The sequence below is a fragment of the Cellulophaga sp. L1A9 genome (genome assembly GCF_009797025.1).
GTDB lineage: Bacteria > Bacteroidota > Bacteroidia > Flavobacteriales > Flavobacteriaceae > Cellulophaga.
Genome location: NZ_CP047027.1, coordinates 3,575,630 through 3,690,972, shown reverse-complemented (window position 1 = coordinate 3,690,972; position 115,343 = coordinate 3,575,630). Strand labels below are relative to the sequence as shown.

The window sequence follows — 115,343 nt, the reverse complement described above, 5'->3', positions numbered from 1 at the left end:
CAAAATCGGCTTTAGGAGTAATGCTATACACTTCATTCCCGTCTAGATAAAATACAATTTCTGTTTTACTTTTCCACCAGGCTGCGTAAACATGATAAGACTCATACACTTTATTATATAATCCTGTATTTCCTCCTACAGAACCTGTTGGTGTTGTTGCACAGGTTGTATTTCTACTATGCGTATTAGAATGTATGGTTCTATTGAAGTTTTGTGCAAAATTTGCGGTACCAACAATTTGACCGACACATTCCTGAATGTCTAATTCTATGGTTCTTTTATCACAGCCATTAGTATCGTTTGCATTGTTAATTAACCAAAATGTAGAAGACATAAACGTCTTATTTGCTTTCATTCTTGCTTCAAAATAATAGCCTACCTGCCCTGCTGTATTAGACGTTATGTTAGAACCTTCATGTGTAAACGTTTTTCCATTGACTACTCTAGGACTAGGCAACTTCTTGCAGGTTAATCTAAGGTTGCCATTTTTTTCAGATACCGTGCTTTCTGTAAAAAGTCCTGGAGGTCTACCTATCCATCGGTTAGGATCGGTATTTTTCCATTTGTTGGCATTAAAAGAACTATCATTGAATTCATCAGACATGGCCTCTACTTTTACCCATTTCTTACCATTCGGTAATGGGTTTTGATTTGCGTTGAAAAACGGACCACCTTTCCGTACATCTCCTTGAGTTTCTTCGGATTGCTGTTCTTCGGTAACAACAGCTTCAATCGCATCTTCTTTTTCTACATTTACATCGCTATCATTAGTGCTACAACTTGCCAGCGCTAATAGGATTGCAAAAAAAGGATTTGGGGACTCATTTTTTTCATGATATTGTAATTTTAAGTTATTTTCTCAAAAATAGCGACAAGTGTTTCAAATGGCAACCATAAATAACCTTTTGACTGCAACATATGAGTAATTAATCATATGTTGCAGTCATATTCCCCTATGGTAAATGTTTGTCTAGTTATTAGCTTCTGGTAGTAGATTACCAAATACTATTTTATATTTTTGCATTATGATACAACAGGATACTATAGTAGCACTTGCCACACCTTCTGGTGCGGGTGCCATTGCCATCATTCGTCTTTCTGGTATAGATGCTATTACCATTGCCTCTAACCATTTTGTATCTAGAAAAGGTAAGAAATTAGTACACCAGAAAACGCATACCATCCTTTTGGGACATATCGTAGATGGAGATCGTGTTTTAGATGAAGTATTGGTTTCTATTTTTAAAGGACCTAATTCATATACGGGAGAAAACATTGTAGAAATATCTTGTCATGGCTCTACTTATATACAGCAGGAAATCATCCAGTTATTTCTTAGAAATGGATGTAGAACTGCAGATGCAGGTGAATTTACCTTACGCGCCTTTTTAAATGGGAAGATAGATTTGAGCCAGGCTGAAGCCGTAGCCGATGTCATTGCTTCAGACAATGCTGCTAGTCACCAAATTGCGATTCAGCAAATGCGTGGTGGCTTTAGTAATGAAATAAAGGAATTGCGAGCAGAATTAATGAATTTTGCTTCTTTAATAGAATTAGAATTAGATTTTTCGGAAGAGGATGTAGAATTTGCCAATAGAGATCAATTTCAAGATCTTATCAATAGAATTACCTTAGTCTTAAAAAGGTTGATTGATTCTTTTGCCGTAGGAAATGTGATTAAAAACGGAATTCCGGTAGCTATTGTTGGAGAACCTAATGTTGGAAAATCGACCTTATTAAACTCCTTATTAAATGAAGATCGCGCTATCGTATCTGATATTGCCGGAACAACTAGAGATACCATTGAAGATGAAATTTCTATTGAAGGTATCGGATTTCGATTTATTGATACAGCCGGAATTCGTGAAACCCAAGATGTCGTTGAAGGTATCGGGATAAAAAAGACATTCGAGAAAATAAAGCAAGCACAAGTAGTTTTATATTTGGTTGATGGATCTCTGATGACGGGAACCAAGGAAATAGACGCTTTAAAAATCGAAATTGAAAAAATTAAGAATCAGTTTCCTCAGAAATCTATTCTTTTGTTGGTCAATAAAGCGGATAAAATAGCCCCTGACACCACCACGCTTATTTCTTCTGAAATGGAGTCATTATCTGCACAGCTTAAAACTATTTTTATCGCTGCGAAAACGGGTGAAGGCGTAGAAGATTTAAAAGGAGAATTATTAGGATTGATAAACACAGGCGCTCTTAGAAACAACGAAACTATTGTAACCAATTCTAGACACTACAACTCGTTGTTAAAAGCCTTAGAAGAGATTCAAAAGGTGCAATATGGAATGGATGCTGGTTTTTCTGGAGATTTATTGGCTATAGATATTCGTCAAGCCTTATTTCATTTCGGAGAAATCACAGGTGAGATATCAAGCGATGATCTTTTAGGTAATATTTTCGCGAACTTCTGTATCGGGAAATAAATAAGTATTTCATTTGGTCTCATATGGTTCTAAATGGTTTCATTTAGCTGTATATCAATAAGTTGTTGAAAAGTATTTTTATTTTCTCTTTCTCTTAATCTCCTATTTTCATACATTTATTACACCTTTTTTACACCTCGTAAATAATTTTTATTAATAAGGTGTAAAAATTACACCTCAAAGCTCGTTGTTATGAAAATCAATCTAAAGAAGAAAAAATTAAAAAACGGAAAGTCTAGTTTATTTCTTGAATTCTATAATGGGTATCGCATTGATAAAAACGGGGTCAAAAAGCACCTTAGAAAATTTGAATACCTAAAACAGTATGTTTTTGATAATCCCGCAAATGCAGAGGAAAAAAGAAAGAATAAAGAAACACTTCAATTGGCCGAAAACATACTAGCGATAAGAAAGGCTGAATATATTCAAGGGAAATACAAAATCAAGAACAATAAAAAAGGAGAAGTAACCTTTTTAGAGTACTATGAGCAGCTTAAAGAAGACCGCTTTGAAACCAAAGCGAATTATGGTAATTGGGATGCAGCACTAAAACATATCGAAAAATATTGTCCCGCCCATAAACAGCTAAAGGATATTGATACTGATTTTGTCAAAGGGTTTAAACGATATCTGAACACTAAAGCCAAAACCAAGAGTGGCACACCCCTATCTCAAAATTCCAAGTACACTTATTTCAATAAGTTTAAAGCAGCCTTACGGGAAGCCTATACCGAAAACTATTTGGAAGAAAATGTATTGCGCTCAGTTAAAGGTTTTGAGCAGGGCGAATCTACCAGAGAATATTTAACCTATTCCGAATTACAGGCAATGACACAAGCCGAGTGTAAGTACCCCGTACTAAAGAATGCTTTTATTTTTAGCTGTCTTACAGGTTTACGATGGAGCGATATTGACAAATTAAAATGGTCGGAGGTTCGAGACGAAGATACAGGCTCTAGAATTATATTTAGACAGAAGAAAACGGACGGACTCGAATATCTTTACGTTTCAGAGCAATCCAGAGAACTGCTAGGAAAGCGAGTCAACGAAAGTGATAGGGTATTTAAAGGCCTAAAATACGGTGCTGTTTACAATACCGAGATTTTAAGGTGGTGCATGAAAGCCGGAATTACAAAGCACATTACTTTTCATAGCGCAAGACATACCAATGCGGTACTACTGTTAGAGAACGGTGCAGATATTTATACAGTATCGAAACGTTTAGGACATAAAGAAATCCGTACAACAGAAATCTACACTAAGATTATTGATGAAAAAATGAAGGAGGCCGCTAATCTGATTCCTGAACTAGATTTAGAAATTTAATTGATAGCTTTAATTTTGATTCTATAAAAAAGCCCGTTCATCACACGGGCTTTTCATCAACCAACAAACAAAAATCTAATTTTTTAAAACCAGACTTTCCAATTGTTCTTTTTTCAAAACCAAAGTCCGGTGTGGGAAGGGAATCTCGATACCCTCTTTATCAAAGCGTTTCTTAATACTTTCAAGCACATCACATTTCAAAACAAAAGCATCTGTAAAACTGGCTGACCAAGCCCATGCACGAAGCGTAACTGCAGAATCTTCCAAGCGTATAACCCTTACAATTACTTTCTTTTTGTTATTGTATTTATCCAATTCGCTTCTGTGGTCCATTAGATTTGGATGGTCCTCGCACTCTTCACGCATAATGTGCTTTGCGAGGTCAATATCGCTGCCGTAGGAAATACCTATTTCTATCCACTCGCAGCACATACGTTCTCCCAAATCATAATTGATTAGCTTTTCTTTATTGATGACGGAATTAGGAATTACAATCATTTTATTCTCATAATTCCGAATGACCGTATGTCTTAGGGTAATGTCGGTTACCGTGCCAACCATTGTTGAATCAACTTTAATGATATCACCTATCTTAAATGGTTTGAACGAGATTATAAAAATTCCACCAACAAGGTTTGCCAATGCTTCTTGAGAGGCAACACCTGCAACTACAGCCAATACTCCGGCACCACCGAGGGCAGTCTGAGCGATTCCGCGTAGTGATGGAAAAGCTAGGATGGCAAGTATGGCTCCAATAAAATAGACAGAAAAAATAGCTAAATACCGAAGAAACTTATAACTGGTAGGGTCTTGTTCATCCTTTATTTTTTCTTTTATCGAACGTTTGAACCAAGTTTGCACCAATGAAGCAACTACCAATGTGATAACTGCAACTATACCTAAGTACAGCACTAGGTAGAAGTTTTGTGTGGCAACCTCATATTGTTCTTTGGCAATAAATATGAAAGCCAATGCCATAAAACCAAGAACAATCCAAAGAGCATTCAAAATCTTTTGAGTTAAATTTATAGTTGAAGGTTCCTCGCCAATATGTTTTTGACGCCACCTTCTCTCTAACCAGTCATGAAATTTCTTGGTTAGAAATCGTAGAACTAGAACAACTGCAACTACAATGATTGCATATATGATGATTTGTTTATTGGTATTCCAAAAATCTGTCATTGATACTTTTTAAATGATGATAAAATTGAATTTTAGGGCTTTTGCCATTCCAAGACTGGATACTTCAAATCAATTCGGAATTGAAAAGGTAGGCCTTGACTAAAATTCCCCAGTAGTTGCATTTCCTCTTTTGGTAAATCGGTTTCCACTTGAAAAACTATCTCCTTATCTGAACTGGTATCATAAGAAGCCTCTAGTAGGAAGGCTATTCTTTCAGTATCTTGATGACTAAAATCATCGACAACACGGATAGTTATTTGATTTTTAGATGTGTGGTTGAAATGTATCATTATGCTAAATTTAGATGGGTTGATTCCGCTTTATTTTCTCCAATTTGCTGCGCTCTCAGTTTTGCATCCGACCTTTTAATATCGCCTTTCCATATGTCTATAACAACATACATTACAGGAACAATCACTACCGTAAAAATTAAGGAACTCAATAATCCACCCATAAGCACAAGCGCAAGTCCATTTTTCCATTCAGCACCTGCGCCACTTGCAAATGCAATTGGAATCATGGCTATTACCATGGCAAGAGTTGTCATTAAAATAGGACGTAATCGAGTCAAGCCAGCTTTTTCAATAGCGACCAAAGTATTATCACCTTCTTTTTTGAATTGATTGGCCGCATCCACGATAAGTATGGCATTCTTAATGACCAAACCAACTAGCATAATTAAACCTAAAAATGTAAATACTCCAAGGCTCTCTTTGAACAAAGCAAGTATGAGAAATGCTCCGATAAGTGCGGTCGGGACAGAAAACATTACTACAAGTGGATACGCATAAGATTCGTATAGGGCCACCATTATTAAATACACTAAGATGATGGACATTAAAAGTGCCAAACCTAAACTCGCAAAAGCTTCCATTTGACTTTCCAGATCACCGCCCATTTCAAAGCTTACTCCATCAGGAAGCTCTATTTCTGAAATCATGGATTGCACGTTCGCAGAGACATCTCCAACGGGTAGACCAGCTACTTGTGCACCAATACTTAATGATGCGCGTTTGTTGTCTCGCTGTAATCTTGACGGACCTGTAGATTCGGTTACGGCAGCGAACTGTTGAAGTTCGATAAGTTCTCCTTTGGTATTCAGGAATGAGATTTTTTTAATGTCATTCACATTTCTACGGTTGAACTGGTCAAGCTTTACGTTGATATCATATTCATTTTCACCATCTCGGAATTTATACTGAGTATTTCCCGCGAATGCATTTTGCATGGTATTACCGACATCGCTCATTGTTAAGCTCAAAGCTGCCATTTTATCACGGTCAACAGTAATAGCTACTTCTGGATTCCCACCGCTTACAGAAAGCTCAACATCACGGGTACCGTTTACGGATTCTATTTTTGATTTTACTTCGTCTGCAGTTTGCATCAATTGGTCCATATTATCACCAACAAGCATTACCTGTATTGGACCTGCAGTACTTCCCCCCATCATTCCCGATGCGGCAGTTTTAAACTTTACCCCAGGAACACGTTTCATTAAAATAGTCTTAATATCACGAGCATAGGTTTCCGATGAAATCGTGCGCTCATCGGGGCTAATCATTTTCGCGCTAATCTGTGATTTGTTTGATGAGTTGCCACTTCCGCCTGTGCCAGTTCCAACTGTTGAAAATACCGAGGCTACGATATTATCTTGCATTAGAATATCCTCGACGGCTAGTGTGGCTAAGTTGGTTTCCTCTATAGTAGATTCTTTTGGTAATTCTAATTCAACAATGAATTCCCCGTTGTCACCGTTCTTTACGAACTCGCTTCCAATAAAGCCGAATACCATTAAAGATAATGCACCTACTACCATAGCTATTAAAGCAAAGGCTGTAATTCGTTTTCTAGAAAGCGTCCATTGTAGCGCATCCCTATAGAAATCATTGACACCATCGAGAAAACGCTCAAAGGCAATCATAGGCCGATGCCATATCGTTTTACTATCCAATTCGATAACCTTACTGAAGCGTGAAGCCAGTAATGGCGTTAAGGTAAAAGATACAATTAGTGAGATTGCAGTTGCAAAGGCAACAACAATGGCGAACTGCGTAAGCAAATCAGCAATTACCCCCGTAACAAAAGTTATGGGTAAGAAAACAGCAATCAAAACCAATGTAATGGACATTACCGAAAGACCGATTTTTTTCCAACTTTCCATCGCAGCTTCCATTCGGCTTTTGCCTTTTTCCATCTCGGCATGAATGCTTTCCAAAACCACAATACTATCATCGACAAGAATACCTACAACAAGTGATAACCCAAGAAGTGTCATCAGGTTTAGGGTGTACCCTAATTGATTCATTGCTATAAATGTTGCAACAATAGACACGGGAATCGAAACCATTACAATGATAGAGTCCCTCCAACTTTTTAAGAAAAACAACATAATGATAGCAACCAAACCAACCGCCAAAAGTAAATCAAAGATTACGGCATCGGCAGCCTCCAATGTAAAAACGGAACTATCTTGGGCTATTGCTATTTTCAATTCTTCATCGGCGTACTCAGCTTCTATTTTTTTAAGTTCCTTTCGAACGTCCTCCGCAACCTGAACCGTATTACCGTCGGACTGTTTAGAAATTGTAAGACCTATGGAGCTAATTCCATCGATTCTAGAAATAGTAGTCACATCTTTTGTAGTATCATATACTTCGGCAATATCTTCGATACGAACGCTTGTTCCCTCTTGACCAGTTTTGACCGTTAACCCTTTTATATCATCAATACTTTGAAACTTCCCCGATAGACGTACCGTTACCTGCTGGTCTTCATCTTTAATATTCCCTGTAGGGAAATCCAGATTCGCGGCTGCAATTGCCTGAGTTACCTGTAGAATGCTAAGTCCGTAAGTACTCAGTTTATCACGGTCAACATTGATTCGTATTTCACGCTCATTTCCACCTATTACCTGTACTTGGGCAACACCTTCAATTCTAGAAATGGTCTCCTTAATATCATTCTCGACAAGATTGTTAAACGCGTTCGCATCCATTTTCGAAGAAGCGCCCAATCTCATAATCGGCATATCATCCATTGAAAATTTATTGACGCTAGGCTGTTGTACCTGTTCCGGTAAACTACCCAAGATGTTGATTACTTTCCGCTGTGCATCCTGCAGCGCCTTGTCAACGTCAGCGTTATAAGTCAATTCAACACTTACTATCGAAATACCCTCCTGTGATGTAGAAGTAATACTTTTCACTCCTTCAAGTGCACTAACGGCATCCTCTATATTCGTAGTTACCGAGTTTTCAACTTCCGAAGGAGAAGCTCCGGGATAAACCGTGCTTATTGAAAGCATTGGTGAGCTCATTTTTGGTAGTAATTCATAGCCTAAACTTGAATAACTAATAATGCCTAAAAGAGCGATTATGGTAAAGACAACAACGGCCAGCGTAGGTCTTTTTACGGAAAGTTCTGTTATGGTCATGGTCTTAGTTATTTGTTACGGTTACTAAAGTGTTATTCGTCAAATTGATGATACCCTTGGTTACTACTTTCTCCCCATCATCCAATCCTGAAAGCACTACTACATTACCATCGATTACTGCGCCCACTTCTATTTTTTTAAGTTGCGCCTTGTCGTTTTCGATAACGTATACTGATGGACTCTGTAGCGACCCGACAATTGCTTGACGTGGAATCATTCTAGCTTCTGCCTCATTTGTTTTGAGCGCATCAAAATTGATTTCAGCGAAAAGTCCGGCTCTTAAATCATCAGATGTATTCGCTACTTCGATAGTTACCTTGAACTTTCGGGAAGCATCAGCTTTCACGCTAATCGTACTCACCTTACCTTCAAAGGTTTTTAAAGGGAATACATCTGTTTTAATGGAGACAACTTGACCCTTTTTGATTTTTGATAGGTTATCCTCGGCAATATTTACTTCGATTTTCAGTCGGTCAATCTGTACGATTTCAGCAATTTCGTTGCCCGGCATTACAAAACTGGTTTCTTCTACCATTAGTGAGTTGACAACTCCATCTATCGGGGATTTTACCACTGTAAAACCTAACTGCTGTTGTATCTGTGCAATGTTTGCCTTAGCGTTTTCCAGTTGTATACGTGAATCTTCCAAGGCACTTTGGCTTACTGCTCCTACCTTTTCCAGTCGCTCGTATCTCGCTACATCTTTTTCTGCTTTCGCGTAGGCTGAACGAGAACTACTTAGTTGAGAGTTCAGGGAAACCGCATCTACTTTTGCGATTATTTGCCCTTTTCGGATTTGTTGTCCTTCCTCTACACGCAAATATTGAATGCTTCCCTGTGATTCGGCCACCAATGTTACCTCTTCCCATCCTTTAAATTCACCAGTTGCAATAAGGCCTTGTGATATGGTTTTAGAACTTACAGTAGCTGTTTGAACAGGAATTGCAAAAACTTCCTCGACCATTTGCGCTTTCGCGGTCATTTCAGTTTTATTGCTGTAAAGTGTGTAGGCGATTGCCGCGATAATTACGACTGCTACGATCAAAATAATATTTTTTGTTTTCATCTGTATTAAAGGTTTGTTGTTATTAGTTGCTTGCGATTAGTTGTGATAATTGCCCACTTGTTCTAAGTATTCTGAGTTCCGATACTTTGGATTGTAATAGGGCGTTCAAGTAATTCGATTGCGCTTGTCTTAATGCAAATTCAGAGTCAAGTAGTTCGGTCAAATCAGCCACGCCTTCATTGTAGGAGGTCTGAATACCGTCGTAATTTTCCTGAGCGAGTTCCATGTTTTCTTTTTGACTGGCAATTTGACTTTGACTTAAAAGCATTTGCTGAACGGCATCTTCATAGTCTTTCTCTATGTTTATTTTGAGTAGTTTTTGGTCTTCTTCCAGTTTCTTGGTTTCCAATTGTTTTTGTACCACACGTTTCCTTCTTGAAAATCCATCGAAAATGTTCATCGATGCGGAAAGGCCCCATGTACCGTTCCATTGGTCTACGTAAGAAGGTTGTTCAAAAGTGAACTCATTTGTATTTCCTAGATAATTGTAGTTAAAGAAGGCGCTCAACTTGGGTAAGTAATTGGCACGTTCCACCTTTTGGTCGATAACCGAAAGTGCGACCTGCTTATTCAATTGTTGATATTGAATATTGGATGTTATCGTCAAGCTGTCTTGTAAAGGAAAAGCCTCATTATCCTCTAACCTCTCCGTTAGATTGATAACATCATCCATGGGAATGTATAGATAGAGTTTTAATAATCTTTTCTGTTCGCCTAATTGATATCCAGCATCTTCAATCTGAGTGCGAAGGTTACTTCGATTTACTTTCAGTTGATTGACATCCAATTTTTTGATGATACCTTCCTTGTACTTGGCATCCGACAGTTCTATTAGATTGTTGGTACGCTCAAAGTTCTCTTCCAAAAGTTCAACTTGTTTAGTCGTCACTTGAATTTGGATATATACTTGAATGACATTGATAATCAAATCTTGGGTAGATTGTAAAACAGTAAGGTTCTGAATTTCTTCTAAAGCTTTGGCCGCACGAATTGAACTGAACAACTGAAAATTCAATAGTTGTTGCTCCACACGGGCACCACCTGAAAAGCTATAGCGATTACCAAAAGCAACACCGATGGTAGTGCCTGGCTCTCCGCCAAATACTTCAGCGGGTAGTTGTTGTTCCGCCAAAGAAAAGTTGTCTGAAAATCCCCCAGTAGCGGATATTTGCGGTAAGGCTCTACCTTTTACTTCTGCAATTTGTGCGGCAATGATGTCTTGGTCAATTTTGGTTTTCGATAATGTTATATTATGCTCAACAGCATAGGCTATGGCCTGTTGTACCGTAAAGTCGAATTGTGTCTGCGCACTTGAGATGTAAGTGGCAAGAAACAGTATGATGGTTATTTTTAGTTTCATTAGTTTTGTTATTTATACTTAGTTCTGAATTAAAAGAACTAATTTTAATAAAAAAATAGTTTTTTAATTTTTCCAGTTCTTGATTAATTTGATACTCTCCTTTTGATAGTACTCGATGAACTCTGTAAAGTCTTTAAGTTGATTATTAAATTCTTCCGTGCTATCAGTTCTGTTCTCTAAAATTTCTTTGATTACTTGATTGTAACCACTTAACCCTTCCATACTATCGATGAACGAATTTTGCCATTGACCCAACTTTGAATGGAAATAGCGCTTTCTGTCTCCTGGTTTAGTCTTGTAGCCGATACGTTTTGATAATAATAAATTGTTGATAGCGTTACTAGTTGCACTTTTGCTTAATGATACGCCTTCCTTTATCTGGTCGAAAGTAAGTTCTACTTCATCAGCAACGGTGAGAAGGGCATTTACCCTAGCAGCAGCAGGTGAAAGACCCATTGCTTCTTGAACAACACCGAAACTTTCAATGAGTTCTTTTTGTTTTGATGTTAGCTTGTTTTCCATGATATTTAAATCTGATACAAACATAACGGTTTCTTTAGTTCTTTTATTAGAGAACTAAAAGAATTGTTATATAATTAACATATGTAATTAATTGTGAAATCCCAATTCTAAAACCAAGCCCTTGCGGAAGTCAGGCAAACCTTCCTCTCCAACCCTCCCCTAGCGCACACGCTACGCCAGTACGCTAGTGAAGTCTTTCCGCTCCAGTTTTCCCCGACATCCTCTGAGCCGCGCGAAATCACAAACGGCTAAAAGGCCGCTTGACCTTTCCTCCCCCTCCCCACAAAAATTTTCTCAAATGATGTCGAATTTTCAATGTGTTTTAAAGTAGTCTTCAATACCTCACTTTTAAATATCTCGGTAATAAATACTCATCTATCGTCTCTTCTATCCCTAAAACCTGTCAGTATATCCACGATTCACCTCATTACACACAGAAAATAGTAACTTAGAAGTATGCCTGATTTAATTAAATATCTGTTATTGGCATCTTTCGCATATGTTTATGTGCGATTGTTAATTCCGTATGTAGGGTTCTTTGCTCGTTTTATGTTCAATGAATCTTCACAATATGATAAATACATTGAAAAACCAAGATTGGTTTTTTATGGTATTGGACTCCTTTTAATGCATTCAAGTTATTCGTCTATACTAGAATATTTGGAACCGTTGCGAGGGTTTTTCTTTTATGCCAATTGCCTAATGTTTATGGGTGGTATTGCAATGAGCCAGATAACTTGGTCTAAAAGGTTTAAAAATGTGTTTATCCCAAAAATTCAAGAAAAACTTAAGAAGAAAAATAATTTTAGCCTCCTAGCCACAAATGACCAACTGAAAGAACTTTATCGTGGATTGGTTAACTATGATATGATACTCATAGAGCGAACGGATAAAGATGATTTTATCACGGTTTTTAAGGAGGATTGGTATACCCATAAATCTAAAATACATTTCAAGCTAGATGCTCCAAGCTGTCGTGAGTTCTACGAATTGTTTAAAGTTGGCTTCCCGAAAAATACAATGAGCGTAATCGACTTTTTCAAAAGATCAGACACTATCCGCAGGGAAGATGGCAAACCATACAAATACGCTACGGTAAAAGATGCCAAATCGAGAACTCCGATTTCTAAGAAAAGTGAAGAACTCAAAACCATCTTTTCTCGCCTTTAGCTTCGTTTGCTTGCATTTTTCCTGATTCCGTGTGCATTGCATGAATTGCACACGTTTCCCTTTACTTCCTATAGTAGTTTAGCACCAGAATTCAATTAATAAGAACAAAAGCTTTTGTCCATTGTTTAATCCAAAATTAGAAAGAAATGGACTATCTGGAATTAGAAGAACGGCTCGACCGTATCGAACGTTTATTGGTGGCAAATAAAGAAGTGCTCACTTTTGAGGAAGCTTGCGAATACACAGGAATATCAAGGAGTTACTTATATAAGTTAACCGCAGCAAAGGAAATCCCGCACTCTAAACCAAACGGCAAAATGTTGTTTTTTGAGAAGGCCAAGCTTAATATTTGGTTGCTGCAAAACCGTAGAAAATCAAAAGCTGAAATTGAGAATGAAGCGTTGGAATACACCTTTAAAAATAGACAGGTTTAGATTAGTAAATAATTTTTTAAATCATCATTAAATACTCTTTCTCTCTTAAATATTTTGATGATAATACATGATTAAATTTTTATGGCTAGGGAGAAGGAAGAAAAATAAAAACAGTACTAATAATTACATCTGAGTGAGAATTCAAGATGTGTCATTGTCATGACAAATCTTGCTTTTGCTCCCGAAGGTCGCAAAAGGATAGGAACTAGTAATTGAGTTTCGGATATGTGATTTAGTAAAAGGTAACATAAGGAATATAGATACGAAAAATCTAAAATGAAAAAGGAGTTTGTACAATTTCGGTGTTCTATTTATGAAAAGAAGCTCTTAAAAATAAAGGCGAAAAAGAGTGGACTTTCCATAAGTGAGTACTGTCGTCGTGCCGCTTTTGACCTTAGGATTGTTGAACGGTTTTCTGATGAACAAATCAATGTATACAAATTATTGGTTCAGTATCAGGTCAATTTTAAACGCATCGGAAATATGTATAAAAAACGGAATCCAAAATTATCAGAAGAAGTGGTACAGTTGGCTAATGAAATACGGAAACATCTTTACAATTTTAAGAAATGATAGGAATGGGAAAATCTATATCGCACACAGGTGCTTCCATGAGTTATGGTTGGGATGAGGAAAAAGAAGCCAAAGTTGTCTATCGAGAACATTTGGCGGGCGACAACCCTAAAGAGATTACTCAAGAGTTTAAAATTATACAATCGCAAAACCAGCGATGCAAAAAGAACACCATGAGTTTTGTGCTGAGTCCCACCATAAAAGACGGACAAGAATTGAAGGACAAACAACTTAAAGAAATCACACAACGATTTGTACAAGAAATGAAATTACAAGAACGACAAGCGATTGCATTTGTACATCGGGATAAAAATCATTTGCACATTCATTTATATGTGAATCGTATTGGTTTTGATGGCAAGGCGTACAAAGACAACTTTATTGGTAAAAGAAGTCAACAGGCAGCGGAAAAAGTGGCACAGCAAATGGGATTGACCACAGTTCGAGAGGTACAGCAAGAAAGGTTGAATGAAATTCAAGGTGTACGACAAGAAATAAAACAAGTTCACGAAAAGGTTCTAACCGAAATGAAACCCAAAGATTTTGACCAGTATATCAAATACATGAAACAAAGAAATGTGGAAGTTATTCCAAGCATCAACAAATCAAATCGGTTGCAGGGCTTTCGCTTTGCATACAAAGGTCAAAATCTAAAGGGAAGTGAAGTACACCGCTCCATGTCAATGTCAAGAATCGCAGAGCGAATTGGTTTTGATAAAACTGCTTCTCAAAAAATAGTGAAGGACAATACGTTAGAATTAATGGGCAAGACTGTTGGTATATCGCCCAATATCGCAGCCACAATTTCTAAAAGGTTTATCAAAATAGCAATTAAGAAGACAATTGGTTTAGCAATGGAAATATAAGATTATGGCAAAATTGGATGAAATAGCAGAGTTGTTGACGGAAGAAATCAAAGGCTTCGAAAACTCGGTTAACCGAATGGAAGAATTAAAAAAATTTTTAATGACCTTTAAAGTACAAGCCGATATTTCAGATATCGATTTTATCTTAAAGCGATACAACGACCATCAAAAGAAAGCGGTTGAAGACCAACATAAGCTGATGGCCAATGTGGTCTACTACATTAAAAAATCCATCACGTTTCCAAAGTGGGCGATAAAATTATTCTGGGGGCTGTTGGTTTGCATTGTTTTGGTATTGGGGTTTTCAGTTTATAAAGTATCTCAAATTTCTGAATTAAAGCAGGAAGCCTTCGAGCAAGGCGAAGAAAAAGCAGTTGCGCATTTTAGGATTTTCTTCGAGGACAGCCCAGCGGCAAGTGAACTCTATCAAGAATGGCGCGAACCCAAAAGCAAAAAGTAAGATGCGCCCTATTCGGTTTTTGCTTAACGTTTATCTGCCGGAACACTACAAAAACCGGACAGGATCCACGCGCAAAGTATTTGGGTAAGATTTGGGGAGTTTCTTCCTTCATTTGTTAGAAGAAATTTTAACTTTGCGAGGCCGCATTCTTCCACAACCATTTTTTCCCAATTTATTAGTAATACCCCTCAATTTTCATAAAAGAGAAATGAAATGTTAGATAATATTAACTTAATAAGAAACATTGGCAAATTCAGTTCAGTAGATTCTGGTTCTCAACTTAATCTTCAAGAGCTTGCTTTGATCTATGCGGAGAATGGTAGAGGTAAAACAACTTTAGCTTCTATACTTCGTTCCTTGGGTAGCCAAGATTCATTGCCAATTATACAGCGTAAAAGATTAGGCGGGCAAGGTGAACCCCACGTTGTTATCACAGATAGTAACTCAAGTCGTGCTGTTTTCCAAGATGGTTCTTGGAACGAAACTTTATTCAATATATTGGTTTTCGACGACCATTTTGTCACGGATAATATCTATGCGGGGACAAATGTTGAAACCGGTCACAGACAAAATTTACACGAACTTATTATTGGGGCGGAGGGAGTTGCTTTAAATGCCCGTCTGCAAAGTATAGTAAGCCGAATTGAACGGCACAATCAAGTTTTGCGAGAAAGAGGTGCTCAGATTACTTCCCAAATGCGTTATGGTCTTTCAGTAGATCAATTTTGTGCGTTGCAAAATTCTGATTCTATTGACAGCGATATAGAAGAAACTGAGAGAGCACTATCTGCCGGTAGAAAGGCTGCAGCAATCGCTCAAAGAAATGAATTTGTTCCTTTAGCCATACCTAATTTCGAGATGGAGACGCTAGGCATATTGCTCTCAAGGGTCTTGCCAGATATTGAAGCAACTGCATTGGAACAAGTTCAAAATCATATTGATGCACTAGGCGAAGGAAGTGAAAGTTGGGTTGGAGATGGAGTGAATATGGTGAATGATGGAGAGTTGGAAGATTGCCCTTTTTGCCAGCAAGATTTGAACAATTCCCAAATAATAAGCCTTTACCAATCATTTTTTAATCAAGAATATCTTGCCTTGAAGGAGGAAGTTGCGAGTGCGCTGGCCAATTTAAGAACAAACCATCGAACTGAAGTTTTGACCGCCTTTGAAAGAAATGTAAGGAGGCTTTCTGATGATAGACAATTTTGGGCAGAATTTATTCAAGTTCCAGAACTAAATATTGATACGGCGGCTATTACGCAATCATGGCGTTCCTCTTTCGAGGCGTTTCAGTCATTGCTAAATTCCAAAATGGAATCTCCCTTAGAAATTATACGGATTGACACGGAAACTGAAGAAATTATCAGCCAATATAATTTGAGGAGAAATGCCTTATCCGCACTAAACACAATTTTTCAAGAAGCAAACCAAGAGGTACAGCGCATTAAAGAAAGTTCAGCTGCTTCGAACATTTCAACTTTGGAAGCTGATTTAAATCGTTTAAGAGCTATCAAATCAAGATATACCGAGGACATAATATTACTTTGTGACAATTATACTTCGGAAATCACACTTAAAAACGCCACGGAAATTGAGCGTACAGAAGCACGGGCAGCCTTGGATGATTATAGAAATAGGGTATTTCCACAATATCAGGAGGCAATCAACAGGTACTTAGGTAGATTTAACGCAGGTTATCGGCTTGATAATGTAAGTTCCGTAAACAACCGTGGTGGTTCTAGCTGTAATTACAATGTGCTCATTGAGAATATTGCTGTTCCTATTTCGACCTCAAATGATAGTGAACCATCTTTTAAGACAACTCTTAGTTCAGGTGATCGAAATGCACTAGCCTTAGCATTCTTTTTTGCATCAATTGAAATGAATCCTTCAAGGGAAAGTCTGATAGTGATTATTGATGATCCAATGACAAGTCTTGATGACCATAGAACTTTGACCACAATCCAACAAATTAGAGAACTTGTACCTATCGTAGAACAAGTGATTGTATTATCACACTCAAAACCTTTTCTATGTAATTTATGGACCGCAGCGCAAAACATGCCGCCATCCTCGATGAAAATTACTCGTTCGGGATCCTCTTCAACCCTTTCAAATTGGGATGTACGAGCCGATAGCATTACAGAACACGATCGAAACTACGCTCTTGTTACTGATTTTATCGAGAATGGCAATGATGAGAATGAACGTCAAATTGCATTTGCTTTAAGACCGATGCTGGAGGCATTTGTTCGGGTAACCTGTCCAAACATATTTCCCCCTGGTTCACTTCTTGGTCCTTTTATTGGCAGGTGTCAACAAAGAGAAAACACGCCGAATCAGGTATTTCCAGAGCAAAAACGTGTAGAGCTTCGCTCTTTACTGGATTACGCAAATCAATTTCATCACGATACAAACCCCGCATGGCAGACCCAAATTATAAATGACCAAGAACTCTTAGGTTATTCCAGAAGAACTATTTCCTTTATAAATCTTTAAATAACAAAATATGTAAATATATTACCAAATATGTAATTTATTTTATATATTTACGTTCTAATAAACACCATTTGTTCAGTGCACGTCATATCATTTAAAAAGCTAAGGGAGTATTTTTCGAAAGAAACCAATGCTAAAGTGGCCTTACAAGATTGGTATAAAAAAGCAAATAAAGCCGAATGGGATAGTTTTGCCGATTTAAAGAACACTTTCAATTCAGCTGACAGCGTTGGAAATGGAAGGTTCGTTTTTAACGTCAAAGGAAATAATTACCGAGTTGTTGCCATAGTACGATTTAAGTTTAAGAAAGTATTGATACGATGGGTGGGCAATCACCGGGATTACGACAAAATAAAGAATATAGATACCTTATAAGATTATGGGAAAATTAATAACACACGCAGCATATGTAAAAGCGAATCTTCGCTTAGAAGAGTTGATAGATGTCGTGGATGATAATACCCCAACGGATGACCCTTTAGCAAAAGAGTTTCTAGAGATTACAGATATTATTGAACAGTACGAAGAAATACATTTCCCTATCGGTTTACCAACCTTACACGAAATGATTGAGCTACGTATGTTTGAAATGGGGCTAAAGCGAAAAGATTTAGCCGCGCTATTGGATACAAGTGCATCAAGAATAAGCGATTATCTGAACGGAAAAAGGGAAATCACCTTGAACGTTGCTAAAGCCTTGCATCAAAAATTGAATATTGATAGCGATATTATTCTACAATAAAGATAGCATGGAAAGCATCAACCTAACAAAAGAAAGCAAAAGTGTTCACCTATTTTCCACCTTGAACGCCCCTACCCTAGTGTTTATGGGCAAAAGAAGATACTGTATTGTAATCATTTATTGACACTCTATTGGCAAAAGAAAATACTGAATAATAGATAAATAAATGGATTACCCAAATTAGTATAAACAGATTTGATTTATTTGGCTTCATACTTTTTAATTATTTATTTAAATTCATCTAATAAATACCCATTTTTATCTACCTTATCTTTAAAGTTTTCTCCTGTAGGTTTATGTCTATCTAACCAAAGCATTAGCATAGGCAAATCAATTCTAAATTGAGCATCAGTAACTTTTACCATCCCAAGGTTCATCAAATTTAGGGATAACCTTTCTTCTTAAAACTTTATCTATTCCCCAACCACCTAAACCGTGCGCTCCTTCAGCATCTTGGTCTGCCATATCTTGATATTTTTCAATGGTTTTTTTATTGGTTTTAGAATAAATAGGAACAGCTACTACACCTTGTTCGTGTTGTACAAAAGCTAAATCCCATTCGTAAGCATCTTGTCGTTTTTCGAGCGGGTTGTCTTTATATTTACCATAAAAGAGTTCGTAAAACTGTGTAATGGCATAATCGCAAATACCAATATTTAATTCGTTTAATATTGTTTCTACATCGTTAGCTACAAATGTAAAACCTCCATCCATTATTTTTAGAGAATTAACCAATTTTTTAGCACCTTTTAACCAGCGTGTTTTATGTTTAGTGTCGTTTGTTATTTTATCATCGAGTAGAGTATAAAAATCTGCCATTTGTGAAAAAGGTGCTAATACGCCTTGTAATTTATGTTCTAAAATATATATACAAGCATTTTTCCAAATATCATCGTTAGCTTCACGGTTTTTTGAAACCTCTATATGTGACCCCATATTCCTATATTATTTGACTTATTGGTTTTGCCATGCTAATTCAAATAATTCCTGTCTGCTTAATGTTATTTTTTCCATCTTGAATCGTATATTTTCATTATATTTGACTGTTCATGTAACATGAACATGTAAAATAGTTGAACAAATGCTAAGTACAATTTACTTAAATGATTTTTTTGAAGCCCTTGGTTTTAATACCGAAGTGCTCTACCACGAAAATCGTAAAGAAACCTCTGAAAAAATTTATTCTATAGATGGAGAGCGCGTATTTGTAGAGTTTAAAAACGAAGTAAGACCACAAAATATTTCCCATTTTGAAAAAACTAGAAGTCAAGAACTTCCTGTTTTAGTAGCATCAAAATACATAACTCCTAAAGCAAAAGAGACATTAAAAGCTAAAAAAATAAATTATATAGATAGTTTTGGCAATGCCTTTTTAAATCTTGACAACCTTAAACTATACGTTGAAAAAAACAACGCCAAACCAGTATACAATGAATATTCAGAAGTTTTTACTCCATCAGGAGGACAAATACTATTTCATTTACTTCAAAATCCTGAACTAATAAATGCTACTTATCGACATTTAGCTGAAATAAGCAAAGTATCATTAGGCAGTGTGAGTAAAACAATAAACGGTCTTTTGAATGAAGATTTTGCAGTTAAACAGAATACTGAAAAAAAATATCAATTGGTAAGACGAGAGGAATTACTAGAGAAGTGGGTTACTTTAGTTAATGAAAAAATCTTACCTGCTCACAAAATAGGTAGCTATATATTTATAAATTCCGAGCAATTTAAAATAAATGAAATCGATCCTGGTATAGAAAGCTGTTGGGGAGGGGAGTATGGCGCAAAACTTATTACAAATTATTTATACTCTTCACAATACTCTCTATTTACAACAGAGAAAGAAAATCTAATGAGAGATTTTAAAATGGTCCCAGATAAAGACGGCAATATTAGTGTTTACGAACCTTTTTGGAAACCAAAAAGTATTGAATTTCAGACAACTAAAGGTAAAATCGCTGTAAATACATTATTAGTCTACGCCGAACTAGTATACAGCGGTAATGACAGAAACATAGAAACCGCTAAAATAATCTTTGATGAGTATATCAAACCTAACTTATAAAGATTATTCTTTTGCTAATCACGGAGAAGTGTATCAAATTTTAGAGGAGGTCTTCGCAGCAAATAATATTACCTATTATCTAATAGGCGCAAATGCGAGAGATGTTCAACTTTATCGTATAGGTATTAAACCTACAAGAAATACTGCTAATATAGATTTTGCCGTAATGGTACCGGACATTGATAAATATAATATGTTGTTCGAGGAATTGTGTAGTAAAGGGTTCAAAAAAACTAGTGAAGTATATCGGTTATTGTATGATAAAACCAATACTATATTAGACCTGTTGCCTTATGGTGAAATAGAACAAAATCACACAATAAATTTTGACCAAAGAGATATGGAACTATCTGTTTTAGGTTTCAAAGAGGTTGGTGAACAAGTTGAAGAAGTCCTAATTAAGGAAGCGGGTTTTTCATTACCAACAACTCCTGTGGTTGGGCTTATCATTCTTAAATTAGTTTCTTGGAGTGATAAAAAAGATAGGACTAAAGATTTAGAAGACATTTCATTGCTATTGAATCATGGCTGGCATTTCTATGAAAGTGAAGCTTATGAGAACCATTTAGACCTTTTTGATGATAATTTTGAAATGACCAAAGCCGCAGCTAGAATTGTAGGAAGAAAAATGAAACCAATTTTAGCCTCGAATAAAAAATTACACCAAACCATTATGAACATTTTAGAAGATGCTATACTCGAAAAACCAAAAGCAAACACCACCGAAATTAATCTTGCTTTGAATATGAAGAAATCTCTTCAGGAAGTTCAAGGTATTTTAAGTGAAATTAAAAAAGGTATTAAAGAATAAAATAACAATTAATAAATGAAAATAATTCTAACTTTATTATTTCCGACTAATGTTTTGCCATGTAGTGCAATTCAAAATTCTAGTGGTTTTGAACGAGAGCTTTCATAAATTACAGGAGATTTCAAAGAAGCTATTATGGATGAAGATAAGTGTGAAGACCTCAAAAATGAAGCTGAAGATATTACTGAACAAATCAAAGAACTTTTAAAAAAGACGGAAGATCTTTCTGTTGTAGAAATCTCCAAACTTAAACAACTAAAAACAGAGACCGAAGAGTTTGACACCTTATTGCTGTAAAATTGTATTGAGGTGTACTTTAGATGTAATAAAAGTACAAATAACATCAATACAAGGGTAATGAAAAGAGAAATAATTAATTGTAAATTGCTGATTGTCAAATAAAAGAAAGCAAAACATAACTATAGGAAAACATATTTATTTTCCAATACACTATATACTATTTTTATGGGGTTTGCTTTAGGATTTATGGGATGGATAGAACAAATACCTTTGTTTTTTATGATACCTTTATTACTGATGCTAGTTTTAATAAAAACTAAGCTAAAGCAAAAATGGTTTATCGCTTATGTTTTTTCAATATCTTCTAGTTATTTATTAAATTATTTATGGATGTTCTCAAACAATACACACGATAAAATATTATTCTCGCCTGATGAAATTAATTTAATATATTTTATTATTCCTAGTCTGATAGTTTCTATTTTATGTAATTGGTTCATTTTTAGAAAAGCATATATAAAATTAGGTATATAAATTCCATAAATCAAAATGCTTTGTGAGTATTTACAAAATCTAAATAACAAAGAACTGAGGTGAAAAACGAACAAATTATCCTTTAATCTGAGACACTATTATTCTAGGCTCGATAGATTCTAAAATTAGGTTCTAAGAGCCTTTTTTATTCGATTTATCTTCTATTTATTTAGGCAATATACAAATGTAAGTTTCATCATAAGGTCTGCCAGATTTTGCAATAGCAAAGGACTGTTAAAGTAATTTGTTGGCAACGGCTATCAATGCCAGTTTCTTACGCTAGACCTTGTTCATGATGTACCCATATACCTCTCTACATGCTTTTCGAGTGTTTACAGGCATTGAAAGAACATAGAAAAATAGATTATTAAGCATAAACTAAAAATTATTACACTCAACATACTGATAATCCTTGACTAATAAAATTCAATAAATTATTGATTCGTACGATTCACTTCATAAACGTAGGACAAATTGTCGGTAGAAATTAAGCTTGCAATTTATAGTTAGTGAATTCGAATTATAAACTGTCCTATTTTTAGGGAAGCCTACACTAAAAACTTTTTTGGTTTAATATAGATGTAGCGCACCAAAAGATAATAAGTATCTAGGACTATGTATTTCCGATAAGGATTGAAGGCTAAAAGAAGCTAAAAAAACAACTTTGCTTTTTTACTTCGCTAAGTAGTGTTTAATTAGAATTAGCAGAAAAGTAATTTAAATAGAATTCCTAATTACTGAAGTTTTTTATTAAATCAATTCCTGATCAGCTGCAACTAAAAAATTACTACTGTTTAATTTTAGGGAATAAAAAAACTGTTTTACAAAATACATTAGGTACATACCCCCTATTATATTTTGCAAAACAGTTTCTATTTTAAGTTTAGAAATAGTTGTTATGCCTCACAGCTCGCACAATCTTTTTTCTGCTTAAATTTTTGTGCTGCATTCATACTATGCTGATAGTAAAGAGATTTTAAACCAAGTTTCCAAGCGGTTACATGGATTTTATTGATCTCTTTTACAGGCATATCAGGATGAACAATAATATTAACAGATTGTCCCTGATCAATATGATTTTGTCTATTTGCAGCTTGATAAATTATATCTAACTGATCTATTTCAGAATAGGTTTTGAACACCTCTTTTTCTAAATCAGATAAAAAATCTAAATGCTGCACAGAACCGTCGCGTTCACGAATGCTATGCCATACTTCCGTTACATTCTGTCCTTTCTCTTCTAACAAATCAACTAAAAACGGATTTTTAATTGTTGTTTTTATTTTTGCGATATCTTTCACATAAATATTAGACCAGATAGGTTCTATACCTTGCGAAACTTGTCCTAGTATAAAGGCTGATGATGTGGTAGGCGCTACTGCGTTCAATGTAGCATTACGTCTTCCATATCCTTTAAGAACAGCTGGCTCACCAAATATACTTGCCAATTCTTCAGATGCCTTGTATGATTTTGATTTTATAGTTCTAAAAATCTCGTTATTTAAATCGTATGCTTTTTGACTATTAAAAGGAAGCATTTCTGACTGTAATAAAGAATGCCATCCTAATACGCCAAGACCTAATGCTCTGTTATCTTTTGCGAAATTGTAAGCACGCTCCATAAACATAAATGTTTGTCTGTCTTCTCGTCTTTCTGAATCGCGATACGCTTCTAACTTCTCAAGAAATTCTGTAATAACAGCATCTAAAAAATACACCATAGTTTCTACAGCATCTGTATCTTTCCATTTGTCATAATGCATAACATTAATTGATGATAGCACACAAACAAAAGACCAATTATCATTAGACGGTAACATTATTTCTGTACAAAGATTACTGGCATAGATTGTATGGTTATTATCTTTATAAACATCTGCAGCTCCATTGTTTGCATTGTCTTTAAAGAAAATATAAGGATACCCCATTTCTCCTCTACGTTGTAATACTTTTGCCCAGATAGCACGTTTATCTGTATCACCATCTATCATTGCCTGCATCCATTCATTGGTTACAGTTACTCCATGAGTTAATTCTTGGATAGGATTTCCTTCTGTACCAATTTCTAAAAATTCAGAAATATCTGGATGCTCTACAGGCAAGTATGGTGAAAATCTTCCGCGACGAACAGAACCTTGACTTACTACATCAACCATAGATTCAAAAAGCTGCATGATATGTACTGCCCCGGAAGCCTGACCGTTATTTTTAACTTCGGCCCCACGATGTCTAATTTTTCCAAAATAGCCAGAAGTACCTCCACCCATTTTAGACATCATACCAACTTCAGATTGGGTATATAAAATATTCCCCATATCATCATCAATATGCGACCCAAAACAGCTAATTGGCAAACCTCTTTCTTTTCCAAAATTAGACCAAACAGGTGATGCTAATGAATAGTACCCATCAGACATATAGCCATAAAATTTATCTGAAAAACCAGGCATATCTAATAACTGCTCTGCTCTATCTGCAATTTCACGAATACGTTGCTCTGCGGTTTCGCCACCTGTTAAATAACCAGAATTTAAAAAATTACGGCTATGTTCTGTTAACCATTCAAATCCTGGAGCTGAATTTTCTTTATGATTTTTTAAAGCTTCTTTTCTTGCTTTTAAAAGTTGTTCGGTTTCTGTAGTCGTAGACGTTTTATTGTCTTTAGTCGTGTTTATTTCGTTCATCTAAAAAAGGTCGTCACTGGTTATACTTTGTGTTCTTTTGCTATAGTTTATAGAGCGTTTTACGAAGAAATCGCCGTGTTTGGTACCAATAATTTCGTCATCAAACCACTCCGTCTGCGCTATTAATTCTTCGTTTACTTCAAATATTTTTTCGATACCGATACTTTCTAACGAATTGTTAAATCGGTTTTTTATAAATTCATTTACCACATCCTTAGGTAAGAAATCAAGCTCACCCTTTTCAAAAATCCAATCCACAACACTACTTTCTGCTGTAAAAGCATCTTTACACATTTGTTGTATCGTATTATGATAATCTGCATCAAACCAATCTGGGTTTTCTTTCTTGATAATTTTAATAATATCAATTCCAAAATCACCATGAATTTGCTCTTCTTTTGAAGTTGCTTCTACAACATTTGAAACCCCTTTCAACATATTCTTATGCTTATTGAAAGCCATAATAATCAAGAACTGAGAAAATAATGAAACGTGTTCTATAAAGAGAGAAAATAGCAGAATAGACTCCGCATAATCTTTATTATCCTCACTTTTAGCGTTTTTTAAGGCAGTTTCTAAATACTGCACTCTTTTCATGATCGCTGGTTTTTTCTTTAAATTCTTGAATTCATTATTCAAGCCTAGAATTTCAAGAAGGTGAGAATACGCATCTGCATGACGTACTTCACTTTCTGCAAATGTAGCCCCAACAGATCCTATTTCAGGTTTTGGCATTTTGTGATAAATATCACCCCAAAAACCCTTAACAGCTACTTCAATTTGAGAAATAGCTAACATAGTATTTTTAATAGCGCTTTGTTCGGTATCGGTAAGGCGTGTTTTAAAATCTTGAATATCACTTGTAAAATTAAATTCAGAATGAATCCAATAAGAATGACGAATCGCGGGAACATACTCATAAAGTTCCGGATATTCGTAAGGCTTTAAATTTATACGCTTCTCAAAAATATTTGATTTTCTCTTTTGCGACTGCTCATTACGGTATAGAATGTAGGCTTTAGCAACATCGAAAAAACCAGCCTCCATCAACTTGGTTTCTACAAAATCTTGCACTTCTTCTACTGTTGGCGTGTAGTTAACAACCGTTTCTTCACGTTCTAAAAGTGCCTCGTAAACATTTTTTGAAATCAAATCTGCATCAACCTTAACACCATGATTCACAGTCGTCATTGCTTTTAATATGGCATTTGAAATCTTATTTAACTGAAAGGGTTTTGTAGTAAAATCCCTCTTGATGAGATGCGTTATTTTCATTTGATATCTACGGATTAAAATTGTTGCTCTAAGAGAATACAAAGGTCTATAAGATATTGTGGTTTTTCACTATACCTTCATTTTGTTTTTCCACATTTTATAAACAATTCCTTAATAAGATTTTAAACAGACTTATAATCAACGCGTTGAAGCCCCTATTTAAAGGCGTAAATGAAGTGCTGTTTTTTTTATAATTTTTATACATAAAAACCATAATCCATATTATTTAATGGCAACATCCTGAACAAGAGCACTAAAGTAGTATCGTCTTAAATTACAGAAGCAATATGCTTTCACCCCGTAATTAAATAAAATTATTAGTTTAAATGATATTCATCAGCATTGCATAAATTCATTCTAATTACCTTCGTACACGTCTAAATCTAAATAGTCCTAGAACAGTAGTCAAGAGTTTAAATTAGTAAGCTATTATGTTCTAAGACGAAATACTATTTAAATACAAAACTATGCTTTGGTACCTGATACTATTCAATTTCTTTACGGTTCAAGGAAATCTAGAATCCCCTCCAAACAAAACCTTATGGTTTGATATCATCTATAAAGAGAAAACTATTGGAAGTTTAAAAGCGACGAAAACCAGCAAGAATGCTAAAATAACCTACCATACATCAAGTACTATTAATTTTAGACTTATTAAAGAATTTGCTGTAAACTATAAATATGATGTGAGTTTTGATGCAGAACTCTTAAAAAAAGCAGTGGTAAACATTAGTATAAATGATAAGTCGCATGCAAAAACACTCACCCAATGGCATGAGAACGAGTATCACATTGAAAAAAACGGAAAGACGGAAGCTCCTCTAGAAAGTACCATTAATTACGCTACCATCTTATTGTACTTTGTAGAACCTTTAAACGTTACAGATTGTTATTCTGAGCAAGACGGTAGTTTTAATACCATAATTCCTTTAGGCAATCATGGCTACAAGAAAATAAATGCCAACGGCAAAGAAAATGAGTATTATTATAAGCATGGTGTCTTAGAAAAAGCGGTGATAGATGGCGGACTCATATCCTTTGAAATGCAACTGCGCGAATAGTTTTTAGATAAAAGCGGATAAGCCTACCCTCCTACTTGTTGATGGTAATTTCAAAAATTGGACCTTAGAAATAAGCACCAATTCCAAGAAAATTATCAGTTCAAGTGATGTTTGTATAGCCTAGTCAAACGACAATAGTATCGAACCACCTCATTGACAAGAATGCTTCTCGATACTAATTTAAAGCAAGAAAAAGCTTCAAATTCACTCGAAGTGACAACAGCATTCAAAAAAACGCAATGTCAGTTCGAGTGGTTTTTGTGCAGGGCAACGAAACAAAAATTGTAGCGAACCACCTCAGTGACAAGAATGCTTCTCGATACTAATTTAAAGCAAGGAAAAGCTTGAAATTCACTCGAAGTGACAACAGTATTCAAAAAAACGCATTGTCAGTTCGAGTGATTTTTGTGTAGCCTAGCCAAACAAAAATAGTAGTGAATCACCTCAGTGACAAGAATACTTCTCGATACTAATTTAAAGCAAGAAAAAGCTTCAAATTCACTCGAAGTGACAACAGCATTCAAATTAAAAACGCATTGTCAGTTCAAGATCCAAAATAAAATTTAAAATAAAATGTATCTTTTTTAAGGTATATCGGTCTACTTACTGAACCTTAAAAATTAGAATACTATGAATACTTGTAAATGCACCAATTGTGACTGTGCCAAATGTAATTGTAAAAATTGCATGGAAAGTAATTGCTCTTGTTCTACATGTGAATGTACTAAATGCACTTGTTGCTAATATCATGAAAAGCTAGTTTTTTAACTAGCTTTTATTTATTTTACAGTTATGAAAACTCAAAACATATGGAACAAATTCAGTGATGAACTTTATTTCTTCATTTTAAAAAAAACAAAAAGTAAAGAGGCCACAAATGACATTTTCCAAAACACTTTTCTGAAAATTCATGAAAATATATCTAAACTAAAAAAAGATGAAAAAGCTAGGGCTTGGATTTTTCAAATAGCTAGAAACGAAATAGCCAATTACTATACGAAGGAAGCTATTTATGTGGAGAAAAACAGCGTGAATATAAGTGAGCCGTTACAAGAATATCAATCGGTCTGTTGCTTTGATAAATTCATAGATGATTTACCGGAGATTTACAAACAAGTGATTGAATTGATCTATATCAAAGGGCTAAAGCAAAAAGATATTGCCACACAATTAGATATTAGTCTTGAAAATGTAAAAGTAAGAATTAAAAGGGGCAAGGATATTTTAAAGAACAAATTCAACACATGTTGTAAATATGAGTTTGATAAAAATGGAAAGTTAATTGGGGAGTCTAATTGTGCTGCTTGTAAAGCGAGCTAGAAAAAGCCTCTAAACGAGCTACTGAAGCAGAAAACAACTAATTTCTTCTTTAGGCTATAAACTTTGAGTCGTCTAAAAGCTTAGCTGTTGCTTACGATCTTAGTCATATCTTAGCAACACAATGTAACTCAGATTGTAAAAAAAAATTAAAAACGTCTTACAACAAAACCTATAATTAATGCGACGGTTTGGTGTTTAATTAAAAGGTTTGTCTATTTTTATAAGGTCGTCAAATCTGTTTGATTTGACATTTTAAAAACAAAAAAATAAACGCAAACAAAAAGTTTTGTCTTAGCGCGAAGACGGAAACTTTACAGTTACCTTGGTTCCGCACTAATCTTAGCTTTGGTGTTGGCAATAATTATGAAAAAAATTATCTCATTTACTATTATATTATTTTTTATGACTAAAACATATAGTCAAGAAATATATAGAGTAACTGCTGAAAGCGGTTTAAACATCAGAAAAGAATCAAGTATAAAATCTGAAATTATTGGAAAAATTTTATTCGGCACAAAATTAGAAACTATAAAATCTAACAAAAAAAAGGATACAATTTTTGACAATAAAACTTCTATTTCAGGTGAATGGATTAAAGTGGATTTATCTCAATTTGAAGGGATTAAAACAAACAATAACTACGGTTATCTTTTTAATGGTTTTTTAAAATTAGAAAAACCTTATATTTCAATTGGTCATATTGACAAATATAATAATCTTCCAAAATTAGAGTTTGAAGAAATAACTGAAGATGAATTTAATAAGACTTTTTCCATTAAACCTGTAGAAATAAAAAAAATAGAAAAAAACGATTCACATTTTACCATTAAAACTAAAAATCAGAGTTTTACGTTTAAAATCTATAAAGATTATAAAGAAAATGGTGGTTGGAGTGGAAGTGAGTATAAAGGTTATTATCCTGAATTTGGTTTTTATGCAGTACAAAATAATTTTACGTCTGATTACTTAGGTTTTGGACAACTTATTTTAATTGACAGTATAACTGACAATATTTATGATATAATTTCAATTGGAGATGGAGCAGTAGAAAAACCTATTTCTTCACCTAAAAATGATTATTTAATATATTACTACAATTTCATATATGGAGGTGATGAATCTTGTTTTATTGGTCTTATTAAGATAAATGAACAAAAAAGAGAAATACCTAAGATGTACTTAACAGAATATAAAAGCTTTAATTCAAAAAAATGGAAAATTGAGGAAATAAAATGGAGTGACAACTATACTTGTATTATAAAAGGATATACAAAAACTTATGAAAATGAAAAATGGGTTAAACATTTCAAGTATTATGAAACAAAAATTAATTAACTATTGCTAATCGAGTAGACGGCTCCGCCCCTAATTAGGAACGGAGTGCGCCTCTCACACCACCGTACATACGGGTCTCGTATACGGCGGTTAGTAACCCATCTTTCCAATTGCTCTTTACACCAATCAAAACTATTTCTTACTTTATCAAATGGCTACAAATTTTCTAGGGAATCGGTCACCCAATAACGAAAATTAATGCTCCATCTGGCATTTCAGAAAGGATTACTTTCAGTCCTTCCTCACTTGTGAGACCTATGCAGATATGCTGCAACTCGTTTCTCGTGAGTACTATGACCTCTGCTGACTTCTCTACTATACCAACTCGTGGTTATAGAGATCTCCCCAGGTAAGAACATCTTCTTTCTCTCAATAACTGCCGTATCTACATAATTATCTTTTTGGTATTCTTTAGGGCGTTACAATGATGTGGTTGCTTACCCAGATAATTATGCCTCCTATCTCCCAGCCACATCACCGCTTTATTTGTTCAAATGTCTACCAGACATTTGGTTTTACTACGTAAAACAGCACAAAAAAGTGTTCGTCAGTACCGAGTTTTGTAGTCCTGCTTCCTTCAGTCCTAGTCTCACAACTAGCAACCTTGCAGCTTACTAATGGTTCAGGGCGTTACACCTGCCCATAAGGGACTTGCACCCTCTAGATTAATTATTTACCTTTCAGTAAATCAAAAGATGCCCATGCTGGGCACACACAGTGCATAAAAAACATAGGGCGGTTTAGGCTTTCCGAAAGGTTTGTGTTTATTTATAAAGTCGCCAAATATAAAATTTTGGCATTTTCAAGAAAAAAGATAAAAGCAAAATATTATATTTGGCTTAGTACCAATCCGAAACGTATCGTTTATCACCTGCCCTACGTTTCTTACACGAGACGTTATCCATAATTAGGGTATGGTAAAGGCACATCGTTTACAAAGTTAAAGGCACATGGTTTACACTTTTTCAAGGGTTAATTTGAGATAAAAATCAAATTATCATGCCTTGGAAAGTAAACACAACAATGGAGCAAAAAATCGAATTTATTTGTGAATGGCGTACAGGAAAGTATACTATAACAGAATTATGTAAAAGTTTTGAAATCTCTCGACCAACGGCTTATAATTTGATAAGTCGGTTTGAAACTCAAGGTTATGAAGGCCTAAAAGAGCATTCAAGAGCATCTGGCAAACATCCCAATGAAACCAAAGAGAATATCGTTGATTGTATTTTAAAATTAAAGAAGAAATATAAACTCTGGGGAGCTAAAAAAATTAGAGAGTTATTGTTTAAAGAACTTTCAAGTCAAGAAGCCCCATCTGTGGTTACTGTTCATAATATACTTAAAAGAAACGGATTAGTATGTCCGCAAAAACGGATGAGAAGAGTCAGACCAGTCTTCCCATATTTGACCCTGAATCATGTAATGAAGTTTGGAGTGCTGACTATAAATGAAAGTTCTTAATGGGTAATAAAATATATTGCCATCCATTAACAATTGCAGACTCTAGAAGTCGATTTTTATTCTCTGCTAAAGGTCACTATAAAGAAAATTTAAAGTCTGCTAAGGCAGAGTTTAAAAGGGTTTTTAGAATATATGGTATTCCTAAACAAATACACACAGATAATGGTAGCCCTTTTGGTTCTGTAAGGCAATACAACGTTTTACACAACTCTCCTACTGGTTTATTGAACTAGGTATTAGTCCTGTGTTTTCTGATCCTGCTAGTCCACAACAAAACGGAAGACATGAACGCATGCATCGTGATTTAAAGGCTGCTTGTGCTAAGCCTTCAGCATATGATTTAAAAGCCCAACAAAACGTTTAAATCACTTTGTAAAACAATATAATAACGTAAGACCACATGAAGCCTTAGATATGAAAACACCTGCTGATATACATAATTTCTCTACTAGACCCTTCCCCGAAAGAATACCCAACTTTGAGTATGACACGAAGTATAAAATACTCAAAGTAACAGAAAGTGGAGCTGTGAGATGGAAATCTTATTATTGGGTATATGTATCCGCTGCTTTAAAAGGTAAACACGTTGCAATTGAAGAACTTGGCAATGGAATTTGGAAAGTGTTTTATAGAAATGTATTTTTAGGTTACTTTGATGAAAAACATCTTAGAAATAAACAACAATCAACAAGGTTAGAAACTAATTTAGTGTAAAGTCTAATCTTTAACTTGTGTAAACCATGTCCCTTAACGAACATTAAAAAATAGTTACAAAAAACAATATTAAATGAAATATAGAAAAACATTACTATTTACACTTTCTTTATTTATCTATTCTTGTTATAATGAAAAAAATAATTTCATACCAGAACTTTCTATAGAAGAAATAAGCTATGGTTTTGAATCAAAACTTGGTTTTAAACTTACAAAGACTGAACCTAACGAATGGCAATGGAAGCAAAAAGGAGGCGGAGGAGATTTCAACGTTAAAGCAATCAGCCCCGATTCAAAAAATGTAAGTTATTTTATGATTAGTGTAAAAATTGATCCTGATTTTACTGAACAAGATATAGTTATACAATTTGCTTCTTCAATGGTTAATAAAGGTGTGATATCTTCAAACATAGTTCATTGGGTTAAAACAAATTACAATATTCATAAGACAACCACAATAATTGATAATGTTAAAATTACCATAAGTGCTCCTACTTCTGCAATTAGAAAAGTAGAATTTGAAGTTATATAAAAAAACTAAAACCAATCGAGTAGACGGCTCCGCCCCTAATTAGGAACGGAGTGCGCCTCTCACACCACCGTACATACGGGTCTCGTATACGGCGGTTAGTAACCCATCTTTCCAATTGCTCTTTACACCAATCAAAACTATTTCTTACTTTATCAAATGGCTACAAATTTTCTAGGGAATCGGTCACCCAATAACGAAAATTAATGCTCCATCTGGCATTTCAGAAAGGATTACTTTCAGTCCTTCCTCACTTGTGAGACCTATGCAGATATGCTGCAACTCGTTTCTCGTGAGTACTATGACCTCTGCTGACTTCTCTACTATACCAACTCGTGGTTGTAGAGACCTCCCCAGGTAAGAACATCTTCTTTCTCTCGATCCCTGCCGTATCTACATAACTACCATTTTTGTACTCTTTAGGGCATTACAATGATGTGGTTGCTTACCCAGATAATTATGCCTCATATCTCCCAGCCACATCACCGCTTTATTTGTTCAAATGTCTACCAGACATTTGGTTTTACTACGTAAAACAGCACAAAAAAGTGTTCGTCAGTACCGAGTTTTGTAGTCCTGCTTCCTTTAGTCCTAGTCTCACAACTAGCAACCTTGCAGCTTACTAATGCTTCAGGGCGTTACACCTGCCCATAAGGGACTTGCACCCTCTAGATTAATTATTTACCTTTCAGTAAATCAAAAGATGCCCATGCTGGGCACACACACCGTATATAATTTATTGCTAGTTCTAGCCTACTTACGAAAATCCTCGCGGATTTTCTATTCGATTTTTATTTGCTAAATTACGTGCTTAACCACGCAACAAATCATATACAAAACCGTTAGCAAATATTAGTCAAAAAACTCCAAATGAAACTGAAAACAGTAAATTACCAATTTTCAATTCTAATAATATTTACATTCTTAGTGTTCTCCTGTAAGCGGGAATCTAATAACTTGACTGAAAAAAATACAATTTGGGAAAAATTCAAAATAGGAATTGAGAATAAAGATTTAATGTATTTATTGGATAATTCAATCGACTCAATTAAATGTATTGACTGTATTTCATCGGAGAATGAAAAATTACAATCTAGCGAATTGATATTTAAAAAACATCTTGAAAAATTGTATAACGCTGAACTTCTAAAAGGAATGGAATATTCAAATTACAAAACGGATTCCATTATTAGAATAACTTACAATTTCGAAAAATCGTTCGGAAATGAATCATCAAGCATAATTTATATGTTTGATAAATCTGACGAAAAATATTTATTTACTGGAATGATAACAACTCCGTGAAATGAAAAAACATTTGCTAATCGAGTAGACGGCTCCGCCCCTAATTAGGAACGGAGTGCGCCTCTCACACCACCGTACATACGGGTCTCGTATACGGCGGTTAGTAACCCATCTTTCCAATTGCTCTTTACTCCAATCAAAACTATTTCTTACTTTATCAAATGGCTACAAATTTTCTAGGGAATCGGTCACCCAATAACGAAAATTAATGCTCCATCTGGCATTTCAGAAAGGATTACTTTCAGTCCTTCCTCACTTGTGAGACCTATGCAGATATGCTGCAACTCGTTTCTCGTGAGTACTATGACCTCTGCTGACTTCTCTACTATACCAACTCGTGGTTGTAGAGATCTCCCCAGGTAAGAACATCTTCTTTCTCTCGATCCCTGCCGTATCTACATAACTATCATTTTGGTAATCTTTAGGGCGTTACAATGATGTGGTTGCTTACCCAGATAATTATGCCTCATATCTCCCAGCCACATCACCGCTTTATTTGTTCAAATGTCTACCAGACATTTGGTTTTACTACGTAAAACAGCACAAAAAAGTGTTCGTCAGTACCGAGTTTTGTAGTCCTGCTTCCTTCAGTCCTAGCTTCACAACTAGCAACCTTGCAGCTTACTAATGGTTCAAGGCGTTACACCTGCCCATAAGGGACTTGCACCCTCTAGATTAATTATTTACCTTTCAGTAAATCAAAAGATGCCCATGCTGGGCACACACAACGTATATAATTTATTGCTAATTTTAGCCTACTTACGAAAATCCTAGCGGATTTTCTATTCGGTTTTTGTTTACTAAATTAGTTACTGAAACACGAAACTAACCATACACAACAACGTTGTGCATAATGAAAAATCATCAGAAAAATAGAAAAATGAAAAGTCTTAATGGAACTTGGTTAATGGTAAAAACAGGAGATGATTATGGACCTCCTGAATTCATTGAATTCAAGAATGACCAAATTATTCACTTTGATTTAGAGAAAAAAAGCGGAGATAAATTAGTGAAAAAAACTTCTGAATGGAATGAAAAACTAATTGAATCCAAATATGAGTTTATAAATGACAATCGGATAAGAATTTATAGAATGGGAAAAACCCATACTGTTATTAGTGAAGCGGAATCTAAAATAGAGGACACTGAATATGGAATAGATTACGAAAGAATTACACCTACTGAAACCGAATTAACTGCAAATAAAATACAAAAACTTGAATTCAAAGCTGAGTGGAATAATGAGAAAATTCCTTTCGTTTTTAATACAGAACTTGACAGCAAATCAATAAAAGAAATTAATAATGAACTAAACAGAGAAGGGCAAAAATTAGTATTAGAAAATCTGCAAGGAACTTATTTCGCTTCAGTTTATGACAATGGAAAAAGAAGAACTCTAATTGGTATTAAAGAAATTACCGAAGAGAAAGCAATCCTTTATGGTTTTCCTGAAATACCATATCAAATTATAGCGAAATAATAAAAAAAGTACTAAGCACAACACAATATATAGCAAATTGGGCGATTAGTGTTTAACCGAAAGGTCATTGTTTATTTGCAAAGTCGCCAAATCTTTTGATTTGGTATTTAAAGAGAAAAATTAAAACAAATTTAAAAGATTTGGCTAAGTGCTTAATCGGAAATTAATCGCTTATTTATTTCCGTACTAATCATGGCCGAGACAGTTCGCAGCAATTCAAGGAATGGCAAAACAGACAGCATTTGAATTTTATACCGCTTTAGAAAATCAATTTCCTAAAGTCAAACAACTATACCTTCTTAAAGATATTGACCTTGATGAAGATGGATTCGAGAACTGTGGAATTATGACAAAACTTGCGAAGCAATTAACACAGTTTGTACAAGATGGTGAGTGTGAAGAAGCAATTCAATTTATGAACGCAGTGGAAAATGCTTTTGAAATAGCTGAGTCAACGGTAACCAATTACCTATACACAGATTTTTTAGTAACGATAATGGAACAAAAAAAGGAACCTAAAGAGTATCTAAAATCAATTATGGGATTGAAAACAAAGGAACATTACCAAAATCTCTTTGCTTTCTATCGAGAACTTGATAATTAATAAAAGCTGCTAACACGGTATATAGCAAATAGGGCGTTCGGTGGTTTACGAAAGTTCAGTGCTATTTACAAAGACCGCCAATTATAAAATCTTGATATTTATAGCGGAAAAGATAGAAGCAATATATTTATAGGTACCTAAGTAATAAACCGAAAGTAATTGCTTATTTTATGCCCTACATTTAGGATACAATTTTTATAAACCATTATGATAGATTTATCTCATGCAGAGCATCAAATTCGCTGTGTCACGAATTTTGACGACCTTATTTCCTTGCCTTTTATTGGAAAAATTAACGCGGCTTGTTGGACTCGTGAATTAGTAGGCGATTTTTCTGAGATTATCAAGCAATTAGAACTTCACGAAAACATAGCGGAAATTGGTCAAGAAGAGCTTCGTGAACTAGAATTAAGCGATCAGGGACAACTTGCTCGTGAAATTCTTTTAAATGATTTGCAGGCCTTAAAAAATCATGGTGCTTCTCCAGTACTAAATCTAATCAAGTGTTATGAAAGAGATGATGCGTACCCATTTTTCCCAACAGATGTGTATTCTTTTCATGTAGATCGTTCTCCTATCCCTACCGATACCTTTTTATGTACCTATCACGGTGATTCGAGTGATATAATCCCCAATTCACAAGCCATTCAAAAAGTATTGGTTCCTGAAATTCGGGAGGAACTCAGAAAACTGTATGGTGGTGCAGCTGAAGGTTTTGAAGCATTTTTAAGTGAGTATTTCTTTGATCTCCATTATCAACCTAAACCTAAAGCACCTATTATTAACTTAGGCATTGGCCATTTATGGAAATTAGCCGTAGATCATCCCGAAAGTCAATCTCTTCCGTGTATTCACCGCGCACCTAACGAAATAACAGGACAACATCGTTTGTTGCTGATCTGTTAAATACCAATCAAAAAAAGTTACAGATTTCTAAGTACGCTGTAATCTAACGAAAGACCTATTATTTACTCGAAAAAAATTATTTACAGTACCCTTTGCATATAATTTATAAATGAAAAAATTAAACGCTTCGTAATGTATTAGGTGATGCTACTAATATATAGTCACAAAAAACGTTTTAGTTTAATAATTTAATTTTCTCACTCTAATCAACTTATTTACCAACTGCAGATGAAAACCTTTTTTAAAAATTTAGAAAATAAACATATCGCTTTAAAAAATACTAAGTTATTACCTATACTACTAATAACAGGTATTTTTCACTTGATCTATTTTATTTACGGTTTTCTGTTAACAGATGATCCAAAAGTATTTCAAGAATATGAGTTTCATAAGTACTATGAAAACAACTTACTCCTAATAGGAGCACTAACATCGCTACTACTATTTATATTTTGGATATTTTTAATGAGTAAACAAAAATCATTCAAATCTTTCTTTCAATTTTCCAATAGAAAAATTTTCTTTCAATTTTTATGTTATTTTTTTATCTCATTTTGCCTAACCTCATTTTACTATTCGTTTAGCATTGGATTAATGTGTGGTATTAAATCTAATTATTCCAATAAAGAGCTGGCTAAGGACATAGAAATAGTGAATAAGGCTGGTGTATTTTTAAATTTTGATAAAGCTTATTATTCTTTAAGCAATCGTACCTATGACTTTCCTTTTGATAAGTTAACATCTACGGAAATATCAAGTGATGCTACTGAAGATTACTTCTATAATTATGAAGATAGAAAATATCGGTTCTGGTCCGTTAAAGAAACAGAAGAAACCTATAATGAAAAATACAGAAGTGATAACCGTACCGTAAGAACAAAAATAAATTCTGATAGCACTAAAATTACTATCATTTCTTTTGATTCCATTACCAATGTTATTAGAAATCCTTTTGATACTATTCCTGGTGATTATTTAATTTTTAAACCCTTACCACATCTAAAACTTGATACAACGCATACTAAGGATTTCCAAATAGGAGAAATTATTTATAAAGAAAATGGTAACATAAAAAAAGCCATTGTAGAAATCAAAAATTACACTAACTATCAGCTTTCAAAAGCTAAAAGTTATAAAGAATATCAATTAAATTATTACAATTACTCAAGTGTTTTAATACCTGTAAAAACTACTATTGCAGATACTAATTATAAATTTCAAGCAGAAGGATATCATAATGCTCACCTTAAAAAAAGGTATAACATGAACAAATTTGTTCACGAACTTTTAAATAGTGAGGACAGGGAAGAACAAATAAAAAAAATAATGGCTGACTTTATTTCACTTACAGATAAGTATGAAATAAAGAGAAATATAGATGCAGAAGAGTGGTTTGACCTAGTATATAATGAGCAATCTGTTGTTAGAAATATTATTTTCGGTACAGACCCTAATAGTACTGATGCTTTAATGACTTATGGAACAGCCGGCTATAGCAAAAAAGTAGAAGGTAAAAATCCTTATATAGATGTTTTTTCCTTGACGAGTATATTCCACCCTATTAATAATAGCCTAAAAGGCAATTTATTAAAGAAAATACGATCCAATTGGAATTACTATTTATATTTAGCATTTATTTATTCTATAATAGTATTTATATTCCGAGTTTCGAATATTAAAATCTTTATTACCTCGTTAATTCTAACTGCTGTTGTTTTTAGCATTTCCATTGGTCCAATAGATCACAGTAAAACTTATTTTGAAGAAGTATACGTTCAAATCATTTGCTTATTAATTTTATATACGAGTTTTATAGTCCTGCCTTATATACTCTACAAAAAAAACAAATTTATTTTTGGTGTACTTTTCAACCTAGGACTCATCTGTTTTCTTCCTCTAGTCTACACATTACTCTTTTGTATTTCCTCTCTTCAGGTACTTTCAACAAAAACGGGTAGTGAATATTTTCCAAAATATGTATACAATGATATATTAACAAAACTTGGCGATAACCTGCATCCAATTCTCCTTATTTCTGGTTTTATATTTTTATATTATTCAATTCCACTAATCAAAAAAACAATTACTAAATAAAAAAAATGTGGTCTTGACCACTCAGTAAACAGATATATAAAATCAACCATTAACAAACCCTGTATTAATTCTAATAATAAAAGCATAGCAATTGCCTATAAATTTTACTAAAAAATGAAAAAAAATAGCTTTATAAAGTACTTAAAAGGCTTACTCGTTATTATATCCTATCTTTTTATTTCTCAACATACGTATGCGCAATCCAAAATTTACTTTGATAAAGACTGGAACACGACAACAAAAGAAAAAGCGGAATTTTACAGGCTTCTAACTAAAAAAAACGACTCTCTTTTTCATATACAAGATTTTTACATCAATGGGAAGCTACAAATGGAAGGGCACATTTCTGAGCTAGAAAATGAAACCTTAGAAGATAAGATAGTTTGGTACACTGCTGAGGGAAAAATAACAAATTCCGCAACCTATAAAAAGGGCATATTACACGGACCGTCTATAACGTATCTAGAAAATGGTAAAATAGATTATACGACCGAGTATAGAAACGGAGAAATTTATGATGGTATCTATTCTGGTAGATATTCTGATGCCTATTTTAAGCAGTATTATGCGCATGGAAGATTACTTAAACAAGTAGAATTTAAAGCAAGATATGATTTCCACAACCTTAAAACACGCGTATTTGGTATAGAGAAAGATACTGTATACTGGAGGAACACTAAAGGAGATAAACTAATAGGTATAGGCATTTACCCAAGTTCTAGCACTGAAATTATAGAAGGATTAAAAATTGAGAATAATTCTTCAATAGCTGTACATACCCATTATAAAGACAGTAAAAGAGAAGGTATTCAACAAGTTTTTTATAAAGATGCACTGCTAGCAGAACAAACCTTTGTAAATGATGTCGTGGTTTTAGAAAGATCTAAAAACCCATTAAACGGTAAAACCGTTGAAATTAATTTTAAAGAGGGCGACCCCTATACCGGTCACCTCTTTCAATTTGATCAGGTGTATGAATATTACAATGAATTTATTTATGAAGAAGGTATCGTACTGATCAAAAACCATTATGAATTGCTTGATGGCGTCTTAAAATTGAATCTAGAAAAGTCCTATAAAAAATAATGCGCTGACTAGAAAACCATTGTTAAAAAGGACTAGAGTACAAATAGGGTTTGGGTTTAATTGATAGGCAGTGCTTCTCCCCGGCCTTCAGATTTCTTTTATTAAACCTTATATTTAATCATGAAAACTTTAAAAAGCACCCTATTCAAAAAACGAAAGAGTGAATTCGGAAACTTCGAATTAGTGCCTGAAATTGGCTGGAAAATATCTCATTCATTTATAGATTTTGAATCTGGACTTTTAGTGGTAAATGAGAGTGATGAAAATAAAAAAAACTGGACGGATACAGGATTTGGAAGTCTAAGTATTCCAAATAGAATATATAAAGTTGATATCAAAACAGGGAATATCTTACCCGCTGAAGAATGGACTAAGCATTTCTCTTATAAAACAAAAGAACAAATAAGTACTGATGGAAAGTATAAGTTAATTACCACTAGAGTTCATGAACCTGAAAGAAATACAGATAGCATAAAAGAAGAATTAATTGAACTTAAATCAGCTAAAAAAGTTTCATCTTCTGAGAGTATTGCTTTTACAAAAGAAAAAAGGGAAAATTTACTTGAATCGCTTTACCGCAGAGAAAAAGAACGTGAAATAAGAAAATCAAAACTTGCCTCCATGCCCACGCTCGCGGAATTTTATGAAAATGAGGTTAAAAAGCTAAGGCAAGGAGCGCTTATTCTTGAATACTATAATTCAGAATTTATATTCAAACTAGTCTATAAAGAATCATTATTTAAACTGTTTAAAGTCCACTCGAAATTTCGGTATGACTTAGATCGTAATTCTCTTAATTACCAAAAAGAGGAATCGTTTACCACCATTGAAGACTTTGTTTTTAAATTTCTCACAAATAAAGCTTGGTTTATAAATCACACTCCCTTAAACCTAAAACGAGATGGCTCAAAAAGTAATCAATTATTAAAAAAGTTTATTGTGGAATTTTTCAATAGACTAAGGGCTAAGCATGATTTTACTTTTGATGAATATTATAAAATACAACAATGGGAGAATCATTTTTACCAGCGTGATAGTGTGAAGCCAGAAGCCTATAAACAGTTTTGTGCTAATTGTAAGAAAACTGTTTCGTATCATCCCAGATATCCAAAACATATTTGTAGAGACTGCGCATCTAAAACAATTACTGATGAGAATGGGTTAGAACTTTCGTTTTCAAATATTGGAATGTCTGGTGGACTAAAAATAACGTATAAAAAAGATGGTCAAATAATTAAAGAAGATAGCAGTGAATTGGAAAAGCTCTGCTTTATTGAAGGGAAACGCTATATAGCAACTGAAGCTAAATTTGGAGGTATCGTAATACAAGATGAAAAATGAGCACAACTCTATAAAAAAAATTGGCCTTAGCTGAATTCAAAAAAAGCCCTTTACCGCTCCACTACTTTAAAATTTTTAATCTTTTTTTTCAATTCTACGGTTTTCTGAAAGTCTTTAAATAGCATTAATTTTTTCTTAGCTACCTAATACTTCCCCCCACAAATATTTATATAGTTTAATGTATTTTTTAATGTGTATTTTGGGGCATTAGCTATAAACAATAATTAGAAAATTAAAAAATCGTAGTATTAAGCTTATAGAGAATAATAGAAAACATACGCTTAGCTTTATGTTATGTGTTATTTCAAAAAATCGAACGAAGAATTGAATTTTATATATACTAAAATTATGACAGTCGTCATTTTTTAATACTAATCCTTATAAATCACACTACAAATGAGTAACAATTTTGAGGTGCTTTTTAACTATATACGTTTACTTATAGATATTCCTGAAATTGACCAAAAAATATGTCGTGAGTATTTTAAACCTTTTTCCATTACGAAAGACACCATAATTGAACCTTCCGGAAAAATACCTGAATATCATAACTTTATTGTTTCAGGTTATATGAGAAATTTTTATACTAATGAGCAAGGTCAAGAAATCACAACTGATGTCAATGATGGGCCTCGATTCTTTACTTCATATAATCATTTCATGCATAAAACTCCATCAAATGAAAATCTTCATTGCATTACCGATTGTGAATTACTCCGAATTAAACGAGACGATGTAGATGTTACTGCAAAACTAGGAATCACTCAAATGAAGTATACAATGCATGTTTTACAAGAACAGTTGGAAAAAAACAAACAACGTGCAATAGATCATACTACGCTTTCTGCCCAACAACGGTTTGTAAAACTGCAAAAAGAACATCCCACAATCATTCAAAATATACCTCTAAAATATATTGCATCTTATTTAGGGATCAACCCTGGTAGTTTGAGTCGTATACGTAATGAGTTAAGTAATTAAATTCAATCTTTAATTTCTTCACATTTGTGAAGTTGTTTCTATTATTGAAGTTTTAGGTTTGTAAATCAATCAAAAATCGCTAAAATGAAATCAAATCAAAAAATTGGTAGAATTACAGGAGTGTTGTTATTATTCGTTTTTATATCGGGCATTACCATTTTTCAGGTTTTACAAGGTGCTGTGCTTTTTTCAGAAGACTTTATTACTATCACCTCAGAAAACTCTAACAAAATTATTAGTTCTACTTTACTCGGAATTATCAATGGAATAGTATCTATAGTCATTGCAACAATACTTTTACCAATTTTTAAAAGACATAGTTCCAATTTGGCATATTTATATATAGCCTTTTGTATTTTAAATTTTATAGCTATCATGATTGATAATATGAGCGTAGTTTCTATGCTGGAATTGAGTAATGAATACGTGAAAAATGGAAATGATAGTTCCTTAAAAATTTTGGAGACTTTCGTTTATCAAAAGCATCGATGGACACACTATTTTTATCTTTTGATTTCTTGCTTTCCTGTCTTTATTTTGTACTACACATTGTACCTTTATAAACTAGTTCCAAGAATCCTCTCAATTTTTGGAATATTCGCTGTACTAATTATGTTCATCGAAGAATTGCTTTCTATTTTCGGACACGGTATAAGTATGAACATGCTTCTTCCAATGGCATTGATTCAATTAACTCTTCCTCTATGGTTAATTTTTAAAGGATTCAATCAATCAGTATTAGAAACGAAAATGAAATAACGTCAATAATAAAAACTGTAAAGAACACAACCTAAAAACAACACGGATTTCAGTCTTAATCAAAAGGTTTACTTATTTTTATAAAGTCGCTAAAGCTTATGGGTTTAGTTTTAGTAGAAAATACAAACAACAAGCTTTTGCTATCCGCGCGGGCGGAAGTAAAAAACTTTCGCATGCTCCACGATACACTTGGCTCCAGCTTAAGTAACAATTACCTAATGAATAAAATACTACTACTATTACTGGTTTTAGCAACAATTTTATCTTGTAAAACAGAAAAAACTACCGAAATAATTGTTATTGGAACACTTCATAAACCAGAATCTAATTTCAACCCAGAGATTCTCTTCCATATCTTAGAAAATATTCAGCCAGATTTTATATTAGAGGAACTAGACACTTCTTTTTTTACTTCAGATTTTAAACACAAAGATGTTTCAAATAGTAATGAACGTATGGCCTCTGAAAAATATATTGCGAAATACCCAACCACTAAATTGAGACCCTATGAATTTGAAGGAAGAAATGAATATAGGATAAATATTGGCTCACGACCAACAGATGGATTAACAACAAAACTAATAGATAGTTTAAATAACGTTGATTTATTATCCGAAACAGAAGCTGAAATTCATAATAAATATAAAGCGCTCATAGAACCATTAATCATAGTAGCATCTAAATCTCCTGAAAATTTCAATAACCCATCAACGGACAGCATTTGCGAAGAAAGACAATATTATCAGTATACAATGCTATCAAAAATAACGAATCAAAGAAATGAATTTGCAACACGTTTTCACACGAAACCAAATGGTGAAAAAATAAGTTATCGAGATGGATATCAGTTGGCCGGTGATTTCTGGGATTTAAGAAATCAAACAATGGCCAAAAATATAATGCAGATTTCTGAACAGCAACAAGGCAAAAAAATTGTAGTACTCTGTGGGTTTATGCACAGATATTATATTTTAAGTGAATTGAAAAAATTAACCGAAGACAAAAATATTATCATAAAAGAGTTTTACGATAAATAAAAACTGCTGCCAATAAAAGGCTAAGCTAAAAAACCCCTACGTATTCTTAAAGACCTCACTCTTTAAAATAGAAACGGCTGTACTACCGCGTTTCTTTTATGTACTTCTGCAGTTCTCTGCACCGTTTTAAAGCGTATTATGTGTTATGGTAGCTACATAGTTCACCTCATAAATATTTATGTAACTTACAAGTGTTATTCATGTGTATTTTTGAGCATTAGCTGCAAAAAAAGTATAGAATAGAAAGCATGTGCTTGGCAAGAATAAAAATGAAGGTTTCCTAATTAAATATTCTTATAAGAAGTCTTAAAACTAAAAGAAGCTACCTACATAAATTGACCTCAAATCAGAATTTTATGGACAACACTTTGTTTTATACCAAGCTTAAAAATCACAAAGAACCCATAACGGTATTACTTTCAAAAACGGACAATTTCCAACGAATTCCGGATGATTGGTATATTATAGTAACCGATATAAAAGGTTCTACGGTATCTGTAGAAAAAGGGTTATCTGAATTAGTAAATCTAATAGCCACAGGTAGTATTGTCGCTGCGCTAAATATCGCTAAAAAACATACTATAGATATTCCTTTTTTCTTTGGTGGAGATGGAGCTACGCTATTAATTCCCTCTATGTTACTTCAAGAAATTATGGAGGCTTTGATTATACATCAAGAAAACATTCAAAAAGAATTTGGTATCGATTTAAGAGTTGGAAATATAGCTGTCTCTCATGCGTATAAAAACAACCAAGAATTAAAAATTGCTAAGGCAAGCATTAATGAGCTACATACAATTCCTGTAATTTTAGGTAATGGGCTTCACTTTGCCGAAAAAACAATAAAATCTAGAGATCTAGATTTTGAATTTGAAGTGAAAAACAAACAAAAGGCTCTTTTAGATTTAAACGGTATGGAATGCAGATGGAATAAAATTCCACCTCCAGAGAACTCAAATGAAGTAGTTTCATTATTAATAAACGCCATGCAGGAGTCGGAACAAGCTTCTATCTTTCAAAACATTTTAGAAAAAACAGATGAAATATATGGTCCCTTACAGAGCAGAAGCCCTATTTCTATTGATAAATTAGAATTGAAATTTAATTATAAAAGGATTAAAACAGAGCTGAAAGCTGGTCATAAAAAATTTAGCCTTATAAATTTCTTAAAGGTTTGGTTTAGTGGGATGATTGGTAAATATATGTACTTACCTAATGATCAAGGTCAAAAATATTTAAATGAGTTAAAGCAATTATCTGATATTTTAGTAATGGATGGGCGTATCAATATGGTGATATCTGGCAGTCCAAAACAAAGACAATTGTTTACTAAATATTTAGATGGTTTAGAAAAAAATGAGCTAATTATTTATGGCATTTATGTTAGCAAAAAAAGTATCATGTCTTGTTATGTTCAAAATAGAAATGCAAAACACATCCATTTTGTAGATGGTGGTAGTAGTGGGTATACTAGAGCCGCAAAGGTATTAAAACAAAAAGCACAGCATAAAAAACAAGGTCTTTAAGAACGCCCCGCTACTTTAAACAGGTATAGCAAACAACTAAACTAAAAACAAACCCAATTCCTAGCTTGTTAATACCGCCATCATTCAAGCTGCTTAGGCACAAAAGTTTAGAGTATAGGTAGTACCTCTCCTTTTTCTTAAAAAATAGAACCTCTGTAATACCGTGCTACCTTTAAATTTTAAAACCTTTTTCCAATTCTGCAGAATCCGTGAGGTTTTAAATCCTATTATTTTCTATAGTAGCAACGTAATACTCCCCCCACAAAAATTTACATAGTTTACGGTATGTTTTAATGTGTATTTTGAAACAAGACCAGGAAACAAGACTAAGAGAATTAGACGTCCTGTAATTTTATAGGATGATGCTACAGATGCATCATTAGGTGAACGTCATAGTGACAGCTAAGCATTGGTCTGATAGAGCGATTAATTTAAGGCAGCTGTTCTTGATATAGAAACTAATCTTAGTGTTGTAAATTTATAATAGCTATAATGAACATATGTTGAATATATAATAGTTGGCTTTAATTTGAAAAAACACACCAAAGTAAATAATGATATATTTTTTAAAGGCAAATAATAGAATAAAAATTGGATATGCAAATGATCCGACTCAAAGAATTCCATCTATTCAGACATCCAGTCCATTTGAATTAGAAGTTTTATTAATAATTGACGGGAATTATGATAGAGAAAGAGAACTTCATCAAAAATTTGAAGCATTCAGGAAAAGTGGAGAATGGTTCGAATACTCTGAACCTATTAAGAATTTTATAAGCCAAAATAGTTCTGAAGACAGAAAATACGAGTTCGGATTTGTAAATGAAGATTTTGCAGGAAACGAACAAATTTTAACATTAAGAAAAAGACATAAGATATCGCTGGAATCACTTGGGTCTAAACTTGATATGACAAGGCAAGGAGTTTACAAAATACAACAAAGTGAGAAATCAGGAGCAATATCAATTAATAGTTTAAAAAAAGTTGCGGAAGCTTTAGATTATACATTTGAATATCGTTTTGTAAAATCTAATGATGAGAATGAAAAAAATATAGCCAACAATGTATAACTAAAACGGAGGTATCTAAGAACCGCTGACTTTGATTTTAACAAACTAACTTTAATAAGCATACTTATCCATACACTTTTTATTTAAAAAGAATACATATATGTATTCTTATATTTTTGTTTTTTATACATATTTGTATACTTTTGTCAATATTATTATATACATATGTATGTTTTCTAAAAAATTATGAGAAACAAAAAACAACTTCTAATTGAACAACTAGACAAAAAATTAGAGAAATTTAAAGATTCAGCAATGGTCCAGATTCCAACAAAAGGATGGATAAACACTATCCGGACCACACTTAATATGACTAGGGATCAGTTAGGGACCAAACTTGAAATGACTAAAGGAGCTATACAAAAGATAGAAGAGCGAGAGGCTTTAGGTCAAATAACCATTAACAAATTAAGAGATGTAGGTCAAGCACTGGATATGAAATTTGTATATGGATTTGTCCCAAAAAATGGGACCATCAACGATTTAATCCAAATCGAAGCAGAAAAACTGGCTCAAAAAATAGTGTTGCGGACCAATCAAAATATGAAACTAGAGGACCAAGGAATTGGAGATGAAAAAATAGCCAGAACTATAAAGGAACTTGCTAGTGAAATCAAACGAGAGATGAGAAAGTCATTATGGGATTAAAATTCGATTATAAGGATGGACAAACAGCACTAGACGAGGAAGAAAAGGAAGGTCTTAAAATAAAGTCGATTACAACTCAAGGAGAGTTGGATGAATTTGAGCAATAAAACATTGAAAAAGTAGTCGAGTGGACTATTCACACAAAATTTAAACCTGAAAATATATTGACAGAAAAGTTTATTAAAAACTTACACAAAAGAATGTATGGTGATGTCTGGAAATGGGCAGGCGAATTTAGAAGAACTGAAAAAAACATCGGAATATCTTGGACACAAATTGGAATTGAATTAAAAAATTTATTGGACGACACAAAGTATTGGATTGAAAACAAAACCTATGTACCAGAAGAAGTTGCTATTAGATTTAAACATCGAATAGTATCTATTCATTGTTTTCCTAATGGAAATGGAAGACATTCTAGAATGATGGTGGACATCATAATAGAATCAATATTTCAGAAAGAAATATTCTCGTGGCATCAATCAAATATGGTTAAATCTAACGAAATAAGAAAAGAATATATTAACGCTTTAAAAAAAGCTGACGATGGAAACGTTGCACCATTAATTAAATTTGCAAAAAACTAAAGCCAACACTAGCAACCATTGTACAACTCCATATTTTATAAAATAATGACCTTTATAACCGCCTTTTAAGGCAGTATCATTTTTTAATTAGTTGAGAAATTGGTTATTTTTGAGGTGCATAAACACCTTAGCATCAACTATTAAAATAGAAATTTTAAAAAAGCAAGAAAAACTAAAAAATGTGAATGATAAAATACATTTATTAGAGAAAGAAATAGGTAACGTAGCAAAAAACATTCAAGAAAAAATTTACGATAAAAACTAAACGAAAAGGAGGTTTTAATATCTGCGTATGAATCTAAATTAATATTGTCTAAAATTGATAAATTAAATAACTAAGATGTATTTCTATTCAAGATTATACAATTAAATTCAATTTTTTCAAAAGGCGAAAATACGATGGGGAATAAATAATAAAAGGGCAAAAATTTCGAAATAAGAATTGATTAATAATATTCAAATTTGTATAAAAAACTGGGATATAACTTCTTAGTAAACCTAATCAAAATAAATATAATTCATTATTTTTCCAATTCTGCGGATTCCCGCAAGGTTTTAAATACTATTATGTTTTATATTAGCAACGTAATACTTATCCTACAAAAATTAACGTGGTTTACGATAAGTTTCGATTAATTGTGGAATTAGCTCGAAATAGGAAATAAAAATTAATTAAAAAAACAAACATATGATTTTACAAATGGTAGGACCTATTCAATTGATTTTAATACTAATAGTTCCAGTTGGAATTTTCTTTTTAGGTTTTTTTGTGGGTAAAAAATCGGGATATATAAAAAGAGTAAAAGAAACTGAAAATCAAAATAAACAAATAAATTAAATCGGAATTTTTAGTTCGTTTGTAAAATCGGAACCTGAATAAAATATATAAGGCACTATAAGAAAATTCGCTGAGTGCTTATTTTAAAACTTAGTGCTTTTAGTAACCGAATTAATTATGTCCAAAACTTTGTAATACATTAAAACAAAATGTTCAAGAAAGACCAAAAAATATATGGATATATATTTGACCATGAAAAAGGGTTTCATTTGACTCTTGGTATTTAATATTCTTAAATGATATTAATTATCGAATTAGGAAGTCAAAATATGAAAAGTAGATTCATGTAAATAAAAACAATCTTAGTCCATTAGTTTATTTTATCTTTTTTCAATTCTGCGGATTTCCGCAAGGTTTTGAATACTATTATGTTTTATATTAGCAACGTAATATTCCCCCCACAAAAATTTAGATAGTTTACGGTATGTTTTAATGTGTATTTTGAAACAAGACCAATAAACAAAACTAAGAAAATTAGACGCTCTGTAATTTTTTTATTTTTATAGGATGATGTTACAGATGCATCATTCGATTAACGTTATAGTGATAGCTAAGGATTGGTATGATAGAGCGCTTAGATTAGAGCATCTGTTCATCACGTAGAAGCTAATCTTATTATTGTAAATTTATAATGGATATAATGAACATATGTTTATTATATAATTGTTGTAACCAATTTAAAATAACCAAAAAACAAACAAATGTGAGTTGGGATGTAATTCTAATAAAAGAACAATTTGACACTAACGACAAGGATTATGAACCAATTTCTTTAGGAATAAGGGATAATATAATTAACGAATTATGCATATTATTACCTGAATTAGATTATTCAGTAAAAGACTGGGGGATTTTAAATGGAGATGGGTTTTCCATAGAATTCAATACAGGAAAGGAAGAAAAAGTTGACTCTATTATGCTTCATATTCGTGGTGGTGGAAACCCTCATTATATTATAGGGATGATTATGAAAAAAATGGAATGGGAGGCGCTAGATTGTTCTACTGGAGAATTTGTGGATTTGAAAAATATTAACGCTGAGAGCTGGACTAAATTCCAAACTTGGAGAGATAAAATATTTAAACGCAATAAATTAAATTAATTAGAATTAAACAAGACTGAAGAATAAAACTGGTTACAACAAAACCTATAAACAATACTGGTTTCGGGCTGTAACGAATGGTTTGCGTATTTTTATAAGGTCGCGAAATCTTTGGGATTTCGCTTTGACACAAAAAAGAAAAAACAAAACCAAAAGATTTCGCTACGTGCGTGGCGGAAAGCAAACGCTAGTTTGCTCCCGTACTGTTCATAGCTCAGTCGTTGTGGGTTATTTGAAAAACCAACTAAATGAGAATAAAAAATTTAAATCTTGTAAATATTGGACCTTTTAAAAAGGCTGAACTTGAATTTATAAGTGAAGACACAGATGACTTACCAATAATATGCATTACAGGTGAGAATGGTACAGGTAAATCAATCATAATTGACGCTATTCGAGCTCTATTCAATGGTGTTTTTAGAAATGGTATCGAAAGAGATATTACCTCTAACGACAAATTTGAAGTTAAGTCGGAAATAATTCTAAACGACAAACATTTTACTTTTACTGCAACTAAAAAAACTGGAAAAAACAATAATGCACTTGTAACTAACAATAACGATATTAATCAATTGTTTGTGTCAACATTGGAATCAACTTTAAACAAAGATTTCATTTTTGATTATTGGACTTCAAAACTATCTAATGACTCATTTAACATATCAAATATCACATCTTTAGAAATTGACAAGTATCTCGACAATTCAATTTCTGGAATACATAAGAATGTTGAGCTTACCAAAGTAATATCCTTTTTTGATTATCTCAAGGATAGTAAAAATAAAGATGAAAAAGAATTAGGACAATCATTATACAATATATTAGAAGAAATTATAAATCTATCCATTTCCAACGGTAGTCTTTCTCACGTATCTAGAATTAATTTACAACCAATAATTAAAGTTGGTAATAACGAAATTTCCCTTGATAAGTTGAGTAGCGGAAATTTATATCTAATACAAAGGTTTGCTAGTTTATTGAGTCAAGTCTATGCAGTTTGCTCTTTAAACAACATTCCAATTAATGATTATAAACAAATTAAAGGTATATTATTAATTGATGAAGCAGAAAATCATTTACATCCGAAATGGCAAAAAGTATTTTTAAAAAATATTCAGAAGCTCTTTCCTAAGCTTCAAATAATAGTTTCAACTCATTCACCTTTTATAGTTTCTTCTATAAGTAATTGTCGAGTTTTTGTTTGTAAAAGCAAAATTGATTATTCAATTATTGAAGAGGAAACAGACTTCTATTCCAATAAACCAATTGAGGAAGTCTTACTTAGCCCTTTATTTGACACAAGAAATTTTAATTCTGAAATTTCAAAACTTCTTGAGCTAAGGAAAGAAGCTGTAAATAAGAATAATAAAAAAGAAATAAAAAGAATTGAGGACGAACTTTTAAGAATAAATCCTGAATATTTTGACTATTTAAATCTAGATTCAATAATAAAATCCATTAAAAAATGAGAGGACTTCAGAGACTTCCTGAGCCTCAAATTTTAATTGATAGAAAAGTGACTTGGCTATCTAATTTTTTAGCTTCAGGAAAAAAACGACCAGATTCAAGTAAATATGCTCATAATTCAATTAAAATACAGCTGAATTCAATAAGTCATAATAAATGTTTTTATTGTGAGACAAAACTCAAAGGTAAACGTAAAGAAGTTGACCATCATATTGAAGTAAGTGTCGATAAGAGTTTTTCATTTCAGTGGACAAATTTATTTCTATCTTGTGATAATTGCAATAACAAAATACCACATTCAACGATATCAATAAATGACGCCTTGAATCCTTGTGCAAATACAGATATTGAAATTAAAGAGCATATTACATTTAATGATGAAATAATTGAGCCACGAAATAATTCTCAGTTAGGTTTAAGTACAATAAAAAAGTACAGACTAGATAATGAATTACTAGACACTAGAAGATTAAAAAGTCTCAAAATGTTTTATAAACTTATTTACGAAATAAAAAATAATCAAGTTATTGAAAATCGAAACACATTGACAACTGAAGAATTAAATGCAATACATAAATTTAAAATGCCAAATAATTCATTTTCATTGATGTTTGATGTATTGATTGAAAAATATAACCTATAAAAAACTATCCACAACAGTGTATAAAAAAATAGCGCAATTAGTTACTAACACGAGGGTTTAGGAATTTTCGGAAAGTCGCTAAATTTTTAAATTTGACAAATTCACAAAAATAAAATAATTAATAAAATTCAAAAATTCGGCTTGTTTATTATTCGAAAAGTTATCACTTATTTTCAGCGCTACATTTCATATACGTGCCGTTGTGCTTCATTAGAAAAAAAATATGCCTAGAATAAATTCATCAAAATATGAAAGTGAGATAATTGACGCTTATGAAGTTGATGATCAATATGATTCTTTTAAAAAAGATAAATTTAAATGCCCTGAATGTAATGTACAAATCCAATTTAATCGTGGTATAAATGCAATAGATCCACATTTCAAGAATTGGCCTAAAAAAAGTCATTTATCAAATTGTGAAATACTAAAAATTCACAAACAGCATAATAAGGGTAATAATAACGATATAGAGGTTTTAATATCTACTATTTTACCAAGAGCCGAAAGGTTGCAGAAACTTAATTCTATTGAAAAAATAAGAAAAGCACGAAACAGGTATTTTGGAAAAAGAAGTAAGCAGTTCTTAAACTCTCTCACCTCTATATCTTACGAAGAATTAAAAAATCTAACTATAAGAACTGAAAACAAAACGACTGTCAAAATTATAGACTTGATAATGAGGCAGGATGAAATCATTAACAAATTAAATTCAAATGATGAAAGTTTTGTTTGTATTTTAAAAGGATACACCACAAAAGCAGTAGAGATTGGAGAAAACATAAAAATACCTATGACTTTTGGTGGAAAATATGGGAATAGCCAAAAATTCGATTTATTTATTCCTTCTAGTTATAAATCTAAGAATGATAAAAATATTAATAAAATTGAAAACAAACTGATTTATTGCTATGGATTACCCGAAAAGAATGAATATGGTTCTAAAATAGATTTATTCTCAATCACTCATCAAGTAGCGATAATTGAAAGATAACGAAAGTACAACAATGGTAACCGTTACACAACTCCATAATTTACAAAACAATGGCCTTTATAACCGCCTTTTAAGGCGGTACCATTTTTCAATTAGTTAAGTAATTGATTATTTTTGAGGTGCATAAACACGCTAATATACACTATGAACATTATTATTTTCGGACCACCCCTTGCTGGAAAAGGAACACAAAGTAAAAAGATTATTAATGATTTCGGGGTAATCCACCTCTCTACAGGAGATGTGTTAAGACAAGAAAAAGCTCAAAAATCAGAATTGGGAATTAAGGCATCTGAATATAAAATATGGCGTTTATAGGACAAAAGATAAAAGCAAAATATTTATATTTAGCTAAGTGATAAACCGAAACGTAAGTGCTTATCACCTGCCCTACGATTTCTTATACTTAACGTTGTAACCAATTAAAAAAATGAAGTCCGTTAAAATAATTTTCTTAATACTGTCAATAATCTTAAGTTCTTGTAAAGAAAAAAATGAAGCTAATTCTGAACAAATCCAGATGAATAGTGAATTAAAAAGTAAACTTGAAACCATTTTATTAAAAGACCAAGGAATTCGAGAAATAATAGCTTCAAACGGAAATTTATCTATTGAAAGAAAAGCTGAATTACTAACTCAAATGAATTTAAGTGAAACGGATATTGAGGGAGAAGCAAGATTTGAACTAATGCGCGAAATTGACAGCATCAATTTACTGGAAATAGAAAGCATTATAAAAGAATACGGGTATCCAAGTAAATCACTAGTAGGAGAACCAGCCAACCAAGCTGCTTTTTATGTAATTCAACATTCTAATAAAGTAGACAAATATCTTCCTGTAATTAGAAAAGCAACTGATAATGGTAATATCTCTAAAACTGCATTAGCCCTGATGGAGGATAGAAATTTAATGCATAAAGGGATTGAACAAATTTATGGAACGCAGATAAAAGGACAAGCGAATAAAAAAGGTGAATGGGTCTATTTTTTATGGCCAATAAAAAATATTGACTCAATAAATATTTGGAGAAAAGAAGTAGGATTTGAACAAAATCTTGAAGAATATTTAAAAGAAATGGATGTTGATTTTAAGTTGTATAAAATTAACGAGCTAAGCGATTTATAAAAACTGTAAGTAACACTTGAATAAACTCTCAACAACCTTCGATAATATTGATTTAGATAAGCACTATTGGACAGACGGAAAAAGTGTTTTTCACAGAGGCTATGAAATAAAAGGTGCCGACATAGATACTTTTCAACACTTTTATGGACTATGGGCAAAAGATAAAAAAAATTGTTATTGTGGTTCTTCAAAATTAAATAATACGGACCCAAAAACTTTTCTAGCCCTTAATTTAGCTTATGCGAAAGACAAAGACAACGTTTGGACATTAGGCGGCCTAATAAATGATGCCGATACCAAAACCTTTGAAGTTTGTGATAACGGAATGAAATCAATGGGTAAGTCCGTAGAATGGGTTGATAAAAAATTATACTTATATAACGAAACTTACGTGCCATATGGCTACGGAAAAGATAAAAAAAATGTTTATTACTACAACTTCAGTGGTAAAACAAAAATTGTTAAAAAAGCAGATATCCACTCTTTTGTATCGCTAAACGATGGCCATTTTGGCTTAGATAAAAATTTTGCATTCTATGGCTTTGCAACAATTCTCAAAGCAAAACCTAACACGTGGAAAAAACTAAAACAAGAATATTATTACTCAAAAGATGGCGACAAAATATTTTATATGAACAGACTAATTAAAGATGCTGATCCAACATCATTTGAAGTTATCGAAACGGCTTTAATAACGGGTAGTCCTCCTCAATTAGCAAAAGATAAAACTTCAGGTTTCAGCAATTCAAATAGAATTAGTTTTGAAGAATTAGAAAAAGAAATAGAATACAGTGCTGATCATTTCAAAAAAATAACTGAAAAACTAATCGAATAACATCAACAAGCAACCATACACATGAAAAAGAGTATTTTGTTCCTTATTATTCTAGTAGGCCTACCACAACTAGCAATGGGTCAGCGATACAAAATAGACACCACTGTTGTAGATTTTAATAAAGATACCGTATTAGATACCCTTATCAACTACTATGAATACGGAAGCGCCTGTAGTGGCGGAGATGTATCTATTATTAATGGTAAAACCAAAGAAAAGCTCACACTATATAATGAAGGATGCTATTCTAGCTTTATGCGATTAATAAGAGTGCCTACTGCCTTGAACTTAGAAACCAATGCTCCTTTTTTAAAAGTACTAAAAGATACTGTTCTCCCTAAAAAAAGAAGTCGCCCAGATAGTTCGCTAAACTGGTTATTAAGCGGTTCTTTATCTTTAAAAGTAGTAGAAGAACATCCACTTTTTGATCGCATCGCAGTCCCTAAAACCAATTGGATACCTAACGAACTAACCCTACCAGAAGCGTATTACATTACGGTTTCCGGAGACAGCCTGCAAAAGCTAGATCACCCTTATGGCAATTACTTTAATCAAGAATATACTACTGCCTTTTTGGTCTACTACCCAATAGCGGACTCTAGAGCGCAGTTAGCGAACTTGACACCCATCATAAAAAATACAGAATACGAAATTTACAAAACATCACATTGCGTTTTCGTAAAAAAAGGAAAGACGTATAAATGGCTATTTATATCCGATGATAATGTAATGGGTGCTCCTGATAGACATAGTTGGCAGGCTATAAATCAGATTCAATTAATAGATAACTACTTGATAATACACCAAGACGTACCGCCAGATAATGTGTATAACATACAAATTGTAAATATAGAAACGCAAAAAGTGGCACGCTTAAAATTTGAACCGTCCTATAATAATTGGTCGGATGAAGGAGGTATGGATACCTTTAAAATCTTAGAGAACCAGCTAATTTTTACGGAATATGGCGAACCTGAACCAAAAAAGATACCTTTGAAGGAAATCTTCGAAGCCTTGGACCAGTTTTAACTAAGGGTCTTAGAATAACGAGTGTTCTGGCTTTGCTACTTTCCCATGCTAATACAACAAGCGTTTTTTCAAAAAGCATCAGCAGAGTACTTCCATCAATCAAAACTGCTCTAGGCCAATGCTAAAAACCTAGGTATTTCTTTGGCCAAAATATCCTCCATAAGAATACTATTAGCTGTAGCGACAAAGCTTACTTGTTTTACACTCCCTTGGTGTAAGTTCCTATACATAAGCGTATAGCCCGTAATTGGAGAAACCCAAACGCCTAGTTGTTGTTGCGCTGCTTCCTTTTTTGTTTTCTTAGCTTCTGTAAATTCAATATACAACACCTTAGAAAAATCTTGGGGGTTCACATACGTGTCAAAATGATCATACAGTTGCTGCGTAGGATAACTCTTTTCTAAATAGGTCTGTAGCTCCTTGGTAAGCGTCTCTCTTACCGTTTCAAAGTCAGTAGCTCCTGTGTATAGTTTTAAGGTTCTAAAGCGCCAATTACCGTCTTCTTGTGCTAACTCTCGCACTAAGGGAATCGCATTTTTATGTGGATACCTTATGACCAGTGGCAATTCATGATAATACCCTAGAAATTCAGAATCTTCGGCTTGAAACAAGCTTAAAAAATAATCCGATTTCTCTAAAACCTCAGCTTCCGTAAATGGCGCTTCAAGCGTAAAAAACACCTCATTATAATCCCACAAGAGCGCTACGCCAAGAGGCTTCATTTTTGCTGAAATAACATCGTAAATTTCTACTAGCTTAATGCGGGCTACGTACCGTTCCTGAAAAGTGAATCCGTCTGGATAATCAGGAGGAAGATCTGTTTGTGTTGCCACGGTCTTCGCATCAAACTTAATAAATAGTTCTACCCTGGGCTCTTTTTTCTGATATACGCTTACCCTGAAACAATTAGGATTCATATTGCTTGTATTAAAAAATCGCCTTAAATCCGTATACCCTAAGAGGTCTCCATAATTGGCTGCTAAAAAGGATTCGAAGTTTTTAGCAGCTACCTTTTCCGTCAACATATATTTTGCTTTCAGGCTGTAAAAAACCACGACCAATAAAATAACGATGCCTACTAACACCTCTTTAAATCCTATTTCCATAAAATCAAATGTACTATATCATTTTCTATTGGCTATCACGGAATTCCGTGAACACGGACTTTGGAAAAACAGGATTTAATACTACTCGTACTTCCTAATAAAACTATCCTAAAAACTAGGGCGTAAACAAAGAAGCCACCTAGAGAGGTGGCTTGTATACTTTGTAAATGCTGTAAATTTAAAGCGCTTCTGCTGTTTTTCTTTTTTTCATCATCATGAAAAATAAAGCAGTCAGTAAGCAGGTAATTATCAGCCCTATCCAGTTTGACGTAGTAGGACTCATATTAAAACCAATGGTTGGATCATAAAATATATAGGAAAATATTACTGAAGTGATAAAAAATGCAGGTACTAAAGCAATGATGTACTGTTTTTTGTTTTCATATAGATATACGGTTCCTATCCATAAGGCAATAGCGGCAGTCACTTGGTTAGACCATGAAAAATAACGCCATAGCAACTGAAAATCCATATTGGTAAGGATAAAAGAAATAGCAAATAAAGGGATGGCTACAGCAAACCTATTGCGCAACACTTTTTGATCTATGTTTAAGTAATCTGCAATAATCATACGTGCGGCTCTAAAAGAAGTATCTCCTGAAGTAATAGGCAATACAATTACCCCAATAATAGCCACCGTACCCCCAACGGTTCCTAATAATATAATGGCAATTTTATTAACAACCGCAGCAGGGCCACCTTCTGCCAATAGCGCACTGAGCTCTTCTGTATCTAACAAACTCATAGAAGCCGCTGCCCATATCATAGCAATAAAAGCTTCCAAAATCATCATCCCATAAAACACTTTTCTACCGTCCTTTTCATTATCTATCGTACGTGAAATTATAGGCGACTGTGTGGCATGAAAACCAGATAGGGCACCACAAGAGATGGTTAGAAAGATTACCGGGTAATACGGTATTTTTTTAGGGTGTAAATTTTCCAGCGTTAATTCTGGCAGTGGATTCCCGTAAATAAACATCCCAATACAAATCCCAATAGCACTAAGAATTAAAAGCACGCCCAAAACAGGATATATTTTTCCAATTATTTTATCTATAGGCAATACGGTAGCAATGATATAGTAGATAAAAATACATAAAATGATGACTTTCAAATAATCCGTATCACCGAGTAAGGCATTGATCATTTCGGCAGGTGCGGTAACAAAAACAGTCCCTACTAATACTAAAAGTAATAGCGTAAATAAGTTTACCACATGGCTAAATGCTTTGCCCAAGAACCGTGATGCCATAGCTGGTAAATGTGCTCCTCCATAGCGTATGGAAATCATTCCTGTAAGGTAATCATGAACTCCTCCAGCAAAAATAGACCCAAAAACAATCCATAAAAAAGCAGAAGGGCCGTACAATGCCCCCAAGATTGGCCCAAATATGGGTCCGACTCCTGCAATATTTAAAATTTGAATAAAAGAGTTTTTGTTGCTATTCATAGGAACAAAATCTACCCCATCTTGTAAGGTATGTGCTGGTGTAGTTTTGTTGGCATCAGATTTAAAAGTTTTGTCTACGAATTTACCATAGGTGAAATAGCCTAGTATCAATAGAATAAAAGCCGTTATAAATGTGATCATATTTTGTGTTATTGGTCTCCAAAAAACAGACCGCAAGGAACGTTCTAGTCTTTTATGGTATTCATCAAAAAATTTATACAGGGGACTAAAATAGCCCATGCCCTAAATTAGGCGCGCTAATTTACAAAAGTTTCCGTTTTTAATACGATAAGTGTTAAAGTGTTGTGACAAGTATTTTTAGATAACAGAAGCAATAGATCATAGTTGCTATGCAGCGCCACAATTCTAGTTTTTTACGATACGTTTAGAAAGTACTTACTACAGGTAGATCATCTTTAGCGAATTTCTTGAATACTCTATTAAATCTAGGTCTCGTATTTTCATTAAAAAAAACAAAATATCCCTTTTTTCAGGGATGTAGAAACAAGGCATTCCTTTTAAATTGCAAAAGAATTTAGGCGGGAATAAAATAAGATAAAACAGAATCTGTTTATAACATATGCACAGACCACACCACATGAAAATTAAAGGCCAGAGCTACCTACTCGTCACCCTACTATTTGGCATTGCTCCTCTTTGTGCGCAGCTAAAAAACACACCACTAGACTCCCTTCTATTTGAACAAAACGATTTTAAAATAATAACAGATGTCGGAAAATAAAGATAACAGGCCAGAATTGAACAATTTTAATACCCTTCGTAAAGCTGAATGGAATAGCTTAGAAGGCCTTTTTGAATCACACGCAGGCTTATCTTTTGAAAAACAACTTATTTTTGGCGACTTTATTGGTTCTCATGGTTGGCAATTAGATTTAGGAAAAGGAAGTATTCTCTTTGGAGACATAGAACTCCCTATTCAAGTAATAGGCTCTCTATCTTTTAACACGAGTTCTTGGATGTGGGGCTGGGCAAATACGCAAAGTGGTATTCCAGAGAATTTATTAGTGCACTCTAGGCAGCTCAAAGCTTTAGGAGAAGAAAAAAAATCAAAGAACTTACAGACGGTCATTTTAATGTGGATGAAGGTTTTGAGCACAAAATAGGAATGCTGGCCTGTGGTCAATTTTCATCTAAAAGTTATTACTGTGCTAATTACGGGCAAGGAACGCTCGTAGTTACGATAGATGATGATCGGATTCCTGAAATTGAAATGGATAAGGTTGAAAAAGTATTGACTTGTTTTCCGCAATTAATCGGAGGAATAAGCGTACATCATAAAAAATGCGTTCCTTAATTATTTAATAGATCGTAGTTTTAAAATACACCAAACAGAGCAAAAAATAGAAGGTCTTAAAAACACAAAGGTGTTAAGTGCTGAATTTGATGCTTTGAACCGATTAACTTCTTTAAATGGAAAAATTTAAAGAAGCTTCTTTTCTATTTTTCATGCTAGAATACAACTATAAAAAAAAGACTATCTGTAGCATTCTTAAAATACAGATAGCCTTTGTAAGACAAATGGAAAATACTAGCTTTAAAAATTCACATTTAAGTAAATGGACAGCCTATTTTTTAGTTCTACCTTATCGTTATTCAAATGCTGACTTATAGGTAACATAGAGACTACACCTAAAGCATACCTGCTGTAAGACGCTTCTAAACTTACTTTTCCTAAGAAAATATTTCCCTTGGTATCTGCCACGTCTTCTCCGTATTCTTTATTCGTTTCATAAAGCTCTCCTGCAACACCAACTATAGGTGTAATGGTGAAATTATTTGCTGGATAATACGTTTTAAAGGCGTTAACTGCATAGTTAAACTGATTCCCAAACTGGTACTCTTTTGGATTCTCTGTCTTAAGGGAATAGTTAAAAAGAGTACTAATCCCCCAATTTCTATAGTTAAAGCCATAATTAGCGGCCAAAACATAATCCCAACTCCCATTCCCTAATTGAAAACTAGGATTAACGCTTCCGGTATTATTCGCTTTATCAAATGTTCCTGTAGGTATTTTTACGCCACCTCCTACTTGCACATAATGTTCCGGAACTATAGTTACAATACTATCTGGTCTTGCTTTTATTATGTTATACATAGCAAGAACACTTACATCTCCTAAACCATTAATATTTTGAGTGGTATTGTCCGAAAATTTTCTGCTGTGAAATTGGTAAGGGACAATCACATTTACCACTGTTCTCTTTGATATTGGAAAATTACCCCACAACTGCATGGTATTAAAATTTTCATCAATCCACGGCGAATCATTAAAAATTCCGTCTCTAGAACGGTACTGCTGTCCTATGTATCTAACACCTATAAAATTGGTGTTTAATCCTGTACCGTACCCCATACTTCCTCCACTACTCCCACAACCACAAGTATCACAAAAGTCATATACATAATCTAGACCATGAAAATGACCTAAACAAGGTATTGGATTAGGAGGTACAGTGGGTAATTTATCAATAGCATACACGGTTAAAAAACCAAGCATAGTTACTAAAAGGGAAAAGAGTATTCTATTTTTCTTAAAATTCTGCAAAGCGTTCATCATCTATATATTCTTCATCTGTTAATGTATTCAAAAAAGCAACCAGCGCCGCTTTATCTGTAATTGATAGTAGTAATCCTAAGGCTCCATCAATCTGTAGTTCTGGATCTAATGTGGCCGACTCCACGACTCCATCCGTGTAGAAATCCAACACAGCCTCTAAGCTCCCAAATCTCCCATCGTGCATATATGGAGCCGTTAGAGCTACATTTCGCAAACTAGGCACTTTAAATTTATATTTATCTTCTACTAAACCGGTTACATTATACCTCCCTAAATCATTTATTGTTGTATAAGGTGCTAAACCATTATTTCTAAATGATCTATCTGTAAATAAATCTGTAGCATGGCATGTAGCACAATTCGTTTTAAAAATTGCTAAACCTTCGAGTTCTAAATCTGTTAATATAATCGCATCCTCATTTCTAACATATTTATCATATTTAGAATTTGAGGAAACCATCATCACCATAAATTGTGAGAGGGCCTTTAAAAAGTTTTCTGAATTAATTTCACCGTCATCAAAAGCTTGAGCAAATAAACTTGGATACTCACTGTCTGCCGATAATTTTGACAAAACATTTGTAATCGTTTCATCCATCTCTACTTCATTTGTAATGGGTGCTATTGGAAATAAGTCTAAATGATCTATAGCTCCATCCCACATGAAATGCGTCATATATGCCATATTTTGTATGGAAGGTGTATTTCTTGTTCCTTCTAACCCGTCTACACCATGACTAAATTGATGCCCATGATGTGTAAAGGCTGAACTTTGTTCATGACAAAACCCACAGGAGATATACCCTACTCTTGATAAATCTCCGTCATAGAACAATTTTTTCCCTAATTCAAATCCGTTTTCTGTTGGTGGATTAGCATCAATATCATATTCTAATGCCGGAAAATTACTGGGCTGTTCAATAGTTAGTAATTCATTTATTTCAATATAATCATCAGAATCATTACACGAGAAAGCAAGAATCAAACTTAAAAAAAATAGTATTTTTTTCATCCGTATTCTATTAGTACCTGCAATACCCTAAGAGTATTGCAGGAGTATTAATATAAATTGTTTGATTAGTGATCACTACCGTTATGCACGTGATCTACTGTAAACATTGTAGCTGTATTTTCCGCAACTAAAGGAGCCGTTGCAGGATCTGTCATATACGTTGCTTCTTCTGAAAGACTAAGATTGTTAATAGAAGTAAGTATTTTAGAGGCATCTATTTTTAAATGAATATTAGAATCCATTTCATCACTAACAGTTACATTGGTCGGTAACGCTAGTGTTACTTCTTCGTAGTTCACCTGGTCACCCAATCTACCTAAATGAATTCTAAAGTTAGTTTCTTCAGTTACCGTTTCTGAAGTAAAAGTACCTTCATAATTAATGTACTTGTAACCAGATGTCCAGGACCATGTTAAATTATATGCCTCAGCTTGTGTCCATAAATCACCTTGACCATCAGCACCTTGTTGGAATTTTTCGTCATCTATTCCTATACCAAATTTTATAGTTGTGTATTCTCCTGCAGGTATATCTGATAATGAAATATCTTCTAAATCTGATTCTTGGCTAATGATAAAATAACTATCATCTTTAGGATAAACATATTCATTTCCGTCAACATCAGTCAAAACAAAATTGCTTACAATGTAATTCAAACGTGTTACGGTTAGTGCTTCTCCATTGGCATTGGCTGTATTTGCTGTAGCTAGAATTAGGTCATTCCCTTCATACCCATTGTCAAAAGTTACTGAAATCTCTCCAGATCCTGTTAATGCTTCATCAGCATCATCGTCATTATTACAAGAAATTGCCACTATGGATATCATTGCCAATAAGGCTATTTTAAAATTTTTCATTTGATTATTTATTAAGAATATTGCGTAAGTACGTGTAGCTCAATAAGCGCTAGCACATCGTTTTTTAAGTATTAAAAAGTTTGAGTTTTGAATAAAACTAAGAAATAGAAAAGATTACAGCATATAAAAATCCGCGCAGCAAAAAAAGCCAAAATGTGGATTCTCCTGTTGTTTGAATAAAAATGCTATCGTTATACTTCTATTAAAAAATACTACGCAATAGGTGGCTTAATAAGGTTGTTGTAGAAATTAAATGAATATAAGGTTTCGCTATACGTCATAGGTAAAACTATATATTCCGTTGTATTAGAAGCTGCATTAAAATATGCAGTATACGCTGAAAAATAGACTAAAGAAAAAGCATTTTCAATAGGTGTTTTTTTATTTGCATCATTCGCTTTAGATTCCTCCGCTAATTTTGTCATTAAATAACATTTCCCATTACAGTTTAGTTCTGGTTTATCTTTATTAATACAAAGGACTTCTGAGATATAATCATAATTAAAAACATACTCCAACAATGGGAAAGTAGGTTTTAAGCAAATGAGAATTGCTATTATGATTAAACTATGCTTCATGCTGCAAATATATGTTTGAATTTATTCTTTTCTAAATAATAAGGATACTTTTTTATCGTGTTTTTGCGCAAATATGTAAATATCCTAAACCTGTAAGTGTTTCTAGAAACATAACCTATGAATAAGATTGCTAAGCAATCTTATTCATGTACTAGGTCACCGAAATACTATAAGTTGACTACTAAAAATCCTTTCTTTTAGATTTATAAAGCAATCTCCATATAGGGAGTATCGTCCATAAAACAAGTACCAACATTGAAATAATCACTCCCATATTCGTGCCAAAAAATTGTTTGAAGACGGCTCCTGTGTATCCTAATAATGCTGAGATATCTAATTTCAATAAAATTAAGGTCCGTGACAAATCAATAGGATTAAACATTGAGGCCACTAATGAAAAATTATCAAGAGGGTATTCGTTAAAAATGATGAGTGACATTAAAAATAATCCATCATAAATAACGGCCATAAATAACCATAACAAAACGGCATACCCAAATCCTTTAATCTTATTTTCATTAGAGATTGCAATATTAAAAGATAGTGCGGAAAAAATAAGGGTTAAGAAAGTACCAGTTACTAATAAAAGTGAAAAGTCAAAAATGGCACTACTCTTAAAAAGCCCATAGAGCACAAAAGGAATTCCCAATCCTAAAATAAGACTTAGTGCTAAAGAGGCTGCTACTCCCAAATATTGCCCTAAGAATATGGATGTTCTTTTAATGGGTTGCGCTAATAAAAGTTCTGTGAATTCTTTAGAATTGTAATAGTACATAATTCCGAAAATTGTACTAATTAAAGGAACCAAAACAATAATAATGTTCATTAACGTGATGACCGCTTTTGATACATCGTTGTTTAAAAACAACAATACAAAACCTAATAATAAATAGAACAGAAAATAAACGTAGCTCCAACGGCTGCGCATAAGATCATAAAAACTATATTTTAATATCTTAAACATGTGACACAGGTTTTGCAATTGCCGCAATGGCATGTTCTACATTCGTTTGTTGTGTTTTTTCTTTTAGCGCTGCTATACTTCCTTTAAAGTATATTTTCCCTTCTAAAAGATATACAATTTCATCTGCTATCTCTTCTACAAACTGCATGATGTGTGAGGAAACAAGTATGGTCTTTCCTTTTTGTTTTTCTATTTGAATGAGTTCTTTTAATTTGATTAATGCCACAGGATCTAGACCTGTAGTAGGTTCATCAAGAATAATCAAAGGATTATCAAACATAAATGCAATAACAATATTCACTTTCTGTTTGGTACCTCCAGAAAGAATGGATAATTTTTTATCTAGAAATGGCTCCAATTCAAAGCGTTCAATTAAACGTTCTTCATCGCTTGGTTTCTGCCTTAAATCTTTAATCATCCGAATTAATTCTTTGACTTTAAGATTACTAGGAAAGTTGGCAATCTGAGGTAAATATTCAATTTCTTGTCTATATTTCCATTTATTTTTAATTAAATCTCCATTTATGGCAATAGTACCTTTGTTCGGGACTACCATACCTAATATGCACTTAATTAACGTCGTCTTACCAGAGCCATTAGGTCCTAAAATGGCAAAAATGCCACTTTGTTTAATGCTTAGATCTAACCCCATGAGAATAGGAGTCTTTCCAAATTTTTTATGTAAATTTTCTATCTTAATCATTCTATTCTTTTCATTGATGGTTTTGCATCCACTAGGTTATCGGGGGTAAAAACAGGAGATACTTTTTCAGAGAAATCAATAATATCCATAAATAAACTTCGGAGAAGCACAATAGATTCCGGAGTTTTATTTACGATATAGGAAAACAATTTTACGGGTCTATAAGGAATGTCTCCAATCCCATTTTTATCTAAATCATAGCCGGTATAATTACTCCAGTAATTTTGTTCAAAAACGTTGTCATTGATATTGCTGTTATAAGAAACATCAAAACTGTTGTACAAAAAATTATTCTTCAAAAATGAATTATCATAACATGCGCCAAGGACTTTTATAGCCCATCCGTTATTGATAAAATTATTGTTGGAATACGTTATTCGGTTAGACCCTTCTATGTTGATCCCGATAGTATTTTCTTCAAAGATATTTCCACTAATCTCAGCATCATTAATTTCTTTTAATAAGAGACCAAATGCAGCAGTACCCCAATTTTTTTTAAAAGTATTCCCTGTCATCTTAATATTTTTTGAAAACATTACAGCAACTCCAGCTCCATTACTTTCAAAGATATTATTGGTATACACATCATCATCAGAAAACATAAAATGCAAACCATACCGGAGGTTTTTTGTACTTATATTATCGTTGATTGTTATGTTATCAGAAAACTCCAAATAGATACCATCTCGCGCACCTTGCACAATATTTTTTTCTACTACGACATTCTTTGAATACCATAATTGGATGCCATTTCCTGAGTTATACTCATCTTTTGCATCCCCTATTATTTTATTATGATATACCCTACCATTATTTGATTTTTCTAAATAAATGCCAAAAAATAATTTTTCTAGCACTACATTTTGTATTAAAAAAGAATCACTTCTCACCACGCGAATAGCGGCATAATCTGAGGTATAACTTGTTCCTACATTTATAATAAAAAGTCCGTCTACAGTTACATTATCAGAGGTAATTCTGATGATTTCACCTTTATCTTGCCCATCAATCACTGGAAAATTTTCACCAATCAGCACTAAGGGCTTATCTATAAGTAAATTATATTCGTAATAGGTTCCTTTTTTTACAGCAATTGTATCATAGGCTACCGCCGTTTTAATGGCAGTAGCAATAGATTTTACAGCACATTCTGAACAAACGGTTATCGTTTTTGCCCATAATGAAGTACTTACAAAACATATGGCTATTAAAAGAAATTTAGGTTTTAGGTGCATTAATCTTGTGTATGTATTAATTTACTAGCCTTTATTAAATTTAGATTGTAATTCTTTCCATGAATACACGCTACCCGTATTCTCTTCTTGCATTTTCTCTGCTGCTGCTTTTGTTGAAAAAGCACTTAAATTTCCTCCCATAGGGCTAGGAATATTTTTGCTAATTAGATAGGTAGCTTCTTTAGCATCAATAAAAACTCCCGGATTGTTGTAGTCATTTACCCGATATAGCCCAATAGTTTCTGGGGCTACGTCCTGTAAATAATTTAACATACATTCCGTGGCATCAAAAGAATAACTTCTCCCTTTTTTGGTCATAAACTGTGCAGCATGTTGGGTATCCACAATAGTCATGCTACAGAAATGACATCCTTCTGCACCATATGCGATGGCTTTAGGTTCCCTGTTGCACGCAGATACTATCAGAAAACTTAGTACTGCTATAAATGTTTGGTTTTTCATGATCAATTAATTTATGTATACTTACGAAGATGGTGAACGTTTACTTTTCCATCCTACTAAAAAAGCAACTACGGTGAGAGACATTCCTAAAAACATTGCCCAAGCACCCAGTGCGGGCATAGAACTTACATTAAAATTCAATAGCTTTTTATATCCAAAAAGCGGTGGTTTATAGGTCATAGGAGTTCCATCCTCATTGGTTACTTTAATAATAGCGTGTGGGTCTAAATTAGAACCATAGTCCGTTAACCACACATTAAAATCATACATCCCCATGACGCCTAAAATAGACATCAAGATAAACCAACCCAAAAAATAGCGGTAATCTACTTTTCCAACGAATCCTAGTAAACCTAACAACACCCCTAAAACTGACATGCTTATAATTACGATAGGAAAAGCTTTAAATTCCCACATTTCATCGGCCTTAGGAATGGTCTTCATACCAATATAATGGTTAAGACCATCTATATTTTGCAAATCAAATTCAGAAACGCCTTGTATCCCTGTTATATGAATATTCATACCTAATGGGTCTGGATATTGTGGTGCGCCTAGCATGATATTCCAAAGTGGAAATTTAAACAACCCTAATAAACACAAAGAACCAATGATCATTAATATACTTGCTTTTTTCATCTTATATTCTCTTAAAAATCATTTCTATCAAACATTTTAGTGCTCCATAAAAAAAGCAGGTCGGTCTTCATTTGCGACCTGCTTTTCTTTAGAACAACTATCTTATTCTTACTTTATTCTCCTAAAGACCATGACAGATCAATGTTAGAACTAGCAGGTGAAACACGCACATACCCTTGCATCTCTTGGTGCAAAGCAGAGCAAAAATCGGTACAATAAAATGGCCATACACCTTCTTGCTTAGGTTCCCATACGGTAGTTTTTGTTTGTCCTGGCATAATCAATAGTCCAGAATTAGTGGCTCCTATCATCATAAAACCATGCGGAACATCAAAATCTTGTTCATGATTTGTAATATGAAAATATACTTTATCACCAACTTTAATACCTTCTATATTATCTGGAGTAAAGTGACTACGTATCATGGCCATATACACATGTACAACATTACCATCACGAACCACTCTTGCATCTGAAACACTCTTGGTAGCGAATGGATGTTCGTTTTCTGCCAGTTTATAAATTTTCTGCGATTTAGGTGCTAATATGGAGGCAGGAATAGCTGCTGCGTAATGTGGTTCACCATGGGTTGGAAAGTCATAAATAAGCTCCATTTTATCTCCAGTAATATCATACAACTGTGCAGAGTGTTCTAACTCAGGGCCAGTTGGCAGATATCTATCTTTGGTAATCTTATTTAAGGATATCAAATATTTACCGAAAGGTTTTGCAGAATTTCCGCCAGGAATCATACAGTGACCAACAGAGTAAAAAGTTGGTTTTCTATCAATAACCTCCCAAGTACCTACTTTCCATTTTACCACTTCCGAAGAAATAAAGAACGTAGTATACGCATTACCCTTACCATCAAACTCGGTATGCAATGGACCTAATCCTCCACTTTTTACTTGACCAGCTAATACATCTTCAAATTTTAAAATAGGAAGACCATAAGCTTCACCATCATATTTTTTACCGTCAATTGCAGCAATCATTTTATCAAATGAGAAAACCGTAAGATCCGCAGAAAGCTTTCCGTTACCAATAATATAATCTCCTGTTGGATTAACATCTACCCCGTGTGGAGATTTTGGCGTTGGCATAAAGAATACAGCACCAGGCACTTTTGTAGGATCTACAGTAAGCACCTCTTTTTTCATCGTTGAAGTAGCGCTATGGGTCTCATCACTATACAAATTATGTGTATAATTAGCAGGCACCATAGTACCTCCACCATTTTCTACATATTCTTCTATCTTCTTCCAGTTTACTGCTGCGATAAAATCTTTATCATTTTGAGAAGCATTCACCTCTAACAGCGAATTAGCTTCCTCTGTATTATAGGTCGTAAAGAAAAACCAGCCGTGAGATTTTCCACGTCCTGGATGTGAAAGATCATAATTAAACCCTGGCATAATCAACTGGAATTTGATATCCATATGACCAGTTTCAGGCGCTACACTAATAAAAGACAAGGCACCCTTAAAGTTTCCTTTATAGTCTTTTATAGGCATGTCTCTTTGAGGAATAGGAACGGAAAAACGAGTTCCTGCTACCACATACTCTGAATTCTCTGTGATATAGGAAGAACTGTGGTTACCCGCGCTATTAGGGACTTCAATAATCTCTGCAGTTTCAAATGTTTTTAAATCAATTCGCGCAATACGTGGCGTATTATTTCCATTTATAAATAACCATCTGCCATCTAATTCTCCATTGGTCTGAGAAATATCCGGGTGGTGAGAATCATCATTCGGGATAAAGCCAAAAGAAGTCTCTAACATAGGTTTTGTTTCTTCAGAATAGCCATAACCATTGGTCGGAAACTGAGAAAAAACAGGAATCTCTTTAAACATACGTCCAGAAGGAAGACCATAAACGGTTACATTACCGCTATATCCACCAGACATAAAGGCGTAAAATTCATCATGTTCGCCAGGAGCTACATATACTTTTTCTGCATTATTAGAAGCAAGCGCACCATTTGATGATGCATTACCGTTTTGATCGCCGCAACCTGAAAGAAACAGGACCGACCCCAATAGGGTTACTAGGTAAAATGAATACTTTTTCATTTGTATTGTATTTGTGGTTATTTTATTTAAGCGTAAGTGCATTAAAAACTAATCGTTTATTATTCTAGGGTTCTAAAAAATTCAAGGACACTACGTGCCTGATCTTCGGTAAGTCCTTGATTCGCCATTGGCGCACCATTAAACTCAGCCATAAGCTCTTTTGCTAAAGGATCTTCTTTAATCATAACTTCAGGGTTCAGAATCATGTTCATTACCCATTCTGGACTACGTCTTTTTAAAATACCTGTTGGTGCAGGACCAATAAACTTTTTGTCTGTCTTATGACAAGCAAGACACATTTGCGTGTAAACCTCTTCCCCTTTTTTAGCCAAAGCCTGATCAATATCTGGAGTTAAGGTTACTGACGTTACAGGACCTACCCCTTTATTTTCAAGATCTATTCGCTTAGATGCAGGAACTGCACTGGTGGTCGAAGCCGTTTCTGCTGGCTTTTCAGTTTTAGTTTTTTCACGATTGATGTTAAAGTCATCTTTCTTCTTTTCTTCTTTGCCTCCGCAGGCCGTTAATAAAAGTGAAAAAATGATTGCGGCACTTCTAATTACTATTTTCATCATATTAGTTTTTAAATTATTCCTCAAAAGTAGCGCCTTAGAAATGTTAATTATATGATAAGAATCATATAAAGGATAAAAATGTCTTTTTTATCAATCCTTTTAAAATAAAGTAGATTTGGTGTACCCCTATAAGCTCAAATATTTCTCCTTAAAAATTAAGTAGTGCAGCTATAGAACATGAAAAGAAATTGTAAGAAACAAGCGCATGAACAGCGACACCCTGCTATTTTAAATAGTAGGGTGTCGCTGTTCTATATTCAAGTATGTGCGTATATAAGGTTTACAGGAAGATTAAAGATCCCCTTAGTACGTGTTCTTGACGGCTAGTAAGATGACAAATGATAGCTAAGGAGTAGAAGCCTAAGGCTTAATGTCATTTTAATTAATAGCTATTATGATTATCTAAGAACAAATTGCTTATTTAAGAATGAAAGACAAAGGAAAAAGAGGACTATCGTATTTCTTTATGAAATTCCTTTCATCGTTAGAATGGTAGTAACCCAAATAATTAAAGAGGAGAAAAAGATCCCTATGGTATTGGCTAAAAAAGCTTTTTTCTTTTCAATCTTAAATAAATAAGTCGCAATACTACCCGCATACACACCAGTACCAGGAACAGGCAACATTACAAAAAATATAAGCCCCCAAAATCCATATTTTTTAATTTTATCTCCCGATCCTATTTTTGCTTTTCTAGCAACGTATATCGCAGATTTTTTATAAAAATTCCAACGTAAAAAATAATGGTTGATTTTATCAAGAAAAAACATCATCAACGGAAAAACTAAGACGTTTGCTGTAAAACAAAGTACAAAAACCAAATAGATATTTAACCCGCGCAACATACCAAAAGGAATCCCCACTTTTGCCTCTCCAAAAGGGGAAATACTCCATAACATGGCTATAATATAATCTATGATCACTTTTTTTTTGCAAAAATAAGGTTAGAAAATGTACTAAGTTGTAATAATATCATAAAATAATTTTAAAAGTAGTTGGTGCGTGGATATTTCTTAATATATAAGGTATTTTTGTACTCTAATTTGCATGCATGTTTCATATTTTTCAAAAGAAAAAATTTTTAGTAGATTTTCTTCATGGTTTTGTTGATATTCACAATCATATCCTTCCAGGAATTGATGACGGCGCAAAGACGGTAGAAGATGCTATGACTCTGATTCATGAATTTAACGAACTAGGCGTTTCTAAATTTGTGGCTACCCCACACATCATGGACAATTACTACCCCAATACTCCTAAAACGATTTCTAAATCATTAGCGTTATTAAAAAATGAATTGATGAAAAAGGGGCTGACTCAAATTTCCATTGAAGCAGCAGCGGAACATATGATTGATGCTAATTTTGATCATTTGTTAGAACGTTCTGAGGTGATGCCTATTCGCAATGAATATTTGTTGGTTGAAATGTCTTATTTACAAGCTTCGATTAATTTTGAAGACGCCATTCAAAAGATTGCCTCTTCCAAGTATTTTCCTATTCTAGCACATCCTGAACGTTACAATTACCTGCATAAGACAAAAAAATATGAGCAGTACAAACAAATGGGAATCTCGTTTCAATTGAATATGCTATCCTTAGGAGGGTATTATGGCGAATCTGTAAAGAAATGCGCTTATCAGTTATTGGAAAATAATCAAATTGATTTTATTGCTTCAGACGTACATCGCATACAGCATATAAATGAACTTAAGAAAATTCAACTTAATCAAAAAACAATTGATTATTTACTTCCAATATTAGACAAAACAGTTAATCATTTCAGTTAAGCCCAAAACTTCCACCATTTCTTTTCTTCAGCAGAATAGCCATAACCGTACTTACCACCATAGCCTAAATCTGAATTCTTGACATCATTTACTACAAATGATAAATTCTTAAGTTTTCCTTCGGCTTGTAATTTTAATGGAAATTGTATTACGCTATTCTCTGTGACTCCGGCTCTTGTCACATATAAGATATGATTGGCATACGGACTAATAATTAAGGTATCAGAAACCACCATTAAAGGTGCGGTATCTACGATTACATAGTCATATAATGCACTCATTTCTTTCAATAAACTTTCAACTCTATCACTCATTAAAAGCTCCGCTGGATTAGCAGGTATTTTTCCTGAATAAATAATATCTACGGTGTTTTTATTGACTAAAAGAGAATTAATTACTTCTTTTGAACTAAGGCTATCATCATTCAAATATTCTGTTAATCCAATATTATTTTTCTCGTTAGCTGCATATTTTAACTTGTCAACATTCTTCTGGTTGTCACTAAAGAAGGTTCCAATTTTAGGGTTTCTAATATCGGCACCAATTAATAAAACTTTCTTATTGGTGTTGGCCAAAATCATCGCTAAATTGGAAGATAAAAACGTTTTACCTTCTCCAGATACGCTAGAAGTAATATAGATCACATTGCCCTTCTCATCCCCTACTCTATTATTCTTAATCAAATAATCTAAGTTCGTTCTCAATATCCGAAGTGATTCTGCCAATACGGACCGATCATCATTTAAAACCATTTTAGAGTCACTCCTAGAAACTTTAGGCAACTCTGCTAATACAGCATTGTTTTCTACAATTTTCTCTAATCTTATTTTGTTAGAAATTTTATTATCCATCAAATCCTTAAGATAAATAATAGAAAAAGGAACCAGTAAGCCTAAAATAAAAGAAGCCAAAAAGATAATGGGTTTCTTTGGAGATACAGGAGCTTTGCTTGTATTATAAGCCCATTCCACAATTTTAGATTTTGCACTTGCAGAAGCGAAAGTAATTTGCGATTCCTCACGTTTTTGAAGTAAGTATAAGTATAACGATTCTGTCGTTTGCTGCTTGCGCGTAATGTCTCTTAGCGCCCTTTCATTTCTTGGGGCGGAATAAATTTTAGAATTAATTACAGAACGCTGGCTACTTAAACTATTTACTTGCAAACCTAAGTTGTTGGTCATCCCACTCAAACTAGACTGCATGGTACGCTTTAAGCCTGATAATTCTTGGTCTAAATTTACAATGATGGGGTTTTTTTCATTAGAACTCTTTAACAAGCGCTTACGCTCTAAAACAAGCTCATTGTATTTATTCGTAGTATTTGCTATAGAAGGGTCAGACAAACCAATATTGGTGGGTAAAATATCATACCCACTTTGCGTATCTACAATTTCTTTCATAGAGGACGCCATTTGTAGTTGCGTCGTCATGCTTTGTAATTGTTGCTCATTTGCCGCACCTACATTTAAATTTATATTTGCTTCCGAAGCAATATCTGTTAAGCCCTTACCCGTCTTAAAATCTTCAGCATTCTGATCTACAGAAGCCAAATTATCATAAATATTGGTAATTCTATCGTTTATAAAATCAGAGGTTCTATCGGCTATTTCCTTTTTATCAGCTACAGCATTTTCATTATAAATAACGACCAAACTATTCAAAATATCTCTAGCTTTCTCTTGAACAGGATCTGTTAAAGATAAATTGATGATATTAGATTTATCATCTGCAGGTGATATTAAAATTCTTTTTTGTAAACCGATAACCACATTTTCTAAAGGCGAAACTTCGACCCTCAAATCTTTACCTATATATTTCTTAAAAAATGGTGGATTTGGAGTAATGATTAAATCCCCTAATTTCGAAGGAATGTTCTTCCCAAAGGCATAGGTTTTAGAACCTTTATTTTCACCTTCAACAAGCGAAAATTCATGATCATTCTTGATCGTAATCAATAAATTTAATTTCGCATTATACAATAAGGAATCTACCCCGATAAAGTTTAACTTAATAGGTTGATCCTTATATATTTCTGAATCCTTTATGGTCCCTTTTACCATAAAAGAGGTGTTTAACCCTAATTTTAAAACAACATCCGTGATGTTCGATCTAGATTTTATGATTTCTATCTCATCTTCAATATTATTTTTACTGCCAGAAAAAAGATCCAGATCTTGAAAAACATCCATGGAAGATCCGGACTGATCGTCTTCTAATATCTGGATTTTACTTTGTGCCGAGTATTGCGGAACAGAATATCTGATAAAGAAAAAGGCACACACTAATGCAATTATAACACACAATAAAAACCAATACCAGTTTTTAGTATATTTTTTTATAATTTCATTTAAATCGGAATTCTCCATGGAGTTTAAATAAGGAATCGAATTAGTACAATTAAAAAAGAACTACTAAAAATTAATTACGCGTTAACAATAACACAGACGAGGTAATTAATACAGAAGCAATAGAGATGGCAATAGTCGCTCTATTATCTAATGAAGACGAGGTAATTGCAGATTTGTTAGGTTCTACATACACTACATCATTCTGAGTTAGATAAAACACTGGCGATTTCATGGCTTCTTTACTTAAAATATTAATTCTGTGATGTACAAATGTGCCATTAAATTCTCTAATGACTAAGATGTTTTCGCGCATCCCTTTGATATTTAAATCTCCTGCTAAACCTATAGCTTCTAAAATAGTAATTTGCTCTCCAGTTACAGGATAAGTACCTGGTCTGTTTACTTGACCTAGTATAGAAATTGAAAAGTTTTGTAAGCGAATATTAATAATAGGATCTTTTAAATAATCAGATAATTTTCCTTTAAGTAATTCTCTTAATTCATCAGAAGATAATCCTGATATTTTAATTTGACCAATAACCGGAAAATCTATATTCCCGTTCTGATCTACCAAATAATCTACTTGCTGCGCTACTCCGCCGCCTATACCTCCTGTAGAACCTCCTGTAAATAAATTAAAAGGAGCACTTGCTTCTGGGTTTAAGGTAGAAATAAAAATACTCACCAAATCATCTACTTTAAACTTTGGCACAAACTGAGTTTCATCTATTAAAGTTTCATAATCACTGATATCTTGAAAGTATACGACGTCTTTTTTAGAGCCACAAGATGATAAAAATAGTAGGGCTGCACCTAGTACTAAGGTAATTTTCATTTTTAATGTAGTGTTTAACATGTTCTCTCTTTATTATTTGATTGTTTTAAAAATATAGTGTTATTAGGATTGTAAAACATTTTTTTCTAAGCTAGATGCATCATTTTTTTTCGTCTTCTCTTCAATCTGGTCATCTATTTTACAAAGGTCAGAATTTTTTGAGATATATTCTGGCACAATTTCTTTCATTAATCGTACCACATCCGTATCAAAAAACATATTTGACACACAAAGTTGATTAATATTAGAACGGATGGTAGAATAATCTAACTCACGCACCTTGCTAATCATAATCTTCTTATGATATGTAGGCAAGATATTTTCCCCATTGGCTAAAAGTTCTTCGTACAATTTTTCTCCTGGTCTCAAACCTGTCACTTTAATATCAATATCTTCTGGATATTTCAATCCAGAAAGCTTAATCATATTCTTGGCAAGGTCAAATATTTTAACAGATTCTCCCATATCAAATATAAAAATCTCACCGCCTTCTCCCATAGACCCTGCTTCCAATACTAATTGAGACGCTTCAGGAATCGTCATAAAGAAACGGGTTACATCTTCGTGGGTAACGGTTAAAGGTCCCCCTTTTTCAATTTGTTTTTTAAACAGCGGAATAACAGAACCATTAGAACCCAATACATTACCAAAACGAGTGGTAATAAATTTCGTCTTCTTCAATTGTTGCATACAGCTAATGTACATTTCTGCAATTCGCTTTGTAGCGCCCATCACATTTGTTGGGTTAACGGCTTTATCGGTAGATACAAATACAAATTTATCTACATTGTAATGTGCTGATAAATCACACAACACCTTTGTTCCGGCAACGTTAATTTTTATAGCTTCGTAAGAATTGTATTCCATTAAAGGGACATGCTTATACGCAGCGGCATGAAATACTATATTTGGAGCGTATTCTTGAAAAACAATATTCATTCTATTCTTATCCCTAACATCTGCTACAATAGGAATAAAATTATGGAACCCATTTTGTTTTAACTCTTGCTGTAAATCATAAAGTGCAGATTCTGCCTGATCAATTACGATTAAAGCTTTGTAATTATAGGTACACACTTGTCTTACTATTTCACTCCCAATAGAGCCTGCACCCCCAGTAACTAAAACTGTTTTATTTTTTAATTCGTTGGCTATATTAGAATTTTTAATATCAATAGTTGCTCTATCTAGAAGATCTTCAATTTGTACTTGTTTAATTTGAGATAATTTCAGTTCCCCATTAATCCAATCTTCCACCGCTGGAACAATCTTCACCAACACAGGATAATCCACCAAACTTTCAACTAAAACACGTAGTTTTTTATGGTCAATATTTTGAATAGAAAAGATAACTTCTGAAATATCCTTTTTCAATATAAAGCTTTCCGTCAAAGCATCGTGATTGTATACTTTAACTCCGTTAATATGCTTTCCTACTTTTTGATCATCTTTATCAATATACCCAACAACCTTCACTTTACTTTTTGATGCATTCGTTAAGGCATTGTGTGTTAAAATTCCAGATTCTCCAGCACCATAAATCAATACATTCTTTGTAGCTGAATTGTAATTGTTCATGACAATATTAAAGTACAAAGCTTTAAACACATACCGAGACGCTGTTAAGGCAATAAAACTTATTAAACTATGAATAATAATGATGGTTAAAGGCACCGTAAAACCATCCAGAAAGTTATAGGCTCTATTAGCTACTACAATAACAATGGTAATAATACTCGACAAACAAATGGCATTGAAGATATTATACACATCTCTAACTCCGGTATGACGCACTACCCCTTTATACGACCCTATAATTAAAAAGGAAATTAAAGAAATAAGAGCTACAAAAGGCAACTGAACGAATAACTTATTAATATCAAAATTCATTGTTAAGTTGAATAAGATAAAATAAGCCAATACAAAGGAAAAGGACACTAAAATAACATCAACAATAAGTACCAACCATTTAGAGGCATACTTACTAGCTGTTGAATTTAAATAATTTTGAATCATGAGAATACTGTTTTAATTAACTGTATTATAGATAAAACTTCTTCTTTTGTTAGATTAGAACCACTTGGCAAACAAAGTCCTCTATTAAATAAATCTTCAGAGGTTCCGTTTGAATAATTTGGTGCATTTTCAAAAATAGGCTGCAAATGCATTGGTTTCCATAAAGGTCTTGATTCTATATTATGCTCTAACAATAATAGCCGCACTTCTTCTCTAATTTCAAATGACGGAGTTAAAATACAACTCAACCATCTGTTAGAAAAATAACCGGCAGGTTCTGGCAAAAATTCTAATTCATTAATTGCTGATAATCCATTCACATACAATTCGTAATTCGCTCTTCGTGCAGCGACTCTATCGTCAAGTACTTCCATTTGGCCCCGGCCAATGCCCGCCAAAATATTACTCATTCTATAATTATACCCCACATTAGAATGTTGATAATGTGGTGCATCATCTCTAGCTTGCGTTGCTAGAAAAATTGCTTTTTTTCTGTATTCTTTATTTTTAGAAACTAAGGCTCCCCCACCAGAGGTCGTAATAATTTTATTTCCGTTGAAGGATAAAATTCCAATATCCCCAAAACTACTACATTTAACGCCATTATAGCTACTTCCTAATGCCTCTGCACTATCTTCAACCACCGGAATATCATATTTTTTAGAGAGTTCTGTAATCTCTTTAATTTTATAAGGCATCCCATACAAATGTACAGCAACTATCGCTTTAGGTTTTTTACCTTTCTTAATTCGATCGTTAATGGCCTCTTCCAACAATACGGGACACATATTCCACGTAGCTCTTTCACTATCCACAAATACAGGAAGAGCTCCTAAATATTTGATAGGATTTGCCGAAGCTGAAAAAGTAAAACTTTGGCAAAGCACTTCATCTCCCGAAGCTACGCCTAATATTTCTAAGGCTAAATGGATGGCACCAGTACCTGAACTTAAGGCTGCTACAGAAACACCTTCACCTACATAGTCTTGAATTGCTACTTCAAAGGCATCTACATTTGGCCCTAAAGGGGCTACCCAATTGGTGTCAAATGCTTGTTTAACATACATTTCTTCGTTTGTCCCCATATGCGGAGAAGAAAGCCATATTTTTGAATGTGCCATGTAGTATTTTAATTATCGTGTAAAATTCAGGGTAAAAATAGACATAGTTTTTTATTTCCACTTCTATTATATATAGAATTCGTTTAAGCTATTAAATTATCGATTAAATACGCATCTATTTGTGTTAATGCAAGATAAACAGTACTTCATCCTTTTAAATCCTCAATTATTCGATAAGATAAGGTTCGTTAAAAAATAAAGTTTAATATTTGTATTTTAATACTGAAGATATTATTCCAATGAAAGAAATCACAAAAATATGTTGTATCGGCGCAGGTTATGTTGGTGGTCCAACCATGTCCGTAATCGCTAAAAAATGTCCACATATTACCGTTACTGTTGTAGATATCAATGCAGATAGAATTGCACAATGGAATGAGGCTGACTTAGATAAACTTCCAATTTACGAGCCAGGCTTAAAAGAAATTGTTGCAGCTACTAGAAATAAAAACTTATTTTTCTCTACAGAAGTAGATAAAGCTATTGACGAAGCAGATGTAATTTTCATCTCGGTAAATACTCCAACAAAAACCTACGGGAAAGGAAAAGGACAAGCCGCAGATCTAAAATTCATTGAACTGTGCGCTAGAAATATTGCAAAAGTAGCGACCACGGATAAAATAGTAGTCGAAAAATCTACTTTACCAGTACGTACTGCTGGAGCTATAAAAAATATCCTTGACAATACGGGGAATGGTGTTAATTTTGAAATCCTATCAAACCCTGAGTTTTTAGCAGAAGGAACGGCCATACAAGATTTATTACATGCTGACCGTGTTTTAATTGGTGGTGATGAAACTCCTACTGGTCAAAAAGCAAAAGATTTATTAAGTCAAATTTATGAAAACTGGTTGCCTAAAGATCGTATTTTGCAAACGAATGTTTGGTCTTCTGAGTTATCAAAATTAGTAGCAAATGCATTTTTAGCACAACGGGTATCTTCCATCAATTCTATTTCTGCACTCTGCGAAAAAACAGATGCGAATGTTGAAGAAGTTGCTAGAGCTATTGGATTTGATTCTCGTATTGGTTCTAAATTCTTAAGTTCTTCCGTTGGTTTTGGAGGTTCATGTTTTCAAAAAGATATCTTAAACCTCGTGTATATTTCTCAAAGCTTAGGCTTACAAGAAGTTGCAGATTACTGGGAACAAGTCATCATCATGAATGACTATCAAAAAAGAAGGTTTGCAGATAATATCATCAGTACTTTATACAACACTGTATCAGGTAAAAAAATAGTCTTCTTTGGCTGGGCATTTAAAAAAGACACCAATGACACTAGAGAATCTGCGGCTATCTATGTAGCAGATGCTTTACTAGAAGAAAGAGCAGAATTAAGTGTTTTTGATCCTCAAGTAAAAGAACAAACGGTATTTAGAGATTTAGATTATTTAAATACACGTACTCCAGAAGAAAATAGAAATTTACTTACGGTAGTAAACGACCCTATGGAGCAAGTAGAAAATGCACATGCCATTGCGATACTCACAGAGTGGGATGAATTTAAAACCTACGATTGGGAAAAAATATATGACAAAATGTTAAAGCCTGCTTTTATATTTGACGGAAGACGTCTTTTAGATAAAGCTAAAATGGAAAAAATTGGTTTTAACTATTACAGAATAGGCCAAGTTTAAGTTCATCTGTAAAAAAGGCTTACTTGTAAAATCGTTATTAAATTTGATTCTCAAATTTAATAACGATTTTTTTTATTGTACCAATGTCAATTCAAGTGGTTTTTATGTAGTGCAACGAAGTAAAAATTGTATCGAAAACTAATTACAACTAAAAAGTTAAAAACAAAAAACACATTTCAATTGCGCACAGCAGAACTACTGAGAATTACCCAGAACACAAGTACTTCTCAATACTAATTTAAGGCATTAAAAAATGCTTTAAATTCACTCGAAGTGACAACTATATTCAATTTAAAAGCCAAAAGAATACCTTGTCAGTTCCAGTGATTTTAGCGTAGTACAACGAAGTAAAAATTGTATCGAGAACTAATTACAACTAATAAGTTTAAGTTCAAGAACCAGAACACCACAATGTCAGTTCGAGTGATTTTCACGTAGTGTAACGAAGTGAAAATTGTATCGAGAACTCATTACCACTAAGAAGTTCAAAAGAAAAAACACACTCCAACTGCGCTAAGCAGAACTACTGAGAATTATCCAAAACATGAGTACTTCTCGATACTAATTTAAAGCATTAAAAAACGCTTTAAATTCACTCGAAGTGACAACTATATTCAATTTAAAAGCCAAAAGAATACCTTGTCAGTTCCAGTGATTTTAGCGTAGTACAACGAAGTAAAAATTGTATCGAGAACTAATTACAACTAAAAAGTTTAAGTTCAAGAACCAGAACACCACAATGTCAGTTCGAGTGGTTTTTACGTAGTGCAACGAAGTAAAAATTGTATAGAGAACTTATTATCACTAAGAAGTTCAAAACAAAAAGCACACTTCAATTGCGCTCAGTAGAACTACTGAGAATTATCCAGAACATGAGTACTTCTCGATACTCATTTAAAGCATTAAAAAACGCTTAAAATTCACTCGAAGTGACAACCATATTCAGATTAAAAGTCAAGACACCACAATGTCAGTTCGAGTGGTTTTTATGTAGCGTAACGAAGTAAAAACTGTATCGAGAACTCATTACAACTAAGAAGTTTAAAAGAAAAAATTCATTTCAATTGCGCTAAGTAGAACTACTGAGAATTACCCAGAACATGAGTACTTCTCGATACTAATTTAAAGCATTAAAAAACGCTTTAAATTCACTCGAAGTGACAACAGCATTCAAATTAAAAGCAAAGACACCACAATGTAAACATGATTAATAAAAACATTGCTTTGTTAAAAAGCAGAAAACTTAATAATAGTTTGATTACTTTTATCCTTGTAAAATGAAAATATAAATTTAGCCACAACAACACTATACTTATGAAAGTACTCGTAACAGGAGCTGCAGGTTTTATCGGCTTCCATACCGCTCAAAAATTATTAGCAAACGGACATGACGTTGTTGGTTTAGATAACATAAATGATTACTACGATATTAACCTAAAATTTGCCCGATTAAAAGAACTTGGTATCTCTAAAGCTGAAGCTAGTTCGTTTAATCAAATTTGCGAAAGTGAAACTTTTGGTAATCGCTATAAATTCATCCGATTAAACATTGAAGATCGCGAAAACTTACCTACACTATTCGCTAATGAGAAATTTGATATTGTATGCAATTTAGCCGCGCAAGCTGGTGTACGCTACAGTATTGAAAACCCTGAAACCTATATTGATAGTAATATTGTTGGTTTCTTAAATATTTTAGAATGCTGTAGACACCACAATGTAAAGCATTTAGTTTATGCCAGTAGCTCTAGTGTTTATGGGTTAAATAAAGAAATTCCTTTTAAAACAACAGATACCGTTGATCATCCTATCAGTTTATATGCGGCAAGTAAAAAAGCCAATGAATTAATGGCACATACCTACAGCCATCTCTATGGTTTTGCGACTACAGGGCTTCGTTTCTTTACGGTTTATGGGCCTTGGGGAAGACCAGACATGGCACTCTTTTTATTCACAGAAGCAATTAGCAAGGACCAACCGATTAAAGTATTTAATCATGGAGATATGGAGCGAGATTTCACCTATGTAGATGATATTGTAGAGGGTGTTTTTAGAATTATTGAAAAAGATACGAAAGAAAGAATAGCCAATAATGAAGGTTATAAAATCTATAATATCGGGAACAACGACAGTGTAAAGTTAACAGATTTTATTGCTGAAATTGAGAATAATCTTTCTAAAAAAGCGGAGAAAGAATTGCTTCCAATGCAACCAGGAGATGTAGCAAAAACTTGGGCCAATGTAGATGATTTAATCAAAGATTATGACTATTCTCCTAAAACAACAGTCGCAGAAGGAATAAAAAAATTCATTGACTGGTACAAAGAATTTTATAAAGCATAAAACAGCTATCATTTGCAAGCCTATAAAATTTTAATCCGCTTTGTGTTAAAAAAAAATGCGATAAAGACCATCCTCGCAAGTCTAAAAATTGATTTCATCCGTAATTTATGATATTAGAAATCCTATTTCTTTAAGTACTAAATTATGAATTCGATAAAAATTGGAATTATTGGTCTTGGTTATGTTGGCTTGCCTTTGGCGCGATTGTTTGCTACAAAATATTCTGTGGTGGGTTTTGATATTAACGAGCAAAGAATTAATGAGCTAAACTCAGGTCATGATGCCACTTTAGAAATAGATGCTAAGACTTTAAAATCTGTTTTAAAACCAAGCACAAGTGAGGCTATAGGCCTATATTGTTCACACAATGTAGAAGATTTAGAACAGTGTAACTACTATATCGTAACGGTACCTACCCCTGTTGATAAAAACAATAGACCAGATTTAACACCATTATACAAGTCTAGTGAAACTGTTGCTGCCGTACTTAAAAAAGGAGATATCGTTATTTATGAATCTACCGTTTACCCTGGCGCAACAGAAGAAGAATGTATTCCTGTTTTAGAGAAAGTGAGTGGTTTGCAATTTAATACTGATTTTTTTGCTGGATACTCTCCAGAACGTATCAACCCAGGAGATAAAGAACATACCGTAGAGAAAATTCTTAAGGTAACTTCAGGATCTACACCAGAAATAGGAATACTAGTAGACAATTTATATAAATCGGTAATTACGGCAGGTACACACCTAGCCCCTACGATTAAAGTAGCCGAGGCGGCAAAAGTGATTGAAAATTCACAACGTGATATCAATATTGCATTTGTCAACGAATTAGCAAAGATTTTTAATTTAATGCATATAGATACGCATGCTGTTTTAGAAGCAGCAGGCACCAAATGGAACTTCCTTCCCTTTAAACCAGGCTTGGTAGGCGGACACTGTATTGGTGTTGATCCTTATTACTTAGCCCAAAAAGCACAAGAATACGGTTACCATCCTGAAATAATCTTAGCAGGACGTAGGCTTAACGATAGTATGGGAAATTATGTGGCTTCTGAAGTAATTAAGTTAATGCTTAAGAATGATTTGAAAATTAATAATGCTAAAATTTTGGTTTTAGGCATCACTTTTAAAGAAAACTGTCCTGATGTTCGGAATACCAAAGCAGTAGATGTCATTAACAATCTAAAAGAATACGGGATAACGACTACCGTTTATGACCCTTGGGCTTCACCAGAAGAAGTTTTACATGAATACAAATTAGAAACTACAAAAAATACGCCTACAGAAAAATTCAGTGCCATTGTTTTAACAGTAGCACATAAAGAATACGAACATTTAGAATTAAATGATTTCCTAGAAGATAATGGCGTTATTTATGATGTTAAAGGCGTACTAAAGAATAAAAGTACCGCTAGATTATAATACAAAAATAAATCCCTTATTAAAGCCTTATTTAAGATCTTCTTAAGTAAGGCTTTTTTTTATGCAAGAAAATAACCAGCATTCCCTGAATACTTAATATAATGATTGTTACGTTAGTAGACGATACTAGAAAATGTATAAAATAAATATAAGCTGAAGTAAAAGCTGTTTTTTTTAACCCAAATCAAAAAAAATAGTGTATTTCATCGAAAAAACAGACACTTAAAAGTCCAAAAAGCAAAATGGCACGTAATAGTTTAAGTTGATTGTGGTAGTTCATCGAAAAAATCAATCTTTTTATCGATTAAGTCAATTTTTTAGAATAGTATTGCACAACCCAAAGCTTAAATATAGTAATAAAATAGTATAATTAATGAAAATACCCCATTTCCTTAAATGTCTAGGTTTCCTACTAACCTTTGCATTGCTCACATTATCTTGTTCTCAAGATACCGAAACGACCTTTGCAGAACTCATTGTTGAAGAAACAATAGTTCCTGATGAAATTACACCTGATGAAGATGCCACTGATGGCGTTGCAGCTGAACCTGTAATTGATTATCAAAAAGGCACACTAATACTTTCTGAAGACACCAAAGTAGCCTTAGACATTACCAAGGGTGCCTCTGAAAATTCTACAGAAAAAAAGACCTACTCTTTAAAAAGTATTACGCAACCCAAAAATGGGAAAACGGAAATGAATAATAATAACGAAATTATTTATGCGCCGGCAGCAGATTATAATGGTACAGATAGTTTTAGCTATACCATGAACATACAAGATTCTACAGAAACTACGGTAGAACAAGTAAATACTTTTGAAGTAACCATTACCCCAACCAAAGATGTAGTAGATGATCTTGTAACAACTACCTTTGAAACTGCTAAAACAATAAGCCCTTTAGCAAACGACACTTTTTCTGAAGCATCTGATGTTACCATTACAGAAATAAGTTTGGCCAATAAAGGTACTGCGGTATTAAATGCAGACAATACCATTACCTACACACCTAACAAAGATACCACGGGAGAGGATCAAATATTGTACAAAACAAGTGTGACCAATACAGATGCCTCTACCTCTACAGAAAACGGAACCCTTAAAGTAACTATACAAAGTAGCGAACAACCTACAGGTGCTACTATAAAATATGTAACAACTACAGGAAAAAGCACAAACACAGGAGCTACTGAAGCTACTGCTTGGAGCATTACACACGCCTTTAGTACAGCAAAAGCTGGTGACGTGGTGTATATAAAAGCAGGAAATTATGGCGCTGTAAACCTTGTTGTCGCTAACTCTGGCACCTCTACTAATAAAATTCAATTTATTGGGTATAAGACAAATCCTGGAGATATTGAAAGTACTAATGGTCCAACGGTGTCTTATGAGGACTACAAGAACAATGGGGATAAATTGGATGCCACTGTTATGCCTTTATTGCAAGGGAATAGAACCAATAATATAGGCATTGGCATGGGTATAGAAAACAGAAAAAATTATATTGAAATAAATAATTTTCAAATCAGATATTTTGAATACGGAATATTCTCAACTGGAAACAATGTTGACTTAAATAATATAATTACTAGTGATCATGGAGATTTCTACCAAAGTCATTCCTACCCAGATTACACTTCAAATGCATTTTTAAATTTAACTGGTTCGGGAATTTGGATGACAGACACGACGAATGGTAATATTAACAATTCTATCGCAATTAATTGTGGTGCTAGAGGAATTGCCATTGTAGGAAGTCAAAACATTGAAATGAATTTCTCATCAGTCTATTGTGACAATAATATAAATCCAACGGATTATTATATAATGGCTTACAAAACTGAAAATTCTAATTTTAAAAATTGTATAGTTAACAGAATTGGAGATTTATCACATTATGGTCACGGTTTTAGTGTTAAGGTTAATAGCAGCTACAATTCTTACGAAAATTGTACAGCATACGGCACAAGCTTTGAATTGAATAATAATATACATAATAACACATTTACTGATTGTCACGTACAAGGTACTGGAGAAGCGCTTAGCGGAGGCTGGGAGATAACAAATTACTCATATGATAATAAATTCTTAAGATGTAGCAATGATTCCGGAGAGGGTATTGTATTTTCAGATTGGGTTGAAAGTGATGGAAGTAACATTATTAATACTGCCGCATTTAATAATACATTTACTGATTGCGAAATTACAAACACCGTAACACATAGTGGCGCTATTATAGATTTCCACTTTAATAATCAATCTGGACGTTTAACATCCTATGCTAAAAATAATACGTTTTTAAATTGTACGTTTTCGGGTGCTGATAATTTATTTAAAGTTGACAGAGTGAACACTGGAAATAAATTTATAAATTGTAAAATTAGTAATATAGAATCATTAAGAACCTCAAGATATTCTATAAATGAAGAACTTACTTTAGACGTTTCTTTTGAAAGCTGTACCTTCCAAAATATTGGCTTCCAAAACCCATCTTAAGGGATTTATATAAAATACAAAAAATCAATTTAAGGCGGGTTTTGAAATAGATTTTAACTACAAAAAAGCACTCTGTCGTTATTTTATGCATTTCATTATTAAAAAAGCTTATTATCAAATTGTTTTCGTAATATTTGTTTGATAATTTGAAAATGATAATTTGAAAAATATTACTAAAGAGGAAGAACCAATTTATTTGGTTGGTTTTTTTTTAATCCTGTTGATTGTTCTAATTACATCCATTGGACCATATTTTGGTATACAACAGTTAGTCCTTTTTGTATATTTACCATTAATGTTTATAATTGCGATTATATCCTTCAGTAAATCAAAAAATGAAATCCCAAAAGAATTTATTGCATATTGCTTGATTGTTTGTACTTCCTTAACAACTGTTTATTATTATGTAGACTACGAGCAATTCGGAGTAAGTTTTAGAGGTTTATTAGCTACTGTTATGGCATCGTTTATTCCTATAGGTCTAAATCCAAAAAAAGGGTATTCAGATTTTTTTCACTTAGGGTATATATTATCAATATTATGTCTAATAGCAATAGAATATATATTAGGAAATTTTAATTTAAGTGGGTTTGCTGAAATTAGAGCGAGTAGAGGCAGGTTTTACTATAATGCAAATTACTATTCATATATTAGCTTTTTTGCTAACTTTTCTTTGTTTTATTTACATTTAAAATATCGTAAATTAATTACATTAATACCCTTGCTAGTAATTCCTGTTTTATTAATTATCCTATCATTTATAACTCAATCGCGTTCGGGTTTACTTTTTATCATATTATTAAATGGTATATTCTGGTTTTTTATTTTTAAAAGTCAGAAAAAAAGTTACTTAGTAAAAATAACCAAACCTTTATTAATAATTACAGTAAGTATTTTTCTTTCATTAAAACTTATTGACATATACAACCATTCCCAAATTAAAAATAGAGTCTCTGATTCTGCTGATGAATCCAGAGGATCTCTAGTAATAGAGGGGATTGAAGTTTTTAGTGACAACATATTTTTTGGTGTTGGACTAGGGCAATTTCCTAGTTATAGTAGTTATGGCCAATTCACGCATAATTCTTACGCTGAAATACTTGCAGAACAAGGAATAATAGGGGCGATTCTTTTAATGTTTTTCTTTGGTAGACCTTTATATATAAGTATAATAAATTTCAAAAAAGATAAAAAAAATTCTTACTTTAAATTAAATCTTCTTTTTATAATTTCATTTTTATTATATAATAATGCCTATGTATTTTATAAATTTTCTTACTCAATGATGTATTTTTTTCTATTCATTGGTTTACAAAATTATTATACTCAAATAAATAACGAAAAAATAAACAATGTCAATTAAAAATAAAGCTGTCTTAGGATTTAGCTGGACAGTTGTTGAAGGAATTCTTAGCCAAGGAATTATTCTTATTATCGGCATCATTCTAGCTAGACTTCTAGGACCAAAAGATTTTGGAATAATTGGAATCATAACTGCTTTTGTATCAATTTCTAATGCAATTATTGAAGGAGGTTTTGTCAGTGCTTTAATTAGAAAAATAGACGCAAATTCTAAAGATTACAGTACAGTTTTTTACATTAACATTACTATATCAATAATTTTATATTTAATATTATTTGTTTTTTCAGATTATATTGGAGAATATTTTTCCGAACCACAATTATCGTTAATACTAAAATTTTCAGGGTTAATTCTTATAATTAATGCCTTCTCTATAATACAAAAAACAATTTTAACAAAAAAATTAGATTTCAAGACTCAAGCAATAATTGCAATACTTTCCTCCTTAATTAGTGGAATAATTGCTGTAATTATAGCTTACAAAAATTTTGGAGTGTGGAGCTTGGTATCACTATCTATATTAAGGCCATTAATAAATTCTATTTTATTATGGCTCAATGGTCAGTGGAGACCAAAAATAGAATTTTCAAAAAAGAGTTTTATTGAACTTTTTGATTTTGGATATAAACTTCTAATTGCAAATTTGATAAATACTATATATAAAAATATTTATTATGTTCTAATTGGAAAATATTTTTCTGCAATAAGCCTCGGTTATTATACAAGAGCAGACCAATTTCAAGCTCCCTTTTCTTCAAATATTAGTATTGGAATTAGGAGAATAAGCTTCCCAATTTTTTCGTCATTTCAAAATGATAAAGAAAAATTAAAACATGTGTTTATAAAATTTTTGAAATTTAGTATTTTCATAAACTTTAGCATTATGGCATGTATTGCTGCCATTTCAAAACCTTTAATTTTAATATTAATAGGTGAAAAATGGTACACTTCTATATATTATCTGCAATTACTATGCATTCCAGGAATGTTCTATCCGTTACAAATTTTGAACTTAAATTTATTAACCGTAAAAGGGTTTTCTAACTTAAATCTTAAATTAGAAATTATTAAAAAAATTATATTAATTCCAATTATTGTTACTTCTGCATTTTATAATGTTGAAACAATGCTATATGGTTTAATATGCTTTTCAATTATAGAATTCTTTATTAATAGCTTTTATACAAATAAAATAATTGGCTATTCAATCATTAGTCAACTAAAAGATATTTTCCCATACCTCTTAACATCTATTATTTTATTTCTTTCTATGCTATCAATTAACCTATTAAATATTTCCAGTATTTATGTGTTAATTTCACAATTGTTTATTGGTTTTTTAGTTTTTATAGTTCTTAACGAACTCTTAAAAGTTAAAGAATACAAAGAAATAAAAGGGAAAATTACAACTTTTTTAAATAAAAAATTTTCATGAAAATAATGTTTTTAATTGGTAAAAAAACCAACATAGGAGGAATACCTCGCGTAGTATCACTACTTTCAGATAACTTGCTATTAATTCCTAATATAGAAATACATATAGTTTCGTACCTAGACGAAAAAGAAACAGGATACAACTGGAATAAAAAAATAAAATTTCATTCATTAATATCCAAAAGACAGTCAATGAAGACTGGTATTTTCAAAGCTACAATAAGGTTAAGAAAAATACTAACTTCTGAAAAGATTGACATTTTAATAAGTTGTGGTTCTTTATTTGGTCCATTAGGGGTTTTGAGTACCCGTTTAAGTAAAACAAAATTAATATACTGGGATCATTCCAATTATTTTGAAAACACAAGTCATAATTTTAAAATTAAAAGTAAAAATTTTACTGCTCGATTTGCTGACACGGTAGTGCCACTGACTAAAAGAGATGAAATTAATTATAGAAATCATACATCCGCAAAAAAAATAGTTCAAATTTACAATCCTATAGATTCTAAACTAGAGGGTTTAGAACATAATTATGATAAGAATAGTAAGTTAATTATAAGTGTTGGTAGACTAACATCTCAAAAAAATTTTTTAGGCTTAGTGGATGTCGCTAAGAAAGTTTTATTAGAATTACCTGATATAAAATGGCATATCTATGGTGACGGAAACGAAAAAGATTTAATTCAGGATAAAATCAATAGAGAAGGATTAACCGATAAGTTAATTTTAAAAGGGCAATCAGATAATTTATATGAATTGTATCCTAATTATTCTATGATGGTGATGACGTCAAAATATGAAGGTTTTCCAATGACGCTCTTAGAAGGAATGGCAAATAAACTACCTTTAGTATGTTTTGATATACCAACAGGTCCTGATGAAATAATAATTGAAAACTTAAATGGTCATCTAATTCAACCATTTGAATACGATAAAATGGCTGATAAAATAATAGAACTGCACATAAATGAATCTAAAAAAATTTTATTTTCAACTAAAAACAATGAATTAATTGAGCAGTTCAATATGAAATCAATTATTAATCAGTGGATAAACCTATTTCAAAGTAATTTAGAAATTAAATAAAAAAAATGAAGAAAGCTGCCTTTATAATTGCAACACAATATGATAATCTTGGTGATTTAATTATTAATAAATGCTTAATAGATGAATTAACAAAACATGTAGAATTGTATATCGACACTAAAAATGTTTCAAAAGAGTTTATTAATGATATAGAAAAAAATAAAAAAATAAAATCTTTAAAGAAAGAATATAAATTTTCATTTAAAGACCCTAGCTTTTTCAAATTTATTTTCAAATATAAATCTGAATTCTCTTATATTTTCAAAAGTCCAGGGCCAGTTTTTTACAGAAACAAGACCTCATTTAAATCAAAAATAAGAGGTAAAGTTTTTCAAATTATTTATAATCAATTAAAATCTTCTGGAGGAAAGACATTTATAATTGGTTCAGAAATTACTATAGAATCTAAAAACCTTAACAATACTTTTATAGCTTCAACAAAATATGTTGAAAAATTTCTTGTCCGAAGTAAAAAAAATACAGAATTTCTACAATCCTTAGACATAAAAAATTCTGAATATATCCCTGACATGTGTTTTTTATTAAAAAATAAAAGTGAACAAAAAATAACAACAAAAAATAAAGTTGGGATTTCATTCAGAAATCTTTTAAATGAAAAGATGAATGATCAAATAATAGAAACCACCAATAATTTTGTTAATCATTACTTACAGAAAGATTTAGAAGTTGTTTTCTTTTACCAAGTAGATCGAGACTACGAATTCACAAAAGAACTATTCCTTAAACATAGTACAAAAAGACATGTCAGTTTCTTAGAACAATCTTTAGATCTTGATGGGATAAATCTATATTCTGAGTTCAAAGCAGTACTAAGTAATCGATTGCATGTATTATTATTAGGATACATAAATAGTAGTTTAACATTTCCTTTGATTGATAATAATATAAGTACAAATAAAATTAAAGGAGTCTATGAAAGTGTTGGATCTAGTATAATACCAAAAACTTTCTTTACTCCTGAAGATATAGATAAAATTGATAAAGATTTCGAAAACTTATCATATGAGGCTAATTCAACCAGTATTTTTCAGAAAGAATTATGTGAGAAGAAAATATCAGATATTTTTGAATCCTAATTAAAAAATGTAATTCTTAGTAAAATGAAGGAACTTAATATAGCCATAGTCTACCATTATGCGGCCCATTATCGTCTTGGAGTTTTTCAAGAACTAATGCAGACACCTGATATAGAGTATACATTAATTTCTGATAAAGGTTCTGATAATAATATTAAAACAATTGACCCAAAAAACAGTCGACTTACAATAAAAGAAGGAGGTCTTCGCTGGTTGTTTGTAAAAAATAAAACTTTTATTAAAAATAAATTTCTATATCAAAAAGGCCTATTATCCATTTTTAGAAACAATGATTTTGACGGCGCCATTTTTTTAGGAAACATCTATTATTTATCTACTTGGATTTGCGTTTTATACTTAAAAATGAGAGGCAAAAAAATTTATTTTTGGACACATGGTGTAACCTCTAATGAACAAGGGCTAAAATGGAAATTAAGAAAATTGTTTTACGGATTAGGGGACAGAGTATTGTTATATGGCGAAAATGCTAAAAAAGTCATGGTGGCAAATGGTTTTAAAGAAAACAAGTTAACCGCTATTTATAATTCATTAGATTATGATGCACAAGTAGAAAATAGATCTACTATTTCTAAAAGTTTAGTGGATAAAACAAGGCGAGAGTTGTTTAGTAATCCAGATGTTCCAATAATATTTTTTGTAGGAAGGCTTACTCACTATAAAAAATTAGATATGATTTTGGAAGCTGTTAAAAGCTTAAACGAAAACGGAACCCATGTAAACGTTTTATTTATAGGCGATGGTGAGGCCAAAGAGACTTTAAAAGATTTGACCAAAGAATATCATTTAGAAAATCAAGTTAATTTTTATGGTGCCGTTTATGAAGAAAAACTATTGTGTAGCCTAGTTAGTGCTGCAGATTTATGTGTTTCCCCTGGAGAAGTAGGATTAACGGCAATTACCTCACTAGGCTATGGAACTCCAGTACTCACGCATGACGATTTTAACTTCCAAATGCCTGAATATGAAGCAATAATCCCTAAATTTAATGGAAACTTATTTGAAAGAGGGTCCAAAGAGGATTTAGTTCTTAAAATTGAAGATTGGTTTTCTCTATCCAAAAATTTATCAAGAGAAACAATTAGACAAAATTGCTATACAATTATTGATGAAAAATATAATCCAAAACATCAAACGGAATTAATAAATAATTGCATTCGTACCACATGAAAAAGCTATCCATTAGAAACATCTATAGAACATTGAAAATGTTTTGGTATAGAAAAAAATTTGGTCTCAAAAATGTAGATACTACTTTTTATATGGGAGGTAAAGGTGTCATTTCTCAGGATCTAGTAGCTATGCCCTATGTATTTATTGGAGCTAATTGCATTATTCCTCCAAAAGTAACGATTGGTAAATATACCATGTTTGCCGCAAACGTTTCTATACTTGGTGGAGATCACATTTTTGATAATCCTGAACGTCCTATAATTTTTTCTGGAAGACCAAGTATGCCAAAAACCACTATTGGAGAAGATGTTTGGGTTGGAGCAAATGCCTGTATCATGGCTGGTTTGGTTATCGGTGATGGTGCAATCGTTGCTGCCGGTTCCATTGTTACTAAAAATATTGAGCCTTATAGCATATACGGAGGAAATCCCGCAAAACTGATAAGAATGCGTTTCAACGAAGAAGAAATAGCACTCCACCAAAAAATGTTACTAAATACAAATATTGACGTTAACTTTACAGAAAATAAAAAACACTAACATGTTTAAAGATAAAACTCTACTTATTACAGGCGGAACGGGATCATTTGGTAACGCTGTTTTAAACCGCTTTTTAGAAACCAATATAAAAGAGATTCGCATTTTTTCTCGTGACGAGAAAAAACAAGATGACATGCGTAACTCTTTAAAAAACGAAAAAATAAAATTTTACATCGGTGATGTAAGAGATTACGATAGTATCAATAGAGCCATGAATGGTGTAGATTATGTTTTTCATGCAGCGGCCCTAAAACAAGTTCCTTCTTGTGAATTTTTTCCTTTAGAAGCGACTAAAACAAACGTTTTTGGTACTCAAAATACGATTGATGCAGCAGTAGCTAATAAGGTTAAACGCATTATCTGTTTAAGTACAGACAAGGCAGCATACCCTATAAATGCTATGGGAATAAGTAAAGCTTTAATGGAAAAAGTAGCGGTTGCAGCGTCTAGGAATATTCCTAATGATGATACCATCGTTTGTCTTACCAGATATGGTAACGTCATGGCTTCTAGAGGTTCTGTGATTCCTTTATTCGTAAAACAAATTAAAGAAAATTCTCCGCTTACCATTACAGATCCAAACATGACCCGTTTTTTAATGTCCTTAGAAGACGCCGTAGATTTAGTGATCTTTGCATTTACCAACGGAAATCAAGGCGATTTATTTGTAAATAAGGCGCCAGCGAGCACCATTGGAGAATTAGCAGAAGCATTAAAAGATATTTATAAAACCAATACGGAAATAAAAGTTATTGGTACCAGACATGGTGAAAAACTATATGAAACCCTTTGTACGCGTGAAGAAATGCAAAAAGCAGAGGATATGGGTGAATTTTATAGAATTCCTGCCGATAATAGAGATTTGAACTACAGCAGGTATTTCTCCGAAGGTGAAACTGATATTAGCAAAATTGAAGATTATCATTCTCATAATACCACACAGTTGACCAATGAAGAATTAAAAAATACCTTATTGAACTTAGAATACATTAAGGAGAATATATAATTATGGGGATTACAAAAACCCATGGCGCAGCACATACTGATGAAAGGGGCAAATTGGTTTTCTTTAATGACTTTTCTATGGAACCTATTGTACGGTTTTATGAAATTAACCCCAGTAGCACTAGTGTTATTAGAGCATGGCAAGGGCATTTAAAGGAAACAAAATGGTTTTACTGCTGTGAAGGGGCTTTTGTATTCTATTTAATTGCTATTGATGCTGAGGGTGCTTTACGACCAGATCTTAATGTAGAACAGTATATCCTTGACAGTTCTCATCCTGTAATATTACAGGTGCCTGGAGGTTTTGCTTCAGGGTTTAAGGCGTTAAAAGAACATTCTAAGGTACTCGTCTATTCTGATGTTAGTGTAGCTGCCTCCGTAGCTGATGATTTTAGATTTCCTGAAGCAGCGTATAAGGCGGATTGGAGTAACCAGGGTTCGTTTGGCAATTAAAATAAGAAAGATGTCGGAGTGTCATTGGAGCATGAAAAGCTTTTTGATACTACATCGTTTTTTACTAACGCTACAAACGCATTCACTCGAAGTGGCAATTAACCGATGGTTGAGTGTAGCAAAAGGTAGCAGGTATCAAAATTAAAAAACAAGGACTGAGTGTAGTCGAAGTTAAAAAAATATAGAAAATACCGGCTAAGCTTAAGCAAAGCCAAAATATAAAACACAAAACCATGAGAAAAGTAGGCATCACCGGTCAAGCAGGTTTTGTAGGGAATCACCTCTACACTACCCTATCTTTAGATGATACCATAGAATTAATCCCTTTTGAACGTTCTTTTTTCGAGAATTCAAAAGCATTAGAAAATTTTGTAAGCACCTGTGATACCATTGTTCATTTAGCCGCAATGAACCGTCACGAAGACGCCAATGTAATTTACGAGACAAATATTGCTCTAGTAGATCAACTAATTGCGGCATGCGAAACAAAAAAAGCAACACCACATATCATTTTTTCTTCGTCATCTCAAGAGATAAATGATAATCTTTATGGTAAATCTAAGAAGGAAGGAAAAGAAAAATTCACAGCTTGGGCAGATCGTACTAAAGCTAAATTTACTTCGCTAACCATTCCCAATGTCTTTGGTCCTTTTGGAAAACCAAACTACAATTCGGTGGTGGCTACTTTCTGCCATAAAATTACGCATGGAGAAGAGCCTAACGTGATGAATGATTCTGAAGTAGGACTTATTTACATCAATGAACTCGTTGCATTGTTTATCAATGTGATTAAAGGTTCCGAAGTGGTAACTCCTCTTTCTGACCATAGTGCCGAATTGGTCATCCAGCCAAACCATTATAAAAAAGTATCTGAAATATTAGCCTTGCTAAAAAGCTATAAAAAAGATTATATGGAGAATGGTATTTTCCCAACGTTGGAATTACCTTTTGAAAAAGCATTATTTAACACGTTTAGATGTTATGTTCCACAAGAACATTATCCTGTTAAATTTACAAAACATACAGACCCTAGAGGTAGTTTTGTAGAAATCGCAAGGACACAAACAAGTGGACAATTTTCTTTTTCAACGACCGTACCAGGCATTACTCGAGGAAATCATTTTCATACGAGAAAAGCAGAACGTTTTGCCGTGATTAGTGGTAAAGCCTTAATACAATTGCGAAAAATAGGCACAAACGACGTTATTGACTATTATTTGGATGGTACAGCACCTGCTTATGTAGATATGCCTATTTGGTACACACACAACATAAAGAATATTGGAGACGAAGAACTGATTACCCTTTTTTGGATTAATGAACCTTACAATCCAGAAGATGCTGATACGTACTTCGAAAACGTTTAAAAAATATAAGACTTAAAAAATCTAAAATTATACATCAAAAAGATGAAAAAATTAAAAGTAGTTACTGTTGTTGGTACAAGACCAGAAATAATCCGTTTAGCTTGTGTATTAACGGCTTTAGAAAATAATGAAGCTATAGAACATACTTTAGTGCATACTGGACAAAATTATGATTATGAACTAAATGAAATATTTTTCGAAGATTTAGGGATTAAAAAGCCAGATCATTTTCTGAATGCAGCAGGTACAAACGCTACCGAAACTATAGGGAATATTATTATAAAAATAGATCCTATTCTAGAACAAATAAATCCAGATGCCTTTTTAGTATTAGGGGACACCAATTCTTGTTTATGTGCTATTCCTGCTAAAAAACGAAAAATTCCAATATTTCATATGGAGGCGGGTAACCGTTGCTTTGATCAACGCGTACCCGAAGAAACTAATAGAAAAATTGTTGATCATGTATCTGATGTTAATCTAACGTATAGTGATATTGCCAGAGAATATCTATTGAAAGAAGGTTTGCCTGCAGACCGAATCATCAAAACCGGCAGTCCAATGTTTGAGGTGTTGATGAAGTACAAGCCAAAAATTGAAGCTTCTAATGTATTGGAACAATTAAATTTAAAAAAAGGGGAATATTTTGTAGTGAGCTCACACCGAGAAGAAAACATAAGCAATCCTAAAAATTTTGAAGGCTTAATTACTTCCTTAAATTTAATTGCTGAAAAATACGATTATCCTATCATTGTATCTACCCATCCTAGAACACGGAATATGTTAGATGCTAAAAAGTTAGATGTCCATAAAAATGTGCAATTTTTAAAACCCTTAGGCTTCTCTGATTACAATGCATTACAATTGCATTCTTACGCTGTTTTATCAGATAGTGGTACTATTTCAGAAGAATCTTCTATTTTAAACTTTAGGGCCCTTAATATTCGTGATGCTCATGAAAGACCAGAGGCTATGGAAGAAGCATCTGTAATGATGGTGGGTTTAAATCCAGAACGTATTTTACAAGGTCTTCTGGCTCTAAAAGTACAAAAGACAAATCCTGAACGTAACTTTAGACCTGTAGGGGATTATGCTATGCCTAATGTGAGTGAAAAAGTTGTTCGCATCATCTTGTCTTATGTAGATTATGTAAATCGCGTAGTTTGGTCCAAGTAAAAGGCTAAAAGAACCTAATAGATCGTAAATTAAAAAGTGATCAAGACCAACTTATAGTAGTAATCCTATAAGTTCATGTAATAGTATTAAGATGAAAAAAATAATTTTTCTTGCTTTAGGCTTTCCGGATGTCGCCAAGTATACCAATTTGTATACAGACCTAATTCATGAGTTTCACAATAACGGACATGATGTATTGGTCTTAGCTCCCGCTGAAAACGATAAAGATACTGGGTTGAGGCTAGAAGGTGGTGTAAACGTATTACGTGTTGCTACGTTGCCGCTGTTCAATGTAGGCACCTTGAAAAAAGGTCTCGCCAACTTACTATTGTCTTGGCAATATAAAAAAGCATTAAAACAACATCATATTGCCTTAGATTTTGATTTAATATTAATGCCTACGCCTCCAATTACACTAACCCCCACTGCTCATTGGATAAAGAATAAATCTGGCGCAAAATTATACCTTATTTTAAGAGATATTTTCCCTCAAAATGCGGTTGATCTAAAAATGATGAATGGTAATGGGGCTATTCATTCTTTTTTTAGAAAGAAAGAAATAGCATTATATAAACTAGCCGATTATATTGGATGCATGTCTCCTGCCAATGTAAATTACATTAAGAAGCATAATCCTGATGTAGCGCCATCAAAATTACACCTTTTGCCCAATTGGGAAAATCTCCCCAATTATAAAGAAGGTAAAAGTTGTGAAGCACTTTTAGATAAATACAAACTTAGAGATAAATTTATTGTCATTTTTGGAGGAAATATAGGAAGGCCTCAGAAAATGGAAAACATTATTGAATTGGCAAAAGTATGTCAAGAACTTCCTGAAATCGTGTTCTTTATTATTGGAACAGGAACAGAAAAGCAAAGACTAACAAATCTTGTTCAAAATGAAAATTTAGCAAATGTAATCTTAGAGGATAAAATACATAAAACAGACTACAATGATTTGTTACGACTCTCTGATGTAGGCTTAATCTCGTTAAGTGAAGATTTTACCATCCCTAATTTTCCTTCAAAAGTCTTATCTTATTTTGGGAATAAAAAACCGGTCTTGGCCTCGGTAGATTTAAATACAGATTTTGGCACCATATTGGAAGAAGTGAAAGCAGGCTACTGGGCAGAAGCAGGTGCTACCAAAGATTTAAAAGAGAAACTGCTCCTACTCTATCATGATAAAAATTTAAGAGCTCAAATGGGAGAAAATGGCTATGCCTATATGCAAGAAAATTTACTGCCAGACAAAGCCTACCAGACCATTATTACAGTTACTTCTTAGCTAAACAATCATGAAGAGTACTTCACATTGAAGTGTACAACAATACGGAATTAACTTATGTTAACGAAAGAAATTAATACTATTGGCTTAGGATCATTTTTTCCTAAAACAAATGCAGCTTCTTTAGAAGAATTTGATGCCTTGCGTTCCATTCAAAACTATGCGTTGTTTTATACCGGAAGACATGCCATTAAACATGTGCTTACTCTACTACAAAAGCGTAGAAATATTCGAAAAATATGGCTCCCTAAGTATTACTGTCAACATGTAACCAGTTGGTTAAAAACTAATTTCGACGGCATTGACACCTATGATATTGATCCTTTTTTCGAGAATTCGACACTTAATTTTGAGGAATTTGCAACAGATGAAGACGTGGTTATACTAAATAACTTTTGGGGAATTTATGAGTATAAGATACCCACACAAACCAACAGAGCTACCTTTATTGAAGATCATTCCCATGGCTGGCAAAGTGCTGCTTGCAAAGAAAGTAAAGCTGATTACTGTTTTGCTTCCTTGCGAAAAACACTACCTGTTCCTCTAGGTGGTATTCTTTGGCAACCTAATGGTCAAGAAAAATTATCTGTGGATGAACATTCAATCACCGAAGATTTTTCTAGGGTTTGGAATCAAATAGATAAAGCCATGACGCTGAAGCAAAATTTTAAAGCAAAGGCAATAGGTAGTGTGAACGAATATCTTAAAAGTATAGGAGAAACTGAATCTTTTTTACACCATCAATATACGGTTATACCCGTTGAAAAAGAACATAAAGCCTATCTCTTAAAATATATCAGCAAAGATTACAATGCTGTGAAAAATAATAATTTCAAATACATCATTAAAAAAATAGCACCAAATTCTGAATTTGAAATTCTTAAAAAAGAAAAACACACTTCTTTTGGACTGGAACTTGTTTTTAAACATCGAGATTCGTTCGATACTTTAAAACAACATTTGATACATAATAAGATTTATCCTTCAGAACTGTGGCCAGACAATTCCTTAGACCATCACTATAAATATGCCTTAAACCTGCATATAGATTTTAGGTACACTGAGGAGGCTATGGATTACATCGCAGCGCAAATAAATTCTTGGAATTCATAAATAGCAGAAACACCATCATGTATACACATTTTTTTAAACGAATTTTAGATTTAATAGTTGCCTTAACAGCTTTTATTTTATTATCTCCCTTCTTTTTAGGGGTTGCAATTGTTCTTTTAGTGACAAACAATGGTAAACCTTTTTTCTTTCATCCTAGACCAGGAAAGAATGGGAAAATATTTAAGGTTATAAAATTCAAGTCTATGAACGATAAAAAGGACGAAAACGGAGATTTTTTACCTTTCCATTTAAGGGTCACTAAATTTGGAAATTTTATCCGAAAATACTCTTTAGATGAAATACCACAACTCCTAAATGTTTTAAAGGGCGATATGAGTTTAATAGGTCCTAGACCACTTTTAGTGCAATATTTACCCTTATATAATAACGAGCAAGCTAGAAGACATGAGCTAAAACCAGGCATTACAGGTTGGGCGCAAGTAAATGGTAGAAATGCCATTTCTTGGGAGAAAAAATTTGAATTGGATGTTTGGTATGTTGATCATATTTCATTCTTTTTAGATGTTAAAATTTTATTTTTAACCCTTAAAAAAGTTGTGATTAGAGAAGGTGTAAATGCCAGTGAGAATGTAAATATGACTACCTTTACGGGTAGTAAATAACAGCGTTTATACCGTTTAGAATTACAATACTACACAATAAACAAAACAATAAAAAAGCGTGAAAAATGCCGTAATATTGGGCGGAGGTACTTATGGTGAAGTATTTTTAACCTATTTGACAGAGCAAGGATTTAATATCATTGGTTTTATAGATGATAATAATGAAAGTCTTGGTAAATTAATCCATGGAGTTCCTGTATTAGGTAACTTTCAAGATTTAGTAAAAAATAACTTGGCTCAAAAAATCCATCAAGTATTTTGTCCTATTGGAGATAACATAATCAGAACAAAATATCTAGGCATATTGAATAGAGAAGGCTTTGAAACACCTAACTTTATTCATGAAACCGCTTTAATAAATAAGGATGTACAAATTGGAAATGGCGTTTATTTGCTACCAGGAGTGATGATCATGCCACATACAAAAATAGAAGACTATGTAATCATTAGTATGGGCAGTCATGTAGCACATCATACGTTAATTAAGCGAGGAACATTTATATCTACAGGAGTTAATGTTGGAGCAGGAATATTAATAAAAAGAAAAGCCTTTTTAGGTATCAGCGCTACAGTAATGACCGGTGTAAAAATAGTAGGAGAAAATACTATTATTGGCTCAGGTGCTGTTGTCATTAGAGATGTTGAGGATAATCATGTAGTAGCCGGAGTACCTGCTAAAACCATAAAAGTAAGAGCGCCCATAAATGACGAAGAGTTAATTCTGGAGAAGCCTAAGAATAAAAACCTCAAATTACTTGGTTATAGTTTACACTGTTATAATTTAAAAAGTGAAGATGATGTTGCCACCTATAACACACATCTAACAAACTTTGAAGGAAGTGATGTATTTTATAAAACAGAACTATTTAATATTAAAAATTCTGAAACAGAACATTTAAAATACTTTATTTTAAAGAAAAAAAATACCGTAATTGCCATGATGCCTTTTTCTCTTCGTAAAATTATTTTGCAAGAAAAAAACACCACCTATTATGATGCAAGTTCATTTTATGGTTATAGTGGTCCTCTATTCAATAAAGAAATGAGTCCTAGTGACAAGGATACCTTTTGGCATTTGGTAGATGATTGGTATATAAATAACAAAGTAATTTCGGAGTTTATTCGTTTTAATTTAGAAGGGAACTATAAAAATTATTCTGGAAATTTAATTCCTACGCTCAATAATGTAAAAGGAAATATACTTTCTGATGAAACTATGCAATGGGAGAAATTTACTTCCAAAGTTAGAAACAATTACCGCAAAGCTGTTTCCAGTGGATTAACTTCTAAAGTATATCATGGTCACATTGAGGAAAGCACTATTGAAACTTTCCATGAAATTTACATTAGTACGATGCAGCGAAATAATGCAGATAGCACCTATTATTTTAGTTTAGCATATTTTAAAAATTTAATAGTATTCAACCCTATCAATACTGCAATTGTTATGATATTTAAAGAGGATACTCCCATTTCTTCTGAATTGCTTTTACTAAACAAGAATACGATGTATTCCTTTCTTGGCGGTACCTTAGAAGATTACTTTGACTATAGACCTAATGATTTTTTAAAAATGGAAGCGATCAAATGGGGACGTGAGCATGGATATTCTAATTATATCTTGGGAGGAGGAAGAGCTAATGAAGATAGCTTATACAAATACAAAAAGAGTTTCTTTCCAAAAAATGAGGATGTTATTTATTATACAGGAAGAAAAATTATCAATGAAAAGGTTTATGAAAAATTAACTACGCTCGCTAAAAAATACACGTACACATTAAATAAAAAAGATATTGTCGAGGATTTTTTTCCCTTATATCGGAAAGCTTAAAAGAATGTATGTAAAAGATTTTGAAATGTTATTTTTGAATAGTTGATTTAGCTATTTCACCTGTTTTAACACAGACCTCTTCCCTTTTCGTTCAGAATTTGAAAACAGATACCGTTCATTTTCAGTGCGTTCCCTAATAATCTTAGCAGGACTCCCATAGGCAACAATACAGTTCGGGAAGTTTTTAGTGACCACTGCTCCTGCCCCGATAATCGTATTGTCCCCTATCGTAATATTCTCTATAACCGTAGCTCCTATAGAGATTGCACTGCAAAACCCCAACCTAAGATTTCCACCCATTTTAACTCCTGGGGAAATACTTGAGAAATCATTTAAAATAGAATCATGACCTACACTGGCATTCGTATTCACAATACATGAGTTCCCAATTTTAGAATCACTATTAATGATTGCGCCTGGCATCACAACAGTTCCTGCACCTAAAACTACATTTTTTCCTAAAATAGCATTTGGGTGTATCGCGTTAATAAAATGAAGATCAGGGCAAACTTCTTGTATTTTATGCGTTATAATTTTTCGGGTACAATTGTCCCCTATCGCCACTATAATACCGTAAATAGTATGTTCTTTGACAAGCGCTAAAAGATCATCTTCACTCCCTAATATTTTATAGTCAAACAGAAGAGCATCTTTTGGTTTATAGGAATCTATAAGACCAAAAATATCATATTGGTTTTGTTTTTCCAGAATATCGATAATTACTTTAGCATGACCTGAAGCTCCAAATACAATGACTTTTTTCATTCCTAATTATTTACGGGTGAATAGCTCTAATTTAACATCATATTGACCACTAATTTCTTTTTTCCAGAATTTAAGGCTGGAATAGCATCAACATATTCTATACTCACTTTAGCATCCTCTCCAAAATAAGTCTCATATTCTTCAATAACCTTACGCTCATCTTCAAAAGAATCTTGATATAATAATTTTATTTTTATAGTATATGACGTTTTAGATTCTTGGATAAATTGAAACTGATCAATATTTTTATATTGCAATATTTTATGAACGATATGGGAAGATAATAATTCGCCCTTTGTTGTCATAAACATATCCATTTTTCGTCCATCAATTTTAGAAAAAACAATAGCACCATCCACACACTCCATGACCCCAACATCTCCGGTATCGTAACGAAGCATTGGCATCGCATAATTATATAGGTCTGTAACCACAATACGCCCTAATTTACCCAAAGGAACTGGGGTATTAGAATCAAAAGCTAAGAGTTCTACATGATAGCTGGCCCAATTTATTTTATAATGCCTTTGGGATACGTTTAATTCTTGCTGCCCTAAAATGCCATTCTCACTATTAGAATATCTAGAAACTGCCTGAACCCCAAAATAATGAAATAACTTATTTCTTACATACTCATTTAAAGGTTCTGCAATACAGATTATAGAACTACATTTATTTAAAATGGGTTTACTATTTGTTTTCTCTAAATAATTACACAAATTTTGAAAGGCAGAAGAATATCCTAAAAAACCAATTGAAAAATTTGTATGCATCAATTCTTCTACGGCCTTCTTATTTCTAGAATCGTCCATTTCATCAACAGAATACATGGCAATATTCTGAGACCACGCCAACCATTTATTCTTTTTGTATTGCTTGTCCCATAATCTAAAGTAAAAAAGACGCTCTCCTATCTTATACCCTCCTTTTTCTCCAAAATAAATAGTATCAGCAGTATTCCTAATACGTTTGTTATGGTCCTGCTCAACTATAAAAGGTTGCCCTGTAGAACCACTAGTAGCCACCGTATGCAACTTAGTAGTAAGAAACTTATCACTTTTAAATTGGGTGCCCCCATTTCTAAGTGCTAACTTATTAACTACAGGAAAGGATGCTAAGGAAAGTGTTTCCTCTGAATATGATTTATAAAAAGGGACTGTAGTTGTGGCATGCTGTAATAAATCAGCAATTTTACCAGCATTAATGTTTAATAACGCTTCACAGGAAGTATTTTCATGTAACGTTTTTATTTCTTTATAATGCGCTGCAACCTTAGCTCCTTTAATGAAGTCTAGGGACCAAAATAACTTTCTACGTAAGTTTCCTAACATAATTTAGATCAAGTATTCTATAAAATTTAACGGGGGAACTATGCTACTTAGTACTAATATATATAATTTTATTTGCTATGCTATCAATACTATAGGTCACTCTTTCATTATTCGTCTTTGGCAATAGCAAATACCTGGCATAATTCACTTCATCGTAAATCCCGTAAAATAAAGGATCGTGTTTTAATGAATCATAATTGGTAACAGCATAACCTATGGTATCATAAGCCTTAATAGTACCAATCTGGTTAGAAAAAATAGAAACATTTGTAAAATTAAGTGATGTATTATTTATAATGCGATACTTAATTTTTTTAATCTCAGTGGATGGTTTTGAAAAAAAACAAGAACTCAAAAGCAATAACACACCGAAAGAAAATACAATGTATTTCATCTTCATCTAATTATTTTTAAAAGTAGTTCAAAATGTATTTTATTTTACAACAAAAGGATGAAATACCCAAAAACTCTATGAAGCGCTCCCTATAAAAATTTAAAGTCGTGAATGTTATCTAATCCCTAAAAATAATCTAAATTTACTATCCTGATCGTGTAATACTTCCTTACAAAATACCGTAATACACTATTTAGAAACTGTACGATATCTAATTTTCCTCTTACATGAAAGTTATCTTTCTCTTTATAGTAATTCTTAGCTACCAGCCCATATGTAGTCAGCTAAAAATAACCGGAACGGTATTGGAACGCACGGAAAAAGGAGCACAAATTAGTTTAGAAAACGTACACATTTCATGGGCAAATACCACTATAGGAACCTTATCTAATAGTTCTGGAGAATTTTCATTAGCCTATGATGCAAAATACACAAAATTAGTCTTTAGTTATGTTGGGTATGTGTCTGACACCCTTACCGTAAACAGACCAAACTTGGGTAAAATCTATTTACAACCAAATATTGCACTAGAAGAAGTGGTGGTTAAACGAAAGATTAATTCTATCCAAAAGTCATTATTTAACCCACAGAATACGGTAAACGTAGATAGTAGAGAGATGCTAAAAGCAGCGTGTTGCAACCTTTCTGAAAGTTTTGAAACTAATCCTTCTGTAGACGTGAGCATTTCAGATGGTATTAGTGGTGCGAAACAAATTCAAATGTTGGGCATGAACAGCCCCTATTTATTATTCACCCAAGAAAACATGCCTTTTATTCGGGGAGCATCACAAATTTATGGCTTGTCCTTTATTCCAGGATCTTGGATAGAAAGCATTCAAATAACTAAAGGAGCTGGAGCTGTTTTAAATGGTTTTGAAAGCATATCCGGTCAAATAAATACCGAATTGGTAAAGCCCCTTACAGACAATTCATTTTTCTTTAATAGTTACGCAAATAGCAATGAACGTTTTGAACTAAATACGAGATATAATACAGTACTCAATGAAAAATTAGCTACAGGGCTTTATCTACATGCTAATTTGCGTTCCGGAAAAATAGACAACAACAATGATAATTTCTTAGATACGCCACTTTCTAAACAGCTTAATCTTATGAATAGATGGCAATATATAGATTTAGATAAAGGGTGGGTGAGCTATCTTAATTTACAATACTTAACGGATCATAAACAAACCGGAGAAACCCGTTACGAACCAAGTACGGATAAATTTTCAAATGACATTTGGGGGAGTGAAATAAATACGCATAGATTTGATGCCTCTGCTAAAATAGGATATGTTTTTCCTGATCTACAGTATCAAAGTTTTGGCTATCAAACGGCCTATAGTGACCATAGGCAAAACTCCTATTATGGAAATAATATTTACAACATAGATCATAAATCTTTTTACAGCAACCTCTTATTTAATAGCATCATAAGCAGTACCCAACACAAATTTAAAACTGGAATTAGTTTTAATTATGATAAGTATGATGAAGAAGTAAATTCAGAATTATCAACTAGAATTGATAATGCTATTGGTTCCTTTTTTGAATACACCTATGATAGTTTAGAAAAATTAAGCTTTGTTGCGGGCATACGTGCAGACCATTCCAATAGGTTGGGTAATTTTATCACGCCAAGACTGCATGTACGCTACTCATTATGGGATAAAGCTAGCCTACGATTTAATGTTGGAAGAGGCAAAAGAGCTGCAAATATCTATGCAGAAAACCAGCAATTATTTGCATCAAATAGAGCCATAAACATTATAAATTCATCCGGAAAAATTTACACTTTAAATCCGGAAATAGCTTGGAATACGGGTGTGAATTTCACTCAAAAAGGATACTTGTTCAATCGGCTTTTTGATATTTCTTTAGATTATTACCATGTGAGTTTTAAAGATCAAGTGGTGGTAGATTGGGAAACACCACAAGAGATATCTTTTTACAATCTTGATGGCAAAAGCATTTCAAATAGCGTTCAACTTGATTTTAATTATGAAATTATTAAAAATTTAGCTGTAAGAGCTACCTATAAAAATTACGATGTAAAAGTAACCTACAACAAAGGGCTGTTAGAAAAACTATTGCAACCTAGAAATAGAGTTTTCTTTAATTTAAACTATGAAACGCAAAAAAAGTATGAAGGTAGACAATGGATTTTAGATTTTACATCTAATTGGTTAGGCAAGCAACGCTTACCAGACACAAGCACTAATCCTAGTCCATATCAATTGGCCTCATACGCAGCTCCTTACACCATCTTAAATACCCAAATAACAAGAGTATTTAATCCCAAATTTGAAGTGTATATTGGAGGAGAAAACATAGGAAATACTGTACAAAAACAACCTATCATCGCAGCTAACGATCCTTTTGGTCCGTATTTTGATAGTACCATTACCTATGCACCTACACTAGATGGCATCTACTATATAGGTTTACGTTATAAAATAAAATAGCACATTATGAAATCAAAATTAATTTACTCTGTATTTACTTTCTTTTTTATTCTTGGGCTACATGCACAGGACAAAAATAAAAATGTAAGCTTTAAAGTTCACGGGAATTGTAGTATGTGCAAAGCTAGAATAGAAAAAGCGGCCATTAAAACAAAAGGTGTAAAATTTGCAAGCTGGAATGCGAGCACCAAAAACTTTGAAATGATTTTCAATGAAAATATTTGTACAATAGATGATGTAAAAAAAGCGATTGTAAAAGCAGGCCATGATGTGGACAGCTTGAGTGCTGAAAGTGAGGTATACGATAAGTTACCTCCATGTTGCAAATACAGAGACCCTAAATCCATGGAAATGGATCATCATTAATTATAATTTCACCACTCTCTTCGCCAGTACGATATTCCCCGAACCATCGACGATTCTTATCACATAAAAGCCAGAAGAAAGCCCATATAAATCTTTAATAATTACTTTATCAGTATTTTGAAAAGATTCTTCACGGATTAACATTCCCATCATATTAAAGACTTCTACCTTACAATCTATCTTTTTATTTAGATTGATATTAATGGTTTCCGTAAATGGATTAGGATAAGGTTGAATAATAATAGGGCTGTCATCTTTATCATCCTCTTCCCATACAATGACCTGTAAATTAGGTACAACATCATATGGTTTATAGGACCTGGCAACAGCACTCTTTTTACCCGTATTTGCATTCTGAACATCAATAGAAGCTGTAAAATCTGCTCCACTATGCGCTTCAAAACCAGGTTTTAATACAATTTCATTCACAGATTCTATAACACAATTAGTCCCGGTAGGTACGATAAAATTATCTCCTGCTTCCACTGTAAACTGATAATAAAAAGACTCCAAAGGTCTGTACGTATTGCTTACGATATAATTATCTAAAGTAGCTAAACCGTTGGTAGCATAAAAAACACCTAAAGCCCTTGTATCTATAATATCATTTGGATTAACAACCGGTAATGTTTCACCATTAAAACTATAGGTACCGTCAAAACGAATCATATCTGTTCTAATGAATGCTGAATTATGATGTAATTCTTCCCAATTATGCCACACATAATCTACATAGGTATGGTGCAGAAAAAATACAGGATCTCTTGGTGATAATGGGGTAGGCATCGCACCGCCCGTCCAAACATGAGAACCTCTATGTACAGGTCTTCTTTCTAGTTCATTGCTAAACTCAAAAAAATCTGACAACCCATACACTGTTGCAAGATTTGCTGGAGTTGGCATAGGACCACCTATTCCTAAATTTCTATTCAAGTTCCAATTACCATTAAAACTTCCGATAAATTCTTCATCCCACAAGGCAGAGGTTTCAGATTGATCTGTAGGGGATTCCCAAAAAGGAATGCTTAATATTGGATTGTAATCTTGAACATACCGTTCTAATTCAAATACAGCCCTTCTATGCCATGCTAGAAAAATTTCCTTTTCAGTTTCATCAGGTAAATTAAAATGTAAATCTAATCTTGACGTATCTGTTGTATTGTCAAAATTGAAAAAATTCATGTGGAAGGTAGCAATGTCATCAAAAAAATTATTCTCCGATCGTATCTCATAAAAAGAATCAATCAATTCTGTTTTTTCATAATCGGTCATCTCTACATAATTTTTCCGAATACTCTGTGCGGTACTCGAATGAATTACAACTAGAAATAAGACAACTAAAAACGATATTTTTTTCATATTTCAAAGGCTATATTATTTTATAATATACTACTATTATTTGTTAGTCAGCGCTTGTTGAATAGCCTCCACTTGTTGTTCTAACAATTTAATTTTCTTCTCTTGAGTTATAGTATACAATGTTAACTCTTCTATTTTTCTTAATAGCTTAGCATTCATTGCACCTAATTGGATTCCGTTTTCTGTAACTTCCGCAGCACTTGGCATATGCATTAGATATCCATTTTCATTAATATGGCTTTCAACTTGTTCTAGAGTAGGAAGCTTGTATTCTTTATCGAAAACATAATCTGGCCAATTTACCTGCAACGCTACTTTAACTTCTTCTGCCACCACATTACCTGCAACTGCCAACCGATAACCTTGCGTATCTGTAGTACCAATCCCTACATTCTGATTGGCATATAAATCCCTAACAGTCCAATCAACGGTATCTAAATTAGCATTTAAGGACGTATAATTTATTTCTGCTTGAACACCTGCTAACGTTACAACCGTTAGTTCTGAACTTTGCAACGACGCATTATTAGATACATCAAGAGCCAAAACTGTAAATACATAGGTAGTTTCAGAAGTAAGTCCGCTTATTGTAAAATTAGTAGTCCCTCCTGTTAAACCAATAGTAACACCATCTTGAAAAATCTCATAATCTGTAACGCCTACATTATCCGTAGCAGCATCCCAAGAAAGTTCTGTACTTGTTTCTGTAGTATTACTGGCTATTAACCCTGTAGGAGCCGCAGGGGCCTCTGTATCTGATACCGCTAAGGTAAGTACCGCTATACTTTCACTAACTACGGAGGTATTCGCTGCCGCATCCAAAGCCGCTACTGTAAAATTGTATGTAGTTTCAGGAGTAAGTCCGTTCACCGCAAAGGTTGTACTTGCTCCAGATAAACCTATAGACACTCCATCTTGAAAAATTTCATAATCGACTACGCCCACATTATCCGTGGCTACAGTCCAATTTAAATTTACACTTGTGGTAGTGATATTATCTGTAACCAAATTGGTGGGTACCGTTGGTGCTTCTGCATCAGCAATTGCTAAAGTGTTTACGGAAATACCATTGCTTTGTCCAGAAGTATTCGCTGCTGCATCTAAAGCGGCTACCGTGAAATTATACGTGGTTTCAGGCGTTAGTCCATTTACTACAAATGTTGTATTCCCTCCAGACAATCCTATAGAAACTCCTTCTTGGAAAATTTCATAATCAACTACGCCCACATTATCTGTGGCTGCAGTCCAGTTCAAATTTACACCTGTTGTGGTGATATTATCTGCAACCAATCCAGAAGGCACTGTAGGTACTTCTGTATCTGTAAGTGCCAAAGTACTTACTGAAATACCATTGCTTTGTCCAGAAGTATTCGCTGCGGCATCTAATGCAGAAATGGTAAAGTTATACGTGGTTTCAGTGGTAAGTCCGTTTACTGCAAAAGTTGTATTCCCTCCAGACAAACCTATAGACACTCCATCTTGGAAAATTTCATAATCTACAACACCTATGTTGTCCGTTGCTGCAGTCCAGTTTAAATTTACACCTGTTGTGGTGATATTATCTGCAACCAATCCAGAAGGCACTGTAGGTACTTCTGTATCTGTAAGTGCCAAAGTACTTACTGAAATACCATTGCTTTGTCCAGAAGTATTCGCTGCGGCATCTAATGCGGAAACCGTAAAGTTATACGTGGTTTCAGCGGTAAGTCCGTTTACTGCAAAAGTTGTACTGCCGCCGGATAATCCTATAGAAACTCCTTCTTGGAAAATTTCATAATCTACAACACCTATATTATCCGTTGCTGCAGTCCACGAAAGGTTTGTGCTTGTTGCCGTTGTAGCGTTAGCTGTAAGATTAGTAGGACTTGTTGGAGCTACATTATCCAATGCTGTTATAGACACATTGTCTATATATATGGTATTCCCTGCAACTAATCTAAAGGGATAGTTACTGGTATAAATACGAATTCTAGGGCTTGTAGTAGTTGCTGTAACATTAAACACATACTCAGACCATGTGGTACCCGTTATAGGAGTTACATTAAAACCTGATACTCCAGACCAAACAGCAAATGCCGGAGAAACGGAAGCACTACTTTGAGCGCCTATTTTCGCCCAAATACGAATTACATATTGTTGTCCTACAACTGCATTAAAATTATAATCTAAGGTTCTACCATCCGTTGCCGTAGAAACAGCGCGTATAGAAAAACTGCCGTTCTGAACATCTGAAGATTCTGAAAATAATTGTGCTAAACCACCCCAACCAGCTGTTCCATTACTCTCATTGAGCGGAGATACAGCATTACTATCATTATGTAAATTTTGAGCAATTAAATTTGTACTCAAAAAAAGAGAAAATACGAGAAAATAGAAATACTTCATGGCAGATGGTTATTAAAAAGTATCAAAAACAAAAAATACATACAAAACAAATCAAATTACTTATCACCCTAAAGTATTCTCTTCTAAATACATAAAACATCTTTGAAATACACAAAATTGGTTCCGAACAAGAGAATAAAACAGGTAGGTAAAAATTAAGTTGAACCTTTTAAGTGAAATTTTACTTATTCATTTTTAATTTTCAAATTGGGAATAGCTGCTTGTTGGTTCTAAAATTTTCTTAGCAACTAGTTCCGCTATTAACTTCCTACCCTGCTTGCTCCAATGCTGATCATAAACAAGTGTTGTAGGTTCTTTAGATTTTGATAGCACGGTATTTATGTCTAAATAATTATAACTATTTTGATTTAAAAAATTTAAAAACTCAGCACTACATAAACTACTATCTAATAAAAAGGCAAACTTTTCTTTATTTATAGGATAGGTTGCTGTTAGCTTTTTAAAATTTTCTAAACTAAGCTCCTGCTTCATTTTTTCTTGCGCAGCCAGCTCCGCCTCAGATGGTGTGTTTTCTTTTGCCCCTGAAATAAAACCTTTAATTCTACCTGGCAACTGAAGAAGAGGATCCAATGCCCCAATATCTTTTAAATACACTAATAATTTTATTTGTTTTGCTATCCTACTCATAGGCGTATCTAAACTTAACCTTGAAGATTCTTCATACGCACTGCGATCTAAATCATCTGTAAATCTTAGATAGATAAACGTATAATCTATTTTATCAAAAAGATCCTTATAGGAATGAATTACATGTAATTCATCTGCCAAATCATACCCTGAATACCCAAATTCTAAAACCGTAGTATTGGAAAGGTTTTGTTCAATCTGCTGCCCTAGTGAATTTGTATAATCTTCATGGAAGCCTTCTATAAATGAATCTCCGACTAAAGCAATTTCAAAAGTATTTTCTTGGGGTTGATACTCCTCATGTACTGAGTTAAAGCCAAAATTGTTAATCTTATAATGACCAACATTTTGCTTTCTATTCCCTGTGATGGAATAACCGGATTGATTAGGGACCCACTTCTCTACTCCTTTATCATCGGCAAAACGCCTTGGCACTTCATTATACAAATGAAATACACGTACCAATCCTTCTAAAACTAAAAGAAGGAGTACCGCGTAAACTACTATTTTTTTTATGATGCTTCCCATACTTAAAATTGAAAATAAATGAATGATCTATCGACACCATCGTCATAAAACAAAATAATAGAAAACACCATCAGTACATACAAACAGAAGCGTATCATTTTACTCTTAAAGTAAAACGGATTCCGTTCATTATTTCTAATGATATATTCAAAAACGATAAAACAAATAACAAGGATAAAGTAATCTATCATTCGATATCCACTAGGGTGCACATAAACTTCACTACTAAAATCAAACAACATTTTTTTCAAGTATGAAAATGCCTGACGAATACTTTCACTCCTAAAAAACACCCACCCAATAGTCACTAGAATAAAAGTTTGCAAGAACCTTAACAGATTTAATATAAACCCTTTTGGTGAATGTAATAAATTAACATCCCCTGTAAATTTCCGATTAGTACTGGTAATAAAAGAGGGTAAAAATAACAAGGCATGAAAAAGTCCCCATATCACAAAGGTCCAGTTGGCTCCATGCCAAAAACCACTAACTATAAAAATGATAAAAATATTTCTAATACTTATAATTTGCGATCCCTTTGATCCTCCTAATGGAATGTAGAGATAATCTCTAAACCATGTAGACAAAGAGATATGCCATTTGCGCCAAAACTCCCCTATATTTCTTGAAAAATAAGGAAACTTAAAGTTACTCATTAACTCTATGCCAAAAAGTTTTGAAGTACCGATTGCAATATCTGAATACCCACTAAAATCAGCATAAATTTGAAAAGCAAAGAAAACCGCTCCCATAACTAAAGTGGTACTTGAGTGCGCCGCGGAATTGTCAAAAATATCATTAACTATAGGAGAAAGGCTGTCTGCGATTACTAGTTTCTTAAAAAAACCCCATAACATTAATTTTAAACCATCGGTAACTTGAGTTTGATTAAAGGTTCTCTTTGTACTGATTTGAGGTAATAAGTTAATTGCTCTTTCTATAGGCCCTGCTACCAATTGCGGAAAGAAACATACAAATGCAGAAAAAGCTATTAGATCTTTGGTAGGCTCTAACTCTTTCTTATAAACATCTATAGTATAGCTTAATGTTTGAAAAGTATAAAAGCTTATCCCTACAGGTAATATAATATTCAAAGCGCCCACATCTATTGTTTGTCCAAAAAATGTAAAGGCATCTACAAAACTATCTACAAAGAAGTTGTAGTACTTAAAAAAGCCTAAAAAACCGAGATTAATAACAATACTAATCCACAGTAATAATTTTCTACGCGAAATACGCGCTTCGTTTCTTAAAAAATTTCCTATTGTAAAATCCAGAAGGGTACTAAATAAGATTAAGCCCAAGAAACGCCAATCCCACCAGCCGTAGAACACATAACTAGCAAAGACTATAAATAAGTTTTGTACTTTTAAATTTTTATTGAATACAAACCAGTATAGCAAAAAAATTAAAGGTAAAAAAATAGCAAAATCAATGGAATTAAATAACACGGTATACTTTTAATTTAATAATTAATAAATTTATATTTTGACCTTCTATTTTCTTAATTATTGTGCAAATCTAAAATATGCATCGCTTTAAATTGCGAATATTGCTGTCCTATTTTTAATTAAAATCTCTGCCAATTTAAACAATACCCTTATTGAAGAGCATGTCCATTATAACTATTTTAAAACAAAAAACAGCTGAGAATATGAATTAACAGTTCTTCTGTATTTTCTATACCCTATTTCTATCTTCTCTAAGCATTAAAAAGTAAAGATATTTTTAGAAACCGAAGCACGCAATAAAGTACTACAATAGGTAAGAATATTCGATATGTAGTCGTATTTAACGCAGGAAGCCTACTCCGTACTTGTGAAGCGAATATTTTCAGGAGATTTTTTAATTTTATACATAGCGAATGGTGATGCTATAGCCTCCGTAGTAGTTAATTGCTCCTTAAAAGAACAATTAATAACGAGCTCTTGATGATCTTCTTTTAAAACCGTTAATTGAGGTAAAGCAGTACCATACTGCTCGCCACAAGCGTATATAAGAATGCGCTCTTTTGAAAAATCTACACTAGGAAATGCTAAACCTGGTTTTCTTGTTTTATTCACGGTAGCGAAAAAAGCCCTTAAGCTTGCCACTTCTTCTATAATGAGTATTTGTGGCGTAGTTACATTACTATGAAAATCACTTAACAGAAGCTCCAATCCTTTCTGGTGCTCCATCGCTGTTTTAGTTGACTTTTGAGCACTACAGGAAACTATAAAAAAGAAAAGAATAACATACTTCATTATTAATGTGCATTTTTAAATCTACCTTGTAAAGCGCGCTCATAGGCTGCTTCATACAATGGTAATATTCTTTTTATATCAAACTTATAGGCGTTTCCAACTGCATTTTCTTTAAACTGTGCTAACACCTCTGGATTTCTCAATATTTTTAAGGCATTTGCAGCCATCTCCGATACATCTCCTACGTTACTTAAGTACCCAGTTACTCCCTGAATGTTTACCTCAGGTATTCCTCCTGCATTACTAGAAACCACTGGCGTTTTATTAATCATCGCTTCTAAAGCCGCTAAACCAAAACTTTCGGTTTCGGATGGCAATAGGAACAAATCTGAAAAACAAAGAATCTTATCTATCTGATTACTATTTCCTAAAAATATTACTTTATCTGCAATCCCTAATTCATCACAAAGCAATTCTGCTTTTTCCTTTTCAGGCCCCTCACCTACCATTAATAATTTAGCGGGGATTTCTTTCTGAACTTCATTGAAGATTTTTATAACATCCGGAATTCGTTTTACCTTTCTAAAATTACTAATATGTGTAATAATACGTTCCTCTTCTTTTGCCATCATAGAACGTTGACAATCGGTAAAATTGTTCTCGTGTTTAGATACATCTATAAAATTTGGAATCACTTCTATAGGATTCTCGATATCAAAAAGTTCTAAAGTGGCGTCTTTTAAATTTTGAGAAACAGAAGTAACAATATCCGATTTATTGATACTAAAAGTAACCGCTGGCTTATAAAAAGGATGTTTCCCTACCAACGTAATATCGGTTCCATGTAATGTGGTAATCATGGGAATAAAAATGCCTTCTTCTTGAAGCATTTTCTTTGCCATATACCCCGCGTAGGCATGTGGAATTGCGTAATGAACATGCAATAAATCTATGCCATACAAGCGCACTGTATCTACCAATTTACTAGATAGGGCAAGTTCATAAGGTTGATAATGAAAAAGCGCATATTCCGGAACATGTACTTCGTGGAAAAAGATGTTATTGTTTAATAGCTCTAAGCGTACGGGTTGTTTATAGGTCACAAAATGAACTTCATGCCCTCTATTGGCGAGTGCAATTCCTAATTCCGTAGCAACAACACCACTTCCTCCAAAAGTTGGGTAACAAACAATAGCAATTTTCATCTATATAAAAAATTTAAAAAATCAATAGTATTGATTGACTTTCGGGCTGTTCCTGAAGGTACAATCTACTTCTTACAAGTTTATTAGGTCTTCTAATTTGAAATGAGTCGCAATATTTCACCCCAAATTACACTCAAATCTAGCGTTTAATTTTCTATTGCGTCATAAATCACTCTTTGAATCCTTGTTCTTAACCCAGATTTAACTAAAAGCGTATTTGTTGCAGAAGGATATGTTCTATTTGATAAAAATACATATACTATTTCTTCCTCTGGATCTGCCCAAGTATACGTCCCCGTGAATCCGCTATGGCCAAAACTTTTTTGA

General features: G+C 33.1%; 106 protein-coding genes (2 of these 106 running past the window's edge). 67 read left to right on the top strand and 39 right to left on the bottom strand.

The features are described from left to right. On the bottom strand, positions 1-604 hold the 5' portion of the coding sequence (locus tag GQR94_RS16335; protein ID WP_233268377.1) for a glycoside hydrolase. 128 nt of this gene lie to the left of the window's left edge; the window shows 604 of its 732 coding nt (coding positions 1-604); the start codon lies at positions 602-604; its stop codon lies beyond the left edge, outside the window. A gap of 421 nt (positions 605-1,025) precedes the next feature. Between GQR94_RS16335 and mnmE the strand changes: the two genes are divergently transcribed. Both mnmE and GQR94_RS16325 read left to right on the top strand, forming a co-directional pair. Next, a complete protein-coding gene (mnmE, locus tag GQR94_RS16330) occupies positions 1,026-2,438 on the top strand; it encodes a tRNA uridine-5-carboxymethylaminomethyl(34) synthesis GTPase MnmE (protein WP_158976964.1) in 1,413 nt (470 codons plus the stop codon). Between the two features lie 192 nt (positions 2,439-2,630). Then, a complete protein-coding gene (locus GQR94_RS16325; RefSeq protein ID WP_158976962.1) occupies positions 2,631-3,764 on the top strand; it encodes a site-specific integrase in 1,134 nt (377 codons plus the stop codon). Positions 3,765-3,839: 75 nt separating this feature from the next. Here the strand turns inward: GQR94_RS16325 and GQR94_RS16320 are convergent, their stop codons facing one another. The 6 genes from GQR94_RS16320 to GQR94_RS16295 all read right to left on the bottom strand — a co-directional run bounded on the left by GQR94_RS16320 (position 3,840) and on the right by GQR94_RS16295 (position 11,354). Continuing rightward, positions 3,840-4,946, bottom strand: coding sequence for a mechanosensitive ion channel family protein (locus tag GQR94_RS16320; protein WP_158976960.1), 1,107 nt, complete (start codon positions 4,944-4,946; stop codon positions 3,840-3,842). 32 nt (positions 4,947-4,978) lie between these two features. Further along, positions 4,979-5,236, bottom strand: a complete 258-nt coding sequence (locus GQR94_RS16315) for a hypothetical protein (protein ID WP_158976958.1) — start codon at positions 5,234-5,236, stop codon at positions 4,979-4,981. Next, positions 5,236-8,382, bottom strand: coding sequence for an efflux RND transporter permease subunit (locus GQR94_RS16310; RefSeq protein WP_158976956.1), 3,147 nt, complete (start codon positions 8,380-8,382; stop codon positions 5,236-5,238). Before GQR94_RS16310 ends, GQR94_RS16315 begins: the two co-directional genes overlap by 1 nt. A 4-nt stretch (positions 8,383-8,386) precedes the next feature. After that, positions 8,387-9,448, bottom strand: a complete 1,062-nt coding sequence (locus GQR94_RS16305) for an efflux RND transporter periplasmic adaptor subunit (protein ID WP_158976954.1) — start codon at positions 9,446-9,448, stop codon at positions 8,387-8,389. A 22-nt stretch (positions 9,449-9,470) separates the two neighbouring features. Further along, positions 9,471-10,808, bottom strand: coding sequence for a TolC family protein (locus GQR94_RS16300; RefSeq protein WP_158976952.1), 1,338 nt, complete (start codon positions 10,806-10,808; stop codon positions 9,471-9,473). Positions 10,809-10,871: 63 nt separating this feature from the next. Then, positions 10,872-11,354, bottom strand: a complete 483-nt coding sequence (locus GQR94_RS16295; RefSeq protein WP_233268375.1) for a GbsR/MarR family transcriptional regulator — start codon at positions 11,352-11,354, stop codon at positions 10,872-10,874. 432 nt (positions 11,355-11,786) lie between these two features. Here GQR94_RS16295 and GQR94_RS16290 point away from each other — a divergent pair, with 432 nt between their 5' ends. From GQR94_RS16290 to GQR94_RS16260, 8 genes are all read left to right on the top strand, one after another. Then, complete coding sequence (locus tag GQR94_RS16290; RefSeq protein WP_158976950.1) at positions 11,787-12,500, top strand: hypothetical protein; 714 nt, start codon at positions 11,787-11,789, stop codon at positions 12,498-12,500. Between the two features lie 146 nt (positions 12,501-12,646). Beyond that, the gene (locus GQR94_RS16285) at positions 12,647-12,934 is read left to right on the top strand and encodes an AlpA family transcriptional regulator (protein ID WP_158976948.1); all 288 of its coding nucleotides are present in this window, start codon (positions 12,647-12,649) and stop codon (positions 12,932-12,934) included. 276 nt (positions 12,935-13,210) lie between these two features. Further along, on the top strand, positions 13,211-13,507 hold the full coding sequence (mbpA, locus tag GQR94_RS22875; RefSeq protein ID WP_304487877.1) for a mobilization protein MbpA: 297 nt from the start codon (positions 13,211-13,213) through the stop codon (positions 13,505-13,507). Positions 13,508-13,512: 5 nt separating this feature from the next. Then, on the top strand, positions 13,513-14,373 hold the full coding sequence (locus tag GQR94_RS16280; RefSeq protein ID WP_370458257.1) for a relaxase/mobilization nuclease domain-containing protein: 861 nt from the start codon (positions 13,513-13,515) through the stop codon (positions 14,371-14,373). Positions 14,374-14,377: 4 nt separating this feature from the next. Next, the gene (locus GQR94_RS16275) at positions 14,378-14,833 is read left to right on the top strand and encodes a DUF6730 family protein (protein ID WP_158976944.1); all 456 of its coding nucleotides are present in this window, start codon (positions 14,378-14,380) and stop codon (positions 14,831-14,833) included. A 213-nt stretch (positions 14,834-15,046) separates the two neighbouring features. Further along, the gene (locus GQR94_RS16270; RefSeq protein WP_158976942.1) at positions 15,047-17,332 is read left to right on the top strand and encodes an AAA family ATPase; all 2,286 of its coding nucleotides are present in this window, start codon (positions 15,047-15,049) and stop codon (positions 17,330-17,332) included. A 78-nt stretch (positions 17,333-17,410) separates the two neighbouring features. After that, positions 17,411-17,707 carry a type II toxin-antitoxin system HigB family toxin gene (locus tag GQR94_RS16265; protein WP_158976940.1) on the top strand — a complete coding sequence of 99 codons (297 nt, stop codon included), beginning with the start codon at positions 17,411-17,413 and terminating at the stop codon, positions 17,705-17,707. Between the two features lie 4 nt (positions 17,708-17,711). Beyond that, positions 17,712-18,074, top strand: coding sequence for a type II toxin-antitoxin system HigA family antitoxin (locus GQR94_RS16260; protein WP_158976938.1), 363 nt, complete (start codon positions 17,712-17,714; stop codon positions 18,072-18,074). A gap of 227 nt (positions 18,075-18,301) precedes the next feature. Here GQR94_RS16260 and GQR94_RS16255 read toward each other — a convergent pair whose 3' ends face one another. Both GQR94_RS16255 and GQR94_RS16250 read right to left on the bottom strand, forming a co-directional pair. Further along, a complete protein-coding gene (locus tag GQR94_RS16255) occupies positions 18,302-18,439 on the bottom strand; it encodes a hypothetical protein (protein WP_158976936.1) in 138 nt (45 codons plus the stop codon). Further along, on the bottom strand, positions 18,423-19,010 hold the full coding sequence (locus tag GQR94_RS16250; protein ID WP_158976934.1) for a hypothetical protein: 588 nt from the start codon (positions 19,008-19,010) through the stop codon (positions 18,423-18,425). Before GQR94_RS16250 ends, GQR94_RS16255 begins: the two co-directional genes overlap by 17 nt. A gap of 145 nt (positions 19,011-19,155) precedes the next feature. Here GQR94_RS16250 and GQR94_RS16245 point away from each other — a divergent pair, with 145 nt between their 5' ends. The 3 genes from GQR94_RS16245 to GQR94_RS16235 all read left to right on the top strand — a co-directional run bounded on the left by GQR94_RS16245 (position 19,156) and on the right by GQR94_RS16235 (position 21,253). Continuing rightward, positions 19,156-20,145 (top strand): type IV toxin-antitoxin system AbiEi family antitoxin, encoded by a 990-nt coding sequence (locus GQR94_RS16245; RefSeq protein WP_158976931.1) that lies wholly within the window; start codon positions 19,156-19,158, stop codon positions 20,143-20,145. Continuing rightward, positions 20,120-20,956 (top strand): hypothetical protein, encoded by an 837-nt coding sequence (locus GQR94_RS16240; RefSeq protein ID WP_158976929.1) that lies wholly within the window; start codon positions 20,120-20,122, stop codon positions 20,954-20,956. Before GQR94_RS16245 ends, GQR94_RS16240 begins: the two co-directional genes overlap by 26 nt. A gap of 135 nt (positions 20,957-21,091) precedes the next feature. Beyond that, positions 21,092-21,253 carry a hypothetical protein gene (locus GQR94_RS16235; protein ID WP_158976927.1) on the top strand — a complete coding sequence of 54 codons (162 nt, stop codon included), beginning with the start codon at positions 21,092-21,094 and terminating at the stop codon, positions 21,251-21,253. 1,373 nt (positions 21,254-22,626) lie between these two features. On the opposite strand, the gene GQR94_RS16230 is transcribed toward GQR94_RS16235, so the two are convergent. After that, the gene (locus GQR94_RS16230) at positions 22,627-24,414 is read right to left on the bottom strand and encodes a ribonucleoside-diphosphate reductase subunit alpha (RefSeq protein WP_158976925.1); all 1,788 of its coding nucleotides are present in this window, start codon (positions 24,412-24,414) and stop codon (positions 22,627-22,629) included. Then, positions 24,415-25,689 carry a ribonucleotide-diphosphate reductase subunit beta gene (locus GQR94_RS16225; RefSeq protein WP_158976923.1) on the bottom strand — a complete coding sequence of 425 codons (1,275 nt, stop codon included), beginning with the start codon at positions 25,687-25,689 and terminating at the stop codon, positions 24,415-24,417. 467 nt (positions 25,690-26,156) lie between these two features. On the opposite strand from GQR94_RS16225, the gene GQR94_RS16220 reads away from it, so the two are divergent. The 31 genes from GQR94_RS16220 to GQR94_RS16070 all read left to right on the top strand — a co-directional run bounded on the left by GQR94_RS16220 (position 26,157) and on the right by GQR94_RS16070 (position 55,567). Continuing rightward, positions 26,157-26,750: a DUF6134 family protein gene (locus GQR94_RS16220; protein WP_158976921.1), complete on the top strand. Its 594-nt coding sequence runs from the start codon at positions 26,157-26,159 to the stop codon at positions 26,748-26,750. A 792-nt stretch (positions 26,751-27,542) separates the two neighbouring features. Beyond that, on the top strand, positions 27,543-28,070 hold the full coding sequence (locus GQR94_RS16215; protein WP_158976919.1) for a sigma-70 family RNA polymerase sigma factor: 528 nt from the start codon (positions 27,543-27,545) through the stop codon (positions 28,068-28,070). Between the two features lie 363 nt (positions 28,071-28,433). Continuing rightward, positions 28,434-29,405 (top strand): SH3 domain-containing protein, encoded by a 972-nt coding sequence (locus tag GQR94_RS16210; protein WP_158976917.1) that lies wholly within the window; start codon positions 28,434-28,436, stop codon positions 29,403-29,405. A gap of 999 nt (positions 29,406-30,404) precedes the next feature. Continuing rightward, entirely contained in the window at positions 30,405-30,869 is a 465-nt protein-coding gene (locus GQR94_RS16205) for a helix-turn-helix domain-containing protein (protein ID WP_158976915.1), read from the top strand. Further along, positions 30,869-31,102 (top strand): hypothetical protein, encoded by a 234-nt coding sequence (locus GQR94_RS16200; protein ID WP_158976913.1) that lies wholly within the window; start codon positions 30,869-30,871, stop codon positions 31,100-31,102. The genes GQR94_RS16205 and GQR94_RS16200 overlap by 1 nt, the downstream gene beginning before the upstream one ends. Before the next feature lie 11 nt (positions 31,103-31,113). Next, positions 31,114-31,233: an integrase core domain-containing protein gene (locus tag GQR94_RS22960; protein WP_158976911.1), complete on the top strand. Its 120-nt coding sequence runs from the start codon at positions 31,114-31,116 to the stop codon at positions 31,231-31,233. A 50-nt stretch (positions 31,234-31,283) separates the two neighbouring features. Next, positions 31,284-31,583 carry a hypothetical protein gene (locus GQR94_RS16190; protein WP_158976909.1) on the top strand — a complete coding sequence of 100 codons (300 nt, stop codon included), beginning with the start codon at positions 31,284-31,286 and terminating at the stop codon, positions 31,581-31,583. Between the two features lie 73 nt (positions 31,584-31,656). Further along, the gene (locus GQR94_RS16185) at positions 31,657-32,115 is read left to right on the top strand and encodes a hypothetical protein (protein ID WP_158976907.1); all 459 of its coding nucleotides are present in this window, start codon (positions 31,657-31,659) and stop codon (positions 32,113-32,115) included. Between the two features lie 867 nt (positions 32,116-32,982). Then, positions 32,983-33,417, top strand: a complete 435-nt coding sequence (locus GQR94_RS16180; RefSeq protein WP_158976905.1) for a hypothetical protein — start codon at positions 32,983-32,985, stop codon at positions 33,415-33,417. An 880-nt stretch (positions 33,418-34,297) separates the two neighbouring features. Further along, positions 34,298-34,897: a hypothetical protein gene (locus GQR94_RS16175; protein WP_158976903.1), complete on the top strand. Its 600-nt coding sequence runs from the start codon at positions 34,298-34,300 to the stop codon at positions 34,895-34,897. 223 nt (positions 34,898-35,120) lie between these two features. Further along, positions 35,121-35,501 (top strand): hypothetical protein, encoded by a 381-nt coding sequence (locus tag GQR94_RS16170; RefSeq protein WP_158976901.1) that lies wholly within the window; start codon positions 35,121-35,123, stop codon positions 35,499-35,501. Between the two features lie 207 nt (positions 35,502-35,708). Then, positions 35,709-36,407 (top strand): hypothetical protein, encoded by a 699-nt coding sequence (locus GQR94_RS16165; RefSeq protein WP_158976899.1) that lies wholly within the window; start codon positions 35,709-35,711, stop codon positions 36,405-36,407. Between the two features lie 594 nt (positions 36,408-37,001). After that, positions 37,002-38,501 (top strand): hypothetical protein, encoded by a 1,500-nt coding sequence (locus tag GQR94_RS16160; RefSeq protein WP_158976897.1) that lies wholly within the window; start codon positions 37,002-37,004, stop codon positions 38,499-38,501. 114 nt (positions 38,502-38,615) lie between these two features. Continuing rightward, positions 38,616-39,587 carry a hypothetical protein gene (locus GQR94_RS16155; RefSeq protein WP_158976895.1) on the top strand — a complete coding sequence of 324 codons (972 nt, stop codon included), beginning with the start codon at positions 38,616-38,618 and terminating at the stop codon, positions 39,585-39,587. 120 nt (positions 39,588-39,707) lie between these two features. Then, positions 39,708-40,928, top strand: coding sequence for a hypothetical protein (locus tag GQR94_RS16150; protein ID WP_158976893.1), 1,221 nt, complete (start codon positions 39,708-39,710; stop codon positions 40,926-40,928). A gap of 396 nt (positions 40,929-41,324) precedes the next feature. Next, a complete protein-coding gene (locus tag GQR94_RS16145; RefSeq protein WP_158976891.1) occupies positions 41,325-41,909 on the top strand; it encodes a Crp/Fnr family transcriptional regulator in 585 nt (194 codons plus the stop codon). An 84-nt stretch (positions 41,910-41,993) separates the two neighbouring features. Continuing rightward, positions 41,994-42,668 carry a DUF4386 domain-containing protein gene (locus tag GQR94_RS16140; protein ID WP_158976890.1) on the top strand — a complete coding sequence of 225 codons (675 nt, stop codon included), beginning with the start codon at positions 41,994-41,996 and terminating at the stop codon, positions 42,666-42,668. A gap of 218 nt (positions 42,669-42,886) precedes the next feature. Next, positions 42,887-43,705: a hypothetical protein gene (locus GQR94_RS16135; RefSeq protein WP_158976888.1), complete on the top strand. Its 819-nt coding sequence runs from the start codon at positions 42,887-42,889 to the stop codon at positions 43,703-43,705. A gap of 356 nt (positions 43,706-44,061) precedes the next feature. Further along, the gene (locus GQR94_RS16130; protein ID WP_158976886.1) at positions 44,062-45,231 is read left to right on the top strand and encodes a DUF3095 family protein; all 1,170 of its coding nucleotides are present in this window, start codon (positions 44,062-44,064) and stop codon (positions 45,229-45,231) included. Positions 45,232-45,785: 554 nt separating this feature from the next. After that, positions 45,786-46,301 carry a GIY-YIG nuclease family protein gene (locus GQR94_RS16125; protein WP_158976884.1) on the top strand — a complete coding sequence of 172 codons (516 nt, stop codon included), beginning with the start codon at positions 45,786-45,788 and terminating at the stop codon, positions 46,299-46,301. A gap of 186 nt (positions 46,302-46,487) precedes the next feature. Next, complete coding sequence (locus GQR94_RS16120) at positions 46,488-46,949, top strand: mobile mystery protein A (protein ID WP_025614814.1); 462 nt, start codon at positions 46,488-46,490, stop codon at positions 46,947-46,949. 110 nt (positions 46,950-47,059) lie between these two features. Next, on the top strand, positions 47,060-47,536 hold the full coding sequence (locus GQR94_RS16115; RefSeq protein ID WP_370458299.1) for a mobile mystery protein B: 477 nt from the start codon (positions 47,060-47,062) through the stop codon (positions 47,534-47,536). 688 nt (positions 47,537-48,224) lie between these two features. Beyond that, entirely contained in the window at positions 48,225-48,374 is a 150-nt protein-coding gene (locus tag GQR94_RS16110) for a hypothetical protein (RefSeq protein ID WP_158976882.1), read from the top strand. Between the two features lie 703 nt (positions 48,375-49,077). Beyond that, positions 49,078-49,476 carry a hypothetical protein gene (locus GQR94_RS16105; RefSeq protein ID WP_152594493.1) on the top strand — a complete coding sequence of 133 codons (399 nt, stop codon included), beginning with the start codon at positions 49,078-49,080 and terminating at the stop codon, positions 49,474-49,476. A 248-nt stretch (positions 49,477-49,724) separates the two neighbouring features. Further along, positions 49,725-50,945 (top strand): AAA family ATPase, encoded by a 1,221-nt coding sequence (locus tag GQR94_RS16100; protein WP_158976880.1) that lies wholly within the window; start codon positions 49,725-49,727, stop codon positions 50,943-50,945. Beyond that, complete coding sequence (locus GQR94_RS16095; protein ID WP_034668768.1) at positions 50,942-51,586, top strand: HNH endonuclease; 645 nt, start codon at positions 50,942-50,944, stop codon at positions 51,584-51,586. Before GQR94_RS16100 ends, GQR94_RS16095 begins: the two co-directional genes overlap by 4 nt. A 223-nt stretch (positions 51,587-51,809) precedes the next feature. Further along, positions 51,810-52,577, top strand: a complete 768-nt coding sequence (locus GQR94_RS16090) for a hypothetical protein (protein ID WP_034668766.1) — start codon at positions 51,810-51,812, stop codon at positions 52,575-52,577. A 144-nt stretch (positions 52,578-52,721) separates the two neighbouring features. Continuing rightward, positions 52,722-52,895, top strand: coding sequence for a nucleoside monophosphate kinase (locus tag GQR94_RS16085; RefSeq protein WP_158976878.1), 174 nt, complete (start codon positions 52,722-52,724; stop codon positions 52,893-52,895). Positions 52,896-53,007: 112 nt separating this feature from the next. After that, positions 53,008-53,703 (top strand): DUF6624 domain-containing protein, encoded by a 696-nt coding sequence (locus GQR94_RS16080; RefSeq protein ID WP_158976876.1) that lies wholly within the window; start codon positions 53,008-53,010, stop codon positions 53,701-53,703. Positions 53,704-53,719: 16 nt separating this feature from the next. Further along, positions 53,720-54,538 carry a DKNYY domain-containing protein gene (locus GQR94_RS16075; RefSeq protein WP_158976874.1) on the top strand — a complete coding sequence of 273 codons (819 nt, stop codon included), beginning with the start codon at positions 53,720-53,722 and terminating at the stop codon, positions 54,536-54,538. Between the two features lie 21 nt (positions 54,539-54,559). Beyond that, positions 54,560-55,567, top strand: a complete 1,008-nt coding sequence (locus GQR94_RS16070) for a hypothetical protein (protein ID WP_158976872.1) — start codon at positions 54,560-54,562, stop codon at positions 55,565-55,567. A 110-nt stretch (positions 55,568-55,677) separates the two neighbouring features. Here GQR94_RS16070 and GQR94_RS16065 read toward each other — a convergent pair whose 3' ends face one another. Next, a complete protein-coding gene (locus GQR94_RS16065; protein ID WP_158976870.1) occupies positions 55,678-56,673 on the bottom strand; it encodes a hypothetical protein in 996 nt (331 codons plus the stop codon). A gap of 178 nt (positions 56,674-56,851) precedes the next feature. Then, the gene (locus tag GQR94_RS16060) at positions 56,852-58,267 is read right to left on the bottom strand and encodes a carbon starvation protein A (RefSeq protein ID WP_158976868.1); all 1,416 of its coding nucleotides are present in this window, start codon (positions 58,265-58,267) and stop codon (positions 56,852-56,854) included. Between the two features lie 587 nt (positions 58,268-58,854). On the opposite strand from GQR94_RS16060, the gene GQR94_RS22690 reads away from it, so the two are divergent. Next, positions 58,855-59,250: a DUF6882 domain-containing protein gene (locus GQR94_RS22690; protein ID WP_233268372.1), complete on the top strand. Its 396-nt coding sequence runs from the start codon at positions 58,855-58,857 to the stop codon at positions 59,248-59,250. Further along, entirely contained in the window at positions 59,223-59,441 is a 219-nt protein-coding gene (locus tag GQR94_RS22685; protein ID WP_233268371.1) for a hypothetical protein, read from the top strand. The genes GQR94_RS22690 and GQR94_RS22685 overlap by 28 nt, the downstream gene beginning before the upstream one ends. A 240-nt stretch (positions 59,442-59,681) precedes the next feature. On the opposite strand, the gene GQR94_RS16050 is transcribed toward GQR94_RS22685, so the two are convergent. The 12 genes from GQR94_RS16050 to GQR94_RS15995 form a co-directional block, all read right to left on the bottom strand. Further along, positions 59,682-60,644: a transporter gene (locus tag GQR94_RS16050; RefSeq protein ID WP_233268363.1), complete on the bottom strand. Its 963-nt coding sequence runs from the start codon at positions 60,642-60,644 to the stop codon at positions 59,682-59,684. A 34-nt stretch (positions 60,645-60,678) separates the two neighbouring features. Continuing rightward, entirely contained in the window at positions 60,679-61,716 is a 1,038-nt protein-coding gene (locus GQR94_RS16045; protein ID WP_158976866.1) for a cytochrome-c peroxidase, read from the bottom strand. A 65-nt stretch (positions 61,717-61,781) separates the two neighbouring features. Continuing rightward, positions 61,782-62,573, bottom strand: coding sequence for an MbnP family protein (locus tag GQR94_RS16040; protein ID WP_158976864.1), 792 nt, complete (start codon positions 62,571-62,573; stop codon positions 61,782-61,784). A gap of 212 nt (positions 62,574-62,785) precedes the next feature. Next, on the bottom strand, positions 62,786-63,151 hold the full coding sequence (locus GQR94_RS16035) for a hypothetical protein (protein WP_158976862.1): 366 nt from the start codon (positions 63,149-63,151) through the stop codon (positions 62,786-62,788). 181 nt (positions 63,152-63,332) lie between these two features. Then, positions 63,333-64,115 (bottom strand): ABC transporter permease, encoded by a 783-nt coding sequence (locus tag GQR94_RS16030; RefSeq protein ID WP_158976860.1) that lies wholly within the window; start codon positions 64,113-64,115, stop codon positions 63,333-63,335. After that, positions 64,108-64,818, bottom strand: a complete 711-nt coding sequence (locus tag GQR94_RS16025) for an ABC transporter ATP-binding protein (RefSeq protein ID WP_158976858.1) — start codon at positions 64,816-64,818, stop codon at positions 64,108-64,110. The genes GQR94_RS16030 and GQR94_RS16025 overlap by 8 nt, the downstream gene beginning before the upstream one ends. Continuing rightward, the gene (locus GQR94_RS16020; protein ID WP_158976856.1) at positions 64,815-66,053 is read right to left on the bottom strand and encodes a nitrous oxide reductase family maturation protein NosD; all 1,239 of its coding nucleotides are present in this window, start codon (positions 66,051-66,053) and stop codon (positions 64,815-64,817) included. Before GQR94_RS16020 ends, GQR94_RS16025 begins: the two co-directional genes overlap by 4 nt. 24 nt (positions 66,054-66,077) lie before the next feature. Further along, positions 66,078-66,515 carry a nitrous oxide reductase accessory protein NosL gene (locus tag GQR94_RS16015; RefSeq protein ID WP_158976854.1) on the bottom strand — a complete coding sequence of 146 codons (438 nt, stop codon included), beginning with the start codon at positions 66,513-66,515 and terminating at the stop codon, positions 66,078-66,080. 21 nt (positions 66,516-66,536) lie between these two features. After that, a complete protein-coding gene (locus tag GQR94_RS16010; RefSeq protein ID WP_158976852.1) occupies positions 66,537-67,154 on the bottom strand; it encodes a hypothetical protein in 618 nt (205 codons plus the stop codon). Between the two features lie 113 nt (positions 67,155-67,267). Further along, positions 67,268-69,229, bottom strand: coding sequence for a Sec-dependent nitrous-oxide reductase (nosZ, locus tag GQR94_RS16005; RefSeq protein ID WP_158976850.1), 1,962 nt, complete (start codon positions 69,227-69,229; stop codon positions 67,268-67,270). Between the two features lie 59 nt (positions 69,230-69,288). Further along, positions 69,289-69,804 carry a c-type cytochrome gene (locus GQR94_RS16000; protein WP_158976848.1) on the bottom strand — a complete coding sequence of 172 codons (516 nt, stop codon included), beginning with the start codon at positions 69,802-69,804 and terminating at the stop codon, positions 69,289-69,291. A 464-nt stretch (positions 69,805-70,268) separates the two neighbouring features. Beyond that, positions 70,269-70,727: a small multi-drug export protein gene (locus tag GQR94_RS15995; RefSeq protein ID WP_158976846.1), complete on the bottom strand. Its 459-nt coding sequence runs from the start codon at positions 70,725-70,727 to the stop codon at positions 70,269-70,271. A gap of 128 nt (positions 70,728-70,855) precedes the next feature. Between GQR94_RS15995 and GQR94_RS15990 the strand changes: the two genes are divergently transcribed. Further along, on the top strand, positions 70,856-71,593 hold the full coding sequence (locus tag GQR94_RS15990) for a tyrosine-protein phosphatase (RefSeq protein WP_158976844.1): 738 nt from the start codon (positions 70,856-70,858) through the stop codon (positions 71,591-71,593). Here the strand turns inward: GQR94_RS15990 and GQR94_RS15985 are convergent. From GQR94_RS15985 to GQR94_RS15970, 4 genes are all read right to left on the bottom strand, one after another. After that, positions 71,590-73,959: a tyrosine-protein kinase gene (locus tag GQR94_RS15985; RefSeq protein ID WP_158976842.1), complete on the bottom strand. Its 2,370-nt coding sequence runs from the start codon at positions 73,957-73,959 to the stop codon at positions 71,590-71,592. The two genes, GQR94_RS15990 and GQR94_RS15985, sit on opposite strands and share 4 nt — an antisense overlap. Positions 73,960-74,011: 52 nt before the next feature. Beyond that, positions 74,012-74,776, bottom strand: a complete 765-nt coding sequence (locus GQR94_RS15980; RefSeq protein ID WP_233268361.1) for a polysaccharide biosynthesis/export family protein — start codon at positions 74,774-74,776, stop codon at positions 74,012-74,014. A gap of 63 nt (positions 74,777-74,839) precedes the next feature. Continuing rightward, entirely contained in the window at positions 74,840-76,792 is a 1,953-nt protein-coding gene (locus tag GQR94_RS15975; RefSeq protein WP_158976838.1) for a nucleoside-diphosphate sugar epimerase/dehydratase, read from the bottom strand. Next, positions 76,789-77,913 carry an aminotransferase class I/II-fold pyridoxal phosphate-dependent enzyme gene (locus GQR94_RS15970; protein ID WP_158976836.1) on the bottom strand — a complete coding sequence of 375 codons (1,125 nt, stop codon included), beginning with the start codon at positions 77,911-77,913 and terminating at the stop codon, positions 76,789-76,791. The genes GQR94_RS15975 and GQR94_RS15970 overlap by 4 nt, the downstream gene beginning before the upstream one ends. A gap of 239 nt (positions 77,914-78,152) precedes the next feature. On the opposite strand from GQR94_RS15970, the gene GQR94_RS15965 reads away from it, so the two are divergent. From GQR94_RS15965 to GQR94_RS15880, 18 genes are all read left to right on the top strand, one after another. Beyond that, on the top strand, positions 78,153-79,550 hold the full coding sequence (locus GQR94_RS15965; protein ID WP_158976834.1) for a nucleotide sugar dehydrogenase: 1,398 nt from the start codon (positions 78,153-78,155) through the stop codon (positions 79,548-79,550). A 1,314-nt stretch (positions 79,551-80,864) separates the two neighbouring features. Next, positions 80,865-81,893: an NAD-dependent epimerase gene (locus tag GQR94_RS15960; RefSeq protein ID WP_158976832.1), complete on the top strand. Its 1,029-nt coding sequence runs from the start codon at positions 80,865-80,867 to the stop codon at positions 81,891-81,893. A gap of 144 nt (positions 81,894-82,037) precedes the next feature. Next, positions 82,038-83,318, top strand: a complete 1,281-nt coding sequence (locus GQR94_RS15955; protein ID WP_158976830.1) for a nucleotide sugar dehydrogenase — start codon at positions 82,038-82,040, stop codon at positions 83,316-83,318. Between the two features lie 373 nt (positions 83,319-83,691). Then, positions 83,692-85,815: an Ig-like domain-containing protein gene (locus GQR94_RS15950; RefSeq protein ID WP_158976828.1), complete on the top strand. Its 2,124-nt coding sequence runs from the start codon at positions 83,692-83,694 to the stop codon at positions 85,813-85,815. Between the two features lie 160 nt (positions 85,816-85,975). Continuing rightward, positions 85,976-87,178, top strand: a complete 1,203-nt coding sequence (locus GQR94_RS15945) for an O-antigen ligase (RefSeq protein WP_158976826.1) — start codon at positions 85,976-85,978, stop codon at positions 87,176-87,178. Beyond that, complete coding sequence (locus tag GQR94_RS15940) at positions 87,168-88,613, top strand: lipopolysaccharide biosynthesis protein (protein ID WP_158976824.1); 1,446 nt, start codon at positions 87,168-87,170, stop codon at positions 88,611-88,613. Before GQR94_RS15945 ends, GQR94_RS15940 begins: the two co-directional genes overlap by 11 nt. Further along, positions 88,610-89,701 (top strand): glycosyltransferase family 4 protein, encoded by a 1,092-nt coding sequence (locus GQR94_RS15935; RefSeq protein ID WP_158976822.1) that lies wholly within the window; start codon positions 88,610-88,612, stop codon positions 89,699-89,701. The genes GQR94_RS15940 and GQR94_RS15935 overlap by 4 nt, the downstream gene beginning before the upstream one ends. A 5-nt stretch (positions 89,702-89,706) precedes the next feature. Next, positions 89,707-90,798: a polysaccharide pyruvyl transferase family protein gene (locus GQR94_RS15930; RefSeq protein WP_158976820.1), complete on the top strand. Its 1,092-nt coding sequence runs from the start codon at positions 89,707-89,709 to the stop codon at positions 90,796-90,798. Between the two features lie 24 nt (positions 90,799-90,822). Beyond that, positions 90,823-91,986 carry a glycosyltransferase gene (locus tag GQR94_RS15925; protein ID WP_158976818.1) on the top strand — a complete coding sequence of 388 codons (1,164 nt, stop codon included), beginning with the start codon at positions 90,823-90,825 and terminating at the stop codon, positions 91,984-91,986. After that, the gene (locus GQR94_RS15920) at positions 91,983-92,528 is read left to right on the top strand and encodes a CatB-related O-acetyltransferase (protein ID WP_233268359.1); all 546 of its coding nucleotides are present in this window, start codon (positions 91,983-91,985) and stop codon (positions 92,526-92,528) included. The genes GQR94_RS15925 and GQR94_RS15920 overlap by 4 nt, the downstream gene beginning before the upstream one ends. A gap of 1 nt (position 92,529) precedes the next feature. After that, positions 92,530-93,534 carry a polysaccharide biosynthesis protein gene (locus GQR94_RS15915; RefSeq protein WP_158976816.1) on the top strand — a complete coding sequence of 335 codons (1,005 nt, stop codon included), beginning with the start codon at positions 92,530-92,532 and terminating at the stop codon, positions 93,532-93,534. Between the two features lie 2 nt (positions 93,535-93,536). Then, positions 93,537-93,986, top strand: coding sequence for a hypothetical protein (locus GQR94_RS15910; RefSeq protein WP_158976814.1), 450 nt, complete (start codon positions 93,537-93,539; stop codon positions 93,984-93,986). A gap of 233 nt (positions 93,987-94,219) precedes the next feature. Beyond that, positions 94,220-95,353: an NAD-dependent epimerase/dehydratase family protein gene (locus GQR94_RS15905; RefSeq protein ID WP_158976812.1), complete on the top strand. Its 1,134-nt coding sequence runs from the start codon at positions 94,220-94,222 to the stop codon at positions 95,351-95,353. A gap of 42 nt (positions 95,354-95,395) precedes the next feature. Further along, entirely contained in the window at positions 95,396-96,529 is a 1,134-nt protein-coding gene (gene wecB, locus GQR94_RS15900; protein WP_158976810.1) for a non-hydrolyzing UDP-N-acetylglucosamine 2-epimerase, read from the top strand. A gap of 91 nt (positions 96,530-96,620) precedes the next feature. Further along, a complete protein-coding gene (locus GQR94_RS15895) occupies positions 96,621-97,817 on the top strand; it encodes a glycosyltransferase family 4 protein (RefSeq protein WP_158976808.1) in 1,197 nt (398 codons plus the stop codon). Positions 97,818-97,874: 57 nt separating this feature from the next. Beyond that, positions 97,875-98,930 (top strand): hypothetical protein, encoded by a 1,056-nt coding sequence (locus GQR94_RS15890; RefSeq protein WP_158976806.1) that lies wholly within the window; start codon positions 97,875-97,877, stop codon positions 98,928-98,930. Between the two features lie 17 nt (positions 98,931-98,947). Then, a complete protein-coding gene (locus GQR94_RS15885; RefSeq protein ID WP_158976804.1) occupies positions 98,948-99,553 on the top strand; it encodes a sugar transferase in 606 nt (201 codons plus the stop codon). A gap of 58 nt (positions 99,554-99,611) precedes the next feature. Then, a complete protein-coding gene (locus GQR94_RS15880) occupies positions 99,612-101,384 on the top strand; it encodes a NeuD/PglB/VioB family sugar acetyltransferase (RefSeq protein WP_158976802.1) in 1,773 nt (590 codons plus the stop codon). Between the two features lie 51 nt (positions 101,385-101,435). Here the strand turns inward: GQR94_RS15880 and GQR94_RS15875 are convergent, their stop codons facing one another. From GQR94_RS15875 to GQR94_RS15865, 3 genes are read right to left on the bottom strand one after another with little or no spacing between them, the layout of a single operon-like run. Beyond that, entirely contained in the window at positions 101,436-102,149 is a 714-nt protein-coding gene (locus GQR94_RS15875; protein WP_158976800.1) for an acetyltransferase, read from the bottom strand. 26 nt (positions 102,150-102,175) lie between these two features. Further along, positions 102,176-103,480 carry a CoF synthetase gene (locus GQR94_RS15870; RefSeq protein WP_158976798.1) on the bottom strand — a complete coding sequence of 435 codons (1,305 nt, stop codon included), beginning with the start codon at positions 103,478-103,480 and terminating at the stop codon, positions 102,176-102,178. A gap of 43 nt (positions 103,481-103,523) precedes the next feature. Then, positions 103,524-103,874 carry a hypothetical protein gene (locus GQR94_RS15865; RefSeq protein ID WP_158976796.1) on the bottom strand — a complete coding sequence of 117 codons (351 nt, stop codon included), beginning with the start codon at positions 103,872-103,874 and terminating at the stop codon, positions 103,524-103,526. 227 nt (positions 103,875-104,101) lie between these two features. Here GQR94_RS15865 and GQR94_RS15860 point away from each other — a divergent pair, with 227 nt between their 5' ends. Further along, complete coding sequence (locus tag GQR94_RS15860; protein WP_158976794.1) at positions 104,102-106,342, top strand: carboxypeptidase-like regulatory domain-containing protein; 2,241 nt, start codon at positions 104,102-104,104, stop codon at positions 106,340-106,342. Positions 106,343-106,348: 6 nt separating this feature from the next. Beyond that, positions 106,349-106,708, top strand: a complete 360-nt coding sequence (locus GQR94_RS15855) for a heavy-metal-associated domain-containing protein (RefSeq protein WP_158976792.1) — start codon at positions 106,349-106,351, stop codon at positions 106,706-106,708. On the opposite strand, the gene GQR94_RS15850 is transcribed toward GQR94_RS15855, so the two are convergent. From GQR94_RS15850 to GQR94_RS15820, 7 genes are all read right to left on the bottom strand, one after another. Further along, positions 106,709-108,067, bottom strand: a complete 1,359-nt coding sequence (locus GQR94_RS15850) for a tyrosinase family protein (RefSeq protein ID WP_158976790.1) — start codon at positions 108,065-108,067, stop codon at positions 106,709-106,711. Positions 108,068-108,103: 36 nt separating this feature from the next. Continuing rightward, positions 108,104-110,452: a fibronectin type III domain-containing protein gene (locus GQR94_RS15845; RefSeq protein ID WP_158976788.1), complete on the bottom strand. Its 2,349-nt coding sequence runs from the start codon at positions 110,450-110,452 to the stop codon at positions 108,104-108,106. A 195-nt stretch (positions 110,453-110,647) separates the two neighbouring features. Next, positions 110,648-111,628 (bottom strand): hypothetical protein, encoded by a 981-nt coding sequence (locus tag GQR94_RS15840; RefSeq protein ID WP_158976786.1) that lies wholly within the window; start codon positions 111,626-111,628, stop codon positions 110,648-110,650. A gap of 2 nt (positions 111,629-111,630) precedes the next feature. After that, entirely contained in the window at positions 111,631-113,079 is a 1,449-nt protein-coding gene (locus GQR94_RS15835) for an MBOAT family protein (RefSeq protein ID WP_158976784.1), read from the bottom strand. Between the two features lie 354 nt (positions 113,080-113,433). Then, entirely contained in the window at positions 113,434-113,871 is a 438-nt protein-coding gene (locus GQR94_RS15830) for a hypothetical protein (RefSeq protein ID WP_158976782.1), read from the bottom strand. Positions 113,872-113,873: 2 nt separating this feature from the next. Then, the gene (bshA, locus tag GQR94_RS15825) at positions 113,874-115,016 is read right to left on the bottom strand and encodes an N-acetyl-alpha-D-glucosaminyl L-malate synthase BshA (RefSeq protein WP_158976781.1); all 1,143 of its coding nucleotides are present in this window, start codon (positions 115,014-115,016) and stop codon (positions 113,874-113,876) included. Between the two features lie 146 nt (positions 115,017-115,162). Further along, positions 115,163-115,343, bottom strand: the 3' end of a protein-coding gene (locus GQR94_RS15820) for a glycoside hydrolase family 3 N-terminal domain-containing protein (protein WP_158976780.1). The gene runs 2,729 nt beyond the window's last position; 181 of the gene's 2,910 nt are visible here — the last part of the coding sequence; the start codon falls outside the window, past its right edge — the gene reads right to left on this strand; its stop codon occupies positions 115,163-115,165.

Excerpts from the sequence above, each read along its gene's own strand:
- GQR94_RS16000 (WP_158976848.1), bottom strand. The coding sequence starts at position 69,804 with ATGATGAAAATAGTAATTAGAAGTGCCGCAATCATTTTTTCACTTTTA.
- GQR94_RS15980 (WP_233268361.1), bottom strand. The coding sequence starts at position 74,776 with ATGAAAATTACCTTAGTACTAGGTGCAGCCCTACTATTTTTATCATCT.
- GQR94_RS16145 (WP_158976891.1), top strand. The coding sequence starts at position 41,325 with ATGAGTAACAATTTTGAGGTGCTTTTTAACTATATACGTTTACTTATA.
- GQR94_RS16305 (WP_158976954.1), bottom strand. The coding sequence starts at position 9,448 with ATGAAAACAAAAAATATTATTTTGATCGTAGCAGTCGTAATTATCGCG.
- GQR94_RS16185 (WP_158976907.1), top strand. The coding sequence starts at position 31,657 with ATGAAATATAGAAAAACATTACTATTTACACTTTCTTTATTTATCTAT.
- GQR94_RS15885 (WP_158976804.1), top strand. The coding sequence starts at position 98,948 with ATGTATACACATTTTTTTAAACGAATTTTAGATTTAATAGTTGCCTTA.
- GQR94_RS16025 (WP_158976858.1), bottom strand. The coding sequence starts at position 64,818 with ATGATTAAGATAGAAAATTTACATAAAAAATTTGGAAAGACTCCTATT.
- GQR94_RS15850 (WP_158976790.1), bottom strand. The coding sequence starts at position 108,067 with ATGAAAAAAATATCGTTTTTAGTTGTCTTATTTCTAGTTGTAATTCAT.
- GQR94_RS15890 (WP_158976806.1), top strand. The coding sequence starts at position 97,875 with ATGTTAACGAAAGAAATTAATACTATTGGCTTAGGATCATTTTTTCCT.
- GQR94_RS16090 (WP_034668766.1), top strand. The coding sequence starts at position 51,810 with ATGCCTAGAATAAATTCATCAAAATATGAAAGTGAGATAATTGACGCT.
- GQR94_RS16030 (WP_158976860.1), bottom strand. The coding sequence starts at position 64,115 with ATGTTTAAGATATTAAAATATAGTTTTTATGATCTTATGCGCAGCCGT.
- GQR94_RS16020 (WP_158976856.1), bottom strand. The coding sequence starts at position 66,053 with ATGCACCTAAAACCTAAATTTCTTTTAATAGCCATATGTTTTGTAAGT.
- GQR94_RS16160 (WP_158976897.1), top strand. The coding sequence starts at position 37,002 with ATGTGTGGTATTAAATCTAATTATTCCAATAAAGAGCTGGCTAAGGAC.
- GQR94_RS16290 (WP_158976950.1), top strand. The coding sequence starts at position 11,787 with ATGCCTGATTTAATTAAATATCTGTTATTGGCATCTTTCGCATATGTT.
- GQR94_RS16295 (WP_233268375.1), bottom strand. The coding sequence starts at position 11,354 with ATGTTTGTATCAGATTTAAATATCATGGAAAACAAGCTAACATCAAAA.
- GQR94_RS15865 (WP_158976796.1), bottom strand. The coding sequence starts at position 103,874 with ATGAAATACATTGTATTTTCTTTCGGTGTGTTATTGCTTTTGAGTTCT.
- GQR94_RS16270 (WP_158976942.1), top strand. The coding sequence starts at position 15,047 with ATGTTAGATAATATTAACTTAATAAGAAACATTGGCAAATTCAGTTCA.
- GQR94_RS15855 (WP_158976792.1), top strand. The coding sequence starts at position 106,349 with ATGAAATCAAAATTAATTTACTCTGTATTTACTTTCTTTTTTATTCTT.
- GQR94_RS16200 (WP_158976913.1), top strand. The coding sequence starts at position 30,869 with ATGGGTAATAAAATATATTGCCATCCATTAACAATTGCAGACTCTAGA.
- GQR94_RS16120 (WP_025614814.1), top strand. The coding sequence starts at position 46,488 with ATGAGAAACAAAAAACAACTTCTAATTGAACAACTAGACAAAAAATTA.
- GQR94_RS16010 (WP_158976852.1), bottom strand. The coding sequence starts at position 67,154 with ATGAAAAAAGCAAGTATATTAATGATCATTGGTTCTTTGTGTTTATTA.
- GQR94_RS16310 (WP_158976956.1), bottom strand. The coding sequence starts at position 8,382 with ATGACCATAACAGAACTTTCCGTAAAAAGACCTACGCTGGCCGTTGTT.
- GQR94_RS15860 (WP_158976794.1), top strand. The coding sequence starts at position 104,102 with ATGAAAGTTATCTTTCTCTTTATAGTAATTCTTAGCTACCAGCCCATA.
- GQR94_RS16130 (WP_158976886.1), top strand. The coding sequence starts at position 44,062 with ATGGACAACACTTTGTTTTATACCAAGCTTAAAAATCACAAAGAACCC.
- GQR94_RS16240 (WP_158976929.1), top strand. The coding sequence starts at position 20,120 with ATGAGTATATCAAACCTAACTTATAAAGATTATTCTTTTGCTAATCAC.
- GQR94_RS16155 (WP_158976895.1), top strand. The coding sequence starts at position 38,616 with ATGAAAAAAAATAGCTTTATAAAGTACTTAAAAGGCTTACTCGTTATT.
- GQR94_RS15940 (WP_158976824.1), top strand. The coding sequence starts at position 87,168 with ATGTCAATTAAAAATAAAGCTGTCTTAGGATTTAGCTGGACAGTTGTT.
- GQR94_RS16015 (WP_158976854.1), bottom strand. The coding sequence starts at position 66,515 with ATGAAAAACCAAACATTTATAGCAGTACTAAGTTTTCTGATAGTATCT.
- GQR94_RS16260 (WP_158976938.1), top strand. The coding sequence starts at position 17,712 with ATGGGAAAATTAATAACACACGCAGCATATGTAAAAGCGAATCTTCGC.
- GQR94_RS15970 (WP_158976836.1), bottom strand. The coding sequence starts at position 77,913 with ATGGCACATTCAAAAATATGGCTTTCTTCTCCGCATATGGGGACAAAC.
- GQR94_RS16035 (WP_158976862.1), bottom strand. The coding sequence starts at position 63,151 with ATGAAGCATAGTTTAATCATAATAGCAATTCTCATTTGCTTAAAACCT.
- mnmE (WP_158976964.1), top strand. The coding sequence starts at position 1,026 with ATGATACAACAGGATACTATAGTAGCACTTGCCACACCTTCTGGTGCG.
- GQR94_RS16230 (WP_158976925.1), bottom strand. The coding sequence starts at position 24,414 with ATGAACGAAATAAACACGACTAAAGACAATAAAACGTCTACGACTACA.
- GQR94_RS16215 (WP_158976919.1), top strand. The coding sequence starts at position 27,543 with ATGAAAACTCAAAACATATGGAACAAATTCAGTGATGAACTTTATTTC.
- GQR94_RS16100 (WP_158976880.1), top strand. The coding sequence starts at position 49,725 with ATGAGAATAAAAAATTTAAATCTTGTAAATATTGGACCTTTTAAAAAG.
- GQR94_RS16220 (WP_158976921.1), top strand. The coding sequence starts at position 26,157 with ATGCTTTGGTACCTGATACTATTCAATTTCTTTACGGTTCAAGGAAAT.
- GQR94_RS15875 (WP_158976800.1), bottom strand. The coding sequence starts at position 102,149 with ATGAAAAAAGTCATTGTATTTGGAGCTTCAGGTCATGCTAAAGTAATT.
- GQR94_RS16190 (WP_158976909.1), top strand. The coding sequence starts at position 31,284 with ATGAAAACACCTGCTGATATACATAATTTCTCTACTAGACCCTTCCCC.
- GQR94_RS16170 (WP_158976901.1), top strand. The coding sequence starts at position 35,121 with ATGGCAAAACAGACAGCATTTGAATTTTATACCGCTTTAGAAAATCAA.
- GQR94_RS16180 (WP_158976905.1), top strand. The coding sequence starts at position 32,983 with ATGAAACTGAAAACAGTAAATTACCAATTTTCAATTCTAATAATATTT.
- GQR94_RS16110 (WP_158976882.1), top strand. The coding sequence starts at position 48,225 with ATGATTTTACAAATGGTAGGACCTATTCAATTGATTTTAATACTAATA.
- GQR94_RS16275 (WP_158976944.1), top strand. The coding sequence starts at position 14,378 with ATGGCAAAATTGGATGAAATAGCAGAGTTGTTGACGGAAGAAATCAAA.
- GQR94_RS16070 (WP_158976872.1), top strand. The coding sequence starts at position 54,560 with ATGAAAAAGAGTATTTTGTTCCTTATTATTCTAGTAGGCCTACCACAA.
- GQR94_RS15975 (WP_158976838.1), bottom strand. The coding sequence starts at position 76,792 with ATGATTCAAAATTATTTAAATTCAACAGCTAGTAAGTATGCCTCTAAA.
- GQR94_RS16225 (WP_158976923.1), bottom strand. The coding sequence starts at position 25,689 with ATGAAAATAACGCATCTCATCAAGAGGGATTTTACTACAAAACCCTTT.
- GQR94_RS16040 (WP_158976864.1), bottom strand. The coding sequence starts at position 62,573 with ATGAAAAATTTTAAAATAGCCTTATTGGCAATGATATCCATAGTGGCA.
- GQR94_RS16140 (WP_158976890.1), top strand. The coding sequence starts at position 41,994 with ATGAAATCAAATCAAAAAATTGGTAGAATTACAGGAGTGTTGTTATTA.
- GQR94_RS16280 (WP_370458257.1), top strand. The coding sequence starts at position 13,513 with ATGGGAAAATCTATATCGCACACAGGTGCTTCCATGAGTTATGGTTGG.
- GQR94_RS16315 (WP_158976958.1), bottom strand. The coding sequence starts at position 5,236 with ATGATACATTTCAACCACACATCTAAAAATCAAATAACTATCCGTGTT.
- GQR94_RS16205 (WP_158976915.1), top strand. The coding sequence starts at position 30,405 with ATGCCTTGGAAAGTAAACACAACAATGGAGCAAAAAATCGAATTTATT.
- GQR94_RS16285 (WP_158976948.1), top strand. The coding sequence starts at position 12,647 with ATGGACTATCTGGAATTAGAAGAACGGCTCGACCGTATCGAACGTTTA.
- GQR94_RS15965 (WP_158976834.1), top strand. The coding sequence starts at position 78,153 with ATGAAAGAAATCACAAAAATATGTTGTATCGGCGCAGGTTATGTTGGT.
- GQR94_RS16065 (WP_158976870.1), bottom strand. The coding sequence starts at position 56,673 with ATGGAAATAGGATTTAAAGAGGTGTTAGTAGGCATCGTTATTTTATTG.
- GQR94_RS16165 (WP_158976899.1), top strand. The coding sequence starts at position 35,709 with ATGATAGATTTATCTCATGCAGAGCATCAAATTCGCTGTGTCACGAAT.
- GQR94_RS15925 (WP_158976818.1), top strand. The coding sequence starts at position 90,823 with ATGAAGGAACTTAATATAGCCATAGTCTACCATTATGCGGCCCATTAT.
- GQR94_RS16320 (WP_158976960.1), bottom strand. The coding sequence starts at position 4,946 with ATGACAGATTTTTGGAATACCAATAAACAAATCATCATATATGCAATC.
- GQR94_RS15905 (WP_158976812.1), top strand. The coding sequence starts at position 94,220 with ATGAGAAAAGTAGGCATCACCGGTCAAGCAGGTTTTGTAGGGAATCAC.
- GQR94_RS15915 (WP_158976816.1), top strand. The coding sequence starts at position 92,530 with ATGTTTAAAGATAAAACTCTACTTATTACAGGCGGAACGGGATCATTT.
- GQR94_RS16125 (WP_158976884.1), top strand. The coding sequence starts at position 45,786 with ATGATATATTTTTTAAAGGCAAATAATAGAATAAAAATTGGATATGCA.
- GQR94_RS16325 (WP_158976962.1), top strand. The coding sequence starts at position 2,631 with ATGAAAATCAATCTAAAGAAGAAAAAATTAAAAAACGGAAAGTCTAGT.
- GQR94_RS15950 (WP_158976828.1), top strand. The coding sequence starts at position 83,692 with ATGAAAATACCCCATTTCCTTAAATGTCTAGGTTTCCTACTAACCTTT.
- GQR94_RS16050 (WP_233268363.1), bottom strand. The coding sequence starts at position 60,644 with ATGCTTGGTTTTTTAACCGTGTATGCTATTGATAAATTACCCACTGTA.
- GQR94_RS16085 (WP_158976878.1), top strand. The coding sequence starts at position 52,722 with ATGAACATTATTATTTTCGGACCACCCCTTGCTGGAAAAGGAACACAA.
- wecB (WP_158976810.1), top strand. The coding sequence starts at position 95,396 with ATGAAAAAATTAAAAGTAGTTACTGTTGTTGGTACAAGACCAGAAATA.
- GQR94_RS15955 (WP_158976830.1), top strand. The coding sequence starts at position 82,038 with ATGAATTCGATAAAAATTGGAATTATTGGTCTTGGTTATGTTGGCTTG.
- GQR94_RS15920 (WP_233268359.1), top strand. The coding sequence starts at position 91,983 with ATGAAAAAGCTATCCATTAGAAACATCTATAGAACATTGAAAATGTTT.
- GQR94_RS15985 (WP_158976842.1), bottom strand. The coding sequence starts at position 73,959 with ATGGAGAATTCCGATTTAAATGAAATTATAAAAAAATATACTAAAAAC.
- GQR94_RS16045 (WP_158976866.1), bottom strand. The coding sequence starts at position 61,716 with ATGAAAAAAATACTATTTTTTTTAAGTTTGATTCTTGCTTTCTCGTGT.
- GQR94_RS16235 (WP_158976927.1), top strand. The coding sequence starts at position 21,092 with ATGGATGAAGATAAGTGTGAAGACCTCAAAAATGAAGCTGAAGATATT.
- GQR94_RS15960 (WP_158976832.1), top strand. The coding sequence starts at position 80,865 with ATGAAAGTACTCGTAACAGGAGCTGCAGGTTTTATCGGCTTCCATACC.
- GQR94_RS16300 (WP_158976952.1), bottom strand. The coding sequence starts at position 10,808 with ATGAAACTAAAAATAACCATCATACTGTTTCTTGCCACTTACATCTCA.
- GQR94_RS16060 (WP_158976868.1), bottom strand. The coding sequence starts at position 58,267 with ATGATCACATTTATAACGGCTTTTATTCTATTGATACTAGGCTATTTC.
- GQR94_RS15935 (WP_158976822.1), top strand. The coding sequence starts at position 88,610 with ATGAAAATAATGTTTTTAATTGGTAAAAAAACCAACATAGGAGGAATA.
- GQR94_RS15990 (WP_158976844.1), top strand. The coding sequence starts at position 70,856 with ATGTTTCATATTTTTCAAAAGAAAAAATTTTTAGTAGATTTTCTTCAT.
- GQR94_RS16150 (WP_158976893.1), top strand. The coding sequence starts at position 39,708 with ATGAAAACTTTAAAAAGCACCCTATTCAAAAAACGAAAGAGTGAATTC.
- bshA (WP_158976781.1), bottom strand. The coding sequence starts at position 115,016 with ATGAAAATTGCTATTGTTTGTTACCCAACTTTTGGAGGAAGTGGTGTT.
- GQR94_RS15910 (WP_158976814.1), top strand. The coding sequence starts at position 93,537 with ATGGGGATTACAAAAACCCATGGCGCAGCACATACTGATGAAAGGGGC.
- GQR94_RS16245 (WP_158976931.1), top strand. The coding sequence starts at position 19,156 with ATGCTAAGTACAATTTACTTAAATGATTTTTTTGAAGCCCTTGGTTTT.
- mbpA (WP_304487877.1), top strand. The coding sequence starts at position 13,211 with ATGAAAAAGGAGTTTGTACAATTTCGGTGTTCTATTTATGAAAAGAAG.
- GQR94_RS16175 (WP_158976903.1), top strand. The coding sequence starts at position 34,298 with ATGAAAAGTCTTAATGGAACTTGGTTAATGGTAAAAACAGGAGATGAT.
- GQR94_RS15870 (WP_158976798.1), bottom strand. The coding sequence starts at position 103,480 with ATGTTAGGAAACTTACGTAGAAAGTTATTTTGGTCCCTAGACTTCATT.
- nosZ (WP_158976850.1), bottom strand. The coding sequence starts at position 69,229 with ATGAAAAAGTATTCATTTTACCTAGTAACCCTATTGGGGTCGGTCCTG.
- GQR94_RS15840 (WP_158976786.1), bottom strand. The coding sequence starts at position 111,628 with ATGGGAAGCATCATAAAAAAAATAGTAGTTTACGCGGTACTCCTTCTT.
- GQR94_RS15930 (WP_158976820.1), top strand. The coding sequence starts at position 89,707 with ATGAAGAAAGCTGCCTTTATAATTGCAACACAATATGATAATCTTGGT.
- GQR94_RS15845 (WP_158976788.1), bottom strand. The coding sequence starts at position 110,452 with ATGAAGTATTTCTATTTTCTCGTATTTTCTCTTTTTTTGAGTACAAAT.
- GQR94_RS15830 (WP_158976782.1), bottom strand. The coding sequence starts at position 113,871 with ATGAAGTATGTTATTCTTTTCTTTTTTATAGTTTCCTGTAGTGCTCAA.
- GQR94_RS16255 (WP_158976936.1), bottom strand. The coding sequence starts at position 18,439 with ATGGTAAAAGTTACTGATGCTCAATTTAGAATTGATTTGCCTATGCTA.
- GQR94_RS16095 (WP_034668768.1), top strand. The coding sequence starts at position 50,942 with ATGAGAGGACTTCAGAGACTTCCTGAGCCTCAAATTTTAATTGATAGA.
- GQR94_RS16135 (WP_158976888.1), top strand. The coding sequence starts at position 42,887 with ATGAATAAAATACTACTACTATTACTGGTTTTAGCAACAATTTTATCT.
- GQR94_RS16080 (WP_158976876.1), top strand. The coding sequence starts at position 53,008 with ATGAAGTCCGTTAAAATAATTTTCTTAATACTGTCAATAATCTTAAGT.
- GQR94_RS22690 (WP_233268372.1), top strand. The coding sequence starts at position 58,855 with ATGTCGGAAAATAAAGATAACAGGCCAGAATTGAACAATTTTAATACC.
- GQR94_RS16210 (WP_158976917.1), top strand. The coding sequence starts at position 28,434 with ATGAAAAAAATTATCTCATTTACTATTATATTATTTTTTATGACTAAA.
- GQR94_RS16250 (WP_158976934.1), bottom strand. The coding sequence starts at position 19,010 with ATGGGGTCACATATAGAGGTTTCAAAAAACCGTGAAGCTAACGATGAT.
- GQR94_RS15895 (WP_158976808.1), top strand. The coding sequence starts at position 96,621 with ATGAAAAAAATAATTTTTCTTGCTTTAGGCTTTCCGGATGTCGCCAAG.